Raw genomic sequence first — 113,122 nt, 5'->3', positions numbered from 1 at the left:
GCTTCATGCACGCGACGCCGGCCCATTCGAGCGCGGAAGGATCGATGAAGACCTTGTCGCGGGCGACGACGTGCTTCAGCCAGTCGTCGAGCCGGCCGCCCATGATGGTGACAACGGGGCCCATCTCGGAGACGTCGTGGCCTGCGGCCTCGCGGGCCTTCAGGCCCCGCTCGATGGCCTCGGCGGCCTGCACGGCCTGCGGCACGGAGAAGGAAACGGTGACGTTGATGGAGACGCCGCGGGAGGTGGCGTCCTCGATGGCCTCGAGGCCGGTCTTGGTCGCGGGGATCTTCACCACGATGTTCTTGGCGAGGTTGTGGAACTCCTCGGCCTGGTCGGCGAGCGCCTTGGCGTTGCGGAAGAAGCGGGGGTCGGTCTGTACCGAAAGGCGGCCGTTGCGGCCCTTGTGCTCGTCGAAGATCGGCTCGAGCAGCTGCGCGGCCTCGATCGACATGTCCTTGACGGCCTGCCAGCCGATATCGGCAAGGCCCCAGGTGGGGTTGGCGTCGGCGATGGCCTGGATCCGAGGCTTCCATACGTCGAGGTTCTTGGAGATCGTGGTGTACGCGATCACCGGGTTGCAGGTCGCGCCGACCCCGCCGAAGGAGATCGACTGCTTCAGCTCCGCGAGGTCGGACGAGTCGTTCCACAGCGCGGTTGGCGTGGTCTGCGCCGCGTCAAGCAGCGGGCCGGGGGTGTAGGTGATGTCAGCCATCGGGTGCTCCTGTATTTACATGGCGGCCGCAACGCCGCGATTCGTCACCCATTACACCCCACCTTGGGCTCACGTGTCAACCTAATGTTAGAACAAATGAGCGTCGGTTTTCGGCCGCTGAAGGCGGGTGGAGGCTGGCTCAGGACGTGAAGAGGGAGAACCGGAAGGAGTAGAGGCTGGGGCGGTAGACGTGCGTTCCCACCTCGACGACACGGCCCTCGGCGGTGCGTCCGACGCGGTGCATCGTCAGCAGCGGGGCGCCAGGGTGCTCCCCGAGGAGCTCGGCCTCCTCGGCGGTCGCGCCGCGGGCGCCGATCTGCTGGCTGGCGGCGGCGATGTCGACGCCGTGCTCGCGCAGGCAGTGATACAGGCCGTTGGCGCCCAGGTCCTGCCAGGACGGCGCGATGTCGAGCGGGATCAGGTTGGTGAGGACGGCGAGCGGGTGGTCGTCGGCATAGCGGAGGCGCTTGACGTCGAGGATGCCGTCGCCCGCCTTGATGTCGAGCTCGCTCGCCTCCTCGGCCGTCGCTTCGCGTACGCCGTAGCCCAGGACCTTCGTGGTGGGGGTGAAGCCGGCGAGCGCGAGGTCCTCGTTGAGGGACGAGAGCTTCATGGGACGGTGTACATGGGGCGGGGTGACGCGAGTGCCGACGCCGCGGCGTCGCGTCAGCAGGCCCTTGTTCGCCAGTTCCTGCAGCGCGCGGCGCGCGGTGGGGCGCGCGACGTCGAGACGCATGGCCATCGAGACCTCGTCCTCGATGAGGGCGCCCGCCGGCAGCTCACCGGAGAGGATCGCGGCCTCGATCGGCCGGGCGATCTGTTCATACAAGGGCGTGGAGGACTCCCTGTCCATGATGATCTCAGGTGTGTAGGTCTCGTCCATATCAACCTCCGTCCGCAGGGTCGGTATGTCTCACCATGCCGTGACCGTGCCTTGATCCCGGTGATCATACCGCGTATCGGTGCGCTATATTTGTCAGAACATAGTTTGACGGAACGGTCGGTTTCCGGCAGACTCGGGCGCAAAGAGGGAGGTCGTCGGGGTGGATGGCTCGAGGTCACGCGACGTGCTGGCTATTGGCCGGTGCGGCGTCGATCTCTACCCGATGCAGCCCGGCCGCCGCCTGGAGGACGTCGACACCTTCGCCAAGTTCCTCGGCGGCTCCGCGACCAACGTCGCCGTCGCGTGTGCCCGCTACGGCCGCGACGCCGCCGTGCTCACCGGGGTCGGCGACGATCCGTTCGGTCGCTTCGTTGTCACCGAGCTCGCCCGGTTGGGTGTCGACCCGTCGCTCGTGGTCACCAACCCCCACTTCAACACCCCGGTCACGTTCTGCGAGCTGTTCCCGCCGGACGACTTCCCGCTCTACTTCTACCGATGGCCCACCACCCCGGATCTCGAGGTCGGCCCGGAGCATCTGCCCGCGGACCTCGAGCGCTATCGCATCCTCTGGCTCACCGTCAGCGGCCTTTCCGCGGAGCCGTCGCGCGCCATGCACGAGCTGGCCCTCGCCCGGCATCGTGATGGTCTCGCCGTCCTCGACCTCGATTACCGGCCCCGGTTCTGGATCGACGAGGCGTCGGCCTCCGAGGCCGTGGCCCGTGTGCTCGGCAGCGTCGACGTGGCGATCGGGAACGTCGAGGAGTGCAGGATCGCCGTGGGGGAGAGTGACCCCGAGCGCGCCGCCGACGCCCTGCTCGAGCGTGGCGTGGAGATCGCGTTCGTGAAGCAGGGGCCGACGGGGACGCTGGTGAAGTCGCGGACCGAGCGCGCCTTCGTCCCGGCCTTCCCCGTTGAGGTCGTCAACGGACTCGGCGCAGGCGACGCGTTCGGTGGCGCCGTGTGTCATGGTGTCCTGAATGGCTGGGGCGTCGAGCAGATCGCGACCTTCGCGTCCGCAGCGGGCGCCATCGTCGCGTCGCGGCTGGAGTGCTCGACCGCGATGCCGCGTCAGGACGAGGTAGCAGAGCTGCTGGCCGCCGCGGGGCGGGGCTTCGAGATGGAGGGATAGATGAGCGACAACGACACCTATGTGATCCGGGCGGGATCGACGGCGCACGGCCAGTTCGAGACCGACGTCACCGCCGAGCGCGCGGGCTGGGAGTTCAGCGCGATCAAGGTGCTGGCGCTGCCGGCCGACGGCGCACAGGAGGTGAGCACCGGCGACAGCGAGCTGCTCGTGCTGCCGCTCTCCGGCGGCTGCGTCGTCGAGGTCGACGGCGCGTCGCACCGAATCTCCGGCCGTCCGGAGGTGTGGACGGCGATCACCGACTACCTCTACATCCCGCGCGACACCACCTTCACCGTCCGGAGTCAGCACGGCGGCCGCTTCGCGCTGCCCGCGTCGAAGGCGACGACAGACCTGCCCGTGCGCTACTGCCCGGCCTCCGAGGTGGTCACGACGCTGCGGGGAGCGGGCAACTGCTCGCGCCAGGTCAACAACTACGCGCTGGGTAACACGCTGGACACCTCCCACTTGCTCGCCTGCGAGGTGCTTACCCCCGGCGGCAACTGGTCCAGCTACCCGCCGCACAAGCACGACGAGCACAACGACGTCGAGCGCGTGTTGGAGGAGATCTACTACTACGAGGTGCGGCCGGCCGCGAACGGCACCACGGGCATGGCGATCCAGCGGATCTACCCTTCGCCCGGCAAGCCCATCGACGTGTGCGCCGAGGTCCACTCCCGCGACGTCGTGATCATGCCCCACGGCTATCACGGCCCCTCCATCGCCGCGCCCGGATACGACCTCTACTATCTGAACGTCATGGCAGGCCCGGCCGAGGATGCCACCTGGCTCATGACCGATGACCCCGAATACACCTGGCTGCGGGAGACCTGGAACACCCAAGAGGTCGATCCCCGCCTGCCCATGACCCCCCTCAACTAAGGAGTGAACATGTCGGAAACCGTACGCCTCACCGTCGGGCAGGCGACCATCCGCTTCCTCGTCAATCAATTCGTCGAGGCCGACGGCGAGTCCAAGCGCCTGATCGCCGGCGCGTTCGGCATCTTCGGGCACGGCAACGTCGCCGGCATCGGGCAGGCGCTGCTGCAGAACGAGATCGATCCCGAGCCGGACGGCGGCGCGATGCCCTACATCATGCCCCGCAACGAGCAGGGCATGGTCAACGCGGCGGCCGCGTTCGCGAAGGCGACCAACCGTCAGCAGACCTACATGTGCACCGCGTCGATCGGTCCCGGCTCGCTGAACATGGTGACCGGCGCCGCGCTGGCCACCACCAACCGGCTTCCCGTGCTGCTGTTCCCATCGGACCAGTTCGCGACCCGCCACCCGGATCCGGTGCTGCAGCAGATCGAGGATCCGTCGTCGCTGGCCGTCAGCGCCACGGACTGCTTCCGGCCGGTCTCCCGGTTCTTCGACCGGATCGAGCGCCCCGAGCAGCTGATCTCGTCCCTGATGAACGCGATGCGCGTGCTCACCGACCCGGTCGACACCGGCGCGGTCACCGTCGCGCTGCCGCAGGACGTGCAGGCAGAGGCCTATGACTTCCCCGTCGAGTTCTTCAAGCCGCGCACGTGGCGCATCCGCCGCCCCGCCCCGGAGCCCGTTGCGATCGAGCGCGCGGCCGAGATCATCCGCGGCGCCGAGCGTCCGCTGGTCGTCTCCGGTGGCGGCACCATCTACTCGCTGGCCTCAGAGGAGCTGCGCGCATTCGCGTCGGCCACCGGCATCCCGGTCTCCGATACGCAGGCAGGCAAGGGCGCGATCAACTTCGACCACCCGTGCGCCGTGGGCGGCGTGGGCTCGACGGGTGCCAAGTCGGCCAACGTGCTAGCCGAGGCCGCGGACGTCGTGATCGGCATCGGTACGCGTTACTCGGACTTCACCACCGCCTCGCACACCCAGTTCAAGAACCCGGACGTCACCTTCGTCAACATCAACGTCGGCGCGTTCGACGCGGCGAAGCACGCGGCCGAGATGGTGGTCGCGGATGCCCGGGAGGCGTTGGTCGCGCTGACCGCGGCCCTTGCCGGCTATCGCGTGCCCTCGACGTACTCGGAGCAGATCGCGGAGCTCCGCGAGGAGTGGGCCGCCGCGACGGAGGCCTGCTACACGACGCGGAACGAGCTGCCCGCCCAGACCGAGGTGTTCGGCTCGCTGAACCGCCTGATGGGTGACAACGACGTCGTGATCAACGCCGCCGGCTCGATGCCGGGCGACCTGCAGTGCCTGTGGCAGGCCAAGACGCCCGTGCAGTACCACCTGGAGTACGCGTTCTCGACGATGGGCTACGAGATCCCCGCCGCGCTGGGAGTCAAGCTCGCGCTGCCGGAGTCCGAGGTGGTCGCGATCGTCGGCGACGGCACCTACCAGATGCTGCCGATGGAGCTCGCGACCATCGTTCAGGAGGGCATCAAGGTCATCTTCGTGCTGCTGCAGAACTACGGCTTCGCGTCGATCGGCGCGCTGTCGGAGTCGCATGGCTCGCAGCGCTTCGGCACGCGTTACCGCAAGGGCGTCGCGCACAACGCCGACGGTTCCCTGCTGCCGGTCGACATCGCGGCCAACGCGGAGTCGTGGGGCCTCAGAGCGATTCGCGTCACGACCATCGACGAGTTCGAGGCCGCCTACGCCGAGGCGGTCGCCTCCGATGTCGCGGTGATGATCCACATCGAGACCAACCTGTACGGCCCCAACCCGCCCGGTTCCAGCTGGTGGGACGTGCCGATCTCCGAGGTGTCGCGGATCGAATCCACGCAGCAGGCGCGGGAGTGGTACGTCGGCATGAAGCAGCCGCAGCGCCAGTACCTGAACTGACGACGACGTCAGAGGGCGGGCACCCCGGTGGGGTGCCCGCCCTCTGTTGGGTCGGGGTGGTTATCGGCGCGCGGCGCGAACCTCGGACGCGACGCCGAGGCCGACGACGGTCAGGAAGAGGACGAAGAACCAGAGGGGGCTGGCGAGGGTCAGAGCGACCCCGAGGCCGAGGATCACCGCGGCGACGGCGAAGACGGTCGTGATGGTGCGCGCGTCAGAGGCGGTCGCGGTGCGGGTCTCGTTGACACGAGCTGCGGAGTGCTTAAGCATGTCCGCTCCTTTCGGTGCATGGTGCGGGCGGACACGATGTGTTGTCGTGCGCTCGCACGACTTTGTGTGTGTCTCCCCGTCTGGGGCGACTATCTCCCCGGTTGGGGTGATACCTCAACGCTAACTGGCTGCGGACAAAGAATCAAATCCCGACCGTCGGTCAGGTTTTGCTATAAGCGAACGACGCGTCCGGGTGTCGGGCCGGAGCCCCAAGGCCGACCCCGTGCTCTCCTTGCTGCGTTCGGAGTGGCTCATCCTGGCATCGGTGCGTGAACTGAGGGGCACGACGAAAGGGCGGGCACCCTGTGGGGTGCCCGCCCTTTGTGACGGTTGGGGATGGCTGTCAGCGGGTCGCGCGTACTTCGGCGCGGACCTCTGCGGTGGCGGAGGTGGCGACGCCGAGGGTGCCGGCGATCAGAGCGAGGCCGAGGCCGAAGAGCCAGATGTTGTTGGTGAGGGTCAGAGCGACCCCGAGACCGAGGATCACCGCTGCGACGGTGAAGATGGCCGTGATGGCGCGCGCACCAGAGGCGGCGCGGGTGGACGCGCCGGAGGCGGCGCGGGTGCGGGTCTCGTGAGTACGAGTTGCGGAGTGCTTGAACATGTCCGCTCTTTTCGGTGCATGGTGCAGGACACGGTCTGATGCCGTGCACTCCGCACGACTTCGTGGGTGTCGCCCTTCGGGCGACGTATGCCTCCCCGGTTGGGGTGACACCTCAACGCAAACCACCATTCACCCGAGAATCAAATCCCGACCGACGGTCAGATTTTGCCGTCAGTGAACCGTCCGGCCTGGGGCGTCGGGTCGGGGTGAACGGAGCTGCCTGAGGGGCTCGCCGGCGTGGCGGCGAGGCTGCCGAGCAGCTTCAGGCGATCCTCGGTAGGGCTGCCGGGTTCGGAAGTGTAGCCGAACATGAGCCAGTCGGGATTGCCCGGCAATTCCATGGCCTCATAAGTCAGCTCCAGGTCGCCGACGACCGGGTGGCGGATCCACTTGATGCCCGTGCGGTGATATCGCACGTTGTGAGCGGACCAGCGCCGCCGGAAGGCGTCGCTGCGGGTGACGAGCTCCCCGATCAGGTCGGTGAGCTGCCTGTCTCGCGGATGCTGCCCGGCGGACGTCCGGAGTGTCGCGACGAGGTCGTCGGCGCTGCGCTCCCAGTTCGGGAAGAAGAGCCGCGAGGCGGGGCTGAGGAACATGAACCGGGCGGTGTTGCCGCGGCCGGCGGGGTCGTCCAGCATCGGCTGGTAAAGCGCTCTGCCCAGCAGGTTCGCCGTGATGGGGTTCATTCGGCGGTCCCGCACCCAGACCGGGGCGCCGGTGACAGCGTCGACCAGCCGTTGCAGGCTGGGTCGCACCGTCTGTTCCGCACGCGGCCTGCGCCTCCCCGGCGGTTGCGGGTTGGCCGCGCGGGCGAGGTCGTGCAGGTGGTCGGCCTCGGCGTCGTCCAGGTGGAGCGCGCGGGCGAGCGCGTCGAGCACCTCGGGGGAGACCCCGCGCAGGTCGCCGCGCTCCATCCGCGCGTAGTAGTCCACGCTGATCGCGGCCAGCGTGGCCACCTCCTCGCGGCGCAGCCCGGGGACCCGACGGCGTCCCCCGCCGATGATCCCGGCCTGCTCCGGTGTGATCCTGTCGCGTCGGCTGCGGAGAAACGTCCCGACCTCGCCCCGTTGGTCCATGGTCTCAACCGTATTCCGGCCGACCCGCCCGTGGGGTGTACGGCTGCTACACGGCTGACGCCGCAACCAGTCGGCGGGACACTAGGCTCAGCTCTTGATCTTCGAGGTGGCCGACGACGTGCGCGAGGCGGTCGTGTAGCCGCTCTTCTTGCCGGTCGCCTTGACCTTGATGGTCTTCGTCGCGTCCGCCTTCGTCAGCTTGTAGCTGGACTTCGTCGCGCCCTTGATGGTCTTGCCGTTGCGGTACCAGGTGTAGCTGAACGTTGTGCCGGCGGTCCACGAGCCGCGGGTCACGGTGAGGGTCTTCCCGACCTTCCGAGTGCCCGCGATCTTCGGCTTCGTCGTCGTCAACGTGCCCGGCGCGATCGTCTTGGCCGCCGAGGTCGCCGTCGCGAACCGGTACCCGGACTTGGTGCCCGTCACGGTGACGGTGAGCTTCTTCTTCGCGTCGGCGCCGACGGCCGTGTAGCTGGACGCCGTCGCGCCTGCGATGGCCTTGCCGTCGCGCTTCCACTGGTAGGTGAAGCCGGTTCCCGTCGTCCAGGCGCCAGGCTGGGCCGCGACCTTGGAGCCGACCTTTGTCGTCCCGGTGATCGCAGGTGCGCCGGGCGAGACCGCCCTCGTGAAGCCGACGGCCATGGTGATCTGCGTGCTCTCCCAGGGCTTGAGCGCCAGCTGTGTGGCCTCGGCCTCGTTCGGGGTGCCGAAGTCGATCCGGGGGACCTCGACGGTGTGCTTCTCTCCCCGGAAGTACTCGCGGACCGTCGTCGCGCCCTCCTGCCACTCCGCCCACACGATGTAGGTGCCGACGGGGGCACCGTCGAACCTGTAGACACCGAAGGAGGCGTCGCCCGGGCATCCGACGAAGTCCGGGTCGTCCCAGCCGGCCTGGGCAGGCTGGAGGGAGTACTCCTTGCTGGTTGCCACGTTCCTGGCCGACATCTTGTAGATGGGGCGGTTGCGGCAGGACCCGAAGGAGGGCTGCAGCCGGGCCTGCTCCGTGAACGCGGTGGTGCCGAGAGACGTGTTGCCGGTGATCGCGATCGGCGTGTCGGTGCTGTACCCGCTCGCCGAGCCGCCGCCGGGCAGCCAGGCGTTGATCGTGACGTAGTAGTCGCCGCTCTCCAGGCCGGTGACCGACCATCTGCCCGTCGACTCGACGTAGGCGACGTCGGGGTGCTTCAGATCGAGGGAGCGGTTCTTCGCCGACGGCTTGCCGACCGGCCCGTAGACGGAGAGGTAGACGCCCGTGGTGTCGGTGCTCCCGGTCGTGAGGTCCAGTGCCTTGCGCACGGAGGCGGGAGCGCTGGCGGGGAAGGTGATGGTGCCGCTCAGCGCGTATGTCGTCGCGGCCTGCGCCGTCGGCGAGACGCCGAGGCCGAGCAGGCAGGCCAGGACCGCCGTGACGAGAGCTACGGCGCGCGTAGCCCCATGGGTCGCGAGTGGGGGACGGGGTGCCATGGGTTCTCCTTGGGGGTGGATGTGCCGGAGATTCTAGGCACGCCGGCGCCAGGCGCGTAGACGCCCAAGTGGGAGCGAAGAGCTCACGCGTACGGGGTGCTGGTCGAGCCGCGGACCTGTAGCTCGGCGGGCACCTGGTGGATCCGCTGGGGGAGCGTTGGGGTGGCCAGCCGCTCGATGAGGAAGCGGCCCGCCTGGGCCCCGACGGCGAAGCTTCCGTTGTCGACCGAGGTCAGGGAGATGTGCCGGATCTTCGCGACGAACGTGTTGTCGTAGCCGATCAGGGAAAGGTCCGTAGGCACGCTCAGACCGAGGTCGAACGCGGCCGACAGCGCCCCGATGGCCGTCATATCGTTGAAGGCGAGTAGCGCCGTCGGACGGACGGGTAGGGAGAGAAGCCGCCTGCTGACGGCGTACCCGACCTCCTCGCTGGTGCCGGCGGGCTCGTGGTAGGCGTCGGCGTCGAGGCCCGCGGCCTGCATCGCATCCTGGAAGCCGGCGCTCCGCAGCACGCCGATCTCGTCCGGTCCGCTGAGGTGCCCGATCCGGGTGTGGCCGAGTCCCAGCAGGTGCTCCGTCGCGGCACGGGCGCCTGCCCTGTCGTCGTCGACGACGATGTCCGTGCCAGGAACCTTCGGGTCACGGGTCCCCGCGAGCACGATCGGCAGTTGACCGGCCGCCTTCTGAACGGCCTCGTCATCGTGCATCGTGCCGACCAGGACGAGGCCGTCGACATTCTGGCCGAGCAGCTTCGTGATTGAGCTGACGCCGATCCGGTGGTCGGTGGCCCGGTCAGTGAGCAGGGGAGAAAGGCCCGAGCTGTGCAGCGTGGTGGCGAGACCCGCGAGGAGGTCGATGAACCACGGGTTGCTGAGATCGTTGACGATGACGCCGACGGTGTCGGAGCGTTGCCGCGAAAGCGCCCTGGCCCGGGAGTTGGGGCGGTAGCCCAGGTCCGCGATCGCCTGTTGGATGGCCTGGCGGCTCGCGTCGCTCACGCGCCCCTTTCCCTGGAGCACGGAGGATACGAGCGACTTGGAGACTCCCGCCCGCTCCGCGACGTCGCGGATGGTGGGCGCGCGCCCCGATAGCTCGCGCGGCGGGAGCGTCACTGGGCCCCGGCCGCGTAGAGCGCGGGCTTGTTCATCATGCGGGTCATCCCTCCGGATCAGGCGAGGCCGAGGCCGAAGGATGCCACGTACTCGCGCGCACCCTGGTCGGGACACACCCCGATCGTGAGCTTCGAGTAGCGGGGATCGGTGTTGCGTGCCTTGGAGATGTCCACGGCGAGTCCTTTCGAGCGCGACGGCGGGATCAGCCTACGTCAAATGCTGGAACGGTGCAGCATCGTCCAGCATCCACTCGACTCTGCCGGGATGTGTCCCGAGTCGGGTCAGGCCAGGGCGGCGAGGGCGGCGAAGGAGGCCTTCGCGTTCTCGACCGGGCCGCCGTCGGCCGGGGGCTCCTCGTCGAGCATGATGTCCTGCTCGAGCACCCAGTAGCCGTCGAAGCCGGCGTCGTCGAGCAGCGTGACGATCGCGGCGAAGTCGATGTCACCCTGGCCGATCGGCGTGAACATGCCCGCTTTGATGCCCTCGCTCCAGGTCAGCTCGCCCGGCAGCAGCTTGTCGGTCAGCGCCTTGTCGACGTCCTTTGCGTGGACGATGTCGACGCGGTCGGCGTACTTCCCGACAAGGTCGACGACGTCAGCGCCGCCGGCGGTCAGGTGACCCGTGTCGAGGCAGAGGCCGACGGTGGAGTTGTCGAGCACGCGCACGACCTCGTCGACGTTCTGCACCATGGTGCCCCAGTGCGGGTGCAGGCAGGCGGTGACGCCCTTGGCGGCGCAGACCTCGCGGATGCGGGTGAGGTTGTTGAAAAGCGTCGCCCAGCCCTGCTCGTCGAGGACGGGGCGGTCGTCGTAGCCCTCCTGGCCGGAGTCGGCCGCGAGCACGAGGAACTCGCCACCCGCGACCTCAAAGGCTTCGAGCTCCTGCTCGACCTGCGGGATGGGGTCGAACTCGGGGTCATGCATGACGGCGAGGAAGAACGCCCCGACCGGCTTCAACCCGAACTCGTTGACGACGGCGGCGCGCTCCTCGGCGTCGAGCGGCAGCCAGCCCTGCGGGCCGAATTCGGTGGCGGTCAGGCCGATCTCGCGCATCTCGGTCAGCACGCGCTCGGGCGTCATCTGGTAGCCCCAGTTGGGGACTTCGCACACGCCCCAGCTGATCGGGGCTCCGGCAATCTTCATGGTGTTTTCTCCTTTGGCGGAATCTGCTCGGAAAGCATATGCTGGACCGGTCCAGTGTAGTCCAATTGTCGCGGTCTCTTCAGCCCGAGGCCGCCGTTACGCAACATCCATGAAGGAGATCCCACGATGCAGCGTTTTGCCCTCCTCGGTGCCGGGTTCATCGGCTCGGTCCACGCCCGAAACCTCGCCGAGAACCCTTTGGTGGAGTTCGTGTCCGTCTATGACGCCGCCGCGGATCGAGCCGCCGCGATCGCGGGCCAGTACGGGGCGAAGGCCGCGTCGTCGGTGGACGAGGCGATCGACGGCGTCGATGCCGTGTTCATCGCCTCCTCCACCGACACTCACGCCGCCAACCTCAAGGCCGCCGTCGACGCCGGGGTCGCCGCGCTCTGCGAGAAGCCCATCGACCTCTCCCTCGAGCGCGCGCGCGAGGTTGTCGAGTACGCGAAGGGCGCAAAGGTGATGGTGAACTTCAACCGCCGCTTCGACCCTGATCACGCCGAGCTGAAGCGCATCGTCGACGAGGGCTCCGTGGGCGCCGTCGAGCTGATCCAGCTGACCAGCCGCGGACCCGTCGTCCCTCCCCTTGAGTACATCAAGGTCTCCGGTGGCCAGTTCCGTGACCAGACCGTGCACTTCTTCGACCTCGCCCGGTGGATCGCCGGCGCCGACCCGGTCGAGGTCTTCGCCACTGGGTCCGCGCTGGCCGAGCCTCGCCTCGCCGAATACGGCGACGTCGACACATCCGTCTGCGTGCTGAAGCTGCCCAACGGCGCCCTCATCCAGATCGATAACAACCGCCGAACCGGTTACGGCTACGACGAGCGTCTCGAGGTGCTCGGCTCGACCGGACTCGTCCAGTCGCAGGCGCACCGCACGCGCACCGTGACCCGTTACGGTGCGGGCCAGGTCATAGAGTCGGGCATGCCCGCAGGCTGGTTCGACCGCATGCAGCCCACCTACGCCCTCGCGCTGGATCACTTCGTTCAGCTGCTGGAGGCCGGCGCGCCGATCGAGCCGGCGCTGTCTGACGGCCTCAAGGCGCAGGCGATCGCCGAGGCGGCCACGCGCAGCCTGCACAGCGGCGTCAGCGAGAAGATCGAGTACTGAGATGCGGATCTCGCTCGTCGGGTCCGGGATCATCGGCGCCGCGCACGCCACTCGGCTCGACTCGATGCCCCGGGTCACCGAGTTGCTCCTCGCGGACTTCGTCGACGGCCGCGCCGCCGAGTTGGCCGCGAGGCTGACGAAGGCCCGCGCGGTCACCGTCGACGAGGCCTTCGATCCAGGGCTCGACGGCGTGGTCATCACCGCGAAGACGTCGCGGCACGCGGAGCTGCTGCACCGCGCGCTCGACGCCCGGCTGCCCGTGTTCTGTGAGAAGCCGATCGCACTCGACATCGAGACCACCCGCGCCGTCGTCGAGCACGCGGCCCGGGTGCCCGACGTGCCCGTGCAGATCGGGTTCCAGCGCCGCTTCGACGCGGGCTACACCCGCGCCAAGGCCGCCTACGAGGGAGGCGCGCTCGGGTTCGTGCACACGCTGCGCGCCACCACCTTCGACCACGAGCCGCCGTCTGCCGCCTACGTGCCGACGTCGGGCGGCCTCTTCAAGGACTGCGCCAGCCACGATTTCGATGCCATCCGATGGCTGACCGGCCGCGAGGCGGTCAGCCTCTACGCGGTGGGGTCGAACATGGGGGAGTCGTACTTCGGCGAGAACGGCGACGTCGATTCCGGCAGCGCGATCGTCACCTACGACGACGGGATGGTCGCCGTCGTCAGCGCCAGTCGCAACAACGGCGCGGGCCATGACGTCCGGCTCGAGCTGCACGGCTCCGAGGGTGGGCGGTTCGTCGGCCTGGACGACCGCGCCCCGCTGGTCACCGCCGAGGCGGTCCTTTCCTGGCAGCAGGCGGAGCCGTACCTGATCTACCACGAGCGGTTCGAGGACGCCTACGTCGCCGAGCTGGCGCACTTCCTGGACGTGATCGAGGGACGCTCGTCGACGGCGTGCACCCCGGCGGAGGCGCTGGAGGCGCTGTACCTCGCTGAGGCGTGCGTGCGGTCCGTCGCCACGGGCCGGCCCGTGCGGATCGCCGAGCTCAGGGCAGAGTAGGCGGCGGCGCCGTCGTCGCGCGGACGATGAGCGTCGGCGTCGAGGCGACGATGGCGGCCGGGGCATCGGGATCGGCCAGACGGCGCAACGCGGCCTCGGCGGCCAGTCGGCCCAACTCCTCGCCGTGGATGTCGACGGTGGTCAGCTGCATGCCGGGCGTGCGGCTAACGGGCGTGTTGTCGTAGCCGACGACGGAGATGTCGTCCGGGGTGCGCAGACCCCGCGCGGACATGGCGTCGATCACGCCCATCGCCGCCTGGTCGTTGTGCGCGAACACCGCTGTCGGGCGCCGGGCCGGCGGCAGCGCGAGGGCCGGCGCGATGTCGGCTGCCGCCTTGGTGCGGGAGTAGTGCGAGGCGACGACGTGCGGCTCAAGGCCCGCGGCGGCCATCGCCGCGAGGTAGCCACGCTGCCGGTCGAAGTAGCCGGAGGTTTGCGGGTTGGCGAGGAACGCGATCCTGCGGTGCCCGAGCGAGATCAGGTGCTCCGTCGCGGCGGTCGCCCCCGCGAGGTTGTCGGAGTGGACGCTGTCGACGCCGTCGATCTGGCGGGCGACGCTGACCAGCGGGACGTGCTCGTTGAAGGCGCGCACGGCGTCGTCCTCGAGCAGAAGCCCCGTGGCGATCACGACGTCCACGCGCGACTGCAGGAGGTTGTCCAGCGCCTCGGCGTCGCGCTGGCCGTCGATCGATCCGACGGCAAGCACCAGGTGCCGCTGGCGGGCGTCGGCGACGTCACGGATGCCGTCGAACATGTCGGCGTAGACGTCCTGGCGCAAGTCGAGCAGGAACACACCGAACGTGTCGCTCGCCTTGCTCGCCAACTGGGAGGCGACGCGGTTGACGCGGTAGCCGAGGCGGTCGGCGGCTGCCAGGATCCGCTCCCTCGTCTGCTCGTTGACGCCGGCCACGTTGCGAAAGGCCATGGAGACGAGGGCGCGCGAGACCCCGAGTTCGGTGGCGATGTCCTGCATCGTCACGGTCTTACTGGCCATCGGTCACCCCGCAATCACCCAGAAATGTAGCCGAAAGGCCCGGCCGGTCTCCTCGGCCGGGCCTCCCGGGGTCTCTCACACGAGGGTGCTGCGACCCTCGTCGGCGGCGCTGCGCACGATCGCGTCGCACACTTTCATGGTGTGGAGGCCGTCGGCGAACGTGGCGCACGCGGGCAGCGTCGACTCGCGGCCGAGGACCTGGTCCAGGAACGCGCGGGTCTGGTAGATGAACAGGTCGCCGTAGCCGAACGAGATGTTGCCGCCGGGCATCGGAACCGCGTCGTCGAACACGCGGGCGGTGCTCGGGGCGACGTAGACGACGCGGTCGCCCTGGGTGTTGCCCTTCGGCTGCTTGTCGCTGACGATGAACTCGGCGGGGCGGGCCCAGTCGAACACGGCGCGCGACTGCGTGCCGGTGACGGTGATGGCCAGGTCGTTCGGGGTGCCGTAGGCGACGCGGGACACGCGGAAGGTCGCGATGGCGCCGCTCTCGAACTTCGCGGTGAAGGCCACCGAGTCGTCGTTGGTGACGGCCTCGACCTCGTCGGACAGCTCCGCGTGGTCGTGTCCGATGACGTTGCCCATCGGCAGGTGGCGCTCGGGGATCGCGATCGACAGCTCGGCGCCGGCGACCGACACGATCGGGCCGCAGACGTACTCGGCCAGGTCGATGATGTGCGCGCCCAGGTCGATCAGCGCGCCGGTACCCAGCGGGCCGCGGAAGCGCCAGCTCATCGGGCCCTCGGGATCGGCCGCGTAGTCGGCGAGGTAGTGCGCCTCGACCATTGCGGGGGCGCCGAGCTCACCGGAGGCGAGCAGGTCGCGGATGGCCTCGATGCCGGGGTTGCGGCGGAACGAGTACGCGGTGGCGGCGACCGTCGTCGCCTTCTCTGCTGCCGCGACCATGGCCTCGGCGTCCTCGATCGAGGCGGCCAGCGGCTTCTCGCACAGCACGTGCTTGCCTGCGGCCAGCATGGCCTCGGCGACCTCACGGTGCAGCGAGTTGCCGACGACGATGCTCACGACGTCGATCGTCGGGTCCTCGGCGACCTCCTGCCAGGTGGCGACGGCCTTCTCGAAGCCGTAGCGGTCGGCTACCTCCTGCGCGAGGTCGAGGTTGATGTCGGCGATGGCGGCGAGGCGGATCTGGGGAAGGCCCGCGCCGTGGATGGTGTTGGCCTGGCGGTAGCCGTTGGCGTGGCTGCGGCCTGCCATGCCGGCGCCGATGACGGCGACGGAGAGCTGCTCGGTCATGGGGTGTGCTCCTTGGGAATGAGGGTGGGTGGGGTGGTCAGAGCAGGCCGAGGTTGTTCTCGGCGAGCACCTTGCGGGTCTCGATGGCGAGGGGGAGCGGGACATCCGGCGCGCAGGGGTAGAGGTCCTGCTCGACGATGACGTAGAGGTCCTTTTCGAGATCGGCAAGGGCGTCGATCACGGCGCCGACCTTCGGCTGGCCGCCGTCGGGCGTAACGCATACGCCCAGCGAGACGGCCTCGCCGAAGGACAGGTCCTCGGCGCGGACGCGCTGGACGACCTCGGGGTCCATCTGCTTGATGTGCACGATGCCGATCCGGTCCGGGTAGGTCTTGATGAGGTCGACGGTGTCGACCTCGCCGTACTCGAGGTGGCCGGTGTCGAGGCAGAACGACACGTACTCCGGATCGGTCTCGGAGAAGAAGCGATCGATCTGCTCGCGGGTCTCGATGTGCGAGTCGCCGTGCGGGTGCACGGCCATGGTCACTCCGTAGTCCTCCTTGAGGAGCTTGCCGAGCTTGTTGGCGTTGCGGGCGATGCGTGCCCACTCTTCGTCGGTGAGGTTGGGGTCCTCGGCCCAGCCGCCGGTCTGCAGGTCACGCAGCATGGGGGGGAGGTAGACGAGGAACTTCGCGCCCAGCGCCTTCAGTACTTCCGCGTTGGCGCGCATGTCCTTCTCGGTCTGGTCCCAGTCCTCGTCGCGGTGCAGCACGCCGAACTGGGTGCCCGCCACGACGGTGATTCCGCGCCGTGCGCACTCCGCGCGCAGCGTCTCGGGATCGGTGGGGAGGAAGCCGAACGGGCCGGTCTCGATGTACTCGTAGCCGGCCTCGGCCACCTCGTCGAGGAAGGTCTGCCAGCCGACCTGCTTGTCATCCTCGGGGAACCAGACGCCCCAGGAGTCGGGTGCGGTGCCGACCGCGAGCGTCGAGTAGCGGGGATCAGTGTTGCGTGCCTTGGCGGACATGGGCGCAGCTTTCTATGAGCGTGGTGGTGGGCGCGGGGTCGCGGTGCCGTGGAGTTGTGGGGAGCGTCGATCTTTGAACCGCTCTAGGTGGAGTCTAGAGCGGTTCAAATCGTGGGGTCAAGTCGGGGTCGAACATGCAACTGCCCCGGCACGCAAGGGCGCGTGCCGGGGCAGTCACTTGTCCGACGGGGAGACCCCACCCCACGGTGGGCCGCCAGCGACAAGGCTCCTATTCGAGCCCGAGGGTCTTCTTGATCTCGGGATCGTCCAGGTTGTCGGGGGTCACGAAGACCGAGTCAGTGTAGACCAGCTTCTCCGCGGGCTTCTCGCCCTTCGTGGCCGCGACAAGCATCTCGACCGTCTGGTACCCCATGTCATAGGGGTTCTGGGCCACGATGCCCGCGACCTTGCCCTCGCGCATCAGGGTGAGCACGTCGGGATCGGCGTCCATGCCGAACGCCTTCGCGTTGGAGCCGCGGGCGATGATCTCGTCGGCGATGGCGATGGTCGAGTAGTTGCCGGTGCCGACCATGGCGCCCAGGTCCGGGTGCGCCTGGAGGAGGGCCTGCGCCTTGTCGCGCGACTTGGCCGGGTCCGCCTCGCCGTCCTGGATGTCGACGACCTCGATGCCGGGGGCGTTGGCGGCGAGCCACTCGGTGAAGCCGTCGCGGCGCTCCGCGGCCGTGCCGAGAATGCCGTTGGTGATCAGCGCGACCTTGCCAGTGCCACCCAAGACCTTTGACATCTCCTCGGCGACGTGCGCGCCGATGCCCTTGTTGTTGGAGGAGATGGTCGCGATCGGAACGTCCGAGCCGGGCAGCGGGGTGTCGAAGATCACGAACGGGATGTCGGAGTGCTGCTCCAGGATCGTCGGTGCGCCGTCCTGGATGCCGTCCTGCGGCGCGATGCCGACGGCGTCCGGCTTGTTGTTGAGGGCGGTCTGCAGCATGTTGAGCTGGCGGTCGCCCTCGTTCGAGCTGTCCGGCGCGTTGTAGGTGACCTCGGCGCCGAGCGCCTCGCCCGCGGCGAGGGCGCCGGCCTTGATCAAGGCGAAGTGATCGTCGGTCGTCTTGCCGATCATCGAGATCTGGATCTTGCCGCTGCCGCCGCCGTCCGGTGTCCCGGCAGTGCCCGGCGTGCCTGCGTCTGGCTGGCAGGCGGCGAGGCCGATGAGCGAGACGACGGTCGCGACCGCTCCCGCGATGAGCTTCTTCATTCCGTTTGACTCCTTTGTCGTCAAGCTGGGGGATGAGCGGGCGTCGGTGGTTTCCCTGCTTGTTCACAACGCCCACTAGCGACGCTAACAAGAAGAGCTAGATCGTGCAAGGTAAATCTGAGAGGAAGTCTGCTTCGATGGCGACGGCGTACGGTCCCCGCGGCGCCGCCGAGGGGTGCCCGTGTAAGGTGATCCCTGTTGTCACTGCCGGGACAGGGCAGTAAAGAGCCCACCAGGAGAGTGTGGATGTCGGACCCCAGGAGACGGCGCCCGACGATGCTCGACGTCGCAGCCAAGGCCGGCGTCTCGCGTGCGTCCGTGTCGTTGGCCTTCCGCGGCGAGCCGGGCGTCGGCGACGAGACCCGTCAGCGCATCTTCGACGTCGCCACCGAGATCGGCTACGTGCGCGACGAGGGCGCGCGGGGCCTGCGGGCGGCCAACCCCACCAACGTCGGCGTCTGCTTCGACACTCGACAGCCCTTCCAGCTGGAGCTCGTCGACGGCCTCTACAGGGCGATGGCCGACTCGATGAGCCAACTCGTCCTCTCGGGCCGCTCGGAGGACCGCTCCGAGCGCGAGGCGATCGACAGCCTCGTGGCCTTCCGCAGCGGTGTCCTCGTCCTGATCTCCTCCCTGATGAGCGAGAGCAAGCTGGTCGAACTCGCTCAGCGCGTCCCAGTAATCTCGGTCGGCAGGCAGGTCCGGGCCTCCGAGATCCCGTGGGTCGCCTCGGACGACCTGGCAGGCATGACCGCTGCTGTCGGCCACCTCAAGGATCTCGGCCACCGGGACGTCATCTATCTCTCGTCGCCGACGGCACCGGCCGGCCGCGATAGGGAGCGCGCCTTCCGGAGCGCGGCCGCGACCCACGGGCTCGAGGACCAGGTGCGGATCATGCACGGCGGCATGACCGAGCACGCGGGCGCCGTCGTGGCAGAGGAACTCCTCGGCGCGGACCGGCTTCCGACCGCGATCATCGGGTTCAACGACCGCTGCGCGCTGGGCCTGCTCGAGGTCTTCCTGCGGCGCGGGATCAAGGTTCCCGACGACGTCTCCATCGTCGGCATCGACGACTCGGAGATCGCGTCGCGGACATCGGTCAGCATGACCTCGATCCGCCAGGACCCGGCCCGGTTGGCGCAGCTCGCGTTCGAGCGGGCACAGGACCTGCTGGACGGCGCCGTCGGCCGGTCCGTTCCGCGCGGGACCCTCGTGCCCACGTCGCTGACCATCCGCGAGACGACAGCCCCGGCCCGGTAACGGCAGCCGTATCTACCGTCGCCGGGCCGGGCCGTCGTCCCGAACCTCGGATCGGGTCTACGCCAGCGCCTCTTCAAGTACGCTGACCGCCTTGGTGAGGCCGGCTTCGGGCGAGTACGACTCGTCCTCGTGCTCGATGCTCAGCACGCCGTCGTAGCCGGCCTCGGCGAGCGCCGCCACGAAGTCGGACCAGAAGGCAGTTCCTCCTGGGTGTCCTTCGCCGAGCGTGACGTAGTTCCAGGAGCGCTCGGCGACGTGGTCGAAGAAGCTGGTTTCGAGCCGCGTGCGCACGGCGACGCTCTCCTCGATCTTCGTGTCCTTGGCATGCACGTGGTAGATCGCGTCGCCGAGCAGGCGGACCGACGCGATCGGGTCGGCGCCCATCCACATCAGATGGCTGGGGTCCATGTTCGCGCCGATGATGTCGCCGATCTCCGCGCGGAGGCGCAGGAGGGTCGGCGCGTTGTACGCGAGCTGGTCGCCGTGCATCTCGAGCGCGAGCCGCTCGATCCCGTGGTCGGCGGCGAAGGCGGCGAACTCGCGCCAGAAGGCGATGGCGGTCTCCCACTGCTTCTCGCGGTTTCCCACGTTTTCAGCCGGCCAGCACGTGACGATCCACGGCGCGACGAGGTCGGTCGGGTTCACCGGGGGGAGGCCGGACATCATGACGATCTTTGTGATGCCGAGGGCTTGTGCCAGCCGGACGGTCTTTCGCGCGTTCTCGGCCTGCTCCGGGCCGGTAGCCGGGTCGAGGACGTTGCCGCTGGCGTTCAGGGCGCCGAGGGCGAGACCGCGGTCGGCGAGCTTCTGCTGCAGCTCCGCCTGGAGCTCGGGGCTGTCGACGATGGCGTCGAGGTCGATGTGCGGGGCATTCGACCAGTTCCCGGTGGCGATCTCGACCTCGGTGAGGCCGAGCTCCTTGACCTTGTCGAGCACCTCGTCGAGCGTGAGGTGCGCGAGTGCGTCGGTGAGGAATCCGATGTGCATGGTGGGGTGTCCTTCGTGTCAGAGGTAGATCTCGGGGGCGATGAGGGGATCGACGGCGAGGAACCGGCCGTCGCCGGCCTCCATCGCTTCGACCATCCGGTTGGCGGCGCGGGTGGCCAGTAGCCCGTCCCAGGCGGAGGCGAGCCGGGCGTCGGGCGTCTCGTCGCGGATGACCGAGTCGATCCAGGCCTGGACCTCGACGTCGTACGCGGCGATGTAGCGCGGGATACTGTCCTTGGGGAGCTCGTAGCCGAGGGCGCGACCGGCGCGCCGCGTGACGGCGGTGGGGTTGGCCAGCGAGAGTGTGGCGCGCTCGAACACGACCTCGCATCCCACCTCGTAGCCGTAGCTCGCGGAGACGAACATCTCGAGGGTGGTCAGCACGTCGTCGGCGGTGCGGATGAGGAGCAGCTGGGGGTCGCGGCGCGTGGTGCGGCCGGAGGAGCGGGAGCCGAGCCAGGCAACCTCGGCGATGGGGTCCCCCAGGAGCCACGGGATGAAGTCGAACTCGTGCACCGCCGACCCTGTGATGGTGTGGTCGCTGCCGCCGGGGTAGGGGGCGACGTTGCGGTGCAGGCAGTGAGTGATCAGCGCGGGTCCGTGTTCCTGGCTCTCCACGGCCGCGCGGAGCTCGACGCAGCCCGGGTCGAAGCGGCGCATGAAGCCGACGGAGATCAGGCGGTGGCCCCCGGCGGCGACGTGTGCGATCTCCCGGTCGACCACCTGCCGGCACTCGGCCTCGGTCGGGGCCAGCGGCTTCTCGCACAGCACCGGGATGCCGCGGTCGAGGGCCGCGAGACACAGGGGGGCATGGGTGTCGTCGCCGGTGGCGATGATGATCGCGTCGACGGCGGGGTTGGAGATGGTCGCGTAGGGATCGTCCGAGACAACGACGTCGCCACCGCCGTGGGCGCGGGCAATCTCGGTGGCCAGGTCACCCGCGCGTTCGAGGTCCACGTCGACGATGGCGCCGACGCGTGCTCCTGCGATCTTGGTTGCGAGGCGGCGCACGTGGTCGCTGCCCATCATCCCCGCGCCGATAACGGCGACGTTTACGGTCATGGCTGTTCAGGTCCTGTCTGTGAACGGGCGAGGAGGCGGGCCGGGAACTCCGTTGTTCGGTGACACGCCGGACTCGGCCTCGATTGACTAGCAGATTATCAAGAACTAGTAGATCGTGCAAGGTTAGGTTTGACAGGTCGCCTTGCTCGCAGCCCGGTGTCAAGCAGGCCGCCGAGCTCGCGCATGTCTGAACAAGTGCGATACCTTTGTCGGTTTGGCGTCGTCCCGCCGGACCGTCACGGGTACGGTTTTCGTCGGGACCGAGATCTCGAGTCTCGATCTGGTAACGATCACGGGGTGTCGCTGGCTGGGTGGCTCCGTCGCTGGCATCCTGCTACTGGATCAGCTACGCATCGCAGCAATGTGCTACCAAAGTGACACCTTTGTCAGCCCGGAGCCTTGACAGTGAGGTGCAGGGTTTGCAAACATTGCGCAGCACGGTTGAGCCGAATGCGGGCCGGAATCGCCCGTAACTGAGGTAACGTCCGGGCACAACATGACCAGCAAGGAGGCTGAGGATGACAGCAGCACCAGGCTCAATCCACTCCGCATCCCCGCAAGGCAAGGGGGAGATCCTGCTCGAGGCCGACGGCGTCAGCAAGATATTCCCCGGCGTACGCGCCCTCAGCAACGTGGACTTCACGTTGCGCACGGGTGAGGTGCATGCGCTTGTCGGGGAGAACGGGGCGGGCAAGTCCACGCTCATGAAGATCATGTCTGGCATCTACCAACCAGACGAGGGTGAGATCCGGCTACGCGGGGAGAAGATCGTTCTCCCCAACCCGCTGTCGGCCCATCACGCAGGCATCAGCGTGATTCACCAGGAGTTCTTCCTGATGAACCACCTGACCGTCGCCCAGAACATGTTCATCGGGCGCGAGCCCAAGATGTTCGGCGGCCTGCTGAACGACGACAAGGCCCTCAACCGGCAGGCGGCGGAGCTGCTCGACCGGCTCGGCGTCAAGATCGACCCGAAGGTGCCCGTCGGGCAGCTGACCGTCGCGGCCCAGCAGATGGTCGAGATCGCGAAGGCTCTGTCCTTCAACTCGTCGGTCCTCATCATGGACGAGCCGACGGCCGCGCTGACGGAGACCGAGGTCGAGGCGCTCTTCCGGATCATCGACAACTTCGTCAACGATCAGACCGCCGTCGTCTACATCTCCCACCGCATGGAGGAGATCCGGCACCTGTCCACGCAGGTCACCGTGCTCCGCGACGGCGAACTCGTCACCTCCCGAGACGCGTCGACGCTCACCATCCCGGACATCATCCAGCTGATGGTCGGCCGCAAGATCGAGTCCAACGTTCGGCCCGAGCCGCGCGAACATACGGCCCCGGTGCTGGAGGTCAAGGGCCTCTCGACCGCGCCGCTGCTCCGCGACGTCAGCTTCACCCTGGAAAAGGGCGAGGTGCTCGGCTTCGCAGGGCTGATGGGCGCTGGCCGCACCGAGACGGCCCGCGCGCTGATCGGCGCTGATCCGAAGACCAGCGGCGAGGTGACGATCCACGGCAAGAAGGTCAACATCAACCACCCGCAGACCGCGGTGGCGGAGGGTATCGGCTACCTGTCCGAGGACCGCAAGCGCTACGGCCTCATCCTCGCGCAGGACGTCACCGCGAACACGGTGCTGGCCTCCATCCCGAAGTACACACAGACCTTCCTCCTGCAGGACGGCAAGATGAAGGTGACCGCGGAGAAGTGGGCGAAGACCCTGCGGACCAAGACGCCGTCGGTCGGCCAGCGGATCAAGAACCTCTCCGGCGGCAACCAGCAGAAGGTCGTCCTCGCCAAGTGGCTGGAGCGCGACTGCGACGTCCTGATCTTCGACGAGCCGACCCGAGGCATCGATGTCGGCGCCAAGCAGGAGATCTACGACCTTCTCGACAAGCTCACCGATGAGGGCAAGTCGATCATCATGATCTCTTCCGAGATGGAAGAGGTCCTCAGGATGTCCGACCGCATCGCCGTGATGTGCAACGGCCGGATCACCGGAATCCTGTCCAACGAAGAGGCCACGCAGGAAAAGATCATGGAGCTGGCCACCCAATTCATCCCCCTAGACGACGACAAGAACGAGGTTGCGTGATGACCCAGACAAGCACTGCCGCCCCCGCCTCTCGCGGCATCCCGGAGCGTTACCGGCAGTTCCTGCAGCAGGGCCTCGTCGTCCTCGTGCTGGTGCTGCTCGCCATCTTCTTCACCATGATGAAGCCGCAGTTCGCGAGCTGGGGCAACGTATCGTCCCTTCTGCTCGCGGCCGTCGTCACCGGCGTCCAGGCCCTCGGCCTCTCGTTCGTCATCGCGACCGGCGGCATCGACCTGACGCCCGGCCTCGGCATGGCGGCGACGTCGGTCTTCGGCGCCACGCTGATCGCCAAGGAGACCGGCGCGGGCATGCCGATGATCGTCGGCATCCTCGGGGCCCTCGCGGCCGGCGCCCTCCTCGGCCTGATCAACGGCTTCCTCGTCGCCTACGTGAAGATGCAGCCGATGATCGCGACACTGGCCATGATGATGGTCTGTTGGGGCGCGGCGCTCGTGCTCGCCGACGGCAGGACGATCTCGCTGCGCAGCGTCGAGGGATTCGACCAGATCGCCGTCGGGCAGCTGATCCCCGGCCTGCCGAACGGCGTCCTCATCCTCGCGATCCTGGCGGTCATCGCCGGCATCATGATGAACAAGACCCCCATCGGCCGCTACGCGCTCGCCATCGGCTCGAACGAAGAGGCCACCCGCATCTCGGGCGTCAACACCAACCGCTGGAAGGTCCTCGCCTACGTCATCTGTGGCCTGTTCACCGGCATCTCCGGCGTCCTCATGTCGTCGCGTCTTTCGGCTGCGCAGCCCACGCTCGGCCAGGGCTACGAGATGTACGCCATCGCCGCGGCCGTCATTGGCGGTACCTCGCTGCGCGGTGGCCGTGCGTCGATCTTCGGCGCGGTCATCGGCGCCGTGACCATCCAGACCATCTTCAACGGCCTGACCGTCATGGGCGTCCAGGACCAGTGGCAGAAGATCGTCCTCGGCGTCGTCGTCCTGCTGGCCGTCTACGTCGACATCCGCCGCCGCGGCGGCAAGGAGGAGTGACCGCAGTCGGTCACCCCTGATATATCCACCCTGTTTTTCTCACGACGAAAAGGAGACACAATCGTGAAGAAGAAGCTCATCGCAGGAGCGTGCAGCCTCCTGCTGGTTGCTAGCCTCACCGCCTGCAACAACAACGCCGCAACCCCGGATCCGGGCAACACCGGCGGCGGTGGCGGCGAGGGCGGCAGCAAGCGCATCATGCTGATCGCCAAGGCCAACTCTGCCGAGTACTGGATGAAGGTCAAGGAGGGCGCCATCGCGGCCGGCCAGGCCGAGGGGTTCGAGGTCAGCTTCAACGGCCCCGACACCGAGTCCGAGGGCGACAAGCAGCTGAACCAGCTCGAGACCGCCATCAACGAGAAGCCCGCGGGTATCGGCTTCGCTCCCCAGGACGGCGCGCAGGACGGCGCCCCGCGCCTGATGGACGCCGCCCAGGCCGCGAACATCCCCGTCGTCATCTTCGACACGCCGCTGGCCGGGTCTGATGTCCCGATCGCCACTGTCGCGTCGGACAACGCGGGCATGGGCGCGCAGGCCGCCGAGCAACTCGTCACCCTGACCGGAGGCACCGGCAAGGTCGCGATCATCGCTCACGGCGAGGTCGGCACCGCCGCGGCTCGTCGCGACGGCTTCAAGGACTACCTCGCTGCGAACGCCCCCGGCATGGAGATCGTCGACATCCAGAACGGCGAGTCGGATCCGGCGAAGTCGCGCGACAAGGCGCAGGGCATCCTGCAGGCGCACCCCGACCTGGTCGGCTTCTTCGGCACCGATGACGACTCGACCATCGCCATCGCCGATGAGGTTGCCGCCAAGGGCATGCCCACCAAGATCGTCGGCGTCGACTCCTCCCCGGATGTGCTGACGCTCCTCAAGGAGGGCAAGATCAATGGCGTGATCGTGCAGAACCCCTTCGGCATGGGCCAGAAGACGGTCGAGATCCTCATCGCGGCCACCAAGGGTGAGACCCCGACCGAGAAGAACGTCGTGTCGGAGTCCGTCTGGGTGACGCCCGAGAACATCGACTCGGAAGAGGTCCAGAAGGTCATCAACTGATCTGACGGAAACGACGGCGCCCCGCAGGCCTCAGGCCTGCGGGGCGCCGCCGTTTCGCGTTCAGTTGCCCCAGGTGAGGATTCCGTCGACGTGGGGGACGTCGTGCCAGCGGCCATCCGCGGCGGAGCGCATGGCCGCCTCGTCGACCTCGGCGGCGGCCCAGGCGTCAGCGGCCGAGGGGGCCAGTTGCCTACCGGTCAGAACCGACTCGATGAACTGCGCGGCCTCCACGACCTTGGCGTCGTCGAATCCCATGGAGGTGCCCGGGCTCGGCTGGAAGCGGGAGAAGGAAGGGAAGTTCGCGCCGGCCATCACCCGTGTGTAGCCGGGGAACTCGTTGTCGCGCCCGATGCACAGCTCGAGGTCGTTCAGGTGCTCGAAGTTCCACCGCAGCGATCCCTCGGATCCATAGACCTCGAGCACGTACTCGGCGCGGGGGCCGACGGCGACCCTGCTGGCCTCCAGGGTGGCGATGGCGCCGCCCTCGACGCGGGCGAGTGCGCTGACATAGTCCTCGTTCTCGACCTTTCCCATCTCGCCGGAGAGCTCGTAGCCCGAGTGTCCGAACCCGGCCTTCGCGGGGACCGGGCGCTCGGTGATGAAGGTTCCTGTGGTCGCGGTGACCGCCTCGATGCGGCCGACGACGTACTGCACCAGGTCGACGCCGTGGCTCATCAGATCGCCGACGACGCCGCTGCCGCCCGCCGCGCGGCCGTGTCGCCAGGTGAGCGGACCGTCGGGCGAGGCCGCGTAGTCGGCGATCAGCCAGCAGCGCACGTTGTGGATGCGGCCCAGGCGGCCGCCGCGGATCAGCTCGCGGGCCTTCTCGATGGCGGGGACATGGCGGTAGTTGAACCCGACGGAGGTGATCAGCCCCGCCTGCGCGGCTGCCGTGGCGATGTCGCGAGACTCGGCGGCGGTCACCCCCATCGGCTTCTCGATCCAGAACGGCTTACCCGCCGCGGCCGCCGCGAGGGCGATCTCGCGGTGCAGGAAGTTGGGGGAGCAGATGGACACGACGTCGATCTCCGGGTCGGAGAGGACCTCGTTGTAGTCGGCCACCGCACGCGCGAAGCCCATCTCCTCGACCGCGGCCGTGCGCGTCGCCTCCGCCGTGTCGCAGGCCGTGAGGAGGTTCGTGCGGACGCCCAGCTCGGGGAACCGCTCCTGGAGGCCGCGGTAGCTGCGGGCATGGAGGCGCCCCATCCAGCCGAGGCTGATGATTCCTACGCCGATGTCGCGCTGGGCCATCGTGGTTCCTCTCATGGTGCATGCGTCACTTGTGCTGGACGGTGTTGGACCGTTCCAGCCTAGTGGGGGCGCGGGTCCCGCGCAACACACCACTAGTCTGACCGCATGCCCGAACCTGGACCGCGTGTCGAGAGGCCGCCAACGATCCGCGACGTCGCACGCCACGCCGGCGTATCGAAGTCGCTCGTTTCCCTCGTGCTGCAGGGGAAGGGGCGCGTCGGGGAGGCAAGCCGGGCGGCGGTGCTGCAGGCGATCGATGAACTGGGGTACCGGCCCAACCGTCAGGCCCGCGCGCTTTCGCGGCTTCGGTCGGACACCGTCGGCGTGGTGGTGAGCGACCTCGGCAACCCGTGGTTCGTCGATCTGCTCGCGGGCCTCACGACGACGTTGCACGGTTCAGGGCTGTCCCCGCTGCTGGCGGACAGCCGGCTGGACCAGGGGGTCGGGGTCAGCTCGGTGGAGAAGCTGCTGGCCCAGAACGTCGACGGTCTCGTCATCGTCGGCACGAACACGGAGTGGGCGGCGCTGGAAGTGGCCTCGCGGGAGGTGCCCGTCGTGTTGGCAGGCACGCTCGAACCCGAGCTTCCCCACGTGGATGTCGTCGTCAACGACGATCTGCTCGGCTCGCGGGAGGCCACCGGTCACCTGCTGGGGCTCGGCCACCGCCGGATGGTGCACCTCAGCGGTCCGGGCAAGGTGGGCAGCCTCCGCGCCCAGGGGTTCCGTGACGCCATCGCTGAGGCCGGCCTCGACGCGGAAGGCCTCGTCGTCGCGGGAGGCAGCAGTGAGGAGAGCGGGTACGCCGCTGCCCGGCGGCTCCTGACCGGCGACGAGCGACCGTCAGCGATCTTCGCGTTCAACGACATGGTCGCGATCGGCGCGCTGTCGGCGGCCGACGACCTGGGCCTTTCCGTCCCCGGCGACCTGTCGATCGTCGGCTACGACAACACCTACCTTGCACACATCCGTCACATCTCGCTGACCTCGGTCAACAGCGGCAACTTCGCCGTGGGTGCCCAGGCCGGCCGATTCCTGATCGAGCGCCTGGCCGACCCCGCGCTCCCCGCCCGCACCCACCTCGGCGTCGCGACCCTCGAGATGCGCGGCTCATCCGGAGCTATTCGAAGCTGAGGGACGTCCGAGTCTCGTCCCGGGATCGGTGTTCCGGGTGGCTGTGATGGCTTCCTGGTCCCGCGCGTGCCAGCCCGGCTTTACGCCACGGGCTCGGCGCCCGTGTCTTCTTCGGCGTGCCAGGGGTTGGGTGTCTGGGCGGCGGGCCGGGTGTGTGGCCATGGGTCGACGTCGTCGTGTGGGCAGGGTGGTGCCTCTGAGGGTGGTCCGCTGCCGTACGGACTGGATGGTGCGCCGTTGTACAGGCTGGACGGTCCGTTGCCGTATGAACGGGGCGGTCCGGTGTCGTGGGGGTTGTCGTCGGGTTCGGTGAGGGTGATGTCGTTGAGGAGGAATCGTCGGTGTTGCCGCGGCCGTCGTGCGGGGTCGATGTGTCGGGGTGGGGTGAACCACGGCCTCCCTGTCTCTTTGTCGAGGAACACTCGCCATTGGGAATGTTCGGACTGTCTGGGGTCTGGTTCGACCAGGCGGTGGTGGTGGGGGCAGAGCAGGACTCCGTTCGACAACGCGGTTTGGCCGCCGTGGTGCCACGGGACGATGTGGTGTCCTTCGCAGACGGCGGCTGTGGTGTCGCAGTGAGGGAACGCGCAGCCCTGGTCACGGGCGATCAGGGCGAGGCGCAAGGCTTTGGTGAACAGCCGCTGGGAGCGTCCGATGTCGAGGATCTCTGACTTCGGGCCGAGGACGATGGGGATGATGTCGGCGTCGCAGGCAAGCCGGCGGGCTTCACCCGCAGAGATCGGCTGTCCGTCATCTAACACTGCGGCGGGTCCGAGACGGTCGGTCAACGTGGCCAGCGGGATGGTGATTTTCGCGGCGGGCCGGTCGAACCCGTGCGCGGGCACTTCACCGGTGCTGGCGGCGGTCTCGGCGAGCAGCACCAGCGCGTCCGCGCGGCGGGCGTCGGGGGTGGGCAGCTCATCGCCGCCGCGGTAGGACGACAGGGGCGGCATCAACGCCTCGAGTTGCGCAGTCAGTGTTGCCGCAGCAGCAACAGGAAGTCTCCCGGTGAGGGTGAGGGAGCCGTGCTGGTCGGGGCGCAGCTTGAAGAACCGTCCGGCGTGGGCGCGTCGTTCCTCTGCGGCGAGACGCTCGGCCTCGGTCTGCTCCGCACCGGTGGGGTCGATGATTTCGACCATGCGGGATGCCAGTGTCTGGAGCTCTTTGGGTCCGAGTGCATCGACGTACCCGAGGACGGTGGCTTGGGCGGTTTCGAGGTCCGTGCGGGTGAGGGTGTTCGGGAGTTTCTTCAGTCCGGCGACGATCGCTTCGGCTTGGGCGAGCGACACGACACCGTTCTCTAACGCTCGTGCGATGTGACCGAATCGTTCGGCCAGGTCCCAGGACAGTTTCAGCGTCGCGGTGGCCTGCGCTGTGGTCGTCCTGGTTGAGGTGCGGATGTGATCGGTGACGGTGTCGATGTTGCTGAGGCGGGCTTCGTGGATCAGGTGGAGGCGTAGGCCGGCGATCTGGGCTTGGGTCTCATCAAGCACGGTCAGGAGCTCTTCGAGTCGGTGCGCCTGGTCGCGGGAGGTGTGGGTGCGTGCGGTGTTCCAGGCGGCAGTGAGGAACTGCTGGCTGAGGTTCCGTAGGTTACCGTTCATGTGTTCTATTGTATCGGGTGTTTGTTCGGTTTGCTACCCGTTTTGAGAGATTTCAGGCGTGATTATTGATAACGATTAAATAACGGTAATTGCGCATCTTTCACGTTGCGCGCGTTTTGTGGACAACTTTTTCAGTCTCGGCTTTCCTGTGGATAACCGGTGGTGAAGAGTCGCGTTCGTTCGGTGAGGGTTGTGTGGGTAGATCACGCTCAAGTCAGCGGGGAGGAAGGCCCAGGCGAGGCCGAGGCAGTAGGAGGCCGCCCGCCCCACGGGACGGGCGGCCTCTCCGACCTCAGCCCAACTCGGACTCGATGCGTTCGCGCATCCTGACGTGGATGGCGTCGGCATCCTCCTCCCAGCCGAAGACGCACACGGAGACAGTGCCGTCGTAGCCGATCGAGCGGAGGTGGTCGAAGGCGGGACCCCACGGGACTTCGCCGTTGCCGATCTCGTTGTGCTGATGGATCCGGGCATCCACCCCTGGCGGGTTGATGATGTACCGGTTCCCGACGTTGGCGAGATGGTTGAACACGTCCGCCACGTGCAGGTGCCGCAGCCGGTCGCCTGCGTACTCCATCAGGCCGACGGCGTCGGTCCCGCCCTGCGACAGGTGGAACATGTGCGGGAAGCAGAACTGGTAGTTGAACCAGTCCTTGTTCACCCCGCGCACGATCTGTACCGCCCGGTCGTTGGTCTCGACGAAGTCGTACGGGTGGGCCTCGACGACGCACTCGAGGCCCCGCTTCTCGAAGTGCGGGATCAGCTCCTCGATCGACTTGTAGAACTGGCCCTCGCTGCGCACCGGTTGGTTCGGGTCGCCCGAGTACTCGGTGGCGATCAGGGGGACCTCGAGGTCCTCGGCGATCTCCAGCAGGCGCTTCCAGTTGCGCACCTGGTGTTCACGCTCCTGTTCGTCGGGCGACGCCCAGTTGAACACGGGGTTGAACGACCAGATCTTCACACCTGTGGCGGCCACGGCCTTCTTCACGCGGGCGATTTCCGCGCCGTCGACCTTGGGGTAGTGGTGCCACTCGTGGAAGTCCGCGCGAGGCGAGAGCTCGATGTACTGGTAGCCGAGGTCTGCGGCCTTCTGCAGTTCCTCTGCCACCGTGAGGTGAGGGTGGTACATCGAGGGGTCGAGCAGGATCTTCACCATGTTGTCTCCTTGAGAAGAATGTTGTTGTGCGTGCTCACCGGTCAGTCCGATCGACGGTGAGGAGATACTTGAGCGCGGTGCTGGAGGTCTTCATGAGGTCGAACGCCTTCAGCGCATCCTCAAGGGGGAGCACACCCGAGGTGAGCGGCTCGATGTCGACGGATCCCCTGGACAGCAGTTCCACGGCCTCGGACCATTCATTCCGGTAGATGAACGATCCGCGGACATCGATCTCCTTGAACAGGAGGTCCTCCGTGCGGAAGGTCGGCGTCTTCTTGGAGTAGCCGACAACGACGACGGTGCCGCCCGGGCGGATGAGCCTGAGTGCAGCCCCGAATCCGCCGGGTGCACCAGTGCACTCAATGACGACGTCGGGAGCACCTTCTTCGCGGAAAACGGAGTCGGGGTCCTCCTGGGTAGGGTCGATCACGCGGTGGGCGCCCATTGCAGACGCCGTGTGACGCCGCGCCTCGGAGTACTCCATGACGACGATCCTCGCTGCGTCTCGCGCGCGCAGAACGGCCGTGGCGAGGAGTCCAATAGGTCCGGCGCCGAGCACCAGCACGATGTCAGTGGGGCGAAGTGTGGCCCGGTTCACGGCACGGACCGCCACGGCCAATGGCTCCAGCCAGGCGCCCTGCTTTGTTGTCATGTCGCCCGGGAGCTTGACGAGCCGACGCGCGGAAACCGCGACGAGGCGAGCAAGCCCACCCGGCACTGCCTGTCCAACGCTGTAGCTCGCGAGGTTGAGGCAGAGGTTGCTCTCTCCAGCCAGGCATCGTGGACAGGTCTCGCACCAGACTCCGTTTGGGTTGACCGCAACTTTGTCTCCGATGCTCCAGCCAGTGACACCCGCGCCCAGCGCCGAGATGCGTCCCGCGAACTCGTGACCCATGATGGTTCCGTCTAGGTACCCGGGGGCGGAGACGTGAAGGTCGGAGCCGCAGATTCCGCAGAACTCCACCGCGACGAGTACCTCGCCTGTGCCCGCTGTCGGCTCGGGAACCTCAGCGATGACCGGTACGCCATTCTGAAAGACGACGGCCTGCATGCTAGTTGTTCTCCTCGAGGCCGCTGAGCCACTGCCGGGATTCCACGGGGGGCCGGACGGCGAGCAGCTCGGTCAGGAGAGCCTCGTCGATGGGCGTGCTGGCGGCGACGATCGCCTCCTCGATATGACGCTCTGATCCTGCGCCGATCATCGTCATGACGCAGCCTGACTGTTGGATCGAGTATTGGTTGGCGACGAATGCGAGGTCTGCGCCGTGGACCCGGCAGATCTGACTCATCCTCTCGGCGGCGCGTTTCGCCTCTGCTGACGCGCGGTGCGCGCTGTCGGCGCGAGCCCCGTTCGGCGTGAGGAGCCCCATGACTAGGGAGGCCGCGTTGATGAGCCCCACGCCGTGCTCGTCTGCCAGGGGGCCGAGGGTGGATGTGATCGAGTCGTCGAGCAAGGTGCCGTGGGCATAGGTGAGAACCACGTCCACCTCGGCTTCGCTTACCGCGCGCGACATGGTCTTCATCGGGTACCCGCTGATGCCGATTGCCCGGCACTTACCTTCTGATTTGAGTGCTCGGAGCGTATCCAGCGACTCGGCGAAGATCTCTTCCTGAGGAACAAACTCGATGTCATGCAGCATGAAGACGTCGACGTAATCGGTGTGCAGCAGGCCGAGGCTTCGCTCCAGGCTGGCGCGCAGCGCATTCGGACTGAAGTCGAAGTCGTCGTCGCCGTAGCGGCCGGCCTTCGTCGCAAGGTAGATGTCGTCGCGGTGGCCCGCCAATGCCTTGCCCAGGCGCCGCTCGGCCTCGCCATAGTAGGTGGACGTATCGATGTAGTTGATGCCCAGCTCCAACACCCTTTCGACGATCTCGGCTGCGCGCTTGTCGTCCATTTCGCCGTAGAAGCCTCCGATCGAGCCGGTTCCGAACCCAACTCGGCTGACTTCCATGCCAGTTCTGCCCAGTGGTTCCCTCGTCAGCGAGGGGAGCGTGCTGTCGGTCACGGACATGTCCTTTCTTGAGGAGCTGTGCGGGGAGACCCGGGGGCGGTGGAAACCGCGAGGCGGATCGCCGCCCCCGGGAGAGATGCTCGCTACTACCCCTGGCCGAGAGCCTGTTTCACTGCCGGATCGTCGAGATTGTCTCCCGTCGCCCACACCGAGGGGACCTCCATGAAGCCACTCGCGGGCATGTTCCCCTTGTGCGCCTCGGCGAGAACCTTGACAGTCTGGTAGCCGATGTCGAAGGCGTTCTGCGTGACGACCCCGTCGATGTCGCCGGACTTCAGCATCGTGATGAGGTCAGGGGAGGCGTCGATACCGACGACCTTGACGTCGAGCCCCTTGCTCGCGACCTCGTCGCCCGCGGCGATGGTGCCGTTGTCGGAGGTTCCGTAGAAGCCGGCGAGGTCAGGGTGTGCCTGGAGGATGGCTTGGGCCTTGTCCATCGACTTCGCGCGATCAGCTTCGCCGTTCTGAATGTCGACGATCTCGACGTCGGGCGCGTTGGCCTTGAGCCAGTCGACGAAGCTGTCCCGCCGGATCGCCGCGTCGCCGACGGTGCCGTTGGTGATGATCGCGATCTTGCCCTTCCCGCCGATGAGCGCGGAGAGGTTCTCGGCGGCCATCTGTCCCATCTTCTCGTTGTTGGAGGAGACCGTGGTGATCGGCACATCGGAGAATGCGATCGGTCCGGCGAAGGCGACGACATTGATGCCGTCCGCCTTGGCCTTGTCGAGGATGCGCGGCGCACCCTCCTCGGCTCCGTTCTGGGCGGCGAAGCCGATACCGGCGGGCTTGCTGTTGACGGCTGCCTCCAGCTGATTGAGCTGCTTCTCGCCCTCGTTTTCGGTGTCGGTGCCGACCCAGGCGACGTCGTATCCCAGGTCCGCGCCCGCCTTCTCGGCACCCTCGCGGGCGACGATCCAGAAGTCGCCGGCGATGGCCTTGGAGACGATCGTGATGCTGGGCTTCTCGGCGTTGCCGGTGCCGCCGGTGTTTCCGCCCGACGGGGTGCCGGCAGTGTTGCCGCAGGCAGTCAAAGCGGTGGCGAGGGCCAGGCCGCACAGGATGGTTCTGATCTTGGCGAATTTCATGATGGCGTCACTTCCTCGTGGCGGTCGGGTTGGTGGTCAGGTACTGGTTCCAAGCGTCCTTCAGGACGGAGGAGGCCACTTCGAGGCCCTCGATACGGCCGAGTTCGGTGTCCTCGTGCTCGATGTTCAGGCACATCTCGGGGTCGACGTCGTGGAGCGCGGCGATGAACTCCGCCCAGTAAGCGGTGTCGTGGCCCTTGCCGAGTGCGACGAAGTCCCATGACGAGTCTTTCGGCCACTCGTTTGCCCACTCGTCGCCGCCGAGGTTGGTTCGGGGCTCGTCGGGCGAGAGGCGGCGGAAGCCGTTGTCGAGGACGCCGTTGAGGCGCGCGTGCTCCGTGTTGATCCGGATGTCCTTCGCCGCGGCGTGGAAGACCAGCGGGCCGAGATCACGGACGACGGCGACGGGGTCGGCCTGCTGCCAGAACAGGTGCGAGGCGTCCAGTTCGACGCCGACGTTGGTCGCGCCGGTGAGATCGACGAGCTTCCGGACGTCCCGCGCGTTGAACACGACGTTTTGCGGGTGCAGCTCCAGGGCCACCTTCACCCCGTGGTCCTTGGCCAGCTGGTCGATCTCCGACCAGAACGTCGCCGCGATGTCCCACTGGTAGTCCAGCACGTCCAAGGCGGCAGAGTTCCAGGCGTTGACCACCCAGTTCGGGTAGGTGGCGCCGGGTTCGCCGCCCGGAAGACCGGACATCGTGACGACGCGGTTCTGCCCGAGGGCAGCGGCGGCGCGGATGGACCGACGAACGTCGTCGGCATGCTTGGCGCCGATCTCCGGGTTCGGATGCAACGGATTGCCGTTGCAGTTCAGGCCCGCGATGCCGACGCCGGTGCCGTCGAACTGAGCCAGGTACCTCCGGGCCGCGGCGGGATCCGCGACGATCTCGTCGATCTCCTGGATATGGGTCGGGGGGAGGAAGCCGCCCGAGTTGATCTCGATGCCCTCCAGGCCCAAGCCCGCGATCACCTTCAGGGCCTCGCCGAGGGGGCGGTCGTGCAGGACCGCGTTATAGACGCCGAGCCTCACAGCGTCACCTCCACTCCGTCGGCGGCGGCCGACTGGGCGACGGCGGCCAGGATCTCCATGTTGTGCACCCCTTCGTCGAAGGAGGCGTTGCGCGGCAGCGAGCGCGCCTCGTCGACACCCGCGACTTCCTCGAGGAACGCCCGCGCCTGGAACGTGAATCCCTCATTCTGGCCGAAGCCCACGCCGGAGACGTCCATGGGGAGCCCGCCCGCGAGGTAGGGGTGGTCGGAGCCGAGGTTCACGGTCCGGTAGCCGTTCTTGCCCGGTTCGTCGTCGTTCAGGAACAGCCGGATCTGCGACGGCGTGTCCTGGTGGAAGCTCGCGGCGCCGTTCTCGCAGAACACTTCGATGTCCAGGGCGTTCGGGTAGCCGGCGGCCACGCGCGACACCTCTAGCGTGCCGACGGCATCGGCGAACTGGGCGGTGTACGAGGCGTAGTCGTCATTGGTGACCGGCTCATAGGTGTCGGAGACCGCGGCGAGGCCGTGCCCGACGACGGCGCCCAGCGGCAGTGGGCGTTCCTTGATGGCGGTGGCGAAGGCCCCGCCCCGCACCGCGCGCATGTCGCCGCAGAGGAACTCCGACAGGTAGGTGAGGTGGCTGCCGACGTCGGCCAGCGCGCCCGAACCCATGGGCCCCTGATAGCGCCAGCTCATCGGGCCCTGCGGGTTGCACCCGTAGTCGCACCAGTAGCGCCCACTGAAGTGGAGGACCCTGCCGAGCGTGCCGTCGTCGATCCACTTCCTGATCGCGGCGAGGCCTGGCTGGCGACGGTAGGTGAGGCCGATCCGGGCGATGGTGCTGGCCGCGCGGGCTAGGCGCGCCATCTCGCGGGCGGAGTCGAGGGTGTCGCTCAACGGCTTCTCGCACAGGACGTGCTTGCCTGCCTCAAGCAGTCCCCTGACCACGTCGAGGTGGAGGCTGTTGGCGATGACGACGCTGACGACGTCGATGGACGGATCGGCGGCGATCTCCCGCCAATCGGTGACCGAGCGCTCGTAGCCGTAGCGCTTGGCCGTTGCTGCCCCGAGCTCCGCGTTGATGTCGCCGATAGCGACGTACCGCAGGTCGGGCAGTGTGGACTCGTAAAGGGTAGGGGCTACCCGATAGGCGGCGGCATGTGACTTGCCCGCCATTCCGGCGCCGATGACGGCGACACCGATGGTCAACTCATCCTCCTTGATGATGATCTTGTGAATACTTGGACCGCTCCAAGTAGGAATGAGTAGACCACATCTGAAATGTCCTGTCAATCGGTTCGGTCGGTCCCGGGCGCTATGGCACAATCGCCCTTGTCATGCCGAAGCAGCAGCCCTCGTCCTCGTCGCGGCCGACGATCTACGACGTCGCCCGGGAAGCCGGCGTGTCGAAATCGCTCGTTTCGCTCGTCCTCAACGACTCCCCGCTGGTCAGCGACCCCAAGCGGACCGCGGTGCGGGAGGCGATCTCGCGCCTGGGGTACCGGCCCAGTCGTGCCGCGGCGACGCTCGCGGCCCGGCGCACCCGAGTGGTCGGACTCGTCATCGACGACTTCCAGAACCCCTGGTTCGTCTCCCTGCTGCACGGCCTGCGGGAGATCGTCGGCCCCGAGGAGCTGCATGTCGCGGTGCGCGAGCACTATCAGGTCGGTGGCCGGACGGTGAACGCCGTAGAGGGCTTCCTGAACAGCCAGGTGGATGCGCTTCTGATCGCCGGCGAGCCGGGGCACGCGTTCGACGAACTGGGGGTCCCGACGGTGCTGCTGGGAACGCGCCTTCATGACGTCGCGGGCGCCGACCACGTCGTCAGCGACGAGGCCGCGGGCGTCCGGCTCGTCATGGGGCATCTCCGCGAGCGCGGGCATGAACGAATCGGCCACGTGACCGGGCTGGGCGGCTCGGCCCGAATGCGGCTGGGCGCCTATCTCGACGACGTGGCCGCGGCGGGGGAGGAGCCGCGTTACGCGGGCGAGGGGGTCGAGACCAACGAGGAGGGCGGTTACCAGGGTGCGCTTCAGTTGCTCGACCGGCATCCCGACGTCACCGCGGTCTTCGCGGCCAACGACACCATGGCGCTCGGCGCACGGGCGGCGTTACGCGAGCGCGGCCGCGAGGTGCCCGTCGACGTGGCGCTGGCCGGCTACGACGACTCGCTGCTCGCTCGATCGCGTTTCCTGGACCTGACCACCGTCGATGCGCGCGGGCTCGACGTCGGGAGGGCGTGCGGCGACGTGCTCCTCCGGCGCCTTGCGGATCCGGCCAGGGATGTCGAGACGGTGGTGATCCCGCCGCGCCTGATCGTGCGATCCTCCACGTCGGCCGACTCGCAGGCGTGAACGGGCATTTGTCCTATCAATCGGGCTTGTATCGCGTCCATCGCGGTGTTATTGTCTATACAAACGACCCGGTAGCGAAGCCGCAACAGGACAAGGAAGGCAAGGGCACATGACCCAGACCATCACGCATTGGATCGACGGAGCCCCGTACGAGGGCGAGCCGGCGGGCCGAATCCCCGTCGAGAACCCGGCAACGGGCAAGGTCGACGCCGAGCTGCTCGCCGCGAGCACGGCCGATCTCGACCACGCCGTCGCCGTGGCCCGTGCGGCCCAGAAGAATTGGGCGAAGGTTTCCCTGGCCAAGCGCACCGCGATCATGTTCAAGATGCGCGAACTCGTGCTGGCCAACCAGGACGCCCTTGCCAAGTCGATCGTCAACGAGCACGGCAAGGACTACGGCGACGCCCTTGGCGAGATCCAGCGCGGCCGCGAGACCCTCGACTTCGCCTGCGGCATCAACGCGGCGCTGAAGGGCGAGTACTCGTTCGACATCGCCACCGGCGTCGACATCCACACCATCCGCCAGCCGGTGGGCGTCGTCGCGGGCATCTGCCCGTTCAACTTCCCCATCATGGTCCCGATGTGGATGCACCCGGTCGCGCTCGCCACCGGCAACGCCTTCATCCTGAAGCCCGCCAGCCCCACGCCCACGGCGTCGCTGCTGATCGCCGACCTCTACAAGCAGGCCGGCCTCCCCGACGGCCTGTTCAATGTCCTCTCCGGCACCCGCCACATGGTCACCGACATGCTGGAACACCCCGGCATCGACGCCATCTCGTTCGTCGGCTCGACGCCGGTCGCCGAGATCGTGATGGAGAAGGGCACCGCTACAGGCAAGCGCGTTCAGGCCCTCGGCGGCGCGAATAACCACGCCATCGTCATGCCCGACGCCGACCTCGACTTCGCCGCCGGCCACATCTCCGCCGCCGCCTTCGGTGCCGCGGGTGAGCGCTGCATGGCGCTTCCGGTCGTCGTCGCCGTCGGCGGGATCGGCCCCGACCTGGCCGAGATGGTCAAGAAGCACGCGGACAAGATCCAGGTCGGCTACGGCCTGGACAAGGGCGTGAACATGGGCCCGGTCATCACCAAGAAGGACCAGCAGCGCATCACCGACTGGATCACAGAGGCCGAGGAGGCTGGCGCCACCGTCGTGCGCGACGGCCGTGGGCTCACCGTCGAGGGCTACGAGGACGGCTTCTGGGTCGGTCCCACGATCCTCGATGACGTCCCGCTCGAGTGCAAGGCCTACTGCGAGGAGGTCTTCGGCCCGGTGCTGACCATCGTGCACGCTGACACCTACGAGGAGGCCATCGACCTGGTGAACTCCGGCCCGTTCGGCAACGGCGCGGCGATCTTCACCAACGACGGCGGCACGGCCCGTCGCTTCCAACTGGACGTCGACGCCGGCATGGTCGGCGTGAACGTGCCGATCCCGACGCCGGTCGCCTACTACTCCTTCGGCGGATGGAAGAAGTCGCTGCTCGGCGACACCCACATCCACGGCCCGGAGGGTGTGAAGTTCTACACGCGCCTGAAGGCGATCACGTCCCGCTGGCCATCGGAGTCGGGCCTCTACGCCGCGACGATGTCCTTCCAGCGCGAGGAGTGATCCTCTAGCCTCGATCCTCCGGCGGGCCGCAGTTCACTGAACTGCGGCCCGCCGTCGTTCCTCAGGGGTTGTTGACCTGGTCGAAGCGTGCGCCCGCGGCCTTGCTGTCCAAGGCGCAGAGGATGGCCACGATGAACGACCCGATGTAGGGGATGAACGACAGCGCCACCAGTCCGCCGGAGTTGTTGGAGTCGTGCAGCCGGCGCACCGTCAGCGCGATTCCCGGCACGAGCGCGGCCAAGAGGTACAGGCCGCAGAGGACCATGATCAGCCCGGCGAGTGGCTCTGACGACGTGCTGATCACCGCCGCCAGGACGCCGGCGCCGATCAGGCCGCCGAAGTGGGCCAGCGCCACCCACCAGTACTCTGCCCTGCTCGCGCGGCCGCTGAAGATGAGACCACGCTTCCAGTACCTCGCGTATGACTCGACGAAGCTCGCCCCCTTCAGCGGCGCGTCGCGACCACTCGGATCGTCAATCAGCGGACGGCCGTACCAGGACGTCAGCGGCGCGAGATGCATGCCGGGATGGTGCGGATCGGCGCCGTATCCGGGCGCCTGGTAGTACTGCGCCGCCTGCTGCTGCGGGTTCGGCTGGTAGCCGTGGGTGAGCGGGGTTTCGTCGTAGTTCTGCGGGTCGAACGTCGGCGCGCCGAACTCGTACCTCGGCTCGGGTGCGTAGCTCACAGCCTGGTCGTCGGGCGCGGGCCGCGTGACCGGTTGCGGCGCCGGAGGAATGAACGTCGGTCCTGCTGCCGGAGCGTCCTCAGGGAGTTCGCGGTCGACGGCGGAGGGATCGTTGGTCATGCGTTCCATCATGCCAGGGCGTCAAGCAGTGGAATGTCACAGGCTCCGGAACTGGCGCATCTGGTAGGCCAGGGAGGGTCGGTCGGCGCTGCTCGCCTCCGTGACCGTGCCGAGGACCAGCGTGTGGTCGCCTCCCGGCTCGAACGTGAGGTGCTCGCAGCGCAGCCATGCGGCCACGCCGTCGAACCGCGGGAGGCCGTGGTCCTCCTGCCAGGCGAGCCCGGCGAAGCGGTCGGGCAGGTCGCGGCGGGCGAACCGTTGCGCGATCTCCGCCTGGTCGCCCGCGAGGATGTTCACCCCGATGCGGCCCGCCGCGCGCAACCGGTCGATCATGCCGCCGCGGTTGTCGAGTGCGAAAACCACCATGGGAGGCGCGATCGACAGCGACGCGAACGCGGAAACCGTCGTTCCCGACGGCGCGCCGTCCACCCAGGTCGTGATGACGGTCACCGGCGCGGAGACCCGCGCCATGGCCTCCCGGAATGACAGCTCAAGTTCGTCCACGGCGCCAACGGTAGCCGCTATGAGCGAGGGTTCCGGCAAGGGTTCATTGGCGCGGCGACTCAGCCAGGGGCTACTTGTCGTCGTCGGCGTAGATGCCGGGGGCGTCGTAGATCAGCGTGGCGCCGTCGGCCTCGGCCTTCATCTGCTGCGGGGCGATGAGCCGCGCCAGGTGGTAGACCCCGATGACGACGATGGTGCCCAGCGCGATGCCGCCCAACTGGAACTCGCCGAGGGGAACGGACACGTTGCCGACGCCGATGATGATGCCTGCGGCGGCGGGGATCAGGTTCAGCGGGTTGCCGAAGTCCACGTTGTTCTCCCGCCAGATCTTCGCGCCCAGCAGGCCGATCATGCCGTAGAGCACGACCGTGATGCCGCCAAGGACCGCCGACGGCGTCGCCGAGATCACCGCGCCGAACTTCGGCGAGAAGCCGAAGAGGATGGCCACGATGGCCGCGACCACGTAGGCCGCCGTCGAGTACACGCGGGACGCGGCCATGACGCCGATGTTCTCCGCGTACGTGGTGGTGGGGCCGGCGCCGACGGCGGTCGCGATCATCGAGCCCACGCCGTCGGCCGCGATGGCCTTGCCCATGAGCGGATCGAGATCCTCCTTCGTCATCTCCGCGACGGCCTTCACATGACCGGTGTTCTCGGCGATCAGCGCGATGACCACGGGCAGGGCGATGATGATCGCGCCGAGACTGAAGTGCGGCAGGTGCAGGCCGACGACGTTCGTGGTGGCGCCATGGGTCCAGGTGGCGAGGTCGCTGACCGGCGGGAGCCCGAACCAGTCCGCGTGTGCCACGCCCGACCAGTCGACGCGCGGCGTCTGGGCGCCGTCGGCGTTGGTCAGCGGGCCGGCGACCAGATCGGTGACCCAGCTGAGCGCGTAGCCGACGACGAGGGAGAGGAAGATGGCAATGCGGCCGAGGAAGCCGCGCAGGCCGATGGAGAGGGCGACGACGATCAGCATGACGACGAATGCCATCCACGGGTCGACGGGGAAGTAGACGGTGGCGACCACCGGCGCCAGGTTGAAGCCGATCAGCATCACGACGGCGCCTGTCACCACTGGCGGCAGGGCGCGGTGGATGATCCGGGCGCCGGCGAAATGGATGATCAGGCCGACCATGAACAGCGTCAGGCCGACGACGAACAGCGCGCCGGTGAGGTCGGCGGGGTTGCCGCCCGCGGCGTAGACAGCCGTCGACACGCCCACGAACGACGCCGACGAACCGAGATAGCTGGGCACGCGGTGCTTCACGACGAACAGGAAGATCAGCGTCGCGACGCCCGACATCATGACCGCGAGCTGCGCGTTCAGGCCCATCAGCAGCGGGAACACGAATGTGGCGCCGAACATCGCCACTACGTGCTGGGCCCCGAGCCCGATCGTGCGTCCCCAACTGAGCCGCTCGGTGGGCGCCACCACCGCGTTCGGCTCGAGGATCCCGTTGTTATGCAGCTTCCACATCGGACTTCCCTTCGTCGGCGGCACTCTACTTGTCCGCCCTCGGCTCTGACACACCGGACCGCCTTTTCGGGAGGGCCCGTGCGCATCGGCGTTGTCGGGCGCCGATAGGGTGGGGACATGGCGCACGACGTGCTGGTCCTCGGGGCCACGGTGGCCGGGCTCACCGTGGCTCGGCGGCTTGCCCAGCGCGGCTACGACGTGGTCGTCCTCGATCCCAACGGCGAGGCGGAGAGCGCCGCCATCGGGCACGGCGTGGCCGCCGTCGGGCACGCGTCGACCATCGCGAACATGGCCCACGCCTACGGCATGGAGGCCGCCCGCGAGCACGTCCGCCGCAACACGGCGGGCATCGGGGAGATCCGGGAGATCTCGCCTGGCCACAGCGAGCTCACGCTCCGCGACCTCTCCCTTCCTGGCGGCGATGAGAAGGAGTCGCGGCGCATCGTCGAGCTGTACCGCGGGGCCGGCCACGAGGCCGCGCTGCGCGTCTCGCCCGACGGCGTAGCCATCCATACCCCCGCTTACGCGATCGATCCGACGGCGCACGCGCAGGCGCTGCGGGCTGCCGCCGTCGCAGCTGGCGCCAACGTCCTGCACGGCGTGACGGTTGCGCACTTGACCCGTCGAGAGGGCCTCACGCGGGTGCACTTCCGCAACAACCTGGCCTGGGTCCACGACGTCGGCACCGTTGCAGGGGCCGCCGTCGTCGACACGCTCGGCGTCAGCCCGTGGGGCCGCGCCGCGCGCGTGGCCCCGGCCCAGTGGGTGCCGGTTGTCCGGTGCACACCGGCGCGGCCGCTGCGCGAGGTGACCTTGCGCGCGGGGTCGACCGCGTGGTTGACGCGACCCGTCGGCGACAGGGCGCTTGTCCTCGGGCAGAAGAGCCCGGGCGCGCGCATCGACCAGGCCACCGAAGAGCTGGCGGCCTGGTGCGAGGCGGAGTTGGGCGCCGTCGACGTCGAGCCGGGCCGCCTGGCCATCGATCCCAGCGACCACGGCCGTCCTGTCGTCGGCGCCTCGGCCATCCCCGGCGGCTTCTACGCACGCGGCAACGGCCGCGGCGAGCTGATGAACGGCACCGCCAGCGGCTGGTACCTGGCCGAGCTGATGGCAGACGGCCCGGACGCGACGCTCCCGGGGCTTAGCCGGCTGCGTGCCTTCGTGTCGCGGTCCGTGAAGCGCTAGATCCAGGCGTTCCCCAGCCACATCCGCCACATCCACTCCGTGCGGGTCAGGATGTCGGCGGTGAGGATCGGGTAGATGAACGCGAAGTTGAAGATCACGACGGCGACGACGATGCCGACGACCATGGAACGGAACCTGCGCAGCGGGTGATGCGCGGGGCCGAGCAGCTTGCCCAGCGCCATCGCGAGCACGATGCAGCTGAACGGGATGATCATGATCGTGTAGAAGAAGAAAAGCGGGCGGCCGGCGAAACGGAACCAGGGGAGCCAGGTGGAGGCGATGGCCAGCAGGGGGACGCCGAAGCGCCAGTCGCGCCCGACGAGCCACCACCACAGCGCGACGACGATCGCGGCGAGCGCCGCCCACCACAACAGCGGTGTGCCCATTGTGGTGATGACACGCAGGCACGTGCCTGCCGCCGCGGTGCAGCCGTCCTCACCGGGCTTGATGCCATTGACGGCCTCGATGCCGGTCGGGCGCAGCATCAGCAGCCAGCCTGCGGGATGTGCCTCGTACGGATGCGTCGCGTCGACCATCATCCCGTCGCCGACGTGGAAGTTGTACGCCTCCAGGTGGTACTTGAACAGGGCGCCGAGGTCTGGGCCGAAGCGGGTCACGAGAGGGTCGTCGCGGTGTGTGGTGCCGAAGTCGCGGTAGTAGCCGCCGTCGGTGGCCAGCCAGTTCCACCACGAGGCGAAGTACACGGGCACGGCGACGACCACCAGCTGCACGAAGGCGGCGGGGGCGTCGATGACCAGCGACCAGAACTGGCTCCTGCCGGCCCCTGCGAGCCGCCGGGCACCCAGGTCCCAGACGACGACGAGGATGCCGAACGTCGCGATCATGAAGACGCTGTTCCATTTCACGGCGCAGGCCGCGCCGAAGAGGAGGCCGGCGACGATCCGCCACGGCCGCCACAGCAGGAGCGGGCCGAAGCGGCCGTCGAGGTCCGGGAGCCCGCGCCGCTCGAGATGGTCGGCGAGCTTGCCCCGGAACCAGTCCCTGTCCGCGACCAGCGCCGCGACGGCCGCGACGGCGAACGTCGCCTGGAAGATGTCGAGGAGGGCGAGGCGGCTCATCACGAAGGCGAGCCCGTCGAACGTCAGGAGCAGCCCCGCGACGGCGCCGATCAGCGTCGAACGCGACAGCCGTCGGGCCAGCCGGATGGTGAAGAACACCAGCAGCGAGCCGAAGACCACGGCGGCGATGCGCCACCCGAAAGGCGTCATGCCGAAGAAATGCTCGCCGAGCCCGATCAGGATCTTCCCCAGCGGCGGATGCACCACGAACGACGGCGTGTCCAGCATGCCGGAAGTGTCGCCCTTGGCGAGGAGATCGTTGGCGCCCTCCGACCAGTTGTGCTCGTAGCCGGACTGCAGGATGGCCCACGCGTCCTTTGCGTAGTAGGTCTCGTCGAAGAGCACCTTGTTGGGGTAACCGACGTTGTAGAGGCGCAGCCCGAAGGCCATCAGGGTGATCGCGATGGTCACGATCCACCCCAAGGTCCGGTCGCGGAGGCGACCGTCCCGCAGGGCCTCCAAAGTGGTCAGCACAAGGCGCATTCTATGCAGAGCGCCGAAAGAACCCGCTGGTTGAGCCGGACCGCGATGAAGGAGCGTCCGTGTGATCGCGCTTCGCGCTGCTACGCCTTCCTTGCCCTCGGCCTTCGTCGGCGTCGAAACCAATGAACCCGCACCCGGACGCGCCGGATACGCTTCGGGCATGAACCTTCCCTCGGGGGGCGCCCTGATCCTCGCCGCGACGCCTATCGGCTCGTCCGACGACGCGAGCGCGAGCCTGCGCGAGGCCCTGACGTCCGCGGACCTGATCGCGGCCGAGGACACCCGGCGCTTCGTCACGCTGACCAAGCGGCTGGGGATCGAGCCGACAGGCAGGGTCGTCAGCTACTTCGAGGGCAACGAGGCTGCGCGCACCGGCGAACTGGTCGCCGCCGTCGCAGAGGGCCGCCGCGTTGTGCTGGTCACCGACGCAGGGATGCCCTCGGTCAGCGACCCCGGCTATCGGGTGGTGGTGGGCTGCGTCGAGGCCGGGCTGCGGGTGACCGCCGTGCCGGGTCCTTCCGCGGTGCTGACGGCGCTGGCGGTCTCGGGGCTGCCCGTCGACCGGTTCTGCTTCGAGGGGTTCCTGCCCCGGAAGGCGGGGGAGCGACGCCGGCGGCTCGCCAAGCTGGCTGCGGAGGAACGCACCATGGTGTTCTTCGAGGCCCCGCACCGCCTTGCAGAGTTCCTCGCCGACGCCGCGTCCGAACTGGGCCCGGACCGGCGCGGCGCGGTGTGCCGCGAGTTGACCAAGCCGTACGAGGAGGTGCGCAGGGGAGGGCTTTCCGAGCTCGCCGACTGGGCGGCCGACGGCGTGCGCGGGGAGGTGACGGTCGTCGTCGCCGGGGCCGAGGCCGTCGCGGTGTCGGCCGACGACGCGCTGGCGCTGGTTCGGCAGGCGATGGCCGGTGGTGCGAGACTGTCGGGCGCGGTCGCCGACGTGGCGATGGTCACGGGCGTGAACCGCAAGGAGCTGTACGCCGCCGCGCTGGCGGACAAGGAGAAGCAGCAGTGAGCGTGCTGGACGAGCTGGGCCTTCCGCCCCTGCCGGAGGCGCTGCCGCGCCCGGTGATCGACAACCACACCCATGTCTTCTCGACCCGCGACTACTCGCGGCTGGCGGTCGAGGACAACCTGAGATTGGCCGGCGAGGTCGGCGTAACGCGCGTGATCGACGTCGGCTGCGACGTGGAGAGCGCCCGGCTGGCGGTGCAGCTGGCCGCGGCGGACCCGCAGGTGCGCGCTGCCGTCGCGCTGCACCCCAACGACGCCGCACGCCGGTTCCTCGCCGGGGGACAGGCCGCGCTGGACGATGACCTGGCGGAGATCGAGGTGCTGGTCGACGACCCGGGTGTCGTCGCCGTCGGGGAGACCGGGCTTGACTACTTCCGCACGCGTGACCCCGAGGGTCGTCGGGCCCAGGAGCGCTCGTTCCGCACCCACATCCGCTGGGCGCACCGCAGCGGAAAGACGCTGATGATCCACGACCGCGACGCCCACGCCGACATCCTGCGCGTGGTCGACGGCGAGGGCGTGCCCGGCCGGATGGTCATGCACTGCTTCAGCGGCGACGCGGCGTTCGCCGAGCAGTGCGTCGCACGCGGCGCGTTCCTTTCCTTCCCGGGCGTCGTCACGTTCGGATCCGCAGGGGCGTTGCGCGAGGCCGCGGTCGCCACGCCGCTGGACCGCATCCTCGTAGAGACCGACGCACCGTACCTCACGCCCAAGCCGCAGCGCGGCAGGGCGAATGCGCCGTACCTGCTGCCGCACACCGTGCGCTTCCTCGCCGAGCTGCTCGACGTGGAGCTGGCGGCGTTCTGCGACCAGCTCGTCGCCAACACCTTCGCGGCCTACGGGGAGTGGGGTTCCGATGCCTGAGGTGGGACTGCTCGACCCGGCCTCCGTGCGTCGGCTCGCCGCGGAGTTGGATCTCCGGCCCACGAAGCAGCGCGGGCAGAACTTCGTGATCGACCCGAACACGGTGCGCAGGATCGTGTCGCTCTCCGGGGTGACCGCGGACGACGTCGTGCTGGAGATCGGCCCCGGGCTCGGCTCGCTGACCCTCGGGCTGCTGGAGCTGGGGGCGAGCGTCGTCGCCGTCGAGATCGAGGAGTCGCTGGCCGCCCGGTTGCCGCAGACCGTGAACGAGCGCCTGGGCGACGACGCCGCCGCGCGCCTGCACGTGGTCGCGGCGGACGCGCTACAGGTCGATCGGCTGCCGCTGACGCCGTCGGCCCTTGTGGCGAACCTGCCCTACAACGTGTCCGTGCCGGTCCTGCTGCGCATGCTCGAGCTCTTTCCCGAGTGGTCGAAGGGCCTTGTCATGGTGCAGTTGGAGGTGGCAGACAGGCTCGCGGCCCTGCCAGGCTCGAAGGTGTACGGCGTGCCAAGCGCAAAGGCCGCCTGGTACGCCGATACCGCCCGGATCGCGACCGTTCCCCCGAAGGTCTTCTGGCCCGTCCCGAACGTCGACTCCGGCCTCGTGCGCATCGAGCGCCGCGACCCGCCGACGACAGACGCCTCCCGCGAGGACACCTTCCGGGTGATCGATGCGGCCTTCGGGCAGCGCCGCAAGATGCTGCGCGCGGCCCTCGCTCCGCTGTTCGGCTCGGCCGCTGCCGCCTCCGCCGCGATCGAGCGCGCGGGACAGGACCCCCAGGCGCGCGGCGAGACGCTCGACGTCGCCGCCTTTTGCGCGGTGGCCGCGCAGCTGTCCCCAATCCCCTGACCGAGGCCTGCTCGTCGAGGGTCAGTGCGGCGGGCTCGCCGTCGTCGCACGGACGATGAGCTGGGGCGGGACCACGAGCCGTTCCGACGGCGATCCTGGTTCCTCGATCGCGCGCACCGCCTGCCTTATGGCGAGGTCGGCGATCGTCGAGGAGTCCTGGGAAAGCGTCGTGAGCTGGATTTTGGGCAGCTGTGCCGCGGCCTCGTTGTCGTAGCCCACCACCGAGACGTCCTCCGGGACGCGGCGTCCGCTGTCGCGGAACGCGTCGATCAGGCCGATGGCGCACTCGTCGTTGTAGACCACGTAGGCGGTGTGGTTCATGTCCTTTGCGCGTTGGCCCGCGGCGTATCCCGCCGCGTACGTGTCGCCACCGCTGACCAGCTGTACGGCGTCGCCCAGCCCGCGCTCGCTCATTCCTTCCAGGTATCCGGTCCTGCGGTATTCGGCACCTGACAGGTCGCCGCCGTCCACGCACGCGATCCGGCGATGCCCCAGGCTGATCAAGTGATCGATGGCGAGGCGCGCGCCCGCCTCGCCTGCCGAGCGCACGATGTCGACGCCGTCGATCTCTTTGGCCGACCCGACCACGACGATCCGGGCCGGTCCTGCCGTTCGGAGCAGGTCGTCGGTCAGCGCGCTGGCACCCACCAGCACCAACGCGTCGCAGCGGCTGTCCAGCAGGGACTCCGCGCAGCGGTTGACGGACCTCGAAGCCGCGTACCCGCTGAGCACCAGTTCGTATCCCCGCGCGCCGGCAGCGTCGTACATGCACTCCACGATGTCGGAATGGAAGGGATGGGAGAGCGCGAACGCCACCCCGATGCGCTGAGACCTGGCGCGAGCCAGAGCGCTGGCCACCTGGTTGGGCCGGTACCCGATCTTCTTGGCGACGGCGAGCACCCGCTCGCGGGTGGCTTTGCTCGGTCCGGCCGCACCGTTGATGCTGGCGGACGCCTGCCCGAGGGAGACGCCCGCCGCTGTCGCTACGTCGGTGAGAGTCGGCCTTCTGCGCGTCGGCCTCCCTGAGGGTGAGGGCATGTCGACCGCCTTTCCTCTTGTCCGAACAAACTATTGGCAAACCTCTGCGCCCATGGTAGCGTTCGAAGCGCTTCGAAGTCGAAGCGCTTCGAACTTACGTTCTCAGTCACCGAGCCAACGAAGGGTCAACAGAATGCAGGAAGTGCGAGAGCAATACGACGTCGTGGTCTGCGGCGGCGGACTCGCGGGCGTCTCGGCCGCCATCAGCGCCGCTCGTCATGGTGCCAAGGTCGTCCTCCTCCACGACAGGCCCGTACTGGGCGGAAACTCGTCGTCGGAGGTAAGGGTCACGCCTCACGGCGCCGCCGCGTTCCACGCCTACGCCCGCGAGGGCGGCATCATCGCCGAGGCGTTGATCGAGGACAGGGCGCGCAACCACGAGCGGATCACCGAGAACGGGTGGACCAACAGCGTCTGGGACCTGATCCTCTACGACATGGTTCAGCGAACTGTGGGCCTGACGCTGCGGCTGAACACGCCGGTGACCGGCGCCGAGGTCTCGGACGGCCGGATCCTGAGCGTGACGGCGCGGAACGTCAACGCCGAAACGGTATACGTCGTCGAAGGGCGCGTGTTCATCGACTGCACCGGCGACGGCACGCTCGGGGAGGTGGCTGGCTGCGAGTCGCGTCACGGCATCGAGTCTCACGCCGAGTTCGGAGAGCCCAGCGCCCCCGATGAGCCCAGTGAGGCCACGATGGGCAGCTCGCTCCACTTCAAGACGGTCGACGTCGGACATCCCGTCCCGTTCACACCTCCACCCTGGGCCGCTTCCTACGACGACATCCACTTTTTCCGCAGCGGCGGGCGCGTCGCGAAGACCCTCAAGAGCGGCTACTGGTGGATCGAGATCGGCCCGCCGTGGCATACGATCCACGGCAACGAGGAGATCCGTCACGAGCTGACCCGTCAGGTCCTCGGTATCTGGGACTGGTACAAGAACCACGATCCGGAATGGTCGCCGCAGGCCGAGACGATCGCGCTCGACTGGATCGGGCAGGTGCCGGGCAAGCGGGAGAGCCGCCGCCTCGTCGGTGAGAGGTTCCTCACGGAACACGACCTGCGCGAGAACCCGGCGTTCGAGGACGAGGTGGCCTTCGGCGGCTGGTACATCGACCTCCACAGCATCGGCGGCTTGTACGAAGAGGTCGCGGAACCCCTGACGAACGCCCGGATGGAGGAGCAGGGGAGCAACTTCGGGGAGCAGCGCTACGTCGGCCCCTTCGGTATCCCGCTGTCCGCGCTCGTGAGCAAGGACATCGAGAACCTGATGTTCGCGGGGCGCAACATCAGCGCCAGCCACGTCGCTCTCGGCGCGCTGCGCGTCCAGGGGACCACCGCCGTCATGGGACAGGCGACCGGCACGGCCGCGGCGCTCGCTCTCGCCCGAGGCGGATTCAAGGACGTCCTGAAGGAGACCATGCCCGACATCCAGCAGGCGCTCGTCCGGGACGGCTGCTTCCTGCCGCACGTCCCGGTGTCCGACGCGCTGGACCTCGCACCGCTCGCGACGGTCGAGTCCAGTAGCGAGACCCTCATCGCCGGCGTCGGGCCCGACGACACCTTCGAGCTGAACGGCCTCGACCACTGGCGCGACTACCCCATATTCCCCACCACCGGCGTGCTGGATCGCCGCCTCTCCCAATGGGTCGCCGTCGGCGAGGGACAGCCGGTCTCTCACGTCGGCTTCTGCCTGAGCAACACCGGCGACACGCCGGTCGAGATCGCCGCGAGCATCCGCAAGGTGGACGGCATCTGGGACTACCGGGTCGCCACGGAGGCCCTCCGCATCGGATCGCTCACGCTTCCGCCCGGTGTCGACCAATGGATCGACTGGCAGGTCGGCCTTTCTTCCGCGGAGTTGGAGGGCCAGGGGTACATCCGGCTCGACCTCGAGGGTGTCTCCGACACCGTCGAATGGCGGCTGGCCGGCGCGATCGCGCCCGGGCAGGTGGCCGGCTACGAGGTCGCGCCGGGCCGGCTGCGCCGCTTCGGTGGCGGCGCGACGCTCTCCTTCCGCGTCGAGCCCCCGCAGCGGGGCTATCCGGCGTCTCACATCACCAACGGCGTGTGCCGACCCCATGCACGGACCAATCAGTGGCGCTCGGCTGTCGACCAGGGGCTTCCCCAGTGGAGCCAACTGGTCTGGGACGAACCCACAACCGTTGCCGAGGTGCAGATCACGTTCCCCGGCCACCTCCTCCGCGAATACCATGCCTGCCCCCCGCTGTACCGGGACCCCCAGTGCGCGAAGAACTACACGGTTTCGGTTCGCCGGGATGGTCATTGGGTCGACGTGGCATCCGCGAACGAGAACTATCAGACCCGTGTGGTCCACACCTTCGACCCGGTCGCCTGCGACGCGCTCAGGGTAACGATCCGGGAGACCAACGGAGACACGGCGGCGGGCATCTACGAGATCCGCTGCTACAGCGAGCCCACCTGCACGCCATGCGGGCTGTGAGGAGTGACTGCGATGACCCCCCAGCCGAGGACCGCGCGGCGGTCGCCACCGGAACGGAACCGGCGTGCCGCCGTGTTTCCCGTCGTGCTCATGCTGCCGGCGCTGACGCTCTTCCTCGTCGTCATCGCCTACCCCTTGGTGCAGTCCCTCGCGTACTCCCTGTTCGACGCGAGCCTGCTGAGTGGAGAGTCGGCCTTCGTAGGCCTTGCCAACATCAAGGCCCTGCTCGACTCTCCCGGGTTCTGGGACATGCTGCGCAACACGGCCGTATTCGTCATTGTCTCGACGATGGGTGCGTTCATCCTCGCGCTGGCATTGGCCCTGGCCATGAACGCCGGGATCGTGGGCGCCGGCGCGTGGCGGACCGGTTTCCTTCTTCCCTGGATTCTCCCTGGGGTCGTGGTGTCGTTCCTCTGGTCCTGGATCTTCAACACGAACTTCGGGCTCCTGAACGGTGTGATCCAGCTCTTGGGCGGTAAAGGCGACACCAACTGGCTGAGTTCACCGACGCTCGCCATGACCGCGGTCATCGTGGCGAAGGTATGGCACTCGTTTCCCTGGATGATGGTCCTCCTGCTGGCCGCTATGCAGGCCATCCCCGCCGAGTTGCACGACGCGGCATCCGTCGACGGCGCCAGCGGCTGGAAGCGGCAGGCCTACATCGTCATCCCGCAGATCAAGCCCGCCATGGCGCTCACGCTCCTGCTCGAGACGATCTGGGGCCTTCAACACTTCGAGATCCCCTGGGTGATGACCGGCGGCGGCCCGGTCGGGTCGACGACCCTGCTGTCCGTCGGCCTGTACAAGCAGGCCTTCCAGCGCTTCGACCTCGGCGGCGCCGGCGCGATCGGCGTCCTCTGGGCCGTCATCATGGCGGCGGTCGCCACCGTCTACATCCTCTACTCGCGCCGCCAGGAGAGGAGTGACGCATGAAGACCCGAAGCGCCTCGCATCGTCGACCCGGAGTGGCTACCTGGATCACGGTGGTGATCGCCGCGCTGTTCGCGTTCGTGCCGGTGATGTGGCTTCTCCTCACCGCATTCACCGAGGACAGCGACATCTTCCAGATGCCGCCGTCGTTGGCGCGCGATTTCACCCTCGATCAAGTGATCCAGGTCGTGACCAACCCGCAGCTGACGCAGTTCATGCTGAACGGTCTCTTCGTGTCCACCGCCACGGCGGTCGTCAGCCTGATCATCGGATCCCTCGCCGGATACTCGTTCTCGAAGTTCCGGTACCGCGGGCGGTCCTCACTCATGTATCTGCTGCTCATCGCGCAGATGGTGCCCGAGGTCCTGCTCCTCCTCACCCTGTACGCGGCCTTCACGAGGGTCGGCCTCCTGAACAGCTACGTCGGGCTCATCCTCTCGTACGTGACATTCACCCTGCCCTTGTCGGTCTTCATGATGAAGAACACCTTCGACGGCATTCCGGACGAACTGATCGAGTCCGGGCGGGTGGACAAGGCCAGTGAGTGGCGGATCCTCGTGAGGATCGTCTTCCCCGTCGTCTCCACCTCCATGGTGGCGGTCGCCATGTTCGCGTTCATTCGCGCCTGGAACGACCTCGTCTACTCCTTGACCCTGATGGACACCCCGAAGCAGACCCTTCCCGCCGGCCTGACCCTGACCTACCTGGGGGAGTTCCAGAACTCCTACGGGGAGATGATGGCGGCTTCTCTCCTCAGCTCGGTGCCCGTCGTCGCCATCTTCCTCGTCTTCCAGAAGCACTTCGTCAGCGGGGCCCTCGCTGGCTCCATCAAATAGGACAACCAAAGGAGCAATCATGTCCGAACCTCTTCAGAAACTCCTGATCAGTCGCCGTCAAGCGCTGGGTCTGAGCGCCGCCATCGGCGCGGGCGCGCTGGCGGCCTGCGGTGGCAATCCCGCCGAGAACGGCGGACCCACATCCACCGGAGATGCCGCAAAGAGCGTCGAGTTCACGTCCTGGATCTTCGGGAGCGATACCGCCGGACCGAAGCTGCGCGCCATCGGCGAGACGTTCACGTCTCAGACCGGCATCCAAGTAAAGGACTCGGCCTATCCCTACCTCCAGTATCTGGACCAGGTCGTGCTCAAGGCGCGGTCCGGCTCCATCTCAGGTATCGCGCACATCGATGAGGAGTGGATGTCCACGCTCATCACAGCCGGCGCGCTGAAGGAGATTCCCTCCTCCGTCTCGATGGATCCTTATCCAGAGAACGTGGCGTCCACCGGCCTCTTCCAGGGCACCCGCTACGGCGTTCCCTGGACCCATTCTGCGCTGGGCCTCGTGGCGAACTCTGAGCTGCTCGCCGCGGCGGGCGTTACCGAGCACCCCACGACCATCGACGGCTTCACGGACATGCTCCGCGCGCTCAAGAGGACCGACTCTAGCCTCGTCCCCTACTGCCCGGCGACGAGCGTCCAGCAGCTCAAGGACATGGTTCCCTGGATGTGGGCCTTCGGGTCTCCCATCGTGCAGGACGCAACGGTGACGCTGGGAGACGAAGGCTCGCTGGCGGCGGTCGACTACTGGAAGATGCTCCTCGATGAGGGGCTGATCCAGGCCGGCATGGTCCGTGACGACATGCGGACGCTGTTCGCCCAGGGCAAGGTGGCCATCTACGACGATGCTCCGCAGGCCATCGGGATCATCCCGGGCCAGAGCTCGGATCCCGACATCGCCGGGAAGATGGTGCCGTTCACTCGGCCGGGAAAGGAGGGGCCGGGCGACACGCTGCTGTGGAGCCAGCCGCTCGTTGCGTTTGAGACTGGTGCGGCCGAGCTCAAGCTCATGCAGTTCCTCTCCACTGACGACGGTGCTCTGCGGGCGGCGTTCGAGATGAACGGCCAGCCTCCGGCCACCGTCGAGGGGACCCAGGCCGACTGGTTCACGAGCAACGAGTTCTACAAGGTGTGGAACGAGCGGGTGACACCCCGCTCCCGCAGGAATCCGTTCTGGGACTTCCCGAGTGCCTCGGCGGCCCAGACCGTTTTCAACGAACAGGTCGAGGCCGCGCTCGCGGGATCTGGCGGCGCGGCGGCAGCGCTGGCGGCGGCAGCCGATGAGCTGCAGGGCATGCTCAAGAAGTGACCGACGGTGGCCCTCCTGGCCGGGTGCCTCGGAGGGTCATCCACACCGCGGCGCCCTCGCGGTCTCGACGGCGGAGGAGGGGAGCAGGGCCGCCGCCGTAGGAGGCGGGCGGGTCGGGTGCGATACGGTCAACCCGTGACCAGTGCGGTGCGGGTGCGGGTGCCCGCGAAGGTGAATCTCGCCCTGCGGGTCGGCGCGGCCGACGCTCAGGGCTATCACGAGCTGGGCACGGTCTTCCAGGCGGTGAGCCTCGGCGACGACGTGACGGCCGAGCCCGCGCCCGCGGGCACGTTCACGATGACCGTCCACGGCGAGGGCTCCGCTTTCCTGCCCACCGACGACTCGAACCTCGCCATCCGGGCCGCCCGGCTCCTTGCGACGCACAGCGGGCGCAACGACGTTGGCGTCCGGCTGAGCGTGCGCAAGCGAATCCCCGTCGCCGGGGGCATGGCCGGCGGATCGGCGGACGCGGCCGCGTCCCTCGTAGCGTGCAACGCGCTGTGGGGGGTGGGCGCGACGCGCGAGGAGCTGCATACGCTGGCGACGCAGCTGGGCTCCGACGTTCCGTTCATGCTGTTGGGCGGCACCGCAATCGGGGTTGGGCGTGGCGAGCGACTGACGACGCTGATGACCAGCGGCACGTACCACTGGACGTTCGCGCTGTCGCACACCGGTCTGTCCACCCCCGCGGTGTTCCACGAGTTCGACCGACTAAGGGCGTCTCTCCCCATCCCTCGCGACGCTCGGACGCCCCCGCATCCCGATTGGGTTCGTCCTCCTCAGTCGACAGACGATCTCCGGTATGCCTCCTTCGTCGGCCTTCCCAATCGGGCACGGATGACGCCCGAGCTTCCCACGAGGGATGAGGAGACACACCCCTCCCCGCGCCCCACGGACATCCCCGCCGAGCTCCTGGAGGGGTTGCGGGCCGGCGACGCCGTCGCCGTCGGCAAGGTGTTGACCAACGACTTGGAGGAGGCCGCGCTCTCGCTGCAACCAGGGCTGGCGCGGACGCTGAAGATCGGGCGTGAGGCGGGAGCACTCGGGGCGGTGGTCAGCGGCTCGGGCCCCACCGTCGCCTTTCTCGCCGCGTCGGCGGCCCATGGCGCGGAGTTGGCGGAGACCCTCGGCCTGTTCAGCGGCGTGCGCGCGGTCCGCCGCGCCTACGGCCCTGTTGCGGGAGCACAGGTGATCTCGTGAGCGTGGGCGAGGACGAGGTCGACGGCGTCGTCGAGGCGTGGCGCCGCGAGCGGCCCGACCTGGCGGTCGCGCCGATGCAGGTGTGGTCGCGCATCGATCGGCTCGCCGGCATCCTCGACGAGCGCCGCAAGCGTGCGTTCAGCGCGCACAGCCTTGAGGCTTGGGAGTTCGACGTGCTCGCGGCGCTGAGGCGCTCAGGCGCCCCGCACCGCCTCTCGCCGGGGCAGCTGCTACGCGAGACGCACGTGACGTCCGGCACGATGACCAACCGGATCAACCGTCTCGTCGCGCGGGGCGCGGTGACGCGGGACGCGGACCCGCACGACGGCCGCGGCGCGCAGGTGGCCCTGACGGCCGACGGGCTCGCGCTCGTCGACGCGGCCCTTGCGTCCCTGACGGAGCTGGAAGACGAGTTGCTCACCAGCTGGTCCCCGGACGAGCGCGATCAACTCGCAGGCGCGCTCAGGCGACTGCTGCTCGGGTCGCTGTAGCGCCGTCCGTCCTTGCCCAGAGCACAACGCGGCTCCGCGCGTCGGTTCCCGGCCTGACTTGAAATCAGCGCGTCTGCTTCCGTCGGCATACCGACGCAAGCAGCCTCACTACCTCCGAACTGTCTGCGAACCCGACGGAAGCAGCCGCGTTACTCGGTTGGTGGTTTGCTGGGGGCGCGCCCGTGGCGTCGATCGATGTGGCCGGTGACCAAGCGCGGCTCGGGCTTGAGGTTCGCCATGCCGTTCCAGGCGAGGTTGATCAGGTGCTTCGCGACGACCTCGCGGGAGGGCTCGCGGTTCTTGTCCAACCACTGCTGGCCCGTCTGGGCGACCAGCCCGACGAGCGCCTGTGCGTACAGGCCGGCGAACTGCGGGTCGTGCCCGTTCTTCACGAACTCGGCGGCCAGCAGGTCCTCGACCTGGACGGCGATGTCGCTCAGGATCGACGCGAACGAGCCCGTCGGCTGCCCCTGCCCGGTGGAGGAGTCACGGGACAGGATCCGAAATCCGTCCGGGCATCGCTCGATGTACTCCAGCAGCGCCATCGCGCCGCGCTCCAACAGCTCCCTCGACCCGGCGCCCGGCGTCGTGAGCGCGTTGCGGATCGCCGAGTGCAGCGTCCGGGTCTCCCGGTCGACGACGACGGCGTACGCGCCCTCTTTGCCGCCGAAGTGCTCGTAGACCACCGGCTTCGACACCCCCGCCCGCGCGGCGATCTCCTCTACCGAGGTCCCCTCGAAGCCGCGCTCGGCGAAGAGTTCGCGCGCGATGACGAGGAGCTGCTCCCTCCGCTCCGCGGCCGACAGCCGGGTCCGCGGCCGGCGAGCACGGGCAGCGGGCTGGCGGGTCGACACGCCGCCATTGTGTCATGTCCGGGCGAGCCAGCAGCCCTGGATGTGGTCGTCGACGGCGCCCACCGCCTGCAGCAGCGCGTACATCGTCGTCGGGCCGACGAACCGGAACCCGCGCTTCTTCAACGCTTTGCTGAGGGCCAGCGACTCCGGTGTCTGGGCGGGCACGTCGGCGAAACTGAGCGGTGCCCGATCCCGCGCCTCTGGCGTGTGCGCGACGACAAGGCCTGCCAGCCGCTCACCCGCTCCGTGCAGCGCGAGCAGCGCCTGTGCGTTCGAGATGGCCGCCTCGATCTTCAACCGGTTCCGAACGATGCCCGCGTCCGCCATCAGACGCGCGATGTCGTCGTCGCCGAACTCCGCGATCGCCGACGGGTCGAACCCGGCGAAAGCCGCCCGGAACGCTTCGCGTTTGCGCAGCACCGTGATCCAGCTCAGCCCTGCCTGGAACCCCTCGAGGCAGACGCGTTCGAACAGCTCCCGCTCATCGGGCGAGTCCGCCACCGGGCGTCCCCACTCCTCGTCGTGGTAGGCCTCGTACAGCGGGTCACCCGCGCCGAAGCACCGCACCTTTGTCATCGTCGATCTCCTTCCTCGCTCCGTACAGTGTCAAACGGAACCCCCGATTTCTCACGCGGGGCGACATCTGTGGACAACTGCTTTCCTCCGCCCAGGACCCCCGTGGCGCCTGTCGTCGAAGCGTCAAGCCTGCGCTGCGTCGTGACGCCTGCCCATGCTCTGTGACGCCTGGCTTCCGCACCGTGACGCCTGCCGCTCGAGCGTGTAGCCAGCGTTCGGTCGTGGCGCCTGCCTTGATAGGTGTGAGAGGGCAGGCGCCATGACGCAAGCCAGGCGTCTTCGTCGAAAGGCAGGCGCGACGGTATGGAACGCAGGCGTCGCGGACGGAACGCAGGCGTCGCGGTATGGAACGCTGGCGCCGCCGACGGAGGGCTGGCGCCGCCGCGCGATGTGGTTCGGTGGCCGGGTCGAGGCGCGCTGTATAGACTGTTGCGCGGCCCTCCGGGGCCAGTCCCCGGTTGGTCTTTCGGTAGGGCCCGCCTGACTTTGAATCAGGATTAGCGCAGCAGGTTCGACTCCTGCCCGGGGAGCCAAGGGGCTTTCCGCCGGAACACGTGGCGGAATCAGCCTCGATGGTGGTGCTACCTCCCAGCCGGTCCAGCGGTCAGTAGCACTGACCGCGCGGTGATCTTGACCGCAGCCATGCCCAGTTTCGAGGCGGAAGCGCGTGCGCCCCGGCCGAGCTTTCGGCTGGGGCGCACGTTGCGTGGTTCAGAACTCGGTCACTTGACGGAGATGACCGCGCTGGCCAAAGGCGTGTCGTCGAAGCTGATCAACTCCGTAACGGTGAGCTCGACGTCGTCCTTGCCGTCGAGGAGGAAGGCCTGCTGCACGTCGATCGACTTGCCAGGTTTGATGTCCTTCATGGAGTTCTTTGAGTCGTAGTCCGTGTCGTTCATGGTGAACACCATCGACTCAAGTTCGACGCCGTCCTGGAACGCCTTGGCGCTCGTAGCGAACATGAAGTTCGCCGTGTCGTCGGAGTTGTTCGTAAAGGTGAGGTCCACGACCAATGCAGGCTTGCCCTCGTAGTCCTTGATGATCCGTGAGTCGTTGATGGTCACGGCATACTTGCGATCCATCTCCGGTGCTTCTTGAGCTGCCGAAGGACTCGGTTCGGCGGCAGGCGAGTTGGAAGGCTCGGTGGAGGCGAATGTCTCGGGGCCCGCGGTCAGCTGCGGTGTGGAAGCCGCCGGTGGGGACTTCGGGGACTCGGCGTTGAGCAGCGCGGCCGTGGTGAAAGTGGTGAATGCGGATGCGACGACGGCCAGGCCGCCGAGGACGATCGCGAGAACCGTCATCCACTTGGTCTGCCCCTTGAGGAGGCTGATGATGCCCAGCGCGACAGCCGCGAGTCCCGCGACGATCCCCCACACGGGCACCAAGCCACTTAGGAAGGCCGCGATTCCGACGACGAACGCGGCGATTGCGAGGCCTCGAGGCGCGGGGCCGGCCTGTTGGCCGGGAGCGTACGGCCCTTGCGGGGGTGCGCTGGGAGGAGCCGGAGGGAGGGGGTGCTCTGGCTGCTGGGTCATGTCGTTTCTCTCCTTGGGTAGGACGGATGTCAGTAATGATACTTATAGTCCGTCGACTTATAGGCAGCGGAGCCGAAATTGTGACTGGGTGTCCGTCTCGCCTCGTCGCCTTGCCCTCGGCTCGACGGTGCGCGCCCTGCGCAAGAAGAAGGGGCTCAGCCAGGAAGGGTTGGCCCACGCGGCGGGCATGGATCGGACGTACGTCGGAGGCATAGAGCGGGGCGAGCGCAACGTCGCTTTCGACAACCTCTGTCGCCTCGCCGATGCTCTCGGCGTCGCCCCCGCGGTGTTGCTGGAGGATATTCCGCCCGCAACCCAGCGTGACCGGTAAACGGATTTTCGGCAGCCCGCGAGGTACTAGGATGATGCCCGTTCACCCCGCGACCTCGCGTCAGGCGACGGCCGCGTGGCGGTTCGTCGGCCAACCAAACAAGGAGGAGCCGTGTCCACCGAGAGCGAGCTTTCGCCCGTAGCCGCTGTTGTGGTCCTCGCCGCAGGCGGCGGGACCCGCATGAAGTCCACGAAGTCCAAGCTCCTCCACGAGGTGGCGGGCAAGTCCATGCTCAGCTTCGCGGTGTCGTCCGCGGCTGCCCTCGACCCCGAGCACCTTGTTGTCGTCGTCGGGCACCTGCGCGAGCAGGTCGAGGAGCACCTGGAGAAGCTGTCGGCGTCGGTCACCACCGCCGTGCAGGACGAGCAGCTCGGCACCGGTCACGCCGTCGGCTGCGGCCTCGCCGGCCTCGGCGAGCTCGACGGCGACGTCGTCGTCACCTACGCCGACGTGCCCATGCTCACCGGAGACACGCTCCGCCAGCTCGTCGCGGTGCACCGCGCGCATCACAACTCGGCCACCGTCCTGACCGCAGAGGTCGAGGACCCGACGGGGTACGGCCGCGTCCTCCGCGAAGGCGAGGCCGTCATCGGCATCGTCGAGCACAAGGACGCCGACGACCAGCAGCGGGCCATCCGCGAGATCAACTCCGGCATCTACGTCTTCGACGCCGTCACGCTGCGCGAGGGCCTTGCGTCGCTGACAACAGACAACGCGCAGGGCGAGCAGTACCTCACCGACGTCCTGCACTACGCGCACAGCCAGGCGCGCCGGGTCGGCGCGCACCTGATCGACGACGTCTGGCAGACCGAGGGCGTCAACGACCGCGTCCAACTCGCGCGCATGAATGCAGAGATGAACCGCCGCATCCGCGACGCGTGGATGTTGAAGGGCGTCAGCATGGTCGACCCGAACACCACGTGGATCGACGTCGACGTCGACCTCGCGCCCGACGTCCTCCTTCATCCAGGCGTCATCCTGCAGGGCGCCACCAGCGTCGGCGAGGGTGCGATCATTGGCCCCGACACCACGCTCATGGACGTCGAGGTCGGTGCGGGCGCGGAGGTCATCCGCACGCACGGATCGTTCGCCGTCATCGGGGAGGGTGCGCAGGTCGGCCCCTTCTCCTATCTCCGCCCCGGCACGATCCTCGGCAAGAAGGGGAAGATCGGCGCGTTCGTCGAGACGAAGAACGCGCAGATCGCCGACGGCGCGAAGGTCCCGCACCTGGCCTACTGCGGCGACGCGTTCGTCGACGAGGGCGCCAACATCGGCGCGGGCACGATCTTCGCCAACTACGACGGCGTCAACAAGTCCACGTCGCATGTGGGCAGGAACGCGTTCGTCGGGTCCAACTCGGTCCTCGTCAGCCCCGTCGACATCGGGGCAGGCGCCATCGTCGCGGCCGGCTCGACCATCACCGGCGACGTCCCCGCGGGAGCCCTCGGGGTCGCCCGCGGCAAGCAGCGCAACGTCGAGGGGTACGTCCCGAACCGCCGCCCCGGCTCCAAATGGGCGGCGGCCGCCGCCGAGAGCGACGGCACGATCCACCCCGCGGTGGCCGAGTCCCGACAGAAGAAGGCCTGACACACCCATGTCCCACATCGCCAAGAACGACAAGCACCTGATGCTGTTCAGCGGGCGCGCGTACCCGGAGCTGGCTCAGGAGGTGGCACGGATCATGGAGACCGAGCTGGTCCCGACGCGCGCGCTCACCTACGCGAACTCGGAGATCTACGTCCGCTTCGAGGAGTCGGTGCGCGGCTGCGACGCGTTCGTCATCCAGTCCCACACGTCGCCGGTCAACGAGTGGATCATGGAGCAGCTGATCATGGTGGACGCGTTGAAGCGCGCCTCCGCCAAGCGGATCACTGTCGTCGCCCCGTTCTACCCCTACGCGCGCCAGGACAAGAAGCACCTCGGCCGCGAGCCCATCTCCGCCCGCCTCGTCGCCGACCTCTACAAGGCGGCGGGCGCGGACCGCATCATGTCGGTCGACCTGCATGCCTCGCAGATCCAGGGCTTCTTCGACGGCCCCGTCGACCACCTGTGGGGCCTCCCGCCGCTGGCCGAGTACGTCAAGGAGAAGTACGACACCTCCGAGATGACGATCGTGTCGCCCGACGCCGGCCGCGTCCGCCTCGCCGACATGTGGACGGACAAGCTCGGCTGCCCGCTGGCGATCATCCACAAGCGCCGCGACCCCAACGTCGCCAACACCGTGGCCGTGCACGAGGTCGTCGGTGAGGTCAGGGACCGTGTCTGCGTGCTCGTCGACGACATGATCGACACCGCGGGCACCATCGCGCAGGCTGCGCACGCCCTGCGCGAGCACGGCGCGAAGGCTGTCATCTGCGCGGCGACGCACCCCGTCTTCTCCGGACCGGCCGCGCAGAGGCTGAATCAGTCGGGCATCGAGGAGATCATCGTCACCAACACCTTGCCCATTCGCACGCCCGAGCCGATCAACAACCTGACGGTGCTCTCGATCGCGCCGCTCATCGCCAAGGCGATCAATGCGGTGTTCCTCGACGGTTCGGTGACATCCTTGTTCAACGGCCAGGCTTAGCCATAACGCCGAAGATATTGAGAGTTCAGATCGCTCGATCTGGTGCGCCGTAGCCGGCGCCCGATTGATCAGTGCTTCCTTTACACACACACACGACAACGAGGAGCGGCCCTATGGCGACACTCGCATTTGATCTCGACGGCACGATCGTCTTCGACCAGCAGATCTCTCCGGAGAACGCCGCGGCCATCAACCGCTGGCGGGCCGCAGGCAACCGCGCCATCATCTCGACAGGTCGCTCCATCGCCGCCATCCGCGCGGCGTGGGGGAACTCGGGGATCGAGGTAGACGGCGCGGTCGCCTTCACCGGTGGCGCCATCACCGACTCCGCGTTCCGCCCGCGCTGGTCCACGCTGCTGGACCAGAGCCTCTTCGCGGAGGTGTATGAGTTGCTGCGCGACGAGCCGGTCCGTTCCTATGTCACGGATCTCGAGGGCGACTGGCGAGTCATCGACAACGTCCACGACACATCGGCCCTGCACATCCCGTCCGTTCCCGTGCTGCTGGAGGATGTTCCCGGCAAGCAGATCGTGGGTCTCCCGACCTACGTGCCCGACGACGCCGACCGCGCCCGCCTTGAGCCGCTGCTCCGCGAACTGATCGCCGGACGGGCCGATCTCGCACCCAACCTCGGCTTCCTCGACATAGTGCCGCTCGGCGCCTCGAAGGGTAGCGGCGTGCGCCGTTTCATGGAGCTGGACCCGCGCGACGGCGACGTGCTCTACACGATCGGCGACTCGTGGAACGACATTCCCATGCACGTCGTCGCCGATCACGCGACGGCCTTCTCTTACTCGCCGCCGGAGGTCCTCGCCTCCGTCCACCGCGTCGTCGATCACCTGCACGAGCTGGTCGACGCTCTCCTGGACTGAGGCTGAGCCTCGATCCGCCGGTGGGTGCCGTAGCGAGCGGCACCAGACGGGTGCGGTGGCAAGCGCTGGACGCGAAGGCATACCGGATACGTCTGTTGAGCGGTCAGGGCGAAGCCGGTGTGCCTGGATGGGGTCGCGTAGTAGGCGCGGATCGGTGGATCGAGGCTAAGGCCTCCGGTCGGGGTCGGGTCCGACCAAGGTGCCACGCGCATCCGCGAGGGGGAGACGTTCGGTGGATGTCGGGGCAACAGCAGGCGCAATAGCCTGGGCTGGCACGACACGACAAACCGGAGAATCACGTGACTCAGCCCATCGACCAGGTGCCCGCCTGCGGCACGCAGAACCTGACAAAGGTGTTCGGCAGCGGGGAACAGCCCGTCGTTGCCGTCGACAACGTGAGCGTCGCCATCGCGCGCGGCAGCTTCACCGCCATCATGGGGCCGTCCGGCTCGGGCAAGTCGACGCTGATGCACTGCATGGCCGGCCTCGACCGGCCGACGAAGGGGGCGGTGTACGTCGGCACCGACAACATCGCGACGATGTCGGAGCGCGACGTCACCCGAGTGCGCCGCGACAAGGTCGGCTTCGTGTTCCAGTCCTTCAACCTGCTTCCGACGCTCACCGCCGAGCAGAACATCGTCCTGCCCCTTGAGCTGGCCGGGAGCAAGATCGATCGGCAGTTCCTCGGCTCCGTCGTCTCCTCGCTGGGCCTCGCCGACCGCCTGACGCACCGCCCCAGCCAACTGTCCGGCGGCCAGCAGCAGCGCGTCGCCGTCGCCCGCGCCCTCATGGCGCGCCCGGAGGTGATCTTCGCCGACGAGCCCACCGGCGCCCTCGACCAGCGCACGGGAACCGCGCTGCTCGAGTACCTCCAGGCCTGCGCCCGCGAACAGGGCCAGACCATCATCATGGTCACGCACGACCCGCGCGCCGCCGGCTATGCGGACCGTGCCCTCATGCTGCTCGACGGCCGCATCGTCGACGACATCGCCAACCCGTCCGCCGAGGCCCTCGCGGTCCAGCTCGGGGTGATGGGCTGATGCTGCGCCATGCCTTGAGCGAGCTGCGGCTGCATCCCACCCGCTTCGTCGCCACCCTTGTAGCCATCGCGATCTCCGTCGGGTTCGTCGCCGCCATCTCGGTGTTCGTGAACTCGCAGCAGAGCGCGCTGGGCAAGCAGAACGCTCTCCAGATCTCGAAGGCCGACGTGGTGGTCGCCATTGACGAGTACGAGTGGCCGGAGGACGGCTCGGATCCGCTGGGCGCCGTCGACGACGTGCTCGGCACCGTTCCTGGGGTCACCGCCGCGCTGCGTGAGCCCGCCGGCGGGGTCGCCATGCTGACCAAGGGCGACAGGACAGCGACCATCTCCCTCTTCGAGACGGCGCCCGCCGAGCTGCGGTGGTCGAAGGTCCTCACCGGCCGGCTCCCCGAGAAGCCCGACGAGTTGGCACTGTCTCGCGGTGCCCTCGCCAAGCTCGGGGCCGCTGTCGGCGACTCCCTCACCGTCGAGGCGGACCGCCCCGCGTGGAAGATCGTCGGCGAGACCGACGACCCGGACACGCTGTGGACGACGGTCGGCTACGTCGCCCCCTTCGCGGGCGAGGGCTTCACCACCGACCGCTTCATCGTGGCCGTCGACGGCGATCCCGCCGCCGCGATTCCCGCCATCGAGGAGGCGCTGAAGAAGGACGGCTGGAAGGCCACGGTCGAGACCGGGGACGCGGCGCGCGCCGAGACCCTCACCGCCATGACCGCCGACGTCGACATCTTCAAGTACTTCCTCCAGGGGTTCGGCGCCATCGCGTTGCTCGTCGGCGCCATCACCATCGCCAACACGTTCACCATCCTCGTCACGCAGCGCCGCCGCCAACTCGGGCTGCTGCGCGCCGTCGGCGCCAGCCCGGCGCAGGTCAGGGGCCGCATCGTCGTCGAGTCGTTCCTGATCGGCGCCGTCGGCTCGCTGCTCGGCCTCGGCGTTGGGTTCGCCGTTGCCTGGGGCGGGGGAGCCGTGACGGGTTCCAACTACTTCGGCCTCACCGTCGTGCCCTGGGAGCTCGCGCTCGCCTGGCTCGTCGGCGTGCTCGTCACGATGGTCGCCTCGCTCGGCCCCGCGGTCGCCGCGTCCCGGGTCCGGCCGCTCGAGGCGCTCCAGTCCGTTCCCACGGAGGCCCAGGCCAAGCGCGCCGGCATCGTCCGTGCGGTGGTCTGCGGGCTCTTCGGTGCCGGTGGCGTGTTCCTCGCGACCGTCGCGCTCCGCGGCGGGGATTGGGCGCTTGCCTGGGCCATCGGCGCGGGCGTCGCGCTCACGATCGCGGTGCTCGGCGCCGCGCCGCTCTACGTCGCCCCCCTGTTGGGCCTGCTCGGCAAGCTGTTCGGGGCTGCGGGGCCGACGGTGCGGATGGCGTTCGTGAACTCCGCCCGCAACCCGCGCCGCGCGGCCTCGACGGCCACCGCCCTGATGCTCGCCGTCGGCCTGATCGTGACGCTGCAGGCAGCGCTGGCCACGGCGCGGTCGTCGGGCATGGCGACGATCGAGAAGGAGTACCCGATCGACGTCGTCGGCGTCAGCCACGAGGTCATTCCCGCGTCGCTCATCGATCAGCTGCGCGGCCTGGGTGCCGTTCAGAACGTAGCGGGGATCGAGTCGAAGCCGGTGGGCGCCGACGGCGCATCCGTCATCGCGCCCGGAGCAGCCTACGAGGACCTCGGCGTCGAGCGCCCCAACCGCAGCGTTCCCGCCGACGGGGAGATCTTCCTCAGCAACGGATCCTCCATGGTCGCCGACGCGGCTGGGTTCTCCGGCGAGGTGAAATCCGGCATGAAGATCACCCTGCAGGGTAGCGATGGCCCGATCGAGCTCACGGTCAAGACCTCGGACAGCATCGACTGGTCCACCGGACTTGTCACCGCGGCGGACTTCGCGAAGCTGACCGGCGAGCAGAGCGTGACGCAGGTATGGCTGAAGCTGCACGACCGTACGTCGTCGACACAGCTGAACCAGGTCACCGCCGTTCTTGCCGCGCATCCGGAGATCTCGCTCAACCAGTCGGGCGCGATGATGGCGTCGGCGCTCACGCAGGTGATGAATGTGATGCTGATCGTGCTTACCGCGCTCCTCGGCGTCGCCGTTGTCATCGCGCTTGTCGGCGTCGGTAACACGCTGGGGCTCTCGGTCATCGAGCGGCAGCGCGAGTCGGCACTGCTGCGCGCGCTCGGCATGCAGCGCGCGGGGCTGCGCGTGATGCTGCTTGTCGAGGCGCTCGCGATGGTCGGCGTCGGCACGGCGATCGGCCTAATCGCGGGGTCGTTCTTCGGCTGGCTCGGCGTCAAGGCGGCGATCGCCTCGATGCCCGAGGGCATCATGGAGCTGCGGTTCTCGCTCGACCCGGTGTACACCGGCAGCCTGATCGGCGTGTGCCTGCTGGCCGCGGTCCTCGCGTCGATCCTCCCCGGTCGCCGCGCCGCGAACGCCACCCCGACCGAGGCGCTCGCGGCCGAATAGCAGCACCTGCAGTCCGGGCAGTTCGGCGAGCAGACTGCCCGGACTACAGTCCTCAGTGGAGCTCGATGGTCTTCACGGCGAGGATGTGGTCCCTGATGAAGCGGTTCGCGTGCGCCGCGAGGTCGTCACCGTCGGACCAAAGGTTTCGCCAGATGCCGAGCGTGTTGCTGAGCGTCGGGGAGACGACCGCGGACGAGAAGGACTCGAACGTGATCGGGCCGTCGTAGCCCATGCGGGCCAGCGCCCGGAAGGTGCTCTCGAAATCGACGGAGCCCGTGCCGAGGTAGCCGCGGTGGCTCTCGCCGATGTGCACGTAGCCGAGTTGGGTCCCAGTGTCCAGGAAGGGCTGGAAGAGATCCGACTCCTCGATGTTCATGTGGTACGTGTCGAGGTGCACCTTCACCCAGTCGGTGCCGACCTCTTCGAGGTAGGTAAGCGCCTGGCGGCCGGTGTTCAGGATGTTGCTCTCGTAGCGGTTGACCACCTCGAGCGCAATCCTGACGCCGAGGCCCTCCGCCTTGCGGCCCAGTTCGCCGATGGCTGCGGCGCTGTTCGCTCGGCCGGTGGCCGTGCATGGGGCCAGGTGCTTGCGCATCGATCCGTAGAGCACGCCGCAGAGGTCGGTGCCCCCCATCTCTGCCGTCTTCTCGAGCGCGGTGTCGAGGAGCCGGACGCCTGCCGCGACGACGGCTGGGTCGTCGCTGCTGATGTCGGCGTCGATGGGTAGGCCGAGGCTGGCCGAGACCTGGAGCCCCTCGCCCTCCACCGCGCGGCGGGCCGCGGCGGCGTCGAAGGTGAACGGGTCCATCAAGGGGTATTCGATGAGGTCGAAGCCTGCTTTCGCCGCGCGTTGGGCTGACTGCTCGATGCCGGCGGTGTCGAAGTCGCCGGTGAAGACGAGGGCGTGTACGCCAATTGGGGATGTCATGGGGTGATGTCCTTTTCTTTCGGGAGTCGGATCATCCGGCGCCGCCGTAGCGGCGGTTGGAGAATCCGTTGAGAAGTGCAGAGAAGATGAGAAGCAAGCCGAGCGCCAGAAGCTGGAACTGCGGGCCTGCGTTGCCCTCGAAGGCGAGGCGGATGCCCGCGTTGGTCCAGACCACGAGCAGCGTGGCAAGCACGATGCCTGATACCCGGCCGATGCCGCCGGTGATGGCGACACCGCCGAGCACCGCGATGGTGATGGCGGGCAGCGCCATGCCGTTGCCGCTGACGCCCGCATCCGGCCGGGCCGAGGCGAACTGACCTACGGTGACGACGGCGACGAGCCCTGAGATCGCACCGCTCAGGACGTAGGCGCCCGCACGGGTGGCCTTCACGTTGATCGCCGACCACCGCGCCGCGACGTCGTTTGTCCCGATGGCGTAGATCCGTCGCCCGTAGCTGGTGCGCGACAGCAGTAGCCACACCACGACCAGCGTCGGGAGGAGGAACAGGAATACGCCGCGCGGGAAGTCCGGCAGGTAGTCGCCGATCAGGGGCAGCGGGACAGAGCTCGCCGTCGACGTGTACAGGTCCTGGATGGGCTGCGTGCTGATGGGACGCTGGTCGTTGATGACGACGGCTATCGACTTGAATGTGTAGAACGTGGCGAGGGTGGCGATCAGCGCGGGGAACTCGACGTAGGCGATGAGAATCCCGTTGATCAGGCCGAGGACCGCCCCGACGAGCACGGTGCCGATGAGCGCCATCGGCAGGGACCACCCCCAGATGCCGTACATGAATCCGAAGGTCATGCCGGACAGCGAGACGATTGCCCCGACGGAGAGGTCGATGCCGCCTCGGCCGGAGGTGATGACGAAGAGCTGCGCGAAGCCGAGCATCGCCATGGGCACCGCATTGATCAGCGCGGAGGCCATGTAGTCGAAGTCGTACGAAGCTGTCAGGTAGTCGTTGGCACCGAGGATCATGAAGTAGGCGACGAGCAGGACGACGAGCACGGCTAGCAGCGCGACCCGCTGGGTAAGCAGCGTGCGCAGAATCAGCGCAGGTCTCGACTCGCGGGTCGCCTTCTGGGGTGCTGTTGTTGTGGTCATGCCTTCCTCCTTGCGCGCTCGCGGATGAGGTCCGTGCCGACGGCCACGATGATGGCGAGTCCCACGAAAAGGTCGGACAGTTCGGAGCGCCAACCGAGTTGCGTGACGCCGGAGGCGACCGTCTGGACGAGCAAGGCGCCGAGCACGGTGCCGAGCACCGAGCCGCGGCCACCCGTGATCGAGGTGCCGCCGATGACGACCGCCGCGATCACGGCAAGCTCCTTGCCTGCACCGACCGTCTGGCCGAGGTTCGAGCCCTGGGCGACGACGACGCAGGACGCGAGGCCGACGAGCAGGCCGGTGATCATGTACGCGAGCAGGATGCGCCGCTTGACGTTGACGCCGGCGAGCTGTGCCGCGACCTCGTCGCCGCCGATGGCGTAGAAGTGGCGACCGCCTGCGGTGTGCCGCAGGTAGAGCCACGCCAAGGCTGTCAGCAGCAGCGCGATCAGGAACGAGTTCGGTACCCAGAGCGCGCGGCCTGCCGCGCCGTTGCCCAATGCCGCGAGGGTCTCGGGAATGTTGTTGACGGTGCTGGAGTCGAAGAGCCTGAGGCTCAGCCACTGGAACAGATTCGCCGTGCCGAAGGTGATGATGATGGCATGTACCCGGCCGTAGGCGATCAGGAAGCCGTTGAGCAGGCCGAGGGCGCCGCCGACGAGTATGCCAGCAAGGAGGGCGACGACGATGCCCTGCTGGGCCTGGACGAGGACGATCTTCGCGACGACGACAGCGCTGACCGCGATGTTGGCGCCGACAGACACGTCGATGCCCGCCGTGATGATGACGATCGTCATGCCGATGCCGATCAGGGCGATCGGCGCAACGTTGCCGAGCAGCGGCTGGATGGAGCTGGCCGTTAGGAATGCCGGCGTGTTGAATGCCAGCAGCGTCCACAGCAGGGCGATCACGCCGATCAGCACGATCTCCTGTCCGGTGACGGGAGGGGCGAGGATGCGCGCCTTCCTTGCGCGCGCGGGGCTGGCGGTAGCGGTGCTCACTTCGCCTCCTTCTCGGGTTCGGGATCGGTTTGTCCCGCAGCCGCTGCGAGCACGTCTACCTGAGTCGCGCCGGGCCCGAACTCGACGGTCGTGGTACCGGCGCGAACCACCTGGAGGCGGTCCGAGATCCGGATGGCCTCGGGGAGGTCGGAGGTGACAACGAGCACCGCTGTGCCCTGGTCGGCGAGCTCCGCGATGATGCGGTGGATCTCCTCCTTCGCCCCGACGTCGACGCCTTGGGTCGGCTCGGCGAGGACGAGCACCTGGGGGCGCTCGACGAGCTGCCTCGCCAGCACCACCTTCTGAGCGTTGCCGCCCGACATGGCGCCGATCCGCTGCATCTCGGATGGCGTCTTTACTGCGAGGCGCCTGATCATGTCCTTTGCGACGGTTCGCTCCTTGGCGCCGTTCATCCAGATTCCCGCGTGGCTCAGCAGCGTCAGGTGCCCAGCGGAGATGTTGAACATGATCGACTGGAACGAGAACATGCCCTGCGCCTTGCGGTTGGCGGGCAGCAGCCCGATCCCCAGCTTCTGCGCGTGGCGTGGCGAGCGGGGCCTTACCGACGCCCCGTCGAGCCTCAGCTCGCCGCCGTCGGCCTGGCTGATGCCGTAGATCGAGTCGGCGATCTCGGCAACACCCGAGCCGACCAGCCCGTAGAGCCCGACGATCTCGCCCGGACGGACCCGCACGTTGACGTCGTGGAAGTCGCCAGCGCGGGAGAGCCCCACGAGTTCGAGGCGCGGCACGGCGTCCAGATCGATGGCGCGCTCGTGGCGCTCCTCGGTGAGGATGCCGCCGACCATCAGCTCGACGACCTTGCGCACGGAGAGCTCGGTGATCGGGTAGGTGCCGATGGTCTGGCCGTCGCGCATGACAAGCACGTCGTCGGCGATTCGGAACAGCTCGTCGAGGCGGTGCGAGATGTAGATCACCGAGACACCGGCGGCGGTCAGCCGCCGCACCACCCGGAAGAGGACCTCGATCTCGGCATCGGTGAGGATAGCGGAGGGTTCGTCGAGGATCAGGATGGTCGAGTCGCCGGCGAGTGCCTTCGCGATGGAGACCTGTTGCTGCTCCGCGATCGAAAGGTCGCCGACCGTTGCCGTCCCGTAGTGGGCCGGCAGGTCGAGCAGGGCGAGCAGCTCCTGAACCTTCTCGGACTGAGCCGCCCAGTCGATCCTTCCGCCCCTTCGAATCTCGCGACCAAGGAAGATGTTCTCCGAGACCGTCAACTCCGTGAAGAGTTGCGGCTCCTGATACACCGTCGCGATCCCGAGCTCCATGGCGTCGGAGGTCGAGGAGACGGTTACCTTTTTCCCATCGAAGGTGATGTCGGAGCGGTCTGGGATGACGGCGCCCGACAGCACCTTGATGAGCGTTGACTTGCCCGCCCCGTTCTCGCCGACCAGCGCAAGCACCTGGCCGGGGTAGAGGGTGAGGTCGGCGTTGCGAATGGCCTTCACCGCGCCGTAACTCTTGGCGATGCCGCGCATCTCCAAGCGGGGGGTGCCGCTGTGCGCGGCACGCCCCTCAGCTGTTGTCGTCATGCTGAGACTCCTCGGAGAAGGAGACGCTAGAAGTTGTAGTTGTCGACGGTGTCCTTGGTGAAGGTGAGGGGCTCGCCCATCAGCAGCACCTTGGTGGAGGCGTCGTAGGTGACGGCGTCGAGGTCGCACTCGGAGACCGCCTGCGTCGCCTGGAACTCCTTCTTCGCGATCATCTGGGTGCCTGCCCAGTAGGTGAGGCAGCCAAGCGCCTTCGCGTCCCAAAGCACGCCCGCGCTGGCGGCTCCGCTCTTCAGGTACTTGGCCATGTCGTTGGGGGTGCCCATGCCGACGGTGAAGACGGTGCCGATCTTGCCAGCGTTCTCGACGGCCTGCGCGATGCCGGGACCCGCGGTGGAGCAGGTGCCGACGATGCCGGTCAGCTTCGGGTGGGCGTTCATGAGGTCGGTTGCCATCTGGGTGGCCTTCGCGACGTCCTCACCCGCGAATACGGTGTCGACGACCGTCGCTTCGGGGTAGTTCGCCTCGGTGAACTTCTTGATCTCCGCGATCCACTGGTTCAGCTGGTCGGCGGTCTCGCCGCAGGAGACGATGGCGAACTCGCCCTTCCCCCCCATGGCCTCCATGATCGCCTCGGTGTTGGACTTGCCGATGCCCTCGGCGGAGGCCATCAGCACCATCAGCTCGCGGGCCGAGTTGGGAGCGTCGGTGTCCGACGTGGCGACGTGGATTCCGGCGTCGATGCCCTCCTGGATCTTCGGGGCCATCGAGTCGGGGTCGTTCGGGGCGATGAACAGCGCGTCGACCTTCTGCTGGATGAAGGTCCCGACGACATCGGCCTGGGCGGCGGCGTCGGCGGTGGTCGGACCCTGGTACAGCCAGGTGCCGCCGAGCTTGGCGGCCGCGTCCTTGCCGCCCTCGTTCATGGCCTCGAAGTAGGGGATGCCCTGCAGCTTGGGGACGAAGGCGATCTTGAAGTTGGCGTTGCCTGCGGCGGTGCTCTGGGTTCCCCCCGGGGCAGGTGCCGGCTCGACGTTCTTCTTGGTGCAGGCGGTGCCGGCTGCGGTGAGGAGGATCGCTACGGCTGCCGCCGCGATCTTGGTGGTGCGTCGCATGGGGTTGCTCCTTTGCATGGTAGGAGGAAGGGTGATCGCTCTGTCGTAGAGCGATCGACTTGACTCTAGCGGAACGTGCGGTGTCTTGCGTGAGGCATCGAATCGCGGGCCGAGAAAGTCCCTCAGCCGGTCTTCGCGACCTGCTGGCGGTAGGCCTCCGCCTCCCAGGTCTCGATGAACCGGCGCTCCCGCTGGTCCATCGCGCGGACCCGGCCGAGGCGACTCGCGGCCTCGCCGACCGTCAGCGCGTCGACGTATACGCCGAGTGCGGTGGCGGCCTGCTTCTCGGACTCGCCGACGGCGAAGCTCGCCAGCCCGGGGGCCACGGCGACGATCGGCGAGACGCCGCGCCCGGCGCGGAAGTCCGCCACCTTGGCGGCCACGTCGTCGCCCGACTCTAGGACCACGGGGAACGATCCCGCGTACACGATCTGGTCGGGGATCAGCGGCCCCTCGACGAGGAACCGGCGCCCGGCCTCGGTTGCGGGGAACGAGGCGGCGACGCCTTCGACGGCGACGGCGACGGCGCCGGCGCCGAGCGCGTCCTGCAGCGTTGCCGCGATCTGGTCGGCGCCCGCCTCCCAGTCGGTGGCCGCCGCGGCGGGCAGCTCGGCGGAGGCCGCCATGGCGGCGTCGATCTTCGCCACGATCTCGTGGCTCAGCGCGCGGATGGCGGCGGGGTCGTCGCCAGCGACGATCAGGCCGTGGTTCATCAGGAACGTGGCCTTGGGCGCGGGGGCGCCGGTGCGGGCCTCAAACTCCTCCCGGCGCTGCTTGATCAGGCGGGCGAGCGGCAGGCCCGGGTCGGTGTACCCGACCCAGAGCACGTCGTCGCCGAACAGCTCGGCGGTGATCGCCTCGCCGTCGGCGTTGCATGTGATCGCGTTGATCGGCAGCGGGTGCGTGTGCAGCACGTAGGTGTCGGGGATCAGCGCGTGGAAGAGGATCTCCACCGAGGGCCGGCGCGGGCCGTCGTCGAGCCTCGCGAGCGTGGCGATGTGGTTGACCGGGTCGCCGAACGACGGGTCGGGGTCGGGCGCATCGAGCGAGCCGTTCAGGACATCCATGCCGAGAGGAACGAGGTCCTCGGGTGTGATCGCCTCGAGCGCGACGCCGCTGGGCTTGATCCACAGCACGCCGTCGGCCTTGGCCGACGAGTTCCCGCCGCCGGCGCGCACGAAGGTGGGGTCCGCGCCGAACTCGTTGCTAAGTGCGGTGATCTCTGCCAGCTCCGCCTGTGGGCGGGCGGGGGAGGGACGGTAGTCGGTCAGGTCGGAGGAAGCCATGACTATCTTTCTCAGGTCGGAGAGGGTTCCGGAGACGAGCCCGACGGCGCGGGCCTGGATGAGCGAGTTGCCGATCGCCGTCGCCTCGACGGGGCCGGCGCTGACGGGCAGGCCGGTGCGGTCGGCGGTGAGCTGGCAGAGCAGTGAGTTGTGGGAGCCGCCGCCGACGATCGCGACGCGGGTGGGCGCGCGGCCGGTGAGCGCGGCGAGCTGGTCGACGACGCCGGCGTAGGCATCGGCAAGCGACTCGATCACCGAGCGGGTGAAGAAGACCGGGTCGTCCATGCGCGGGTCGTCGCCGACCAGGGCCTTCACGCGAGCGGGCATGTTGCCCGGAGGGATCAGGGAGTCGTCGGTCGCGTCGAAGCGCGGGGCGTCCTCGACGGCGCGGGCCGCGACTGCGAGCTCCGGCACCGAGACCTCGGCCCCTGCGGCCTGCCAATCGCGGACGGCCTCGGAGAGGATCCACATCCCCATCACGTTCTTCAGGTACCGGACGGTGCCGTCGACGCCGGCCTCGTTGGTGAGGTTCGCCGCCGCCGACGCGGGCGTGAGCACCGGGCCGGTCAACTCCATCCCAAGCAGAGACCAGGTACCCGACGAGAGGTAGGCGTCGTCCGGGCCGGCGAGCGGCGCGCCGACGACCGCGGAGGCCGTGTCGTGCGAGCCGACGGCGACCAGGGGAACCCCGGCGGCCGGGCCGACGGTGATCGGCCCGATCACGGTTCCCGGCTCGACGACCTCGGGAAAGACGCGGCGCGGCAGCCCGAGGCGGTCGATCAGTTCCCAATGCCAGTCACCGGTGAGCGGGTCGAGCAGCGCCGTCGACGACGCGTTGGTGCGCTCGGCGAACTCGCGCCCCGTGAGCCACCAACCGAGCAGGTCGGGCAGCATCAGGAACCGGCGGGCGCCGTCGAGGCGACCCGCTAGCCTGTCTTCGGTCAACTGGTTCACGGTGTTGAACCCAACAGCCTGGATACCCGTCGCGGCATAAAGGTCCGCGGGCGGCACCAGGCGGTCGACCTCCGCCTTGCCCTCCGCGGTGCGAGCATCTCGGTAGTTGAAGGGCATGCCGATCAGGCCGTCGTCGCCGATCAGCCCGTAGTCCACGGCCCAGCAGTCGATGCCGAGGGCAGCGACGTCGCCGCCCGCTAGCTCCATCGCCTTGCCGATGCCCTCCTGGATGCGCCCGAACAGCGCGACGGCGTCCAGTTGCAGCCCCTCGGGTGTGTGTTCGGCGGCAGTCGAGAAGCGGTGCACCTCGGCGAGCGAGACGCGCCCGCCGGTGAACGACGTGAGGACGACCCGTCCGCTCGTCGCGCCGAGGTCTACTGCGATGACCGATGCCACTTACGCACCCCAGCTGGACTGGGTGCCGCCCACGCGCTCCTCGGCGATGCGGGCGAGGTAGCCGGACTCAGCGAAGGCCGCCATCGGGTCGGCGGGGAAGCCGCGCGAGGCGCGCCACTCGGCGAGCAGCGGCCGCACGTCGGTGTAGAACGCATCCATCAGGATGGCGTTCGCGCCCAGCACGTCGCCGCGCTCCTGAGCGGCCTGAAGAGCGTCGGCGTCGACGAGCAGGGCGCGCGCCGTCATCTCCTGCACGTTAAGCACGGAGCGGATCTGTCCGGGGATCTTGTCCTCGATGTTGTGGCACTGGTCGAGCATGAACGCGACCCCGGTCGCCGGGTCGAGGCCGCCGCCGCGGCGGACCTCCCACATGATGCGGAACAGCTGGAACGGGTCGGCGGCGCCAACCACCAGGTCGTCGTCGGCGTAGAAGCGCGAGTTGAAGTCGAACGAGCCGAGCTTCCCCAGACGGAGCAGCTGGGCGACGATGAACTCGATGTTGGTCCCCGGCGCATGGTGGCCGGTGTCGAGGCAGACGAGCGCCTGGTCGCCGAGCGCGGAGACGTGGGCGTACGAGGTGCCCCAGTCCGGGACGTCCATGTGGTAGAACGCGGGCTCGAAGAACTTGTACTCAAGCACGAGGCGCTGCTCGGGGCCGAGGTGCGCGTAGATCTTCGCCAGGGAGTCGGCCAGCCAGTCCTGGCGACGGCGGATGTCGCCCTGGCCGGGGTAGTTGGTTCCGTCGGCCAGCCAGATCTTCAGGTCCCGCGAGCCGATCTTGCTCATGATGTCGAGGCAGTCGAGGTGGTGGGCGATGGCCTTGTTCCTGACCGCGGGATCGTGGTGGGCGAGGCTGCCGAACTTGTAGGCCTCGTCCTGGAACGTGTTGGAGTTGACCGTGCCGAGCTCGACGCCGACTTCGGTCGCGTAGTCGACGAGCGCCGCCCAGTCGTCGACCTTGTCCCACGGAATATGCAGCGCGACCTTGGGCGCGAGCCCGGTGTAGGCGTTGACCTGCGCGGCGTCCGCCACCTTCTCGAACACGGTGCGCGGCGTGCCCGGCGTGCCGAAGACCCGGAACCGCGTACCGGAGTTGCCGTACGCCCACGATGGAACCTCGATGGCCTGTTGGGCGAGTTGATCGGTGATGGATGCGAAGGTCGTCATTTGCTTCTCCCACGGTGGAGTTTGAATCGTTTCAATAGACGATACCCCCGCAACGGACCCGAGTCAAGGCGGAGGGACTGGCCGGGGTGAACTCGAATGCCGGACGGAGAGGGTCGGCGTGAACTGGAGGGACCGGTGGACGTGCGTCCGGCTCGCCTCGTCGTCGGCGATCTCCGCGAGCAGCAGGTCGGCCGCGGCCGCGCCCAGTTCGCGCCGAGGCTGGGCGACCGATGAGAGTGGCACGGCGGCCGCGGCCGCGAACACGATGTCGTCGTACCCGACGATCGCGATGTCCTCGGGCACCCGCAGCCCTTGTCGCATCAGGCCCTGCAGCAGTCCGATGGCCGTCATGTCGTTGGCGCAGTACACGCCGGTGGGGCGAAGGTCGGCCGGCATGAGGGCGATCTCCTCCGCGGCCTGGCGGCCGCCGGCGACGTCGAGCTGAGGGGTGGAGATGGCGAGCAGCGTCGCGCCCGCGGCGGCGGCGGCGGCCTCGGCGCCCTCGCGGCGCTTCCGCACCTGGGCCAGCGTCGACGGGCCGCCGACGAAGGCGACTGACCGGTGACCCACCTGGGTGAGGTGCTCGATCGCGATCCGGCCGCCTGTGACGTCATCGACGCCGACCGAGCAGCACTCGGCGTCCTGGGTGAAGCGGTCGAACAGCACCGTGGGGATCCCTGCGCCGGCGAGTTCCCCGACCTCTGGAGGCGTGGCGCCGATGGGCCCGAGGATCACGCCACGGACGCGCTGCTCCAGGAAGCCGTGGAGGATCCGCGCCTGCCTGGCCGGATCCTGGTCGGCGTCGCCGATCAGGACCGAGTAGCCGGCGGCCTCGAGCCGCGCACTGGCGCCGCGCAGGATGTCGGCGAAGAACGGGTTGGCGACGTCCATGAGGGCGACGCCGACCGTGCGGCTGCGTCCCGCGCGCAGGTGCTGGGCCTGCTTGTTGGGGATCCACCCGAGCTCCGCGATGGCACCCTCGACCCGCTCGCGAGTGGCGGGCAGCACGCGGTCCGGGTTGTTGAGGACGTTGGAGACCGTGCCGATGGAGACCTGGGCGAGGGCGGCGACCTCGCGCATGCTCACGCGGTCTCGCGCTTTCGCACGCCTCGCGTCGTCGGTCATGGTCGTACTTTAGCCGCGCCGGTGTATGCTGTCCGGGCTGCCTGGCGAGGGATTCATGTCCGTTATCGACGAGCCCGCTCCTCGCTTGGCGCCGTACGCCCCATTCATCTTTCAGCTCGAGGAGAACCCGACATGGCCGCTGACGCCACGCTTTCCGCCCAGACCCGCTCCGAGTTCGGCAAGGGCGCCGCGCGCCGCCTGCGCCGCGCCGGCCAGACCCCCGCCGTCCTCTACGGACACGGCACCGATCCCGTGCACCTCGCCCTGCCCGCCCAGGACCTCTTCCTGGCGCTGCGCACCGCGAACGCGCTGCTGGAGATCAACATCGACGGCAAGAAGAAGCCGGTGCTCGCCCTGCCGAAGCAGATCCAGCGCGACCCGATCCTCCCGACGATCGACCACGTCGACCTCATCCTCGTCAAGGCGGGCGAGAGCGTCGTCGTCGACGTCCCGCTGACCTTCGTCGGCGAGGCGGAGAAGGGCGCCATCGTGAACCACGAGATCGTCGCGATCTCCGTGCACGCGCCCGCCACTGACATCCCGACCGAGTTCGAGGTCTCCGTCGAGGGCCTGACCGTCGGCGACCAGATCCTCGTCTCCGACGTCGCCCTCCCTGACGGCGTCGAGCCCGCCGTCGACGGCGACCTGCTCGTCGTGTCCGTCGTCGCCCCGGCCGTCGAGGCCACCGCTGAGGGCGACGAGGCCGAGGGCGCCGAAGCTGCGGAGTGAGCGAGTCTCCCTTTCTCGTGGTCGGGCTCGGTAATCCGGGTCCGGCCTACGCTCCCACCCGGCACAACGTCGGGTTCTGGGCGGTAGCGGACCTCGCGGACCGCTACGGCTCTTCGTTCTCCCTTGCGTCGCGGCTGCGCGCCGAGATCGCGACGGTGACGCTGCCGCCCAGCGGCGACAAGCCGGCCCTGAAGCTGGTGTTGGCGAAGCCGACGACGTACATGAACGACTCCGGTGCGGCCGTGAAGGCCGTCGCGGCGTTCCACAAGATCCCCGCCGATCACGTGATCGCGATCCACGATGAGCTAGATCTCGATCCGGGCCGGCTGCGGCTGAAGTGCGGCGGCGGCGACAACGGGCACAACGGCCTGAAGTCGCTCCGCGCGCATCTCGGTACCGGCGACTTCTACCGCGTGCGCGTCGGCATCGGCCGCCCGGAGGGCCGCCAACCCGCCGCCGACTACGTGCTGGCGAAGGTGAAGCCGACGCAACTGGACGAACTGCGCGTCGACGCCGCCGTCGCCGCCGACGCGGTCGAGTATCTGGTCCGCAACGGCCTCGTCGAGGCGCAGAACCGCTTCAATAGCTAGTCAGGAGTAGGGTAAGCGGGTGAAATTTCCCGGACTGCTAGCGCTGCTTGAGACGGACCCCGGTTTCGCCGCCACGCTCGCCGACTCCCGCCGTCGGGGCGTCACGACGCTCGACGTCACCACTGTCGCATCGTTCTTTCCCCGGCTCGTCGCGTCGCTCGCGGAGGAGTCTGGCCGGACCGTCCTGCTCGTCGCCTCGACGTACCGCGAGGCCGAGCAGCTGACCGCGGAACTCAGCGACCTCCTCGGCGAGGACGCCGTCGCGTACTACCCCGCCTGGGAGACGCTGCCGCATGAGCGGTTGTCCCCGCGTGCGGACACCGTCGGCCGCCGCCTCGCGGTGCTGCGCCGGCTCGCCGGGCACGACGACCTGCCCGCTCCGCGCGTGGTCGTCGCGCCGGTGCGTTCGCTGCTCCAGCCGCAGGTCAAGGGGCTGTCCGAGATGGCGCCGGTGCGCATCGAGGTCGGACGTGAGTACCCGCTGAGCGACCTGCTGAGTGACCTCGCGGGCGCGGCCTACAACCGGGTCGACCTCGTCGAGCGGCGGGGCGAGTTCGCCGTCCGCGGGGGAATCGTCGACGTCTTCCCGCCCACCGCGGAGCACCCGGTGCGCGTGGACTTCTTCGGCGACGAGGTCGACGAGATCCGCACGTTCACCGTCGCGGACCAGCGCTCGACCGGCGAGACGATGTCCGCTGTCGTCGCTGCGCCCTGCCGTGAGCTGCTGCTGACCGACGGCGTGCGCGCGCGGGCGCGCAGGCTCGCCGCGCAGCATCCCGAGTTGGCCGACCTGCTCGGACCGGTCTCCGAGGGGCACGCGAAGGAGGGCATGGAGGCGCTCATCCCCGTGCTTGTCGAGGGGCTCGAGCTGCTCGTCGACGTCCTTCCGGAGGGCTCGCTGGTCCTCGCGTCGCAGCCGGAGCTGATCCGCACCCGCGCCGCGGAACTCGTGGCCACCAGCCAGGAGTTCCTGGAGGCCAGCTGGGCCGCGGCTGCCGGGGGAGGGCAGTCGCCGATCGACCTCGGCGCCTCCGCCTACTGGACCCTCGCAGACGTCCGTCTCCACGCGCTCGAGCGGGGCCTCGGCTGGTGGTCGCTGTCGCCGTTCGGCGTGGGCGACGCACCGGAACCAGAGTTCGACGCCGACTCCGTGCATTCCCGGAACCTCGCCGTCGGCCCATCGGAGTCGTTCCGCGGCGACACCGACGCCGCCACGCGACACATCGCCGCGCGGGTCGCCGACGGCTGGCGCATCGTCCTTGCCGTCGAGGGACGCGGCCTTGCGACTCGGCTCGTCGAACTGCTCAGGGAGGCGGGGCTCCGGGCGACGGCGGGCGAGCTGGAGGAGGCGCCCGAGCCTGGATCGGTCACCGTCGTGCTGTCCTCGGCGCTCGCCGGGTGGCGCGCCGACGGCCCGAAGATCGAGGTGATCACCGCTGCGGAGCTGACCGGACAGACCAGCGTCGACCGCGCCGAGCGCAAGCTCCCGGCCCGCCGCAAGGCCACCATCCAGCCGCTGGAACTGAAGGCCGGGGACCCGGTGGTCCACGAGCAGCACGGCGTCGGTCGCTTCGTCGAGCTTGTCCAGCGCACGGTTCAGGGTGCGACGCGCGACTACCTCGTGATCGAGTACGCGCCCAGCAAGCGCGGACACCCCGGCGACCGGCTTTTCGTCCCGATGGACCAGCTCGATCAGCTGAGCCGCTACGTCGGCTCCGAGTCGCCGAGCCTCGACAAGATGGGTGGCGCCGACTGGAGCAAGCGCAAGGCGAGGGCCCGCAAGGCCGTTCGCGAAATCTCGTCGGAGCTGATCAAGCTGTACGCAGCGCGCCAAGCGACGAAGGGGCATGCGTTCGGTCCCGACACGCCTTGGCAGCGCGAGCTGGAGGACGCGTTCAGCTTCGTCGAGACGCCCGACCAGCTGTCCGCCATCGTCGAGGTCAAGGCCGACATGGAGAACTTGGTGCCGATGGATCGGCTGATCTGCGGCGATGTCGGGTATGGCAAGACCGAGATCGCGGTGCGGGCCGCGTTCAAGGCGGTGCAGGAAGGCAAGCAGGTGGCCGTGCTCGTCCCGACGACGCTGCTTGTCACGCAGCACTATCAGACCTTCGCTTCGCGGTTCGCGGGCTTCCCCGTGCACCTCGCGCAGCTGTCGCGGTTCCAGACCGACGCCGAGGCGCGCAGGGTCGTCGAGGGGTTGGCCAACGGCAAGATCGACGTCGTCATCGGCACGCATCGCCTGTTCGGCAAGGAGATCCAGTTCAAGGACCTCGGGTTGGTGATCATCGACGAGGAGCAGCGCTTCGGCGTCGAGCACAAGGAGCGGCTGAAGGCCATGCGGGTCAACGTGGACGTACTCTCCATGTCCGCCACGCCCATTCCCCGCACGCTGGAGATCGCCATCACCGGCATCCGCGAGATGAGCGTCATCGCCACCCCGCCCGAGGAACGCCACCCGGTGCTCACCTTTGCTGGACCCTACGACAACGCTCAGGTCAAGGCCGCGATCCGCCGCGAGCTGGCGCGCGAGGGCCAGGTGTTCTTCGTCCACAACCGCGTCGGCACCATCGAGAAGACCGCGGCGCAGCTCCGCGAGCTGATCCCGGAGGCGCGGATCGTGACCGCGCACGGCCAGATGAACGAGCGCCAGCTGGAGCAGGTCATGCTCGACTTCTGGGAGCGGCGCGCCGACGTCCTCGTCTGCACCACGATCATCGAGTCCGGCCTGAACATCCAGTCGGCGAACACGCTGATCATCGACCACTCCGACAAGCTCGGGCTCTCGCAGCTGCACCAGCTGCGCGGCCGTGTCGGCCGCTCCCGCGAGCGCGGCTACGCCTACTTCCTCTACCCCGCGGACAAGCCGCTGAGTGAGGCCTCGCACGAGAGGCTCGCGACGATGGCGGCCAACACCGACCTCGGCTCCGGCATGGCCATCGCCATGCGCGACCTTGAGTTGCGCGGCGCGGGCAACCTGCTCGGCGAGGACCAGTCCGGCCACATCGAGGGCGTCGGCTTCGACATGTATCTCCGCATGGTGGGCGAGGCCGTCGCGAACTATCGCGGCGACGACACCGAGCCCGAGCCGACGATGCGCGTCGAGATCCCGGTCGACGCCCACCTGCCCGACGACTACATCGCCTCCGAACGCCTGCGCCTCGAGATGTACAAGCAGATCGCCGAGATCCGCACCGAGGCCGACGTCGAGGCGGTCCGCGCCGAACTCGTCGACCGCTATGGCGAGCCGCCGGCTCCCGTCGCTGCGCTGCTGGGTGTCGCGCGGCTCCGGAACCTGGCGCGTGAGCTCGGCATCCAGGAGATCGTGCCGCAGGGCAAGATCGTGCGTTTCTCGCCGATGGTCCTTCCAGAGTCGAAGCAGGTGCGACTGCTTCGGCTGTATCCCGGGTCGACCATCAAGTCCGCCGTGGATCAGGTCTGGGTCCCGAAGCCCGCCGACGACTACCTCGCCTGGGCCACCACCTTCCTCGAGCGAATGTACGCGTGACCGCTGGTTGAGCCGCCGCGCGAGGCGCAGCCGAGTCGACGCGTCGAAACCAATGGGGTGACTTCATTGGCTTCGACACGGGCGCTCGTTCCTCGCGGCCCAGCTCAACCAGCGGTTTGAGGTAGTCTGGCGCGGGTGCCGCAGCACCCGAATTTCGAGAGGATTTCTATGAAGCTCACGCGCGTTGTCCCGGCTGTCGCGGCGATGGCCATGCTGGCGGCCTGCAGCCCCACCGCGGGTACGGCGCTGGTGGTCGACGGTCAGTCGGTCTCCGAGGCGGACCTGACGCGCATGGCCGACGGCTGCTCCCAGATCCTTGGGCAGGAGATCCCGCGGCCCGACGTCGTGAAGATCCTGATCATGGGTCACGTCTTCGACGGACTCGCCGCCTCGTCCGGCCAGGCGATCGAGGACGACCAGCTCAAGACGGTCGCGGGGCAGATGCTCACCAACGGCGACGCGATGGCGGGCGACCCCGACTGCGGCCCGGTCGCCCTCGCGGCGATCAAGAACCAGATGCTGGCCGAGGTTGACCAGGAGGCTGCGCTGGCCGTGCTGAAGGGCCTCGACGTGCAGATGAACCCCCGCTACGGCCGCTTCACCCCCGGTGAGGATGCGCTGTTCGCCACCACCGGGTCGCTGTCCGTCCCGGCGGCCGATGCCGCCGAGTGAGCTCGAGCGCCTCCGCGAGGTGATGGCGCGCCTACGGGTCGAGTGCCCGTGGGACGCGAAGCAGACGCACGCGTCGCTGCTACCGCACCTGATCGAGGAGGCGGGCGAGGTCGTCGACGCCGTCGAGACCGGCACCAGCGCGGACCTCGAGGAAGAGCTCGGCGACCTGCTGCTGCAGGTCTACTTCCACGCGCGCATCGCCGAGGACGAGGGACGCTTCGACGTCGAGGACGTCGCCCGCGGCATCGCGGACAAGCTGATCCGCCGCCACCCGTACGTGTTCGGCGATGCCGACGTGCCCGCGGACCTGCGCGCAACCTGGGAGCAGCGAAAGCGCGAGGAGAAGGGCCGCAGCTCGTCGCTTGACGGCTTAGCCGACGCCCTCAGCGTCGTGGCCCGAGCCCAGAAGGTGGTGTCGCGGAGCCGCTCGCACGGCGTCGCCGTCGACCTACCGGACGCGCCCATCGACGCCGACGAGGTAGGCGAGGGCATCGTCGCGCTGGTCGCGAGGGCGCACGCGAGCGGGATCGACGCCGACGCCGCCGCCCGTCAGGCCGTGCGCGCCCTCGAGGCGCGGATCCGCATCCAGGAAACCTGATCTGGGGCGCGTGCCCGCCGGGACCGTGAGGCGGTTAAGCTTCTCCTCGGAAGAGCACACTCTTTGAAAGGGAGCTTCATGGCATCCATCGAATTCATTCAGGCGCGCGAGATTCTCGATTCCCGCGGCAACCCGACCATCGAGGTCGAGGTCGAGCTTGACTCGGGCGCCAGTGGCCGCGCCGCCGTCCCCTCGGGTGCCTCGACCGGCGCCTTCGAGGCCGTCGAACTTCGCGACGGCGACAAGGGCCGTTACGGGGGCAAGGGCGTCCTCACGGCCGTCAAGAACGCCACCGAGGTCATCGGCGAGGAGATCCTCGGCATGGAGGCCGACTGCCAGCGCCTCGTCGACCAGGCGATGCTGGAGCTCGACGGCACCGACAACAAGGCCAAGCTGGGTGCCAACGCCATCCTCGGCGTCTCGCTCGCCGTCGCGCACGCCGCGGCGGAGGAGGCTGGCCTGCCGCTGTACAAGTACGTGGGCGGCCCCAACGCACACATCCTGCCCGTGCCGATGATGAACATCCTCAACGGTGGGTCGCACGCCGACTCCAACGTCGACATCCAGGAGTTCATGATCGCCCCGATCGGCGCCGAGTCCTTCGCGCAGGCCCTCGAGATGGGCGCCGCGGTCTACCACGAGCTCAAGAAGGTGCTCAAGGCTCGCCAGCTGAACACCGGCCTCGGCGACGAGGGCGGCTTCGCCCCTAACCTCGACAGCAACCGGGAAGCCCTCGACCTCATCCTCACCGCCATCCGCGACGCCGGCTACGAGCCCGGCACCGACGTGGCGCTCGCGATGGACGTCGCGGCCTCCGAGTTCTACGAGGACGGCGGCTACCTCTTCGAGGGCGAGAAGAAGACCTCCGAGGAGATGGTGGACTACTACGAGGAGCTCGTGAAGTTCTACCCGCTGGTCTCCATCGAGGACCCACTGAACGAGGAGGACTGGGACGGCTGGAAGCTGATGACCGATCGCCTCGGCGACAAGGTCCAGCTGGTCGGCGACGACCTGTTCGTCACCAACGTGACCCGCCTCCAGCGCGGCATCGACACCAAGACGGCCAACGCGCTGCTGGTGAAGGTGAACCAGATCGGCTCGCTGTCGGAGACCATCGACGCCGTCGAGCTGGCCCACCGCAACGGCTTCCGCACGATGATGTCGCACCGCTCCGGTGAGACCGAGGACACCACCATCGCCGACCTCGCCGTCGCGCTGGGCTGTGGCCAGATCAAGTCGGGCGCCCCCGCGCGCACCGACCGGGTCGCGAAGTACAACCAGCTCCTGCGTATCGAGGACGACCTGGACGACGCGGCGGTCTACGCCGGTCGTTCGGCCTTCCCGCGTTTCCAGGGCTGAGTTTTCGGGGGTTTGCGGCACACTGGTTGGCGTGCCTCAGACTCCCCGCCACACATCGGCTCACAGTGGTCCGGGCCGCGGAACTCCGCGGACCCGGACCGCTGCGCGTCCGGGGGAGCGCGGCGGCCGTCCCCGGGTGCAGCAACTGGACGCGGTTGACGTCAACGAGGCCATGTCGGCCAAGAAGACCCCGGCGCCGCGCACGCAGCGAGCAGTCACGGCCACCTGGCGGCTGGTCGTCCTCCTCGCCGTGATCGCCGGCATCGCGATGGTGCTGGCCCACTCGCTGCGCGTGTACTTCACCCAGGCCGAGGAGATCTCCGTCGTAAAGGCAGAGATCGCTGCCGAGCAGGACAAGATCGCGGACCTGAACGACAAGCTCGAGCGCTGGAACGACCCGGCGTATGTGCGTTCGGTCGCCCGGTCGCGGCTGGGCTGGGTGCTGCCGGGCGAGGTCGGCTACCGGGTCCTGGACGCCGAGGGCAATCCGCTCGTCGGCGCGGCCATCCAGCTCGACGCGGCCGAGCCGCCGCAGTTGTGGTGGGAGAAGATGTGGGGCTCTGTCCAGGTGGCGGACTCGCCGGCCGAGGAGGAGGCGTCGGAGGATCCCAAGGCCACGGAGCCGCCGCGTACCATCGAGCTCTCGCCATCTCCCAAGCCGGAAAAGGACGGCTGACGGAGCCTTTCCCGCCCCGTGATACCGAACCCCTGACCTTCGAGGAACCCGGATGACCGAACCCAGCGCTGCAGATCTCGCCGAGGTGGAGGCCCAGCTCGGCCGCGCGCCCCGGGGCGTCGTCGAGGTCGCCTACCGCTGCCCGAGCGGGCACCCCGGCGTGGTCAAGACCCTCCCGCGGCTCCCGAACGGCACCCCTTTCCCCACCGTCTACTACCTGACCTGTCCCCGCCTGGTCGCGGCGTGCTCGACTCTGGAGGCCTCCGGGCTGATGACGGAGATGTCCGCGCGCCTGGAGGTCGATGCCGACCTGGCCGCCCGCTACCGCGCCGCGCACGAGGCGTACCTCGCGGATCGCGAGGAGCTCGGCCACGTCGAGGAGATCGACGGCATCAGCGCCGGCGGCATGCCGACCCGCGTGAAGTGCCTCCACGTGCTCGTCGGCCACGCGCTGGCCGCCGGGCGGGGCGTGAACCCGCTCGGCGACGAGTCCCTCGACGCGATGGGCGACGTGTGCCCCTCCGATGCCGACCGCACCGTCGCCGCCGTCGACTGCGGCACGAACTCCGTGCGCCTCTTGATTCTGCGTGGCGCTCAGGAGCTCGTGCGCGAGGTGCGCCTCGCTCGCCTGGGGCAGGGCGTCGACGCCACCGGCGAGTTCCACCCGGACGCGCTCGCGCGCACGTTCGCCGTCCTCGACGAGTACGCGGGCATCATCGCCGCTCACGGCGTCGACGAGACCCGCTTCGTGGCGACGTCGGCTGCGCGCGACGTCAGCAACCGCGACGTGTTCGAGGAGGGCGTGCGCGCGCGGCTGGGTGTCGGCGTCGACGTCATCCCCGGCAAGGAGGAGGCGCGATTGTCGGCGGCGGGAGTGTTGAGCGGCGTGACGTCGCCGCGGCCGACGCTCATCTTCGACATCGGTGGAGGCTCGACCGAACTGGTCGTCGTCGGCGAGGACGATCAAGTCGCATCCGCCGTCAGCCTCGACATCGGCGCGGTCCGGATCACGGAGCGCTTCTTGCGCACCGAGCCGCCGACCGCGGACGAGCAGGATGCCGCGCGCGCCTACATCGGAGAGATGATCGACGGTGCGGGTGTCGACTTCGCGGCGCTCGCCTCGGCCATCGGCGTCGCGGGGACCGTCACCAGCGTCGCAGCCACGCACCTGGGGCTCGCGGAGTACTCGCGCGAGGCCGTCCACGGCTCGGCGCTGAGCGCGGCGACGGTGCATGCCATCAGCCAGCGGTGGCTCGGCCAGACCGCCGCGGAGATCGCGGAGCAGCCACTGATGCACCCCCTGCGCGCGGCGGTGATCGGCGGCGGATCAATGATCCTCGACGAGATCGTGTCCCGCGTCCCGGGCGCGCAGATCCTGGTGAGCGAGTCCGACATCCTCGACGGCATCGCCCACGAGATGCTCCTCCGCGGGTAACTGGGTGGTAACGCGACGGCGATAGGGTGTGCGGGTCACGCGAAGGAGTCACATGTCACCCGAAACGCAGCGCGCGTCGCGCGTGCCCGCCTGGCTGATCTACGTGGTCGTCGGATTGGCGGCCGGGCTGATGTCCGGATTGTTCGGCGTCGGCGGCGGGACGGTGATCGTGCCGTTGCTCGTGCTGCTCGCCGCATTCGATCAGCGTCTCGCGTCCGGCACGTCGCTCGCGGCGATCGTGCCGACGGCCATCGTCGGCGTGATCTCGTACGCGGCCATGGGGGAGGTCTCCTGGGTGGCGGCGGCGCTGCTCGCGGCAGGTGCCGTCGTCGGGGCACAGATCGGGACGTGGCTGTTGCCGCGCCTGCCCCTGCCGTGGCTCCGGTGGGGATTCATCGGGTTCCTGGGCGTCGTCATCGTTAACCTGTTCCTCGTCGTGCCTTCGCGCGACGCAGAGCTCATCGTCACCTGGCTTTCCGGGGGCGGGCTGCTTTTTGCGGGACTCATCACGGGCGTCCTATCGGGCCTGTTGGGTGTCGGCGGCGGCATCGTCGTCGTCCCGGTGCTGATCCTGGCGTTCGGCGCAAACGATCTCGTGGCCAAGGGCACGTCGCTGCTGATGATGATCCCGACGGCGATCTCCGGCACGCTCGGCAACCTCAAGCGCCGCAACGTCGACCTCCGAGCCGCGGCTTTCATCGGCCTCGGCGCCTGCCTCTCGACCGCCGCCGGCGCGCAGCTCGCGCAGTACCTCGACCCAGCCGTCGCCACGCCACTGTTCGCCGTGTTCCTGGCCTTCATCGCGGTCCAGCTGATCCTCAAGGCCCTCAAGGCGGGCAAGGCGGCAAAAGGCTAGCCGTCACATGACGAGCAGGAGGACGTTGCCGACTCCGACGGCCACCACCGCGGCAGCGCCCACAAGCAGGACCGACGGCCGTCGACCGCCGGGGCTGTCTTGCTGCGCGTGCTGACGCCACACCTCCAGCGTCGCGAGCCCTTCGTCCGGCGTTGACGACGCGTGCCGGGTCAACGCCCTGGGAGCGAGGACGACGACATCGTCCGGGTCGCGCAGCCTTAGGGCCAACCCCTCGTCGACGGCGACGGCGAACACCACCTGCGAGGCAGAGATCGCGTTGTCGAGGACCAGACCATGCAGAATGACGTGTTCCCTCGTCAGCGTCACGGCGCCGTCACCCAGTCCGGAGCCGAACACGGCTGCGACCCACACGGCGGTGAAGATGAGGATCTCGAGCCAGCCATCGCCCGTGTCGAAGCGGATGAGCCAGCTCACGACAGCAGCGCCGAGCACGCACACGGTGGCCCAGAGCCCCTGCACGACGCGGGGGTGGGCGTTGATGAGGCTTCCGAGCAGGCTGTGGGGCGCCTCGTCGGTGGTGGCCCGGCGGATCGTGGCGCGCAGCCTGAACTCGAAGTCGGCGGGGACTACCTCCGTGAGCCAGGTGTCGCCGTCCTTGGCCAGGGCGATGGACGCGCCGGGACGCGGCGCGCCGAAGACCGTCACCGGGACGGGGTGCTCGGCTTCCGGGCCGAAGGCCTTGTCTATCTCTCGCTCCTCTTCCTCCTCGCGGAGGTCGTCGGCGGCCAACCAGGCCCGCAGCGCTTCTGGAGTCTCGGGCAGCTCCTCGTCCTCATCCTCGGTCCCCCTCTCGTCTTCGTCCCCCTCGTCTTCGTCAGGCTCGTCGAATGCGACGAGTCCCTCGAGGTCGCCGAGGGGCGCGACGGGCCAGTTCGCATCGACGGGGATGAGGTAGGCGGTGCCGTCGACCCGGAGGAGTCGGGCGGCGTAGCGGGGAGAGGGGGCAGAAAGGAGTCGGGGGCGCCGAAGCGCCGGCAGCCACACGCGCTCCGCGGCTGCCCAGGCTGCGGGCAGGGACCTTCAACACCTCGACGACGTGGTGCTGAGCGCGTTCGTGGAAAGCGAGCGCCTCGGCCAGGAAGAGGTGGTGGACGACGACCAGGGTGATGCCCGCGACGAGCGCGCCGACGGTGAGAGCCGCGCCCCACGTGCGGCCGCGATCGGCGAGCGTGCCAGCGATCTCTCCCTCGACGCGGCCCATGGGTGGCCTGATCGCCGCGGCGGAGATCCGGGCGGCGACGACGCGGACCAGCAGCGCGCAGGCGCCCAGGGCGATGACCGCCCAGATGGCGGGAAACGAGGCGACATCGGGGATGCTCGCGGCGGCGACAGCGCAAGTGGCGAGCAGGATCGCTCCCGCCGTCGGCGCGTAACACAGCAGTACCAGCGCACCGACGAGCCCGATCACGGTGGGCGCGCCGGCGTAGTAGCTCAGCGTGCCGAGGCGAAGGGGGAGGGGATGGTCGTCCTCGCGCAGGATTTCGAGGGCGACGCAGCCGGCCGTCATGAGGGTCAGCGCGAGCTGCCATCCGCGAAGCGGTGGCCAGAGTCGGCGGGCCAGCGCCCCGGTGATCTGCATGACGAGCAATTGTGTCAGGCGCGAGCCTGCCACCCAGCGATGCCTCCACGAGTTCCTGTGAGGACTTCGCGAGGGTGGGTAGGTTTGAGGGAAGGGAGGGAGAAGAAATGCGAGACCTGACAGAGATCGACGAAGCCGACCTGGTGGACCAGTCGATACCGGTTGACCCTGACGAGGTGGACCTGGATCCCGACGGCGAGGTGGAGGGCCTTGTCGACGAGGCCGACTGGCTCGACCAGCAGGTGGACGCCCCCATCGACGACGCCGACCGCTGACCGTCGAGTCTGTGCCTTACGAAGCGACGACCTCGAACGGGATGCCGAGCGCCTCGTAGGTCGCGCGGGCACGGGCATCCCTGGTCGCCAGCGTGCGTCCGTTGTCTCGGACCGCGAGCGCGACAAGGCCGTCGTAGGCCGCACCACCACCCAGACCCGCATCGGCGAGGGCCTCGTGAATGCGGGCACTCGTAGCGGGGAGTGGAGTGAGAAGCTCGGCGAAGTTCTCGTCGATCAGGCGTACGGCATCCGAGGGTGCGACGCGGGCATCGCCCGGCAGCCGGGTGAGGACGGAGTAGGTCTCCGCGACGGCGTGACCCGCCAGCGCGAGCCGACGCCCGTGGGCCCAGGCGGCCACCTGCGGGTGGGCCGTGTGGGAGCCGACGAGGAGAGGAACCGCGACGCTGGTGTCGACGGCGGTGAGGCTCACTTGCGGCCCGCGTCGATCAGCGCGAAGAGCGTCTCGTCGTCGACGGGGGTGGCGCCGCGCGAGACCAGACGCCCGTCGGCGTCGCGTTCCAGCCGGGCTGTGCGGCCGCCAGGGATGATTCGCAACCCGTCTCCGTACCAGGAGATGTCCACCCGGCTGCCCGGACCCAACCCGTGCGCATCGCGCAGCGACTTGGGGATGAGCACCCTCCCGGTGCTGTCGATCGTTGCCTGCATGGGAATATGTTACCAGCAGATTCCCATCATCTCGGGAAGGTGGCGCGAACGAGGTCTGATAGTTGCTGCTCGGTCAGGCCGAGGGACTTCGCGTGTCGGCCCAGGGTGGCGGCCTGGACCAGCGGCCTCCGTCGCTAGCAGTGAGCTTTTCAACCAGTACTGGTTGAAAAGCTCACACTGTAGGGGCGGCTGTAGGCGTGGCGGCGAAACAAGTGTTGTCCGTGTCCGCCAGGCTCTTGATCACCGAGTCCTCGCAAGGCGACGGTTGGGCCATGTCTGCTCGCCAACCACTCCCCGCCGACATCGGCCGACTCCTTGATACCCAGGGCGGAGTCGTGTTGGTCTCCCAGCTCCTCGCGGCCGGGCTCACCCGGCGCGTGTGCCAACGGGTCACCTCGTCGTGGACCCGTCTCGCCTCCGGCCTCTATCTCGAGCGTGTGCCGGGCTTCGAGTCCGCGGCCTGGGCGGGCGTCCTGCAGGCGGGCCCGGCGGGAGTCGTCGGATCTGCAGCCGCGGCGCATCTGGCCGGGGTGCTGCGTGATCCGCCCGACGACGTGGTTGTGTGGTCGACTCACCACAGGTCTCCTCTCGTGGTCGGGCCCTGGCAGGTCCGGTTCCGGCGCGGGCTTCGGAACGGTCGTGGTTCGCCGCTCCGGCTGCCGGTAGAGGCGGGTCTGATCGACCTTGCGCGAGACGTGGATGAGATCGGGGCGATCGACGCCGTGGCCCGCGCATTGGCCCGTGGACTCACTACTCCTGCGCGGATCCTCGACGAGGTGTCGAGCAGGCAGCGAGTCAGGCATGCACGCGCCATCAGGGAGCTGTGCACTGCGAGCGGCGGCGGGATCGAGAGCGGGCTGGAGTGGCTCTTTCAGCGGGACGTCCTCAGCGCCCACGGGCTACCGACACCGCAGCGTCAGGTGAAGACCGGCGTCGGTAGGGTTGACTGCCGGTACGACGCCTTCGGTCTGATCGTCGAACTCGACGGCATGCGTGACCATTCGGACTGGTCGAAGGACATGATCCGCGACAACGAGCACGTCCTTCGCAGTAACGAGATCACCCTCCGCTACGGGTGGGGTGCGGCCACGCGGCAGGCGTGCCTCGCCGCCGGTCAGATGGGAGCGGCGCTGCGGCCCCGAGGATGGAGCGGGCGAGTCCGCGAGTGCCGACGGTGCGCTGGTCGTCCGCTGCTTGAGGGGCGGGCTAACGCGTAGACGATCGGCGCTTTGACCGTCTGTGGTGCTTGACTGTGAGTTTTTCAACCATGGACGGTTGAAAGGCCCGCACCTAACGATCCCCGGGCGCGAAACGGCGCCGGCCAGAAGGCCGACGCCGCTCGTCGTGCCGGGCTACGCCGTCTCGCCGGCGACGACGTCCTTCTTGCCGAAGCGGTCGAGGACCTCGGTCAGGTCGAAGCCGGTCGTGTCCTTGAGCATCTGGATGGTCTGCAGCACGTTGTCGGTGACCTGGCGGGGGAGCGTGGCCGCGCCGTCGGACGAGATCACCGTCAGCTTGTCGATGCTGCCCATCGGGGCCGCGACCTTCTCCGCCATCTGCGGGAGGATCTCGATCAGCATCTGCAGCACCGCAGCCTCGTTGTACTGCGCGAACGCCTCGGCACGCTTCTCCATCGCCTCAGCCTCGGCCTGGCCGACGGCGAGGACCGCCGCCGCCTTGGCATCGCCCTCAGCGCGGACGGCCTCCGCCTCCGCGATACGACGCGCCTTCTCCGCCTCGCCGCGCTTGGCACCCTCGATCGCCTCCGCCTCGGCCAGCGCCGAGCGCCGCGACTGCTCGCCGACACCCGTCAGCCGCGCCTTCTCGGCCTCTGCCTCGGCGTTCGCGATCGAGGCCGCCTTCCGCGCCTCCGCGTCGAAGATGGCCGCGTTGCGCCGCGCCTCCGCGTCGGTCTCGACGCGATACCGCTCGGCATCCGCCGGGCGGCGCACCTCGGTGTCCAGCTGGCGCTCCTTCAGCGCGGCCTGCGCGACGGCGACCTTCTCCTGCTCCATCAGGATGGCCTGGTCGCGGTCGGCTTGGGCGAGCGGGCCGGCGGAAGCCGCGGTGGCGCGGGCCGCGTCGGTCTCCGACTGGATCTCGGCCTGCTTCAGCACGAGCTCGCGCTGCGCGATCGCGATCTGCTGCTCGGCGGCGATGCGCGCCTGCTCGGCCTCGCGCCGGGCTTCCGCCTCGGCGACGGCGGCCATCCGGCCCAGCTTGGCCGACTCCGGGCGGCCCAGGTCGCTCAGGTACGTGCCGTCGTCGGTGATGTCCTGAATCTGGAACGTGTCGAGGACGAGGCCCTGGCCGGTCAGCGACGACTCCGACTCGTCCGTGACCCGCTGCGCGAAGGCCGCACGGTCGCGGATGATCTGCTCAACCGTCAGAGAGCCGACGATCGAGCGCAGGGAGCCCGCGAGCGTCTCCTGCGTGAACGGCTCGATCTCGTTCTGCTGCGAAAGGAAGCGCTGGGCTGCGGCGCGGATCGAGTCCTCCTCGCCACCCACCTTCACGATCGCCACGCCTTCGACGTTCAGCTTGATGCCCTGGCCGGAGACCGCGTTACGGATCGTCACCATGATGCGTCGCGACGAGAGGTCGAGGACGTGCAGCCGCTGGATGAACGGGACGACGAACACGCCGCCGCCCATAACGACCTTCTGGCCGCTGAGGTCCGTGGAGACCAGGCCCGTCTCCGGGTTACGCACCTCCTTGCCCTTGCGGCCGGTGATGATGAAAGCCTCGTTCGGTTTTGCCACCTTGTAGCGGCTTGCGATCAGCAGGCCGACGAGGGCCAACAGGACGACGAGGCCGATGGTCGAGATCACGACGGGACTGATGGTGGGCATGCGGTCACCTTTCTTAGGGGCTATCGGGGGAGTTCCTTCGGGCCGGAGGTCTGCGTGACCTCGACGGCGGTGGGGGAGAGGATGCCGGAGATCCACACCTCGGCGCCCGCCTCGACGGGAAGCGCGGACTTGGCGCTGAACTTGCGGACGTGCCCGGCGACGCTGAGCGAGATCTCGCCGTACCCGTCGGCGGGGATGGCGGTCACGACGCGGCCGGAGTGCCCGATCATCGAGTCGGAGCGGAAGCTGACCGCGCTGTCGTCGGACTTCAAGGCCTTTGTGAGCCGAATCGCCAACCAGGCCGCGAGCGCTCCGACGACGAGGCCGACGACAACGGCGAAGCCGATGTGGTCGATCAGGGCCAGTCCGAGCGCGCCGCCGAAACCGAAGGCGCCGACGAATGCAGCGACGCTGGAGAGCGAGAAGAGGTCGGAGTCGAGGGCGTCGAGGTGGAACACTCCGTCGAGAACATCGCCGATGAGGAGAGCCACGACGACGAGCACCACCCCCACCGAGCCGATGATCAGAAACGGGGTCACATGTCGCCTTTCGTCTCCTCCAGGGTATCGGTCGGAGAAAGTTGCGGCAGACCCGCCCGGATGACGCGGCGGATGAGCAGCGCTGAGGTCAGCGTGCAGGCCGCGAGGAAGAGCCAGGGAAGCGCCGGCCCAGATACGGTTTCACCCTCGTCGAACAACTGCCCCGCGGCCAGATTTCCGATGAGGACGGCGGCGCCGCCGAAGCTGGCGAGCGCGCCGAAGTAGGACCCGGTGGGCGCGTCGCCAGCCCAGCGGGGCACCGTGGAGAGCGCCGTCGGCCCGGACGTGATGTGACCCAGCGTGAGCAGCGCCACCGCCACCGCGATGACCCAGAGATGCATCTCCAGCGAGGGCGCCACGACGGTGCCCAGGGCAAGAGAGGCGAAGCCGAGGGTGGTCGTCGCGTACCCGGTGCGCAGGGCGACGGCGGGGCCGACGAGGGCGCCCCACCTCGCCACGGGCAGCTGTAGCAGCAGGGTGAGGACCGACACTTCGGCGAAGAGCAGCCCGATGAACTCCGGGCCCGCGCCGATCCGGCTGAGCTCAAGAGGAATGGCCAGGTAGAGCTGGTTGTAGGCGAGGAGATCGACGGAGTGGGCAGCGGCGAAGCCGACGAACCGCCGGTTCCTGAGCGCGGCCCACGAGAGCCGCTCCCGGTGCGTGTGGGTGTCGGCAGCGCGGGGGAGGACGACCCACAGCGCGACTCCCATGACCGCGAACAGCGCCGCGCCGGCGCCCGCGACGACGGGGAAGCCGCGGCCGAGCAGCACTGCGCCGAGCAGCGGCCCCATGACGGCGCCCGCCTCGCCGGTGAGCGTCAGCCAGGCGAACAGCGAGACCCGCCGCCGGGGGCGGCCGCTGTCCGCCTCCGCCACCAGCATGTTGATCCCCGGCGAGAAGAGCGCGCCGCTGAGGCCGGTGACGAGGGTTCCCGCGACGAATAGCGACAGTGTCGGCTCAGGGGTGAGCAGCGAGGCGGCGAGCGCGAGGAAGCCCGCGACGCGCACCGAGCAGCCGAGCACGATGATGCCGCGGGCGCCGAAGCGGTCGGCGAGTTCGCCCCCGACCAGGAACAGACCCTGTTGCGCGAACGTCCTCGCGCCCAGCACGAGCCCGACGGCGGCGGCCCCCAGGCCGAAGTCGCCGCGGAGGACGACGGCGATGAACGGCACGACGGCGTAGAACCCCACGTTGAAGAGGGCCTGGGTGCTGAGCAGCAGCGTCGCAGACCGCCGCGTTTCTGAGACGACTTGCACAGCCCTGTCAGCTTTGATAATCATTCTCATTATGAGTAGTCATCCTACGCCGTCGCCGATCCTGGAGCGAACCGATGCGGCACCCCTGATCGCGCTGCGCGACGCAAGGGTGTCCACCGCTCGCGGCGCGGTCCTTCTGGACGTTCCCGCGCTCGACCTATTCCCTGGCGACCGCGTCGTCATCACCGGACAGTCCGGCAGCGGCAAGTCCATGCTGCTCAGCACGCTGATGGGACACTGGGCCGTCGGCCTTCACTTTGATGGCGATCGAATGACTGCGCCGGGGCCGATCGGGGTCGTGCCGCAACGCGGACTCGACGCCCTGCATCCCCTCGTTCCCCTCGGACGCCAACTGGCGCGCGTGTCCGGTACCGGCCGCGTTCGGGTCGAGAAGACGCTCGCACAGGTGGGGCTGCCTGACCCGGACCTGCGTCGGCGGCGTCCGGCGGAGATCTCCGGAGGCCAGGCGCAACGCGCTGCCGTCGCGCTCGCCGCGCTGACCGATGCCCCGTTGATCCTTGCCGACGAGCCCACAAGCGCCCTCGACCACGACACGCGCGACCTGATGCTCGCGCTGCTGGGCGAAGTGATCGGCCCCGAGCAGGTTCTCGTTGTCGCCACGCACGACACCACCGTCGTCCGGGTCCTCGGGACGCGGCACCTGCGGGTGTCAGAGGGGCGCGTCACCGAGCTTCCCGTCGAGCACGGACGGGCGGCCTGACGTGGGACCCGTGCTCGAGACGCGCGACGTCTCCGTCGTCCATGGCCGCGGCCGCCGCGTCTTCACTGCCCTGGCGCCCATCAGCATCGAGATCACCGCAGGCGAGTCGCTGGCGGTCGTCGGCCGCTCCGGCGCAGGCAAGTCGACCCTCGCCGACGCCGTCCTCGGGTTGCGCACGCCCGCAGGCGGTCAGATCACCGTGAACGGCGAGCCCTGGGTCTCCCCGCGGCTGCGGCCGCAGCGTGCGCGCCGCCATCTCGTGCAAGGGGTGCCGCAGGACCCGATCGCCGCGTTCATTCCCCGCTGGACGCTGCGCCGCTCGATCGAGCGGGCCGTCACCCGGCTGACCGGCGAGCACGATGTCCGCGGCGCCGTCGCGCGCGCGGCCGAGCTGGCCGAGCTCGATCTGGAACTCCTCGACCGCCGCCCCACCGAGATCTCCGGCGGCCAGGCGCAGCGCGCCGCCATCGCGCGGGCCCTCGCCTGCCGCCCCGCGGTGCTCGTCGCCGACGAGCCCACCAGCGCTCTCGACCCCGACACCGGCCGGGCCGTGTCGGCCGCGCTGCTCACCCTCGCCGAGGAAGCCGGCATCGCCCTGCTCCTCGTCACCCACGACCCGGCGTTCGCCGCGCGGTGCACCCGCACCGTCCGCATCGGCGCCGACCCAGAAAGGAACTGACCCATGACCGCATCCCGACGCCCCCGCCTCCGCCTGGGCGCCCTGGTCGCGATCCCGCTCGCCTCAGCCTTCGCGCTGAGCGCCTGCTTCGCCGACGCCCCTTCGAAGAGCCCCGAAGTCGCCGCACCTGGCGGAGACCATGGCGGTGCGCGCGTCGCGATCGCCATGCTCCAGCCGCCGCGTTCCGGCCTCAGCCCGCTCAGCGACGACGCGTTCAAGTTGTCGCGCTGGGCTACCGCGGAGACGCTCGTGGTGCTGAACGAGGCCGGCGAGGCGCTGCCTGCGCTCGCGCTCGAATGGGACCGCAGAGACGAAACGACGTGGTACTTCACCGTCCGTCCGGACGTCACGTTCCATAACGGGCACAAGCTCACCGTCGACTCGGTCGTGAACTCGCTGCAGCACGCCATCGACGCCACTCCGCTGCCACGCATCCTCGACGGCGTCGACATGACGGTGGCCGCTGAAGGCGACGGCGTCGTCATCACGACGGCGAATCCGGACCCGCTCCTGCCGCATCGCCTCTCCAGCCCCCAGCTGGCCATCCTCGACGCGGACGCCTACGCCGACGGCGCGGTGACCCCGGTCGGCACCGGCACCGGGCCGTTCGAGCTGGTCGAGGTCAACGGCATCGTCGGCGCGACGCTGAACCGCTACGACGGCTACTGGGGCGAGAAGGCCCTGGCCGGCGGCATCGACGTATCGTTCGTGCCCGACGGCACCGCCCGTGCGGCGGCGCTGCGCACCGGCAAGGCTCAGGTCGTCGAGGCCATCCCCGCGGGCCAGGCGGCGTCGATCGACGAAGACCTGATCGTCGAGGTCCCGATGCCGCGCACCAACACGCTGTACCTGAACACCGAGTCCGGCCCGTTCGCCGACCCCGCCGTGCGCGCCGCCGCCCGCGAGGCGATCGACCGCGCGGCCATCGTCGAGTCCGTCTACGAGGGGCGCGCCGACGTCGCCGAGGGCCTCCTGGGGCCGGCGCTGCCGTGGGCCGCGGGCTTCCGCAGCGGCCCCGAGTACAGGGCCGCGTTCGAGGGCCGGCCCGCCGCGGCCAGGATCGACGGCGTGAAGATCACGCTCGGCACCTTCACCGACCGGGCCGAGCTGCCCGAGGTCGCCGTCGTGATCGAACAGCAGCTCGAGGCCGTCGGCTTCGACGTGCAGCAGGACGTCCGCGAGTACCAGTTCATCGAGGCCGACGCGCTCGACGGCGCCTTCGACGCGTTCATCCTCTCCCGCGCGACCGTCCTCGACTCTGGCGATCCGGTGGCCTACCTCGCCTCCGACTTCACCTGCAAGGGCGGGTTCTCGATCTCGCAGCTCTGCGACGAAAAGGTCGACGCCGCCATTCGCGCGGCGTCGGAGTCCGAGGCCGGTGAAGGACGCCAGCTCGCCACGATGCTCGCCGAGGCCGCCGTCCTGCGCGACGACGCGGCCATCCCCCTGCTGCACGAGCGCGTGATCCAGGGCGAGGTCGAGGGTGTCATCGACGCCGCGCGCGACCCGCGCGAGCGCATCCTGATCACCGCCAAGACCCACCTCCACGAGTGACCGTGCGGCACAGCTACGTCGTCGGGATCGCCTCCCGGGTGGTGTGCGGGGTCGTCCTGCTGCTCGTGGCCGGGGCTCTGCCTTGGCTGTCACGGCGCGACCCTGCCGCCTCCGTCCTGCGCGCCCGCTACGCCGAGCTCGAGCCGACGGCGGAGGCGCTCGCCGCGATCCGCGTTGAGCTCGGGCTCGACGGCGGCCCCATCGCCACCAGCCTCCGGTGGTGGGCGGGCGTGTTCCGCGGCGACCTCGGATCTTCGTGGGTGAGCGGCAAGCCGATCGGGGCCGGGGTGTGGCAGGCCCTCGGGGTGTCGGCGACGCTGACCTGCTTCGCGGTCGTGGTGGCGCTCGTGATCGCGACCCTCCTCGTGGTCCCGGCGTCGGCGCGCGTGCTCCGTGACGAGCCGCAGCGCGGTTCCGGCCCCGTTGGGGTCGCGCTGACGGCGCTGCCGGAGTTCCTGTTGGCCAGCGCCCTGCTTGTGGTGGTTGCTGTGCAACTGCAGTGGCTGCCGCCGTACGGCTGGACGGGCTGGGACACCGCGATCCTTCCCGCGCTCTCGCTCGGCATCCCCGCGGGAGGGCTTCTCGGCCGACTGATGGGCGACGCCGTCTCCGGCATCGCGGAGGAGAAGTGGGTGAGCGTGTGGCGGTTGGCAGAGGCGCCCCCGTGGGTCATCCTGGGCGGTGTCTACCGGCGGGCAGCGGCCGCCGTCGTCGACCAGCTCGGGCTGGTGTTCATCGGCATCCTCGGCGGCGCGGTCGCCGTCGAGCAGGTCTTCGCCATCCCGGGCCTCGGCCGCTACCTGCTCGGTTCCGCAAACGCCCAGGACCTTCCGGCACTCCAGGCCGGCGTCCTGTTGATGGCGCTCGCCGCGGTCGGCGTCGGGCTCCTGACCGGTCTCGCGCGGCGGCTCCTGCGCGGCGGGCCTCTCCCCGCGGGCGCGCTTCCGCCGCCCCCCGAGCCCCGCAGTGATGGGCGCGCCGCTCGGTGGACGGCGGGCATCGCGCTGGGCGGACTCGTGGTGATCATCCTTGCCGGTCTCCCGCGGGACCCGTACTCGATCGTGCACGGCCGCCTCACCCCTCCGAGCTTGGCGCTTCCTTTCGGGGCCGACGCCAGCGGCCGTGACCTGCTCGCGCGCGTCGCGCACGGCACGCTGGGCACGCTGGCGCCGTCGATCGTCATCGTGCTCGTCGCTATCCTCGTCGGGCTGCTCCTTGCGGCTCTAGGCGAGGTCTCGCGCGGCCCTGCCGAGGTCGCCAACGCCACCCCGACGATCCTGGCCGGCGTGATCATCGCCGCGCTGGCCGGCCCGTCGGTCGGGGGAGCTGCCGCCGCTGTGCTCTGGGTCACCTGGCCGCCGCTGACGACGCACGCCGCGGCGCTGATCGACGAGGCGCTCGCCCCTCCTCACGTCCGTTGGCTCCCGCTCTCCGGGGTGTCGCGGTTCGAGATCTGGACCCGCCACGTCCTGCCTGCCACAGTCTTCCCGCTGCTGCGGCACGGCATGCTGCGGTTGCCCGGGGTCGCGCTGTCCCTTGCCGCACTGGGCTTCCTCGGACTCGGCGCCCAGCCGCCGCTGCCTGAGTGGGGCCTGCTGCTCTCGGAGGGCATCGACTACGTGGAGCGGGCGCCCTGGACGACGCTGGCGCCGGCAGGAGCCCTGATCCTCACGTCGGTGTTCGCCGTCGCGGTGGCCGGGCTGCGCCGCGACGCCTCGACGCGCCGTGTTCGAGATCGTTCGGGTTCGGCTGCAAAGGTTCCCTCCCTGGTCTGACGAGCCCGACGCTAGGGAGAACTCGACCCGGAAGTCAGTAGGGGGACATCATGGTTACTTCTCGTCGGTCTACAGCAGTGATTGCGTCGGTCATCGCCGCCGCGCTGGGACTCGTAGCGTGCTCGTCCGCGGCACCACCGCAGACGCCGTCTCCGGGGGTGAGCGCCGTGCCGGCGTCGTCCGCGTCGGTCACGGCGCCCGCGGAGTCCGAGATCACCGTCACCTGGCTCGCGGTTGCGGGCGCGAAGGGGGCGACGGGTACGACGGTGATCAGCAGGAAGCAGCCTGGGAACCCCGGGGACTTCCGGGTCGAGTTCTCGGAGAACGAGGTCGGGGGCATCGGCTCCCAGTCGCAGGCGGGTGCATGGAACGCGGCGATCATTTCCACTCTGCTTCTCGGGCTGCCGCTCGAGGGTGAGTTCCGGTTCGAGACGGACGGTCGGATTGACGGTCCGAGTGCGGGGGCGCTCACCACGGCAGGGCTCATCGCTCTGGCAAGGGGCGACAAGTTCGTCGACCATGTGACGATGACCGGGACCATCAACGCCACGGGAACCATCGGCCCCGTCGGTGGTATCCCCGAGAAGGTGGGCGCCGCGGCAGGCGAGGGCTTCACGAAGGTCCTCATTCCGCTGGGCCAGCGCATGACGCCGAACCATGAGGGTGAACTCGTCGACGTCATCAGGGCGGGGGACCGCGACGGCGTCGAGGTGATCGAGGTCGGCGACATCTACGAGGCCTACAGCCATCTGACGGGCGCCAACATCGACGTCCCGGGCGTGTCCCGCGATCCGCGGCTCGACGCCGCCTCCTACGACAAGGTGAAGCCGCAGACCGACGCGGCGCTCGCCCGCTACGCGTCGGCCAGCTCCGGCTTCAAGCGGTTGCCGAAGGACCTCCAGGCGGTGTTCGATCAGGCGGGCCTGATCGGCTACGTCGACGGCTACGCAGCCAAGGCCGCCGACCTGCAGCGCCAGGGCCTCCAGGCGGGCGCGTACGACTTGGCGGCCCAGGCCGCCGCGCTGCTCGAGGCCGTCGTCGCCACCGGCGAGATGGTCGTCCCGCTCTACACGCAGGGCCTCGACGGCCTGGAGGTCCTCTTCTCGCAGGCGCTCGACTCGTCGACCGCGGAGAAGGAGTTCTTCGCCTTCCTCGACCGGCTCTCGACCTACACGCCGAAGACGGTCGCCGACGCAGAAGGCCTCATCAACGCCTACGCCGGCGCTTTCGACGCCTACTCGCTGCTGACCTTCTCGCAGCAGGCGATCGAGACGGTCAAGAAGCGCTACGAGGCCAGCGACTACTCCTCCATGGAGGAGTTCTTCGACTCGCTCCTGATCCCCGTGATGTGGTCGCAGCTGTCACGTTCGCAGCTGGAGTCGTCGGCCGCCACCTTCGAGGTGGGCCGCGACAACCCGGGAGCCGCCTTCGCTGACGAGATCGACCTCGCCCAGGTGGGCAACTTCTTCCGCCGCGGCGCCGACGCGAACCTGACAGCCTTCACGGAAAACGTGGTGGCCCCGCTCGCGGACCAGTACGGGGCATCGACCGACCAGATGCTTGCGCGGCTGGCCAACGTCGACATCGCGGTCGCCGCGGCCGTGACCCAGCAGCAGGTGCAGCCCGCGATCGCCGACTACATCGGCGGGGGGAAGCCGAACGCGGCCTACGCGACGCTCGGCTATGGCCTGAACAACTATGTCCGCAATCAGTCGCTCGTCGACAAGTACTACAACAACGCGCGCCTCGACGAGAACCTGAACGTCGTCGGCGTGGAGTACGACGCCGTCCTCGGCCGCGCGCTCGACCTCGGCAAGCAGCAGCTCGCCGACGAGATCGGCAGACTCCGCACGGGCGGCACAGAGCCGGTGCTGAGCGTCGCCGGATACGAGGTCGCAGGATTGCTGCGCAACGGGAACGTTCTGGACCAGTTCCAGGCGATCAACCTCTACAACGGTGGCTTCCTCATCACGCGCACCTTGAGCTACCTCGCGGGTCAGCCGGAGGGCGCGATCAAGTAGCGCGTAACCGCGTTCCGTCGGCTGCGATTCCTTCCCTGGCCTCGCCGTGGGCGGATAGCGTGACTCCGGAGGACCTGAGGGCTGAAGGCGGGTGAACGACGTGACTGAGCAGCGGATGCCGCCGGCGACGCTGGACGAGCTCGCCGCCCGCCTCCGCGCGCGGCGCATCGCCGCAGGGTCGCCCTCGTTCGGGGAGCTGGCCCAGCGTATCGGCAGGGCGCGCGCGGCCCGAGGGGTGGCGCCGTCGTCGAGGCTGCCCGGCAGGGTCACCGTCTACGACTGCTTCCGTGACGGCCGCCGTCGCATCGACGCCGAGCTGGTGGCCGACATCGTGCGGGCGCTCGGCGGCGACGACGAGGAACTGATCCGTTGGCGTGGCTGGTGCGCCGCGGTTCCGCACCAGTCGCAGTCCGACGCCGTTGTGTCATCGAGGCTCGGAATGCCGACCGCGTCGTCGGCGTTCATCGGCCGTGAGGAAGAGGTGACGCTCGCCAGCAGGGCCGGCCGCGTCCTCATCGCCGGCATGGGCGGTGCTGGCAAGACGCGGTTGGCCGGTCGGGCACTCGCGCGACTGCGTGAGGCGGGGAGCCTCAACGGGGTTCTCACGGTGGATGTGCGCGGGACGGAGACCGAGCGCCCTGCCCGCCCGGCGGCGCTGATGGAGGCCATCGAGCGGGCGCTGGAGGTCGTCGGCGCCGGCGAGGCCCTGCAGGAACGGGCGGCCGGGATTTCCGGGGCGTTGGCGCAGCGTCGGATCGGCCTTCTGCTCGATGATGTCGCGACGGCGGAGCAGGTCCGTGAGCTCCTGCGGCGCTGCCGGTCGATGCCCGTGGTCGTGACCAGTAGGCGGACCCTTGAGTTGCCCTCCTACGTGAAGGTGATCGCCCTCGCGCCGTGGGGTGAGGAAGAGGGACTCGAGCTGTTGCGCGACCGCATCGGCGTCGTCCGCGTCGACGCGGAGCCCGATGCCGCGGCGGAGATCGTCGAGCTGACGGGCGGGCTGCCGTTGGCGGCGGACCTTGTCGCGGCGCGCATCGCGGAGCGACCGGGCTGGACGCTCGCCGATCACGCGGCGGCCATGCGCCGTCGCAGCGCGGCCGACAGGTTGGACCACGCCGTCGAGGCGGCGATCGACGGCTCCTATCAGGCGTTGTCGGAGGGGGAGCGGCAGGCGCTCCGGCTGCTCGCCACCCAGCCATGTGAGGACCTGTCGGAGCGTCAGTTCGCGGCGCTGCTGGGCGCGTCGCCGGAAGCGGCCGCGGCGATCGCCGCGGGGCTCGTGCGGTCGCATTGCGCGGGGCGCCCGGCGGAGGGGCGGATCGGGATCCACGATCTTCTCCGGGCCTTCGCCGCCGCCCGGTCCTGGGACGAGGACGCGCAGACCATGCGTGACGCCGCGGTGCGGCGGCTCGGCGAGGACCTCCTCGAAGCGGCGTGGTCGGCGGCGGAGGCGCTCTATGCAGGGTCCGTCGCGCGATCGCGTATGCCGGAGCGGACCGTGGTCGCGGTGTCGGGCGCGGAGGGCAGCTCCTGGCTTCGCGGTGAGCTCGGCCGCATCGTCGCCGTCTCCCGTGCCCTTGCGCCCTGGGACCCGGGCTTCGCCGTCGACCTCGTGGAGGCCGTCGGGCGGTTCGTGTACGAGCAGACCTCCCTGTCGTTCGCCCGGGCGTACTTCGAGGAAGCGGTCGAGGCGGCCGAGCAGGTCGGCGATCCCGCGGCCGCGGCGGTGGCGCACTCGTTCCTCGGGCAGACGCTCGTGTCGGCCGGCGACCCCGGTGCGCTGGAGGAGTTGGAGCTCATCCGCGGGTATGCGCACGAGGCGGGCATGCCGCGGATCGACCTCAGCGCCATGAACGACATCGGGATCGTCCACGGCAGGGCCGGTGATCTCGCGCGCTCGAGGGCGATGTTCCTCGAGGTCGCACGGATCGCCGAGGGCATTCCCAGTGGGGATCTCGCCCGCGCGGTGGTCAGCGACAACGCGGCCATCGTGCTGCACCGGATGGGCGATCACGAGGGCGCCGCGGACGAGCATCGTGCGGTCATTCAGAGCGCCTGGGCGTCCGACGGCGTTCCTGTGCCCGTGATCGCGCTGGCCCACGCGAACCTCGCCGATCCGCTGCTCGCGCTCGGTGACCTCGACGGGGCGGAGACTGCGGCCCGAGAGTCTCTCGCCTTGGCGGAGGGGAGAAGCCAGCGAGTCTCGCTCCAGGCGTCGACCGCGCTCGCCCTTGCCCGCTTCGCCCGCGGCGACGCCGTCGGCGCGTTGGACGTGCTGCGCCAGGTCCAGGGGCAGGAGGAGCACATCGCCGACCCGGCCCAGCGGGCCACCCTCCACATCGCGTTGGGCGACGTCCTGCTCGCTGTCGGGGACGCGACCGACGCCGTCGGCCATTGGGAGCGCGCGCTGGACCTCGCCTCCCGCGCCTCGTTCACCTACGAGCAGGCGAGGGTGATGCTGCGCCTCGCTCGCCAGGCCGCCGTGGCCGACGCTGCCCGTGCGCGGCGACTGTACGAGAGCGCAGTCGGGCTGTTCGCCCAGTCGGGAGGGGTGGAGCCCGCCGCGGCGGCCCGCGAGCTCGCAGCTCTGTAGACTCCCAACCGCGCCCTCGTAGCCCAATTGGCAGAGGCAGGCGGCTTAAACCCGCCCAAGTACGGGTTCGAGTCCCGTCGGGGGCACAAGCGATGGAGCTGAGGCGATTGAAGCCTGTACCACGTCGCGAAGCGACGAACATCACTCGCTCATGTCAGGCTCACGACCTCGCCGTGCTGCGGGGCGACCGCAGGCCAGCCGAGGTCGTCGGCGATGCGCCTCTTCAGCGCCGCAGACGCGTGTGGCTCGCCGTGGGTCAGGAACACCATGTCGGGTTCGCGGCCGAGGGCGCGGAGCCAGTCGATCAGGTCGGAGGCGTCGCCGTGGACGGAGAACTCGGTGTCGCGGACGATCTCGGCCTTGACCGGGATGTAGCGGCCGTTGATCTTGACCACCGGCGCGCCGTCCTCCAAGGCGCGGCCGCGCGTGCCGACCGCCTGGTAGCCGGAGAGGACGACGGTATTCCGGGCATGGGGGAGCCGCCGCTCCAGGTGGTAGAGCACCCGCCCGCCCTCGAGCATGCCAGAGGAGCTGATGATGATCATCGGGTCGGTGCGGCTGTTCAGGCGCTTCGACGCCGAAGGATCGCGCGTCTCGATGAGCCGCAGATCCGTGTAGTCCGCGAGCGTGATCTCGTCGGCCAGCTCGGTGGTGTAGCTGCGATACACGTCCAGCGCCTTCAGCGTCATCGGGCCGTCTACGGCGACCGGCACGTCGGGGATCCTGCCCGCGCGGCGCATCTCGACCAGCGCCCGCAGCACCGCCTCGGTCCGGTCGATCGCGAACGCGGGCACGACGACCTGGCCGCCGCGCTCGACGGTGCGGCGGATGGCGCCGGCGAACGGCTCGTGCGGAGCCTCCGGCTGCGGATGCTCACGGTCGCCGTAGGTCGACTCGCACACGACGAGGTCCGCGGCCTCCGGAGCGCCTCGCCCCTGAAGGATCGGATGGCTGTGCCGACCCAGGTCCCCGGAGAACAGGACCGAACGCGGGCCGACCTCGACGTGGATGCTCGCCGACCCCAGGATGTGGCCCGCGCGCACCCACCGCGCCCAGACCACGCCGGCGATGTCGACGTTGGTCTCCCAGTCGACCGGGGTCAGCAGCGGGAGCGTGGCCTCGACGTCGGCGGTGTCGTACAGCGGGGTCGGGTGCGCGTGCTTCGACCAACCGCCCCGGATCGCGTCCTGGGCCGACTGCTCCTGCAGCTTCGCGGAGTCCCGCAGCACGATCTCGGTCAGCTTCGCCGTCGGCTCCGTGCACCAGATCCGGCCGTCGAAGCCCTGCTTGACGAGCGCAGGGAGGTAGGAGGTGTGGTCGGCGTGCGCGTGCGTGATCAGGATGTCGTCGATGCGTGCTGGATTGATGGGAAACGGCTCGCGGTTCTTGACCCTCCAGCGCTTCTCGCCCTGGAACATGCCGGCGTCGACGAGGATGCGCCTGTCGTCGATGGTGAGGAGGTACTTCGACCCGGTCACGGTGCCCGCCGCCCCGAGGAACGTGAGCGTTGCCGTCTGAGGATTGCCCATGTCCGATCCTGGCACACCCACCCGCATCCCGGTAGGCGTTCTACCGCGGCGCTGTCCGCGGCGCCAGGTAGCATGGAGCACGCACAGCCTCCCCGGAGACTAACGAAAGAGTGTGACCTCATGTCCAACCCCATCATCGGCCGGCCCGACGCCTTCACGCGGCAGGGCGGCGCGCAGCAGCAGGCCTACGCCCAGGGCGCGCCGCAGTACGGCACAGACCCCTACCAGACGCAGTACCAGCAGCCGCCTGTTGCCACCGGCGGTGTGATGACCCTCGACGACGTCCTGGCCAAGACCGCCGTCACGCTCGGCGTCGTCGCCCTCGTCGCTGCGGCGACCTTCCTGTACCTGCCGGTGCAGCTCCTGTACCCGGCGCTCATCGGCTCCGCCCTCGTTGGGCTCGTCACCGTCTTCTTCGTGGCCGCGCGTTCGCGCGTCCCCGTGGGCGGCGTCCTGTTCTACGCCGCGGTCGAGGGCGTCTTCGTCGGCGCCATCTCGGCGTTCTTCGAATACATGTACCCCGGCATCGTCGTCTCCGCCGTCCTCGCGACGTTCGTGACGGCGGGCGTGACGCTCGCGGCGTACAAGTTCTTCAACATCCGGGTCACGCCCAAGTTCCGCAAGATGGTGTTCATCGGCACCGCGTCGCTGGCGGCGGTCTTCCTCGTGAACCTGGTGCTCGCGCTGTTCGGCATCGACACCGGCCTGCGCGGCTCCGGGGCCGACGCCGGGATGCTCTCCATCGTCGTCTCGATTATCGCCATCGCGCTCGCCGTGATGAACCTGATCGTCGACTTCGACTCCGTCGAGAACGGCATCGCGGCACAGGCCCCGGCCAGCGAGTCGTGGCGCGCCGCCTTCGGCATCACGGTCACCATGGTGTGGCTGTACGTCGAGATCCTGCGCATCCTCTCCTACTTCAGGAGTAACTAGCCCTCGACAGCTTGCGGGCGTACTGCGCGAGCAGCGCCCGCGAGCCGTTGGTCCAGTTCAGCGTCCGCCAGGTACGCGTCGGCACCCAGTCGGCCCGGAACGTCGATCCACCCACGTCGTGGACGACCGGGTCGCTGGGTGCTTCGCATGTGGCGCCGTAGATGATGCGCAGCGCGTGGAAGTCCTCCAGCGTGCCCTTCATCGAGCGTCCCACCCAGTGCTCGGACTCCAGGCTCAACACGCGGTCGATGACGACCTCCTGGCCGGTCTCCTCGAACACCTCGCGGAGCACCGCGTCCGACGGCGACTCCCCGGCGTCGACGCCTCCGCCCGGCAGCGTCCAGGCCCCCGGTGCCGGCGTGGCCACCGAGTTCACGGTGCCGAGGATGCCGCGCTGCGACAACACGATCGCATAGGCCCCGATTCGCTGATGCCGCACGGGATCCTCGCCGAGCGGCGCCACGTAGACGGTGTGCCGCTCCGGCGGGCGGTGGTCTGCGGCGACGACCTCTCGGACCAGCCAGGTGAACACGATCTCGCCGTCGCTCATGGTGGCCGCCAGCGGCCGTACGGGCAGGTAGCCGTGGTCGAACATCGTGACGCGCGGGTGCTCGCCGTGGGCGACGGCGAAGGCCACCACCGGCGCGCCCAGGGGATGGGTGAGACCGGTGATGCGCATTGGTCGAGTCTACGTGTCCACAGGCCTGGACACGCCCAAGTACGCTAGGCGCAGCGACCCCGACGGGGTCTCTTGACGGCAGGAGTCGGCATGGAGTTTCGCGAGAACGTACCGCTGGACCAGTCGCGCGTCCGCTACGGCGGGGGGAGCGGCGGCAGCGGGGGCGGACGCCGAGGCCCGGGCCTTGCCGTCGGTGGCGGTCTCGGCGGCATCCTCGTGCTGCTGCTCGCGCTGTTCTTCGGCGGCAACGTCGGCGACCTGCTTGGCGTCACGGCGGGCGAGCCGGCGCCGCCCGGACAGCAGGCTCCCGCTGGCGAGCAGCCGCAGTGCAGGAACACCAACGACCTCAAGGACGATCCCCGCTGCCGCTGGGTCGTCTACGAGAACGCGCTCACCGACTACTGGTCCGCGGCGTTCACGCAGGGCTTCGAGCCGGTGGCGGGAGTCGAGATATTCACGGGCCAGATCGCCACAGCGTGCGGTACCGGCAGCTCAGAGATGGGCCCGTTCTACTGCCCAGGCGACATGAAGATCTACCTCGACGACGAGTTCATGGGGCAGCTCCTCCAGCAGCTCGGCACCGAGCGCAGCCACGCGGCCGAGCTGTACATCGTCGGCCACGAGTACGGCCACCACATCTCCAACCTGACGGGGCAGATGAAGACGGCGCGCGCGATGGGCAACCAGACCGGGCCGAAGTCCGGGCAGGTCCGGCTCGAGTTGCAGGCAGACTGCTACGCCGGCGCGTTCTTCGCCAACACCATCAAGGACCCGAACTCGCCCATCGCGAAGGTCACCCAGGACGACCTGAACCGCATCGTCGATGCCGCCCGCGCCGTCGGCGACGACCACATCCAGAAGCAGTCGGGCGGCCGCGTCGTCCCGGAGAGCTGGACGCACGGATCGTCGGCGATGCGCCAGTACTGGACCGCGATCGGGTTCCAGAGCGGCGACCCGAACAAGTGCGACACGTTCAGCACCGACGACCTGGGCGGATAAGCCTCGATCCACCGATCCGCGGTCTCGTCAGCTCGGGGCGATGAGGTCTGTCATGTCGCGCCCCGCCATGTCCGTGTAGTGGATGGCGCCCGCGCAGTCGTACCGGGCGACGGGCGCCCACCGTCCTGTTGACATGTCGACGACCACCGTGCAGGCCTGCGTGGGATCCGTCTGGTAGCGGGTGATGGCCTGGGCCAGCGCTGCCGGCTTGAGCAGGTCAGGGGAGAATGTCGCGACGCCGGGAGTCTCCGAGCGGCGCGTCTCGAAGACCGGCACGCCGCCGACCCTGCTGCGGCTGAGCACGACGCCCGGCTCGTCGTCGGTGAGGTCGGCCCAGTAGCCCCGCGTGGGGTTGAAGCCGATGGAGTAGAGCGCGGTCCCGCCGCCGACGACCTCATCGAGACCCGCGGTGATGTCGGCCACCGAGGTGTAGCCCAGCGTCGTCACCGCGGTGCCGTCCTTGCGGAAGAACACCGTCGTCGTCTCCGGCCGCGACGTGACGGTCATCAGGACCTGCCCGTCGCGGTACTCGACGACCTGCAGGACGAGCTCGCCGCGCACGCCGCGGAGGTCGGCGACGTCGAACATGCGCCCGACGGAGTCGATGGGGTAGTCGGCGGGATCGAACGTGGCCTGCCGAAGGTACTGGATGTCCGAGTCGACGCGGGTGATCTGACCGCCGCGCCAGGAGTAGCTGCGCACGCTCTTGTCGGGGAGGAGCGCGGTGAGCGTTGCCTGCTGGCGGGTGACGTCGACCTTCAGCACGGGCAGCCCGGCCGCGACGTCGTGCAGCCGCTGCACGACCTCCGCCGCGTGGTCGACCAGCGCGCCGTCGATGGGGAAGCGCAGCGGGAGCTCGGTGTCCGGCAGGGGGGTAATCGTGGGCGTTGGGGTGGGGGTCGGCGAGACGCTCGGGCTGACCGGCGTCGTCGGCGGGGCCGACTGCGCGGGACCGCACCCGACGAGGACGACGGCGACCACCGCCGCTGCCCAACGCCGAGTGATCATCGCCCAAGTGTACGTAGTCAGGATGACCGCGGGCCGCAGCGGACCCCCGTTGCGTGGTTCGGGCAGTAGCCGTCGGGGTTCTTGTGCAGGTACTGCTGGTGCTCGGCCTCCGCGTAGTAGAAGCGCTTTCCCTGCGCGATCTCGGTGGTGATCGTGCCGTAGCCGGCCGCGGAGAGCCGGTCCTGGAACGCGGCGAGGCTGCGTTCGGCCGCCTCGCGCTGGGCGTCGTCGACAGGGAAGACTGCGGAGCGGTACTGCGTGCCGACGTCGTTGCCCTGGCGGTCCTTCTGCGTCGGGTCGTGGTTCTCCCAGAACAGCGTCAGGAGGTCGTCGTAGGAGACGCGGGTGGGGTCGAACACGACCTGGACGGTCTCGGTGTGGCCCGTGCGCCCCGTGCAGCATTCCGTGTACGTGGGGTTGGGGGTGAAGCCGCCCATGAACCCGACGGCGGTGTTGACCACGCCGTCGACCTCCCAGAACATCCGCTCCTCGCCCCAATAGCAGCCGAGCGCGAAGTAGGCGACGTCGCAGCCCGGGGGAACCTCGTCGAGCGGCAGCCCGAGGACGGCGTGCACCGGGATCGGGTCGAGCACGGGCGTCGCGCGCCCGGGGAGAGCGGTGTCGGCGGTGACCATGCGCGGGGGCGCGATGCGTGCCCGCAGCCAAGCTTCGATGTCCATGCCCCCACGGTACCTAACCGCGGGTTGAGCCCGGACGCCGAGGAACGAGGCGCCGGTGTCAGGGCGACCCTTCTTCGCCCGTGAGGATCCCGTACACGCCGCGGATGATCATGTAGCCGCCGACGCCGAGGCCGACCGCCCAGAGGGTCCGGCGCGCCTTTGTCACCTCGGGCTTCTTGGGCGGCGCGTCGCTCTCTACCTCAGGCTCGGGGTCGGGTGTCGTCGCCTTGGGGACGATGCGGCGCGCGGGACGGTTCTCGGGCGTCGTCGGGTCGTCACCGGTGGGATCGACGACGGGCTCGTCGCTCATGCTGTTGGTCCTTCCGCGGGCGGGAGCGCCCAGTCTATGGGCGCGGCGCCCTGTTGCTCGAGCAGGCGGTTGACGGCGCTGAAGGGCCGGGAACCGAAGAAGCCCGAGCGAGCCGAAAGCGGGGAGGGGTGCGCCGTCGCGATCACCGGAGTGTCGCGCAGCATCGGCCGGGCGGACTGCGCGTCCCGGCCCCACAGGATGGCCACCAGCGGGCCGCCGCGTTCGGCGAGCGCCTCGACGGCGCGGGCCGTCACCTGCTCCCAGCCCTTGCCGCGGTGCGACGCCGGCGCACCGGGCCGGACGGTCAGCACCCTGTTCAGTAGGAGGACGCCTTGGTCGAACCAGTGGGTGAGGTCGCCGTGGGCGGCCTGGGGGATGCCCAAGTCCTGCTCGAGTTCGCGGTAGATGTTGCGGAGGCTGCCGGGCAGCGGGCGGACGTCCGGGGCCACCGAGAAGGACAGCCCGACGGGGTGCCCCGGCGTCGGGTAGGGGTCCTGGCCGAGGATCAGGACGCGGACGTCGGACAGCGGCAAGGTGAACGCGCGCAGGATGTTCTCGCCGGCGGGGAGGTAGGAGAACCCGGCCGCGATCTCCTCGCGCAGGAACTGCCCCATCGCGGTGACCTGTCCCTCCACCGGTGCCAGCGCCTCCGCCCAGTCCGGGGCGACGAGTTCAGCCAAGGGTCGTGCCATGCCCTCAGCCTGTCACACGGCGCCGTCTCCCGAACACAAATCTCTCTATTACGGGGAGCCAGCCCCATATGGCCTGGCCCGCCGTATAGAGAGACTTGTGTTCGGGCACCATGGAGCCAGAGCTAGGTATGGCACCTAAGGCACGGCTCAGGGTTACCAAAAGTGAAGAGAGGCTATGAAGAATGGAAAGAAGGATTATGATTGCTTCATGGCTAACGTAGATCTGAGTTCCATCCTCGACGACCTCGCGGCGGGCCGTATCGACACCGCCGAGGCCGGCCGTCGCATCGATGCCGCCAAGCGCGCGGCTGAGGAGCCCGAGGCCGAACCCGCGCCGAAGGCGGCGCAGGCAAAAGCCGGACAGCCGTCGGGCGGGCTGGCCCGCGTGGCGGTCACCGCCGTCGGGCGCCGCGTCCGCATCGAGGGCGACCCCACCGTCACCACCCTCTCGGTCGACGGCCCGCACGCGCTGCGCCGGGTCGGCACCGTGATGGAGGTCAGTTCCACCGAGGAGATCGGCCCCAACTTCCAGGGCTTCTCCCTTATCCGTCCGCCGCGCAGCCTCGACGACCTGCGAGACATCGGCCTCGGCAAGGAGCTCGTCATCCGCGTCAACCCCAAGCTGATCATCGATGCGGAGGTGACGACCGGCTCGCTGCGCACCACGAAGGTGCCGCATCTCGGACGCATCCGCGTGACCGCGGGCGGCGCAACGCTGGACGACGTCGAGGAAGTCGAGGACCTGCTGAGCCAGGCCGGTGGAGTCGGCGTCGAAGGTCCGCTGCGCTCGGGGCGCTCCCGGCTGCGCGTCGAGTCCGGCTCGCTTGCCGTCACGCTGACGGCCGGGGCGAGCGTCGCCATCCGGGGCGAGGCGAAGTTCGGGAAGATCAACTGGCCCGACGGCGGGGACAAGGTCGACGAGTACGTCGTCGGCAATGGCACGGCGCGGCTGGACATCGCCGTCGTGATGGGCATGGCAACCGTGAAGTCGGAGGCCTGACATGGGCACCCACCTTTACCACGCCCCCGCGGAGTGTCCGGTGTGCGGCGACACGCTGATCACGACCCGCAAGGGCTGCCGCGGCTGCGGCACGGAGATCGCAGGCGAGTTCGCCAGCTGTGAGTTCTGCGCGCTCAGTCGCGGCGACCTGGAGCTTCTGCGCGTGTTCCTCGGCTCTCGGGGCAACCTCCGCGAGGTCGAGAAGCACCTCCAGGTCTCCTATCCGACGGCGCGGGCCCGCCTCGACGCGGTGCTCGCGAAGATCGGCCTCGAGCCGGGAGCCGAGCCGCAGGAGCGGCCCGATCCGGAGCCCGCGCACGCCACGTCGGCGGATACGGCCGAGGAACAGATCCTGGCCCGCGTCGCCCGTGGAGAGCTCAGCGCGGAGGCGGCAGCCCGACTGCTGTCCTGACCGCTGATCGAGGCCTAGAAGCCTGCTGAACAATCATTCCTCGCTGCGGCGCACCAGATCGGGCGATCTACGACCCCACATCTTGACGAGTATGTCCAGAGCACGCTCCTAGAGCGACTCGACCTTCGTAACGACCACCATCAGCTCCTTGCCGTTGGGGGCCGCGTAGTGCACTTCGTCGCCGACCTTCGCGCCCAGTACAGCCGCGCCGAGCGGCGACTGGGGGGAGTAGACGGAGTGTTCGACGGAGGCGTCGGTGCCGAGCACCTCGCGGGAGCCGAGGAGGAACGTGTCGGTGTCGTCCTCGTCGCCGTCGTAGGCGACCGTGACGAGCTTTCCGGGGGCGACCTCGTCGGCCGCGCCCGCGGCGGAGCCGACCTGGGCACGACGGAGGAGGTCCTCCAACTGCCGGATGCGGCCCTCCATCTGGCCCTGCTCCTCGCGGGCGGCGTGATAGCCGCCGTTCTCAGAGAGGTCGCCTTCCTCGCGGGCAGCCGCGATCCGCGCGCTCACCTCGGGGCGTCCTACGGTCTTCAGCTCGTTCAGTTCGGCCTCGAGCTTGTCGTAGGCCTCCTGCGTGAGCCACACCACGTCGACAGAAGTTTCAGACATCCGGCCACCATAGCAGGGCCAACAAGACCCGGCCGGTGATCAGGCGACGCGGCAGCCGTCGATCACGATGCTCGTGGCCTCGCGGATGGTCTTGACGCTGACCGGCACCCGGGTGAGCTTTTCGGTGCCCGGCGGGACATCGAGGGTGGCCTCGCCCACGATCTCGAACGACTCCGCCTGCGCCGTCAGCGTGCACACAGCGGGGGTGGCGGGGTCGCGGCGCTGCACGATGATCTCGGCGCGCACCTCGTTGGGGCTCTCGACGGTGAAGCTGTGCACGTCGCCGACGACCGGGGGATTGGACTGTTCGAGGCCCTGGAGCGTGACGAGGATGATCGCGCCGAGCAGCGCGGCCCCGGCGACACCGCCGACGAGGAGGTCGACGGGCCGGCGGCTGGGGTAGCGCGCCTTGATGCGCGCCTCGTCTGGGGTCACGCCCCCATTGTGCCCTGAGATCGAGCGGGCGCGCGGCCCGGGGGCCGGGCACAATACCGACCATGTCGTTCGCCCGAGCCTCCCAGCTGCGTCTTCTGCACGTGCACGCGCACCCAGACGACGAGTCGAGCAAGGGCGCGGCGACGACGGCGAAGTACGTCGCCGAGGGCATCGACGTCATGGTCGCGACCTGCACCGGCGGCGAGCGTGGGTCGGTGCTCAACCCCAAGCTCGCGGGCGACCCGGAGATCGAACGCAACATCGCGGCGATCAGGGCCGACGAGATGCGCAGGGCGCGAGAGATTCTCGGCTTCCGGCAGGTCTGGCTGGGTTTCGTCGATTCGGGGTTCCGCGACGGCGATCCGTTCGAGGGGCTGCCCGACGGCTGCTTCGGCCGTGAGGACCCGACGGTCGCGGCGGGCCGTCTCGTGAAGGTCATCCGCGAGTTTCGCCCGCACGTCGTCACGACCTACGACGAGCAGGGCGGCTACCCGCACGCCGACCACATCATGTGCAACCGGATCACCGTCGAGGCGTTCAAGGCCGCCGCAGACCGTGAGCGGTGGCCCGAACACGGACCGGAATGGCAGGCGGCGAAGCTGTACTATCACATGGGCTTCCACCGACGTCGCTACGAGCAGCTTGAGCGGATCATGCACGACAGCGGCCTCGACTGCGAGTTCCCGTTCTTCGACGAGGATCCCTACTCGTACGGACGGCTCACGACGTTCGTCGACTGTGCGGAGTACTTCCCCATGCGCGACGAGGCCCTCCGTGCGCACGCCACGCAGATCGACCCGGATGGGCCGTGGTTCGGGGTGCCTCTCGCCATCCAGCAGGCGGGATGGCCGACGGAGGATTACCAGCTGGTCGTGTCGAAGGTGCCGACCATGATTCCCGAGGACGACCTGTTCGCGGGCCTGCGCCCCGAGCCGCTGGTGCCGGAGTTCATCATCTGACGCGGCGGGCGCGGCGATCGCGCCCGTGCAGCCACCATGCCGACAGCACGCCGCCGACGGCGCCACCGAGGTGCGCCTGCCAGCTGATGCCGGGGGTGCCGGGCAGGACGCCGAGCAGCACGGTGCCGTAGAGGGCGAAAACGACGACGGCCAGCAGGATCTGCCCCACGCTCCGGCTGTAGAAGCCGCGCACGAGCAGGTA

At 68.9% G+C, this 113,122-nt stretch carries 102 protein-coding genes, 2 tRNA genes and 2 pseudogenes (2 of these 106 running past the window's edge); 53 read left to right on the top strand and 53 right to left on the bottom strand.

What is annotated here, in order from left to right; translation table 11 throughout:
* Together IPJ61_RS01615 and IPJ61_RS01610 are read right to left on the bottom strand one after the other, a co-directional pair.
* Positions 1-715, bottom strand: the 5' portion of a protein-coding gene (locus IPJ61_RS01615; protein ID WP_297102358.1) for a transaldolase family protein. The gene continues 365 nt to the left of window position 1, outside the view; the window shows 715 of its 1,080 coding nt (coding positions 1-715); it begins with the start codon at positions 713-715; the stop codon falls past the left edge of the window.
* A gap of 139 nt (positions 716-854) precedes the next feature.
* A complete protein-coding gene (locus tag IPJ61_RS01610) occupies positions 855-1,598 on the bottom strand; it encodes a GntR family transcriptional regulator (protein WP_297102356.1) in 744 nt (247 codons plus the stop codon).
* A gap of 160 nt (positions 1,599-1,758) precedes the next feature.
* Here IPJ61_RS01610 and iolC point away from each other — a divergent pair, with 160 nt between their 5' ends.
* Genes iolC through iolD form a run of 3 tightly spaced genes read left to right on the top strand, consistent with a single transcriptional unit; the run spans position 1,759 to position 5,499 of the window.
* Positions 1,759-2,727, top strand: a complete 969-nt coding sequence (gene iolC / locus IPJ61_RS01605; RefSeq protein WP_297102354.1) for a 5-dehydro-2-deoxygluconokinase — start codon at positions 1,759-1,761, stop codon at positions 2,725-2,727.
* The gene (gene iolB / locus IPJ61_RS01600) at positions 2,728-3,606 is read left to right on the top strand and encodes a 5-deoxy-glucuronate isomerase (protein ID WP_297102352.1); all 879 of its coding nucleotides are present in this window, start codon (positions 2,728-2,730) and stop codon (positions 3,604-3,606) included.
* 9 nt (positions 3,607-3,615) lie between these two features.
* Positions 3,616-5,499, top strand: coding sequence for a 3D-(3,5/4)-trihydroxycyclohexane-1,2-dione acylhydrolase (decyclizing) (iolD, locus tag IPJ61_RS01595; protein ID WP_297102350.1), 1,884 nt, complete (start codon positions 3,616-3,618; stop codon positions 5,497-5,499).
* Between the two features lie 60 nt (positions 5,500-5,559).
* Here iolD and IPJ61_RS01590 read toward each other — a convergent pair whose 3' ends face one another.
* From IPJ61_RS01590 to IPJ61_RS01565, 6 genes are all read right to left on the bottom strand, one after another.
* A complete protein-coding gene (locus tag IPJ61_RS01590) occupies positions 5,560-5,769 on the bottom strand; it encodes a hypothetical protein (RefSeq protein WP_297102348.1) in 210 nt (69 codons plus the stop codon).
* Positions 5,770-6,112: 343 nt separating this feature from the next.
* Positions 6,113-6,373: a hypothetical protein gene (locus IPJ61_RS01585; RefSeq protein WP_297102345.1), complete on the bottom strand. Its 261-nt coding sequence runs from the start codon at positions 6,371-6,373 to the stop codon at positions 6,113-6,115.
* Between the two features lie 158 nt (positions 6,374-6,531).
* Positions 6,532-7,449 carry a helix-turn-helix transcriptional regulator gene (locus tag IPJ61_RS01580; RefSeq protein WP_297102343.1) on the bottom strand — a complete coding sequence of 306 codons (918 nt, stop codon included), beginning with the start codon at positions 7,447-7,449 and terminating at the stop codon, positions 6,532-6,534.
* A gap of 87 nt (positions 7,450-7,536) precedes the next feature.
* Positions 7,537-8,910 (bottom strand): hypothetical protein, encoded by a 1,374-nt coding sequence (locus IPJ61_RS01575; protein WP_297102341.1) that lies wholly within the window; start codon positions 8,908-8,910, stop codon positions 7,537-7,539.
* An 83-nt stretch (positions 8,911-8,993) separates the two neighbouring features.
* Positions 8,994-10,022 carry a LacI family DNA-binding transcriptional regulator gene (locus IPJ61_RS01570; RefSeq protein WP_297102340.1) on the bottom strand — a complete coding sequence of 343 codons (1,029 nt, stop codon included), beginning with the start codon at positions 10,020-10,022 and terminating at the stop codon, positions 8,994-8,996.
* A gap of 281 nt (positions 10,023-10,303) precedes the next feature.
* Positions 10,304-11,164, bottom strand: a complete 861-nt coding sequence (locus tag IPJ61_RS01565; RefSeq protein WP_297102338.1) for a sugar phosphate isomerase/epimerase family protein — start codon at positions 11,162-11,164, stop codon at positions 10,304-10,306.
* A gap of 126 nt (positions 11,165-11,290) precedes the next feature.
* Between IPJ61_RS01565 and IPJ61_RS01560 the strand changes: the two genes are divergently transcribed.
* Both IPJ61_RS01560 and IPJ61_RS01555 read left to right on the top strand, forming a co-directional pair.
* A complete protein-coding gene (locus tag IPJ61_RS01560) occupies positions 11,291-12,274 on the top strand; it encodes a Gfo/Idh/MocA family oxidoreductase (RefSeq protein WP_297102336.1) in 984 nt (327 codons plus the stop codon).
* Between the two features lies 1 nt (position 12,275).
* Complete coding sequence (locus IPJ61_RS01555; protein ID WP_297102335.1) at positions 12,276-13,283, top strand: Gfo/Idh/MocA family protein; 1,008 nt, start codon at positions 12,276-12,278, stop codon at positions 13,281-13,283.
* Here the strand turns inward: IPJ61_RS01555 and IPJ61_RS01550 are convergent.
* The 4 genes from IPJ61_RS01550 to IPJ61_RS01535 all read right to left on the bottom strand — a co-directional run bounded on the left by IPJ61_RS01550 (position 13,270) and on the right by IPJ61_RS01535 (position 17,714).
* Positions 13,270-14,277, bottom strand: a complete 1,008-nt coding sequence (locus IPJ61_RS01550) for a LacI family DNA-binding transcriptional regulator (RefSeq protein WP_297102333.1) — start codon at positions 14,275-14,277, stop codon at positions 13,270-13,272. The genes IPJ61_RS01555 and IPJ61_RS01550 overlap by 14 nt on opposite strands.
* 75 nt (positions 14,278-14,352) lie before the next feature.
* Entirely contained in the window at positions 14,353-15,531 is a 1,179-nt protein-coding gene (locus IPJ61_RS01545) for a Gfo/Idh/MocA family protein (protein WP_297102331.1), read from the bottom strand.
* 37 nt (positions 15,532-15,568) lie between these two features.
* The gene (locus IPJ61_RS01540) at positions 15,569-16,498 is read right to left on the bottom strand and encodes a sugar phosphate isomerase/epimerase family protein (protein ID WP_297102330.1); all 930 of its coding nucleotides are present in this window, start codon (positions 16,496-16,498) and stop codon (positions 15,569-15,571) included.
* Positions 16,499-16,727: 229 nt separating this feature from the next.
* On the bottom strand, positions 16,728-17,714 hold the full coding sequence (locus IPJ61_RS01535) for a substrate-binding domain-containing protein (RefSeq protein ID WP_297102328.1): 987 nt from the start codon (positions 17,712-17,714) through the stop codon (positions 16,728-16,730).
* A 246-nt stretch (positions 17,715-17,960) separates the two neighbouring features.
* Here IPJ61_RS01535 and IPJ61_RS01530 point away from each other — a divergent pair, with 246 nt between their 5' ends.
* Complete coding sequence (locus IPJ61_RS01530; protein WP_297102326.1) at positions 17,961-18,974, top strand: LacI family DNA-binding transcriptional regulator; 1,014 nt, start codon at positions 17,961-17,963, stop codon at positions 18,972-18,974.
* 57 nt (positions 18,975-19,031) lie between these two features.
* Here IPJ61_RS01530 and IPJ61_RS01525 read toward each other — a convergent pair whose 3' ends face one another.
* Both IPJ61_RS01525 and IPJ61_RS01520 read right to left on the bottom strand, forming a co-directional pair.
* Positions 19,032-19,961 (bottom strand): sugar phosphate isomerase/epimerase family protein, encoded by a 930-nt coding sequence (locus IPJ61_RS01525; protein WP_297102324.1) that lies wholly within the window; start codon positions 19,959-19,961, stop codon positions 19,032-19,034.
* 18 nt (positions 19,962-19,979) lie between these two features.
* On the bottom strand, positions 19,980-21,023 hold the full coding sequence (locus IPJ61_RS01520; RefSeq protein ID WP_297102322.1) for a Gfo/Idh/MocA family oxidoreductase: 1,044 nt from the start codon (positions 21,021-21,023) through the stop codon (positions 19,980-19,982).
* A 518-nt stretch (positions 21,024-21,541) separates the two neighbouring features.
* Between IPJ61_RS01520 and IPJ61_RS01515 the strand changes: the two genes are divergently transcribed.
* The 3 genes from IPJ61_RS01515 to IPJ61_RS01505 all read left to right on the top strand — a co-directional run bounded on the left by IPJ61_RS01515 (position 21,542) and on the right by IPJ61_RS01505 (position 25,167).
* Complete coding sequence (locus IPJ61_RS01515) at positions 21,542-23,110, top strand: sugar ABC transporter ATP-binding protein (RefSeq protein ID WP_297102319.1); 1,569 nt, start codon at positions 21,542-21,544, stop codon at positions 23,108-23,110.
* The gene (locus IPJ61_RS01510; RefSeq protein WP_297102317.1) at positions 23,110-24,111 is read left to right on the top strand and encodes an ABC transporter permease; all 1,002 of its coding nucleotides are present in this window, start codon (positions 23,110-23,112) and stop codon (positions 24,109-24,111) included. Before IPJ61_RS01515 ends, IPJ61_RS01510 begins: the two co-directional genes overlap by 1 nt.
* Positions 24,112-24,174: 63 nt before the next feature.
* Positions 24,175-25,167, top strand: a complete 993-nt coding sequence (locus IPJ61_RS01505; RefSeq protein WP_297102314.1) for a substrate-binding domain-containing protein — start codon at positions 24,175-24,177, stop codon at positions 25,165-25,167.
* A 60-nt stretch (positions 25,168-25,227) separates the two neighbouring features.
* Here the strand turns inward: IPJ61_RS01505 and IPJ61_RS01500 are convergent, their stop codons facing one another.
* Positions 25,228-26,418 carry a Gfo/Idh/MocA family protein gene (locus IPJ61_RS01500; protein ID WP_297102313.1) on the bottom strand — a complete coding sequence of 397 codons (1,191 nt, stop codon included), beginning with the start codon at positions 26,416-26,418 and terminating at the stop codon, positions 25,228-25,230.
* Positions 26,419-26,523: 105 nt separating this feature from the next.
* Between IPJ61_RS01500 and IPJ61_RS01495 the strand changes: the two genes are divergently transcribed.
* Positions 26,524-27,549: a LacI family DNA-binding transcriptional regulator gene (locus tag IPJ61_RS01495; RefSeq protein WP_297102311.1), complete on the top strand. Its 1,026-nt coding sequence runs from the start codon at positions 26,524-26,526 to the stop codon at positions 27,547-27,549.
* A gap of 80 nt (positions 27,550-27,629) precedes the next feature.
* Here the strand turns inward: IPJ61_RS01495 and IPJ61_RS01490 are convergent, their stop codons facing one another.
* The 7 genes from IPJ61_RS01490 to IPJ61_RS01460 form a co-directional block, all read right to left on the bottom strand.
* The gene (locus IPJ61_RS01490; RefSeq protein ID WP_297102309.1) at positions 27,630-29,153 is read right to left on the bottom strand and encodes an HNH endonuclease signature motif containing protein; all 1,524 of its coding nucleotides are present in this window, start codon (positions 29,151-29,153) and stop codon (positions 27,630-27,632) included.
* 292 nt (positions 29,154-29,445) lie between these two features.
* On the bottom strand, positions 29,446-30,309 hold the full coding sequence (locus IPJ61_RS01485; RefSeq protein ID WP_297102307.1) for a sugar phosphate isomerase/epimerase family protein: 864 nt from the start codon (positions 30,307-30,309) through the stop codon (positions 29,446-29,448).
* Positions 30,310-30,343: 34 nt separating this feature from the next.
* Positions 30,344-31,360 (bottom strand): zinc-dependent alcohol dehydrogenase, encoded by a 1,017-nt coding sequence (locus IPJ61_RS01480; protein ID WP_297102305.1) that lies wholly within the window; start codon positions 31,358-31,360, stop codon positions 30,344-30,346.
* Position 31,361: 1 nt separating this feature from the next.
* Positions 31,362-32,315, bottom strand: a complete 954-nt coding sequence (locus IPJ61_RS01475; protein ID WP_297102303.1) for an aldo/keto reductase — start codon at positions 32,313-32,315, stop codon at positions 31,362-31,364.
* 92 nt (positions 32,316-32,407) lie between these two features.
* Entirely contained in the window at positions 32,408-33,406 is a 999-nt protein-coding gene (locus IPJ61_RS01470; protein ID WP_297102301.1) for a substrate-binding domain-containing protein, read from the bottom strand.
* Between the two features lie 7 nt (positions 33,407-33,413).
* Positions 33,414-34,439, bottom strand: coding sequence for a sugar phosphate isomerase/epimerase family protein (locus IPJ61_RS01465; protein ID WP_297102299.1), 1,026 nt, complete (start codon positions 34,437-34,439; stop codon positions 33,414-33,416).
* Positions 34,436-35,608 (bottom strand): Gfo/Idh/MocA family protein, encoded by a 1,173-nt coding sequence (locus IPJ61_RS01460; protein ID WP_297102298.1) that lies wholly within the window; start codon positions 35,606-35,608, stop codon positions 34,436-34,438. Before IPJ61_RS01460 ends, IPJ61_RS01465 begins: the two co-directional genes overlap by 4 nt.
* Before the next feature lie 128 nt (positions 35,609-35,736).
* Between IPJ61_RS01460 and IPJ61_RS01455 the strand changes: the two genes are divergently transcribed.
* Positions 35,737-36,753, top strand: a complete 1,017-nt coding sequence (locus tag IPJ61_RS01455) for a LacI family DNA-binding transcriptional regulator (RefSeq protein ID WP_297102296.1) — start codon at positions 35,737-35,739, stop codon at positions 36,751-36,753.
* A gap of 109 nt (positions 36,754-36,862) precedes the next feature.
* The gene (locus IPJ61_RS01450) at positions 36,863-38,362 is read left to right on the top strand and encodes a CoA-acylating methylmalonate-semialdehyde dehydrogenase (protein ID WP_297102294.1); all 1,500 of its coding nucleotides are present in this window, start codon (positions 36,863-36,865) and stop codon (positions 38,360-38,362) included.
* 61 nt (positions 38,363-38,423) lie between these two features.
* Here IPJ61_RS01450 and IPJ61_RS01445 read toward each other — a convergent pair whose 3' ends face one another.
* The 3 genes from IPJ61_RS01445 to IPJ61_RS01435 form a co-directional block, all read right to left on the bottom strand.
* Complete coding sequence (locus IPJ61_RS01445; RefSeq protein WP_297102292.1) at positions 38,424-39,167, bottom strand: DUF805 domain-containing protein; 744 nt, start codon at positions 39,165-39,167, stop codon at positions 38,424-38,426.
* A gap of 36 nt (positions 39,168-39,203) precedes the next feature.
* Positions 39,204-39,671: a flavin reductase family protein gene (locus IPJ61_RS01440; RefSeq protein WP_297102291.1), complete on the bottom strand. Its 468-nt coding sequence runs from the start codon at positions 39,669-39,671 to the stop codon at positions 39,204-39,206.
* Between the two features lie 70 nt (positions 39,672-39,741).
* Positions 39,742-41,148, bottom strand: a complete 1,407-nt coding sequence (locus IPJ61_RS01435) for a uracil-xanthine permease family protein (RefSeq protein ID WP_297102289.1) — start codon at positions 41,146-41,148, stop codon at positions 39,742-39,744.
* Positions 41,149-41,265: 117 nt separating this feature from the next.
* Between IPJ61_RS01435 and IPJ61_RS01430 the strand changes: the two genes are divergently transcribed.
* Positions 41,266-42,333 (top strand): FAD-dependent oxidoreductase, encoded by a 1,068-nt coding sequence (locus IPJ61_RS01430; RefSeq protein WP_297102287.1) that lies wholly within the window; start codon positions 41,266-41,268, stop codon positions 42,331-42,333.
* On the opposite strand, the gene IPJ61_RS01425 is transcribed toward IPJ61_RS01430, so the two are convergent.
* Positions 42,330-43,883 carry a dolichyl-phosphate-mannose--protein mannosyltransferase gene (locus IPJ61_RS01425; RefSeq protein WP_297105459.1) on the bottom strand — a complete coding sequence of 518 codons (1,554 nt, stop codon included), beginning with the start codon at positions 43,881-43,883 and terminating at the stop codon, positions 42,330-42,332. The genes IPJ61_RS01430 and IPJ61_RS01425 overlap by 4 nt on opposite strands.
* A 172-nt stretch (positions 43,884-44,055) precedes the next feature.
* On the opposite strand from IPJ61_RS01425, the gene rsmI reads away from it, so the two are divergent.
* Genes rsmI through rsmA form a run of 3 tightly spaced genes read left to right on the top strand, consistent with a single transcriptional unit; the run spans position 44,056 to position 46,620 of the window.
* Positions 44,056-44,907, top strand: a complete 852-nt coding sequence (gene rsmI, locus IPJ61_RS01420) for a 16S rRNA (cytidine(1402)-2'-O)-methyltransferase (protein WP_297102285.1) — start codon at positions 44,056-44,058, stop codon at positions 44,905-44,907.
* A complete protein-coding gene (locus tag IPJ61_RS01415) occupies positions 44,904-45,770 on the top strand; it encodes a TatD family hydrolase (protein WP_297102283.1) in 867 nt (288 codons plus the stop codon). Before rsmI ends, IPJ61_RS01415 begins: the two co-directional genes overlap by 4 nt.
* Entirely contained in the window at positions 45,763-46,620 is an 858-nt protein-coding gene (rsmA, locus tag IPJ61_RS01410; RefSeq protein ID WP_297102281.1) for a 16S rRNA (adenine(1518)-N(6)/adenine(1519)-N(6))-dimethyltransferase RsmA, read from the top strand. The genes IPJ61_RS01415 and rsmA overlap by 8 nt, the downstream gene beginning before the upstream one ends.
* 21 nt (positions 46,621-46,641) lie before the next feature.
* On the opposite strand, the gene IPJ61_RS01405 is transcribed toward rsmA, so the two are convergent.
* Complete coding sequence (locus IPJ61_RS01405; RefSeq protein ID WP_297102280.1) at positions 46,642-47,658, bottom strand: LacI family DNA-binding transcriptional regulator; 1,017 nt, start codon at positions 47,656-47,658, stop codon at positions 46,642-46,644.
* A gap of 142 nt (positions 47,659-47,800) precedes the next feature.
* On the opposite strand from IPJ61_RS01405, the gene IPJ61_RS01400 reads away from it, so the two are divergent.
* From IPJ61_RS01400 to IPJ61_RS01375, 6 genes are all read left to right on the top strand, one after another.
* Positions 47,801-50,122 carry an FAD-dependent oxidoreductase gene (locus tag IPJ61_RS01400; protein ID WP_297102278.1) on the top strand — a complete coding sequence of 774 codons (2,322 nt, stop codon included), beginning with the start codon at positions 47,801-47,803 and terminating at the stop codon, positions 50,120-50,122.
* A 12-nt stretch (positions 50,123-50,134) separates the two neighbouring features.
* Positions 50,135-51,055 (top strand): carbohydrate ABC transporter permease, encoded by a 921-nt coding sequence (locus IPJ61_RS01395; RefSeq protein ID WP_297102276.1) that lies wholly within the window; start codon positions 50,135-50,137, stop codon positions 51,053-51,055.
* Entirely contained in the window at positions 51,052-51,888 is an 837-nt protein-coding gene (locus IPJ61_RS01390) for a carbohydrate ABC transporter permease (protein ID WP_297102274.1), read from the top strand. The genes IPJ61_RS01395 and IPJ61_RS01390 overlap by 4 nt, the downstream gene beginning before the upstream one ends.
* 19 nt (positions 51,889-51,907) lie before the next feature.
* Positions 51,908-53,197, top strand: a complete 1,290-nt coding sequence (locus tag IPJ61_RS01385) for an extracellular solute-binding protein (RefSeq protein WP_297102273.1) — start codon at positions 51,908-51,910, stop codon at positions 53,195-53,197.
* Between the two features lie 135 nt (positions 53,198-53,332).
* Entirely contained in the window at positions 53,333-54,397 is a 1,065-nt protein-coding gene (gene ispE / locus IPJ61_RS01380; protein WP_297102270.1) for a 4-(cytidine 5'-diphospho)-2-C-methyl-D-erythritol kinase, read from the top strand.
* On the top strand, positions 54,394-54,888 hold the full coding sequence (locus tag IPJ61_RS01375) for a MarR family winged helix-turn-helix transcriptional regulator (RefSeq protein ID WP_297102268.1): 495 nt from the start codon (positions 54,394-54,396) through the stop codon (positions 54,886-54,888). Before ispE ends, IPJ61_RS01375 begins: the two co-directional genes overlap by 4 nt.
* Positions 54,889-55,037: 149 nt before the next feature.
* On the opposite strand, the gene IPJ61_RS01370 is transcribed toward IPJ61_RS01375, so the two are convergent.
* A complete protein-coding gene (locus tag IPJ61_RS01370) occupies positions 55,038-55,742 on the bottom strand; it encodes a TetR/AcrR family transcriptional regulator (RefSeq protein WP_297102266.1) in 705 nt (234 codons plus the stop codon).
* Between the two features lie 12 nt (positions 55,743-55,754).
* Complete coding sequence (locus tag IPJ61_RS01365; protein WP_297102264.1) at positions 55,755-56,318, bottom strand: DNA-3-methyladenine glycosylase I; 564 nt, start codon at positions 56,316-56,318, stop codon at positions 55,755-55,757.
* A gap of 451 nt (positions 56,319-56,769) precedes the next feature.
* On the opposite strand from IPJ61_RS01365, the gene IPJ61_RS01360 reads away from it, so the two are divergent.
* Positions 56,770-56,851: transfer RNA gene (locus tag IPJ61_RS01360), tRNA-Gln, on the top strand.
* Positions 56,852-57,040: 189 nt separating this feature from the next.
* On the opposite strand, the gene IPJ61_RS01355 is transcribed toward IPJ61_RS01360, so the two are convergent.
* The gene (locus IPJ61_RS01355) at positions 57,041-57,853 is read right to left on the bottom strand and encodes a DUF5067 domain-containing protein (RefSeq protein ID WP_297102262.1); all 813 of its coding nucleotides are present in this window, start codon (positions 57,851-57,853) and stop codon (positions 57,041-57,043) included.
* An 88-nt stretch (positions 57,854-57,941) separates the two neighbouring features.
* On the opposite strand from IPJ61_RS01355, the gene IPJ61_RS01350 reads away from it, so the two are divergent.
* From IPJ61_RS01350 to IPJ61_RS01325, 6 genes and pseudogenes are all read left to right on the top strand, one after another.
* On the top strand, positions 57,942-58,184 hold the full coding sequence (locus tag IPJ61_RS01350; protein WP_297102260.1) for a helix-turn-helix domain-containing protein: 243 nt from the start codon (positions 57,942-57,944) through the stop codon (positions 58,182-58,184).
* A gap of 111 nt (positions 58,185-58,295) precedes the next feature.
* The gene (gene glmU, locus IPJ61_RS01345) at positions 58,296-59,771 is read left to right on the top strand and encodes a bifunctional UDP-N-acetylglucosamine diphosphorylase/glucosamine-1-phosphate N-acetyltransferase GlmU (RefSeq protein WP_366505076.1); all 1,476 of its coding nucleotides are present in this window, start codon (positions 58,296-58,298) and stop codon (positions 59,769-59,771) included.
* A gap of 7 nt (positions 59,772-59,778) precedes the next feature.
* On the top strand, positions 59,779-60,753 hold the full coding sequence (locus IPJ61_RS01340) for a ribose-phosphate diphosphokinase (protein ID WP_297102258.1): 975 nt from the start codon (positions 59,779-59,781) through the stop codon (positions 60,751-60,753).
* A 113-nt stretch (positions 60,754-60,866) separates the two neighbouring features.
* A complete protein-coding gene (locus IPJ61_RS01335; RefSeq protein ID WP_297102256.1) occupies positions 60,867-61,625 on the top strand; it encodes an HAD hydrolase family protein in 759 nt (252 codons plus the stop codon).
* 308 nt (positions 61,626-61,933) lie between these two features.
* A pseudogene (locus tag IPJ61_RS01330) lies at positions 61,934-62,665 on the top strand (ABC transporter ATP-binding protein); the annotation flags it as partial.
* Positions 62,665-65,130: an ABC transporter permease gene (locus IPJ61_RS01325; protein ID WP_297102254.1), complete on the top strand. Its 2,466-nt coding sequence runs from the start codon at positions 62,665-62,667 to the stop codon at positions 65,128-65,130. The pseudogene IPJ61_RS01330 and the gene IPJ61_RS01325, both read left to right, overlap by 1 nt.
* A 52-nt stretch (positions 65,131-65,182) precedes the next feature.
* Here the strand turns inward: IPJ61_RS01325 and IPJ61_RS01320 are convergent, their stop codons facing one another.
* From IPJ61_RS01320 to IPJ61_RS01285, 8 genes are all read right to left on the bottom strand, one after another.
* The gene (locus tag IPJ61_RS01320; protein WP_297102252.1) at positions 65,183-66,058 is read right to left on the bottom strand and encodes a sugar phosphate isomerase/epimerase family protein; all 876 of its coding nucleotides are present in this window, start codon (positions 66,056-66,058) and stop codon (positions 65,183-65,185) included.
* Between the two features lie 31 nt (positions 66,059-66,089).
* Positions 66,090-67,166: an ABC transporter permease gene (locus IPJ61_RS01315; protein WP_297102250.1), complete on the bottom strand. Its 1,077-nt coding sequence runs from the start codon at positions 67,164-67,166 to the stop codon at positions 66,090-66,092.
* Positions 67,163-68,167: an ABC transporter permease gene (locus IPJ61_RS01310; RefSeq protein ID WP_297102249.1), complete on the bottom strand. Its 1,005-nt coding sequence runs from the start codon at positions 68,165-68,167 to the stop codon at positions 67,163-67,165. The genes IPJ61_RS01315 and IPJ61_RS01310 overlap by 4 nt, the downstream gene beginning before the upstream one ends.
* Positions 68,164-69,717 carry a sugar ABC transporter ATP-binding protein gene (locus tag IPJ61_RS01305; protein ID WP_297102247.1) on the bottom strand — a complete coding sequence of 518 codons (1,554 nt, stop codon included), beginning with the start codon at positions 69,715-69,717 and terminating at the stop codon, positions 68,164-68,166. Before IPJ61_RS01305 ends, IPJ61_RS01310 begins: the two co-directional genes overlap by 4 nt.
* Before the next feature lie 26 nt (positions 69,718-69,743).
* Positions 69,744-70,790 carry an autoinducer 2 ABC transporter substrate-binding protein gene (locus IPJ61_RS01300; protein WP_297102245.1) on the bottom strand — a complete coding sequence of 349 codons (1,047 nt, stop codon included), beginning with the start codon at positions 70,788-70,790 and terminating at the stop codon, positions 69,744-69,746.
* A 122-nt stretch (positions 70,791-70,912) separates the two neighbouring features.
* A complete protein-coding gene (locus IPJ61_RS01295; protein WP_297102243.1) occupies positions 70,913-73,426 on the bottom strand; it encodes an FGGY-family carbohydrate kinase in 2,514 nt (837 codons plus the stop codon).
* Positions 73,427-74,593 carry an L-rhamnose isomerase gene (gene rhaI, locus IPJ61_RS01290; protein WP_297102241.1) on the bottom strand — a complete coding sequence of 389 codons (1,167 nt, stop codon included), beginning with the start codon at positions 74,591-74,593 and terminating at the stop codon, positions 73,427-73,429.
* Between the two features lie 63 nt (positions 74,594-74,656).
* Complete coding sequence (locus IPJ61_RS01285) at positions 74,657-75,718, bottom strand: LacI family DNA-binding transcriptional regulator (RefSeq protein WP_297102238.1); 1,062 nt, start codon at positions 75,716-75,718, stop codon at positions 74,657-74,659.
* 132 nt (positions 75,719-75,850) lie between these two features.
* On the opposite strand from IPJ61_RS01285, the gene IPJ61_RS01280 reads away from it, so the two are divergent.
* The 10 genes and pseudogenes from IPJ61_RS01280 (at position 75,851) to IPJ61_RS01235 (ending at position 86,141) form a co-directional block, all read left to right on the top strand.
* Positions 75,851-76,447 (top strand): 50S ribosomal protein L25/general stress protein Ctc, encoded by a 597-nt coding sequence (locus IPJ61_RS01280; RefSeq protein ID WP_297102236.1) that lies wholly within the window; start codon positions 75,851-75,853, stop codon positions 76,445-76,447.
* On the top strand, positions 76,444-77,037 hold the full coding sequence (gene pth / locus IPJ61_RS01275; RefSeq protein ID WP_297102234.1) for an aminoacyl-tRNA hydrolase: 594 nt from the start codon (positions 76,444-76,446) through the stop codon (positions 77,035-77,037). Before IPJ61_RS01280 ends, pth begins: the two co-directional genes overlap by 4 nt.
* A gap of 19 nt (positions 77,038-77,056) precedes the next feature.
* Complete coding sequence (gene mfd / locus IPJ61_RS01270; protein WP_297102232.1) at positions 77,057-80,545, top strand: transcription-repair coupling factor; 3,489 nt, start codon at positions 77,057-77,059, stop codon at positions 80,543-80,545.
* Positions 80,546-80,713: 168 nt separating this feature from the next.
* A complete protein-coding gene (locus IPJ61_RS01265) occupies positions 80,714-81,217 on the top strand; it encodes a hypothetical protein (RefSeq protein WP_297102230.1) in 504 nt (167 codons plus the stop codon).
* Positions 81,204-81,815: a nucleoside triphosphate pyrophosphohydrolase gene (locus IPJ61_RS01260; protein ID WP_297102228.1), complete on the top strand. Its 612-nt coding sequence runs from the start codon at positions 81,204-81,206 to the stop codon at positions 81,813-81,815. Before IPJ61_RS01265 ends, IPJ61_RS01260 begins: the two co-directional genes overlap by 14 nt.
* A 78-nt stretch (positions 81,816-81,893) precedes the next feature.
* Positions 81,894-83,174, top strand: a complete 1,281-nt coding sequence (gene eno, locus IPJ61_RS01255) for a phosphopyruvate hydratase (protein WP_297102226.1) — start codon at positions 81,894-81,896, stop codon at positions 83,172-83,174.
* A gap of 136 nt (positions 83,175-83,310) precedes the next feature.
* The gene (locus IPJ61_RS01250; protein WP_297102225.1) at positions 83,311-83,850 is read left to right on the top strand and encodes an FtsB family cell division protein; all 540 of its coding nucleotides are present in this window, start codon (positions 83,311-83,313) and stop codon (positions 83,848-83,850) included.
* A gap of 52 nt (positions 83,851-83,902) precedes the next feature.
* A pseudogene (locus IPJ61_RS01245) lies at positions 83,903-84,361 on the top strand (DUF501 domain-containing protein); the annotation flags it as partial.
* Positions 84,353-85,285, top strand: coding sequence for a Ppx/GppA phosphatase family protein (locus IPJ61_RS01240; RefSeq protein ID WP_297105455.1), 933 nt, complete (start codon positions 84,353-84,355; stop codon positions 85,283-85,285). The pseudogene IPJ61_RS01245 and the gene IPJ61_RS01240, both read left to right, overlap by 9 nt.
* Before the next feature lie 52 nt (positions 85,286-85,337).
* Positions 85,338-86,141, top strand: coding sequence for a sulfite exporter TauE/SafE family protein (locus tag IPJ61_RS01235; protein ID WP_297102224.1), 804 nt, complete (start codon positions 85,338-85,340; stop codon positions 86,139-86,141).
* Between the two features lie 3 nt (positions 86,142-86,144).
* Here the strand turns inward: IPJ61_RS01235 and IPJ61_RS01230 are convergent, their stop codons facing one another.
* Positions 86,145-87,146, bottom strand: coding sequence for a hypothetical protein (locus IPJ61_RS01230; protein ID WP_297102222.1), 1,002 nt, complete (start codon positions 87,144-87,146; stop codon positions 86,145-86,147).
* A 702-nt stretch (positions 87,147-87,848) separates the two neighbouring features.
* Between IPJ61_RS01230 and IPJ61_RS01225 the strand changes: the two genes are divergently transcribed.
* Positions 87,849-88,016 (top strand): hypothetical protein, encoded by a 168-nt coding sequence (locus IPJ61_RS01225; protein ID WP_297102221.1) that lies wholly within the window; start codon positions 87,849-87,851, stop codon positions 88,014-88,016.
* 16 nt (positions 88,017-88,032) lie between these two features.
* On the opposite strand, the gene IPJ61_RS01220 is transcribed toward IPJ61_RS01225, so the two are convergent.
* Together IPJ61_RS01220 and IPJ61_RS01215 are read right to left on the bottom strand one after the other, a co-directional pair.
* The gene (locus tag IPJ61_RS01220; RefSeq protein ID WP_297102219.1) at positions 88,033-88,446 is read right to left on the bottom strand and encodes a PIN domain-containing protein; all 414 of its coding nucleotides are present in this window, start codon (positions 88,444-88,446) and stop codon (positions 88,033-88,035) included.
* Positions 88,443-88,682, bottom strand: a complete 240-nt coding sequence (locus IPJ61_RS01215) for an AbrB/MazE/SpoVT family DNA-binding domain-containing protein (protein ID WP_297102218.1) — start codon at positions 88,680-88,682, stop codon at positions 88,443-88,445. Before IPJ61_RS01215 ends, IPJ61_RS01220 begins: the two co-directional genes overlap by 4 nt.
* A gap of 272 nt (positions 88,683-88,954) precedes the next feature.
* Between IPJ61_RS01215 and IPJ61_RS01210 the strand changes: the two genes are divergently transcribed.
* A complete protein-coding gene (locus IPJ61_RS01210; protein ID WP_297102216.1) occupies positions 88,955-89,899 on the top strand; it encodes a hypothetical protein in 945 nt (314 codons plus the stop codon).
* Between the two features lie 135 nt (positions 89,900-90,034).
* On the opposite strand, the gene IPJ61_RS01205 is transcribed toward IPJ61_RS01210, so the two are convergent.
* The 3 genes from IPJ61_RS01205 to IPJ61_RS01195 are packed head-to-tail and all read right to left on the bottom strand — an operon-like array spanning position 90,035 to position 93,353.
* Entirely contained in the window at positions 90,035-91,534 is a 1,500-nt protein-coding gene (locus IPJ61_RS01205; protein WP_297102213.1) for a flotillin family protein, read from the bottom strand.
* 20 nt (positions 91,535-91,554) lie between these two features.
* A complete protein-coding gene (locus IPJ61_RS01200; protein WP_297102211.1) occupies positions 91,555-92,073 on the bottom strand; it encodes a hypothetical protein in 519 nt (172 codons plus the stop codon).
* The gene (locus tag IPJ61_RS01195; RefSeq protein ID WP_297102209.1) at positions 92,070-93,353 is read right to left on the bottom strand and encodes an MFS transporter; all 1,284 of its coding nucleotides are present in this window, start codon (positions 93,351-93,353) and stop codon (positions 92,070-92,072) included. Before IPJ61_RS01195 ends, IPJ61_RS01200 begins: the two co-directional genes overlap by 4 nt.
* Positions 93,354-93,360: 7 nt before the next feature.
* Between IPJ61_RS01195 and IPJ61_RS01190 the strand changes: the two genes are divergently transcribed.
* From IPJ61_RS01190 to IPJ61_RS01160, 7 genes are all read left to right on the top strand, one after another.
* On the top strand, positions 93,361-94,050 hold the full coding sequence (locus IPJ61_RS01190; protein ID WP_297102207.1) for an ATP-binding cassette domain-containing protein: 690 nt from the start codon (positions 93,361-93,363) through the stop codon (positions 94,048-94,050).
* 10 nt (positions 94,051-94,060) lie between these two features.
* Positions 94,061-94,729, top strand: a complete 669-nt coding sequence (locus IPJ61_RS01185; protein ID WP_297102205.1) for an ATP-binding cassette domain-containing protein — start codon at positions 94,061-94,063, stop codon at positions 94,727-94,729.
* A gap of 3 nt (positions 94,730-94,732) precedes the next feature.
* Positions 94,733-96,283 carry an ABC transporter substrate-binding protein gene (locus IPJ61_RS01180; RefSeq protein ID WP_297102203.1) on the top strand — a complete coding sequence of 517 codons (1,551 nt, stop codon included), beginning with the start codon at positions 94,733-94,735 and terminating at the stop codon, positions 96,281-96,283.
* The gene (locus tag IPJ61_RS01175; RefSeq protein WP_297102202.1) at positions 96,280-98,058 is read left to right on the top strand and encodes an ABC transporter permease subunit; all 1,779 of its coding nucleotides are present in this window, start codon (positions 96,280-96,282) and stop codon (positions 98,056-98,058) included. Before IPJ61_RS01180 ends, IPJ61_RS01175 begins: the two co-directional genes overlap by 4 nt.
* 50 nt (positions 98,059-98,108) lie before the next feature.
* Complete coding sequence (locus IPJ61_RS01170) at positions 98,109-100,079, top strand: S16 family serine protease (RefSeq protein ID WP_297102201.1); 1,971 nt, start codon at positions 98,109-98,111, stop codon at positions 100,077-100,079.
* Positions 100,080-100,179: 100 nt separating this feature from the next.
* On the top strand, positions 100,180-102,672 hold the full coding sequence (locus IPJ61_RS01165) for an NB-ARC domain-containing protein (protein ID WP_297102197.1): 2,493 nt from the start codon (positions 100,180-100,182) through the stop codon (positions 102,670-102,672).
* Positions 102,673-102,684: 12 nt separating this feature from the next.
* Positions 102,685-102,758: transfer RNA gene (locus tag IPJ61_RS01160), tRNA-Leu, on the top strand.
* 63 nt (positions 102,759-102,821) lie between these two features.
* Here IPJ61_RS01160 and IPJ61_RS01155 read toward each other — a convergent pair.
* Positions 102,822-104,201, bottom strand: coding sequence for an MBL fold metallo-hydrolase RNA specificity domain-containing protein (locus tag IPJ61_RS01155; protein ID WP_297102196.1), 1,380 nt, complete (start codon positions 104,199-104,201; stop codon positions 102,822-102,824).
* A gap of 120 nt (positions 104,202-104,321) precedes the next feature.
* On the opposite strand from IPJ61_RS01155, the gene IPJ61_RS01150 reads away from it, so the two are divergent.
* Positions 104,322-105,134, top strand: coding sequence for a Bax inhibitor-1/YccA family protein (locus tag IPJ61_RS01150; protein ID WP_297102194.1), 813 nt, complete (start codon positions 104,322-104,324; stop codon positions 105,132-105,134).
* Here IPJ61_RS01150 and IPJ61_RS01145 read toward each other — a convergent pair.
* Positions 105,121-105,813, bottom strand: a complete 693-nt coding sequence (locus IPJ61_RS01145) for an NUDIX hydrolase (protein ID WP_297102192.1) — start codon at positions 105,811-105,813, stop codon at positions 105,121-105,123. The genes IPJ61_RS01150 and IPJ61_RS01145 overlap by 14 nt on opposite strands.
* 90 nt (positions 105,814-105,903) lie before the next feature.
* Between IPJ61_RS01145 and ypfJ the strand changes: the two genes are divergently transcribed.
* Positions 105,904-106,812 (top strand): KPN_02809 family neutral zinc metallopeptidase, encoded by a 909-nt coding sequence (gene ypfJ, locus IPJ61_RS01140; RefSeq protein ID WP_297102190.1) that lies wholly within the window; start codon positions 105,904-105,906, stop codon positions 106,810-106,812.
* Positions 106,813-106,839: 27 nt separating this feature from the next.
* Here ypfJ and IPJ61_RS01135 read toward each other — a convergent pair whose 3' ends face one another.
* The 4 genes from IPJ61_RS01135 to IPJ61_RS01120 form a co-directional block, all read right to left on the bottom strand.
* Positions 106,840-107,820, bottom strand: coding sequence for a hypothetical protein (locus IPJ61_RS01135; protein WP_297102189.1), 981 nt, complete (start codon positions 107,818-107,820; stop codon positions 106,840-106,842).
* A 17-nt stretch (positions 107,821-107,837) separates the two neighbouring features.
* Positions 107,838-108,470 (bottom strand): peptide-methionine (S)-S-oxide reductase MsrA, encoded by a 633-nt coding sequence (msrA, locus tag IPJ61_RS01130; RefSeq protein WP_459251258.1) that lies wholly within the window; start codon positions 108,468-108,470, stop codon positions 107,838-107,840.
* Positions 108,471-108,558: 88 nt separating this feature from the next.
* A complete protein-coding gene (locus tag IPJ61_RS01125) occupies positions 108,559-108,810 on the bottom strand; it encodes a hypothetical protein (RefSeq protein WP_297102186.1) in 252 nt (83 codons plus the stop codon).
* Positions 108,807-109,502, bottom strand: a complete 696-nt coding sequence (locus IPJ61_RS01120) for a uracil-DNA glycosylase (RefSeq protein ID WP_297102184.1) — start codon at positions 109,500-109,502, stop codon at positions 108,807-108,809. Before IPJ61_RS01120 ends, IPJ61_RS01125 begins: the two co-directional genes overlap by 4 nt.
* Before the next feature lie 208 nt (positions 109,503-109,710).
* Between IPJ61_RS01120 and IPJ61_RS01115 the strand changes: the two genes are divergently transcribed.
* Together IPJ61_RS01115 and IPJ61_RS01110 are read left to right on the top strand one after the other, a co-directional pair.
* Positions 109,711-110,502, top strand: a complete 792-nt coding sequence (locus tag IPJ61_RS01115; protein WP_297102182.1) for a hypothetical protein — start codon at positions 109,711-109,713, stop codon at positions 110,500-110,502.
* Between the two features lies 1 nt (position 110,503).
* A complete protein-coding gene (locus IPJ61_RS01110) occupies positions 110,504-110,914 on the top strand; it encodes a DUF2089 domain-containing protein (RefSeq protein ID WP_297102180.1) in 411 nt (136 codons plus the stop codon).
* Positions 110,915-111,022: 108 nt separating this feature from the next.
* On the opposite strand, the gene greA is transcribed toward IPJ61_RS01110, so the two are convergent.
* The gene (gene greA / locus IPJ61_RS01105) at positions 111,023-111,526 is read right to left on the bottom strand and encodes a transcription elongation factor GreA (protein WP_297102178.1); all 504 of its coding nucleotides are present in this window, start codon (positions 111,524-111,526) and stop codon (positions 111,023-111,025) included.
* A 39-nt stretch (positions 111,527-111,565) separates the two neighbouring features.
* Positions 111,566-111,961, bottom strand: a complete 396-nt coding sequence (locus IPJ61_RS01100; RefSeq protein ID WP_297102176.1) for a DUF4307 domain-containing protein — start codon at positions 111,959-111,961, stop codon at positions 111,566-111,568.
* 62 nt (positions 111,962-112,023) lie between these two features.
* On the opposite strand from IPJ61_RS01100, the gene mca reads away from it, so the two are divergent.
* Positions 112,024-112,920 carry a mycothiol conjugate amidase Mca gene (mca, locus tag IPJ61_RS01095; protein ID WP_297102175.1) on the top strand — a complete coding sequence of 299 codons (897 nt, stop codon included), beginning with the start codon at positions 112,024-112,026 and terminating at the stop codon, positions 112,918-112,920.
* Here the strand turns inward: mca and IPJ61_RS01090 are convergent.
* Positions 112,913-113,122, bottom strand: the 3' portion of a protein-coding gene (locus tag IPJ61_RS01090) for a rhomboid family intramembrane serine protease (RefSeq protein WP_297102174.1). 381 nt of this gene lie beyond the right edge of the window; 210 of the gene's 591 nt are visible here — the last part of the coding sequence; the start codon falls outside the window, past its right edge; it ends in the stop codon at positions 112,913-112,915. The two genes, mca and IPJ61_RS01090, sit on opposite strands and share 8 nt — an antisense overlap.

The sequence above is a fragment of the Tessaracoccus sp. genome, from assembly GCF_016714275.1.
GTDB lineage: Bacteria > Actinomycetota > Actinomycetes > Propionibacteriales > Propionibacteriaceae > Arachnia.
Note: the sequence above shows the minus strand (reverse complement) of the source record. Positions and strands in the feature narration are given on the sequence as shown.

Coding starts and splice junctions, on each gene's coding strand:
- IPJ61_RS01610 (WP_297102356.1), bottom strand. CDS start 1,598: ATGGACGAGACCTACACACCTGAGATCATCATGGACAGGGAGTCCTCC.
- iolB (WP_297102352.1), top strand. CDS start 2,728: ATGAGCGACAACGACACCTATGTGATCCGGGCGGGATCGACGGCGCAC.
- iolD (WP_297102350.1), top strand. CDS start 3,616: ATGTCGGAAACCGTACGCCTCACCGTCGGGCAGGCGACCATCCGCTTC.
- IPJ61_RS01590 (WP_297102348.1), bottom strand. CDS start 5,769: ATGCTTAAGCACTCCGCAGCTCGTGTCAACGAGACCCGCACCGCGACC.
- IPJ61_RS01585 (WP_297102345.1), bottom strand. CDS start 6,373: ATGTTCAAGCACTCCGCAACTCGTACTCACGAGACCCGCACCCGCGCC.
- IPJ61_RS01580 (WP_297102343.1), bottom strand. CDS start 7,449: ATGGACCAACGGGGCGAGGTCGGGACGTTTCTCCGCAGCCGACGCGAC.
- IPJ61_RS01575 (WP_297102341.1), bottom strand. CDS start 8,910: ATGGCACCCCGTCCCCCACTCGCGACCCATGGGGCTACGCGCGCCGTA.
- IPJ61_RS01565 (WP_297102338.1), bottom strand. CDS start 11,164: ATGAAGATTGCCGGAGCCCCGATCAGCTGGGGCGTGTGCGAAGTCCCC.
- IPJ61_RS01560 (WP_297102336.1), top strand. CDS start 11,291: ATGCAGCGTTTTGCCCTCCTCGGTGCCGGGTTCATCGGCTCGGTCCAC.
- IPJ61_RS01555 (WP_297102335.1), top strand. CDS start 12,276: ATGCGGATCTCGCTCGTCGGGTCCGGGATCATCGGCGCCGCGCACGCC.
- IPJ61_RS01550 (WP_297102333.1), bottom strand. CDS start 14,277: ATGGCCAGTAAGACCGTGACGATGCAGGACATCGCCACCGAACTCGGG.
- IPJ61_RS01545 (WP_297102331.1), bottom strand. CDS start 15,531: ATGACCGAGCAGCTCTCCGTCGCCGTCATCGGCGCCGGCATGGCAGGC.
- IPJ61_RS01540 (WP_297102330.1), bottom strand. CDS start 16,498: ATGTCCGCCAAGGCACGCAACACTGATCCCCGCTACTCGACGCTCGCG.
- IPJ61_RS01535 (WP_297102328.1), bottom strand. CDS start 17,714: ATGAAGAAGCTCATCGCGGGAGCGGTCGCGACCGTCGTCTCGCTCATC.
- IPJ61_RS01530 (WP_297102326.1), top strand. CDS start 17,961: ATGTCGGACCCCAGGAGACGGCGCCCGACGATGCTCGACGTCGCAGCC.
- IPJ61_RS01525 (WP_297102324.1), bottom strand. CDS start 19,961: ATGCACATCGGATTCCTCACCGACGCACTCGCGCACCTCACGCTCGAC.
- IPJ61_RS01520 (WP_297102322.1), bottom strand. CDS start 21,023: ATGACCGTAAACGTCGCCGTTATCGGCGCGGGGATGATGGGCAGCGAC.
- IPJ61_RS01515 (WP_297102319.1), top strand. CDS start 21,542: ATGACAGCAGCACCAGGCTCAATCCACTCCGCATCCCCGCAAGGCAAG.
- IPJ61_RS01510 (WP_297102317.1), top strand. CDS start 23,110: ATGACCCAGACAAGCACTGCCGCCCCCGCCTCTCGCGGCATCCCGGAG.
- IPJ61_RS01500 (WP_297102313.1), bottom strand. CDS start 26,418: ATGGCCCAGCGCGACATCGGCGTAGGAATCATCAGCCTCGGCTGGATG.
- IPJ61_RS01495 (WP_297102311.1), top strand. CDS start 26,524: ATGCCCGAACCTGGACCGCGTGTCGAGAGGCCGCCAACGATCCGCGAC.
- IPJ61_RS01490 (WP_297102309.1), bottom strand. CDS start 29,153: ATGAACGGTAACCTACGGAACCTCAGCCAGCAGTTCCTCACTGCCGCC.
- IPJ61_RS01485 (WP_297102307.1), bottom strand. CDS start 30,309: ATGGTGAAGATCCTGCTCGACCCCTCGATGTACCACCCTCACCTCACG.
- IPJ61_RS01480 (WP_297102305.1), bottom strand. CDS start 31,360: ATGCAGGCCGTCGTCTTTCAGAATGGCGTACCGGTCATCGCTGAGGTT.
- IPJ61_RS01470 (WP_297102301.1), bottom strand. CDS start 33,406: ATGAAATTCGCCAAGATCAGAACCATCCTGTGCGGCCTGGCCCTCGCC.
- IPJ61_RS01455 (WP_297102296.1), top strand. CDS start 35,737: ATGCCGAAGCAGCAGCCCTCGTCCTCGTCGCGGCCGACGATCTACGAC.
- IPJ61_RS01450 (WP_297102294.1), top strand. CDS start 36,863: ATGACCCAGACCATCACGCATTGGATCGACGGAGCCCCGTACGAGGGC.
- IPJ61_RS01445 (WP_297102292.1), bottom strand. CDS start 39,167: ATGACCAACGATCCCTCCGCCGTCGACCGCGAACTCCCTGAGGACGCT.
- IPJ61_RS01435 (WP_297102289.1), bottom strand. CDS start 41,148: ATGTGGAAGCTGCATAACAACGGGATCCTCGAGCCGAACGCGGTGGTG.
- IPJ61_RS01430 (WP_297102287.1), top strand. CDS start 41,266: ATGGCGCACGACGTGCTGGTCCTCGGGGCCACGGTGGCCGGGCTCACC.
- rsmI (WP_297102285.1), top strand. CDS start 44,056: ATGAACCTTCCCTCGGGGGGCGCCCTGATCCTCGCCGCGACGCCTATC.
- rsmA (WP_297102281.1), top strand. CDS start 45,763: ATGCCTGAGGTGGGACTGCTCGACCCGGCCTCCGTGCGTCGGCTCGCC.
- IPJ61_RS01405 (WP_297102280.1), bottom strand. CDS start 47,658: ATGCCCTCACCCTCAGGGAGGCCGACGCGCAGAAGGCCGACTCTCACC.
- IPJ61_RS01395 (WP_297102276.1), top strand. CDS start 50,135: ATGACCCCCCAGCCGAGGACCGCGCGGCGGTCGCCACCGGAACGGAAC.
- IPJ61_RS01390 (WP_297102274.1), top strand. CDS start 51,052: ATGAAGACCCGAAGCGCCTCGCATCGTCGACCCGGAGTGGCTACCTGG.
- IPJ61_RS01385 (WP_297102273.1), top strand. CDS start 51,908: ATGTCCGAACCTCTTCAGAAACTCCTGATCAGTCGCCGTCAAGCGCTG.
- IPJ61_RS01365 (WP_297102264.1), bottom strand. CDS start 56,318: ATGACAAAGGTGCGGTGCTTCGGCGCGGGTGACCCGCTGTACGAGGCC.
- IPJ61_RS01355 (WP_297102262.1), bottom strand. CDS start 57,853: ATGACCCAGCAGCCAGAGCACCCCCTCCCTCCGGCTCCTCCCAGCGCA.
- IPJ61_RS01340 (WP_297102258.1), top strand. CDS start 59,779: ATGTCCCACATCGCCAAGAACGACAAGCACCTGATGCTGTTCAGCGGG.
- IPJ61_RS01335 (WP_297102256.1), top strand. CDS start 60,867: ATGGCGACACTCGCATTTGATCTCGACGGCACGATCGTCTTCGACCAG.
- IPJ61_RS01325 (WP_297102254.1), top strand. CDS start 62,665: ATGCTGCGCCATGCCTTGAGCGAGCTGCGGCTGCATCCCACCCGCTTC.
- IPJ61_RS01320 (WP_297102252.1), bottom strand. CDS start 66,058: ATGACATCCCCAATTGGCGTACACGCCCTCGTCTTCACCGGCGACTTC.
- IPJ61_RS01315 (WP_297102250.1), bottom strand. CDS start 67,166: ATGACCACAACAACAGCACCCCAGAAGGCGACCCGCGAGTCGAGACCT.
- IPJ61_RS01305 (WP_297102247.1), bottom strand. CDS start 69,717: ATGACGACAACAGCTGAGGGGCGTGCCGCGCACAGCGGCACCCCCCGC.
- IPJ61_RS01300 (WP_297102245.1), bottom strand. CDS start 70,790: ATGCGACGCACCACCAAGATCGCGGCGGCAGCCGTAGCGATCCTCCTC.
- rhaI (WP_297102241.1), bottom strand. CDS start 74,593: ATGACGACCTTCGCATCCATCACCGATCAACTCGCCCAACAGGCCATC.
- IPJ61_RS01285 (WP_297102238.1), bottom strand. CDS start 75,718: ATGACCGACGACGCGAGGCGTGCGAAAGCGCGAGACCGCGTGAGCATG.
- IPJ61_RS01280 (WP_297102236.1), top strand. CDS start 75,851: ATGGCCGCTGACGCCACGCTTTCCGCCCAGACCCGCTCCGAGTTCGGC.
- IPJ61_RS01265 (WP_297102230.1), top strand. CDS start 80,714: ATGAAGCTCACGCGCGTTGTCCCGGCTGTCGCGGCGATGGCCATGCTG.
- IPJ61_RS01260 (WP_297102228.1), top strand. CDS start 81,204: ATGCCGCCGAGTGAGCTCGAGCGCCTCCGCGAGGTGATGGCGCGCCTA.
- eno (WP_297102226.1), top strand. CDS start 81,894: ATGGCATCCATCGAATTCATTCAGGCGCGCGAGATTCTCGATTCCCGC.
- IPJ61_RS01240 (WP_297105455.1), top strand. CDS start 84,353: ATGGGCGACGTGTGCCCCTCCGATGCCGACCGCACCGTCGCCGCCGTC.
- IPJ61_RS01235 (WP_297102224.1), top strand. CDS start 85,338: ATGTCACCCGAAACGCAGCGCGCGTCGCGCGTGCCCGCCTGGCTGATC.
- IPJ61_RS01225 (WP_297102221.1), top strand. CDS start 87,849: ATGCGAGACCTGACAGAGATCGACGAAGCCGACCTGGTGGACCAGTCG.
- IPJ61_RS01215 (WP_297102218.1), bottom strand. CDS start 88,682: ATGCAGGCAACGATCGACAGCACCGGGAGGGTGCTCATCCCCAAGTCG.
- IPJ61_RS01210 (WP_297102216.1), top strand. CDS start 88,955: ATGTCTGCTCGCCAACCACTCCCCGCCGACATCGGCCGACTCCTTGAT.
- IPJ61_RS01205 (WP_297102213.1), bottom strand. CDS start 91,534: ATGCCCACCATCAGTCCCGTCGTGATCTCGACCATCGGCCTCGTCGTC.
- IPJ61_RS01195 (WP_297102209.1), bottom strand. CDS start 93,353: ATGATTATCAAAGCTGACAGGGCTGTGCAAGTCGTCTCAGAAACGCGG.
- IPJ61_RS01190 (WP_297102207.1), top strand. CDS start 93,361: ATGAGTAGTCATCCTACGCCGTCGCCGATCCTGGAGCGAACCGATGCG.
- IPJ61_RS01180 (WP_297102203.1), top strand. CDS start 94,733: ATGACCGCATCCCGACGCCCCCGCCTCCGCCTGGGCGCCCTGGTCGCG.
- IPJ61_RS01170 (WP_297102201.1), top strand. CDS start 98,109: ATGGTTACTTCTCGTCGGTCTACAGCAGTGATTGCGTCGGTCATCGCC.
- IPJ61_RS01155 (WP_297102196.1), bottom strand. CDS start 104,201: ATGGGCAATCCTCAGACGGCAACGCTCACGTTCCTCGGGGCGGCGGGC.
- IPJ61_RS01150 (WP_297102194.1), top strand. CDS start 104,322: ATGTCCAACCCCATCATCGGCCGGCCCGACGCCTTCACGCGGCAGGGC.
- IPJ61_RS01145 (WP_297102192.1), bottom strand. CDS start 105,813: ATGCGCATCACCGGTCTCACCCATCCCCTGGGCGCGCCGGTGGTGGCC.
- ypfJ (WP_297102190.1), top strand. CDS start 105,904: ATGGAGTTTCGCGAGAACGTACCGCTGGACCAGTCGCGCGTCCGCTAC.
- IPJ61_RS01135 (WP_297102189.1), bottom strand. CDS start 107,820: ATGATCACTCGGCGTTGGGCAGCGGCGGTGGTCGCCGTCGTCCTCGTC.
- IPJ61_RS01125 (WP_297102186.1), bottom strand. CDS start 108,810: ATGAGCGACGAGCCCGTCGTCGATCCCACCGGTGACGACCCGACGACG.
- IPJ61_RS01120 (WP_297102184.1), bottom strand. CDS start 109,502: ATGGCACGACCCTTGGCTGAACTCGTCGCCCCGGACTGGGCGGAGGCG.
- IPJ61_RS01115 (WP_297102182.1), top strand. CDS start 109,711: ATGGCTAACGTAGATCTGAGTTCCATCCTCGACGACCTCGCGGCGGGC.
- IPJ61_RS01110 (WP_297102180.1), top strand. CDS start 110,504: ATGGGCACCCACCTTTACCACGCCCCCGCGGAGTGTCCGGTGTGCGGC.
- greA (WP_297102178.1), bottom strand. CDS start 111,526: ATGTCTGAAACTTCTGTCGACGTGGTGTGGCTCACGCAGGAGGCCTAC.
- mca (WP_297102175.1), top strand. CDS start 112,024: ATGTCGTTCGCCCGAGCCTCCCAGCTGCGTCTTCTGCACGTGCACGCG.